The sequence below is a fragment of the Novosphingobium gossypii genome (genome assembly GCF_050433305.1).
Classification (GTDB): Bacteria; Pseudomonadota; Alphaproteobacteria; order Sphingomonadales; family Sphingomonadaceae; genus Novosphingobium; species Novosphingobium gossypii.
Genome location: NZ_JBNPXM010000006.1, coordinates 57444 through 171329, shown reverse-complemented (window position 1 = coordinate 171329; position 113886 = coordinate 57444). Strand labels below are relative to the sequence as shown.

The window sequence follows — 113886 nt, the reverse complement described above, 5'->3', positions numbered from 1 at the left end:
GTGGAGCGACATCACCATCACCGGCGACCGCATGGTTCTGCCCGGTTAAGATGAAACAAGCGGAGCGCACGATGAAGAGGGTATCGATCCACGCGGCCTGCCTGATCGCCTGCGCGATCTCCGGGCCGCTGGCAGCGCAGCAGATCGCCTGGCCCGGCACCCGGATCAGCCATCCCAAGCTGGATGTGATCGGCCCTTACGACGCCCGCTTCCTGCAAGGGTCGGATGGGCTGGAGCATCTGCCGCAGGGCTACACGCAGGGCGAGACGCTGCCCGCGATGGAGCGCTGGACGATGCGCGTCTGGATCAAGCCTTCGCACCTGCCGCGTGGGCGCGCCGTCGTAGCTGCCTTTGGCACGCCCGATGCGCCATCGGCCCGGCAGTTTGCGCTGCAGGATGGCCGCGTCACGTTCGCCACCGGCGGGGCCATGCTGCGTGCGCGCTCCACGCTGACGGCGGATCGCTGGCATCTGCTGGTCGCGACTGGAGAAGGTGCGGCGCTGAAGCTCTACGTCGATGGCAAGCTGGCCGCATCGGGCAAGGCCGCGCCTGCCGCCGCCCCTGCCGCCGCCCTCGTCGCGATGGGACCGCGCATCGCCGCCGAGCCGGGCTTTGCCGGCGATCTCTCCGGGCTGACGCTGGAGCCGCGCGTGACCGACGCTGTGCAGGCGAAGGCGCTGCTGGCATCCGTGCCGGACGAGGCCCTGACCCGGTTCGAGGATGCCAGCCCTTCGTGGCCGCTTCAGGTCAAGACCCAGTACGGCCTTGCCACCGCGCAGCCCACCTGGACCCTGCCGCGCAGCAAGGCCCCGCTGCCCGCCCCGCAGGCAAAGCCGGTGCCGCAGCTCCCCGCGCTTGAGGACAAGGGCGCGGGCCGGTTCGCCGTCAACGGATGGCGCCTGATCGCCGCACCCAGCGTAAAGCAGGACGGCGCGGCGATTTCGCGCCCCGGCTTCGATGCGGGCGCGTGGTATGCCGCCACCGTGCCGGGCACCGTGCTGACGACGCTGGTCGATCGGGGCGTCTATCCCGATCCGACGATCGGCCTCAACAACATGGCGATTCCGGAAAGCCTGTCGCGGCAGGACTACTGGTATCGCAGCGAATTCGACTTGCCGCAGGGCGACGCGGGCGTGCAGACCCTGACATTCGCAGGCGTCAACTACGCGGCGCAGGTGTGGGTGAACGGCACGGCGGTCGGCACCATGAAGGGCGCGTTCGTGCGCGGCCGCTTCGACGTTGGCAAATACCTGATCCCCGGTGCGCGCAACAGCATCGCGGTGCGGGTATCACCGCCGCCGCATCCCGGCATCGCCCACGAACAGTCGCTGACCGGCGGACGCGGCGACAACGGCGGCGCGCTGATGGTCGATGGGCCGACTTTCGGCGCCAGCGAGGGGTGGGACTGGATCCCCGGCGTGCGCGATCGCAATACCGGCCTGTGGCTGGGGGTGGAGCTGGCGCGAACCGGCATGGTCACCATCGGCGACCCGGCGGTCTCCACTGCGCTGCCGCGCCCCGACAATTCGCTGGCCGAAGTGTCGATCGACGTGCCGGTGACAAACCACGCCGATGCCTCCGTGACCACGCAGGTCCGCGCCGGGTTCGATGACGTCGCGGTGTCCCGCTCTGTGACGCTGGGCGCGGGAGAGAGCGCTACGGTGCGCTTCCGCCCCGCCGACTTCCCCCAGCTGCGCGTTGCCAACCCGAAGCTGTGGTGGCCCAACGGCTATGGCGATCCCGCGCTGCATACCCTAAAGCTGACCGCCGAGGCGGGCGGCAAGCCCTCCGACAGCCGTTCGCTGGACTTCGGAATGCGCACGGTTACGTATGAGCTGTCCTCGCTCGACGATGAAGGCGCTCTGCGCCGCATCCTCGTCGACAGCGCGAAGGCGCGCGACCTCGGCACTCCGGTCATCGACGAACGCCACGCGGCCCTGCGCAAGGTGCGCGGCGGATGGGCCAATTCGCTGATGCCGGGGGCTGAGCGCTCGCCTGCGGTCAAGACCCTGCCCGACGATCCGCTGGCGCCGCAGATGGTGCTGCGCGTCAACGGCGTGCGCATCGCCGCGCGGGGCGGTAACTGGGGCATGGACGACATGATGAAGCGGGTCGGACAGGACCGGCTCGCGCCCTACTTCCGCCTCCACCGCGAAGCAGGGATGAACATCATCCGTAACTGGATGGGGCAGAGCACCGAAGAGGCGTTCTACGCGCTTGCCGATCGCTACGGCATGATGGTGCTCAGCGACTTCTGGGAATCGACGCAGGGCAACGACGCGGAGGCCGAGGACGTGCCCCTGTTCGTGGCCAACGCCCGCGACGTGGTCCGGCGGTACCGCACGCATCCCTCCATCGTCCTGTGGTTCGGCAGGAACGAGGGCGTGCCCCAGCCGATCCTGCAGGAAGCGTTGCAGAACCTCGTCTGGGAAGAGGACGGGACGCGGCTCTACAAAGGCAATTCGCGCATCATCAACCTGGGCGGATCGGGCCCATACGAATGGCATCCGCCGCAGGACTACTTCACCAGTTATCCGCGCGGTTTTGCGGTGGAAGTGGGCACGTCCAGCTTCCCGACGCTGGAAGCGTGGAAGCGCACCGTGCCGGCAGAGGCCGACCGCTGGCCGATCAGCGATGCGTGGGTCTACCACGACTGGCATCAGGAACGCGGTGTGTCGATGGCCAGCTTCGTTGCCGCCATGGACACCAAGTTCGGCCCCGCGCGCGACCTTGCCGACTTTGAAAGCAAGGCGCAGATGCTGAACTACGAAAGCCATCGCGCGATCTTCGAAGGGTTCAACGCCGGGCTGTGGACCACCAACAGCGCGCGCATGCTGTGGATGTCGCACCCGGCGTGGCCTTCTGCCGACTTCCAGATGTATTCGTCCGACTACGACACCCACGCCGCGTTCTATGGCGCGAAGAAGGGGGCAGAGCCGGTGCATGTCCAGATGGACCAGCCCGACCGGCGCGTGTTCATGGTCAACACCACCCGCGCTGCGTTGCCCGGCGTGCGCGTGGTTGCGCGTGTCACCGATCTGGGCGGTCGGGCGTTGGTGACGAAGGAGGCGAGGCTGGATGTTGCGGCAGGCGCAAAGGCAGAAGCCTTCACGCTCGATCTGGACGAGAGCCTGGGCAAGGGACCGGTGCTGGTGCGCCTTGAGGCATTCGGCGCGGACGGCGCGCGGATTTCTGACAACTTCTACTGGCAGGCCGCGAAGCCGGCGGACCTCAGGGCGCTGACCACACTGCCGCAGCCGACCATTGCGGCGCGGCGCGTGGCGGACGGCGTGGAAGGCGAGGAGCGCGTGGTCGCCATCGACCTGCACAACAGCGGCACCGGTCCGGCGTTGCAGACCAAGCTGACGCTGTTCGACGAAAAGGGCGACCAGATCCTGCCCGCTTACTTCAGTGACAACTACGTATCGCTGCTGGGTGGAGAAACCCGGCGGGTGACGGTGCGCTACCCGGCTGCGCGTGGCGCGGCCAAGGTACGGATGCGGGGCTGGAACCTGCCCGAGAGCGCCATCGAATAAGCCCCCCCTGCCGTCCCTCGCGCGCCATCCTCCTCCAGGCGCGCGGGACGGCAGACGTCGTCGCAGCGGGCGGATCGTTTCCCGCCCGCTGCGACCTTTTTTACCAGCGGATTTCGACTTTTCGCGGTGTCTCGTCGGACAGGACGCGGATCTGCAGCACGCCGTCGTGGAACGTCGTCGCCGTGACCGGCGCGCCATCGCAGAGCACCTGCCGGGGCGCGGTCTTTGCGATGATGGAGATCAGCGCGGTGCCTTGCGGATCGTTGCCGCGCATACCGCTCTGGCGGAAGGTCAGGGTCTTGGCATCTGCCGCCACGTCGGTGATGCGCGCGCCTGCTGCCGCCACGGTGTGCGGCGCTACCCGGTCAAGATCGACCAGCAGTCGCCGCGATCCGCCCGTCAGCGGGACGTTGCGCACCACCGGCTGCCGGGCGTCGAACAGGTCGATGAAGCGGCCTTGAAGGGGCTTTGCGGTGGCTGCGGCGCCCTCCAGCCCCGCCGCTATGACCAGAGAGCCGCGCCGCAGCACCAGCGCCGGGCTTTCGCGCCAGCTGACCCCGACAGACTGCGCAGCCGTGCGGGCCAGCGCGCGCACCGCACTGCTGCCGTCGCGCACCTGCCCCAGCATCGAGGGGGACCGGGCAAGGAACTGCACCGATCCCTTGCCTACCCGTACCGGCGCGCTGGTCGTCTTGTCGGGCACGCCAAGTGCCTCGAAAAGATGCAGCCGCGCGGTGGCATAGTGGTTACCGCCAGTGTTCCACCAGTCTGTCGCGCGGTGGTAGGGGTCGGCGTCGTCATCCACCACCACCAGCGCGCCGCCGCGGCGTACCCAGTCGGCCAGCTGCGCATGGAACGCGGGCGAGGGTGGCTTCTGCCCCTCATACGTCAGAACCAGCACTTTGTAGGCGTCCAGCGGATCGGCGCCGTCCTTGACGCGGCTCGTCTCGATCTGGACCGGCTCCACCGGCACGCCGCGCGTCAGCAGCGGTAGGGCCAGACCGTAGAAGTTGCCAAGCGCAGCGTCTGACGGCTGGGGATCTGCGCGCTGGAACATGATGGTGTCGCTCACCAGCACGCCGATCCCGCGCGTGCCCGACGCCTGCCAGTGGGTGGGGGCGCCGGGAATTTCGCTGAGCGCATGGAACACCGTCTGCAGCTCGGCGAAGTAATCCGACGGGATCAGCGACTTTTCCGTCGATCCGCCGCCTTCGCTGACCGGATAGAGCGACTTGGCGCCGAAAATGCGGTCGGGCCAGGGCAGCACCTCGTAGCTGGAGACATCGGGCTGCATCAGCGAGGCGGTGAGGGTGGATTCCCAGTTGCGGCGGTAATCGGTCCAGGAATGGTCGGGATTGTCCTCGATCGGGTCGTTCAGATACCAGATGGTCTTGCCGGACGAGCGTGCGATGTTCTGCAGTGCGCCGTATTCGAGGAACGCGGACTCGAACGTGCGCTGGGCCTTGACGCCGTCGAGCACCGTGGGCGTGCGCGCGGTGCCGGTCCACACTTGCGCGATGTAACCATCGGCGCCCACGTCCAGCAGCGAGGATTCGGGCGAGACGATCTTCCACTGCGCATAGTTCAGCACCGAATGTGTGGCGACGTAGCACGGGATCGTGCGGCCATGCGCCTTGCCCCATTCGCGCACATACTCGAACACCTGCTCCAGCGCGCGGCGATAGAGCAGGTACTTCAGCCGCGATGCGCGGTATTGCGCGTCGGGCGAGGTATCGGGTGCTTCCCATGGGGTTCCGTAATGCGCCTGCCAGGCGGCCTTGAAGGCGCTGGACCAGCCCGCCTTGGCCCAGAATTCCGGCTCTTCCAGATAGATCGCCTCAGCGCCTGCCTCCAGCGCACGTTGCACGCCGCGGTTGAGGTAGCGGCCATAGGCTTCGGTCGGGACGATATAGGGGACTTCGCGGCCGGTATGAAGCAGCAGCTTGCCGCCCTTCGCCTCCTGCGTTTCGTCCCAATGCTCACGCCCGTCGAAATCGCCGCGCAGGTAATCGGCGTAGGTGCCCCAGGATACCCCGGTCATCACCGTCACGCGGTAGCCATGATCGCGCCAGCTGCGGATGCGCTCGGGCAGCGTCTCGTCGATGCCGTAGACCATCACCGTGCCGGCATCGACGTTGACGCGCGGCGACCACCAGCCGTCGGTCTGGAACGTCAGGTTCGCCGATGGCCGGGCGGGGGTTTCGGCGTAGGCGCGGGCGGGCAGGACACAGGCCGAACAGGTTAGCGCAAGCGGGGCCAGCGCAAGGCGGAACGAAGGTGGCATAGACATTCTTTCGCGATCAGAGGACGGCGGAAACGCCCAGCGTAAGGATCAGCGCGACGACCGAGATCAGCGTCTCGCACACGGTCCAGCTGCGCACGGTGTCGGCCATCGAAAGGCCGAAGTATTCCTTCACCAGCCAGAACCCGCCGTCGTTGACGTGGCTAAGCACGACCGATCCCGCGCCTGTGGCGATCACCAGCAGTTCCGGCCGCGTGCCCGACAGCGTCACCAGCGGCGCGACGATGCCCACCGTCGTCGCCATCGCTACGGTGGCGGAACCGGTAGCGATGCGCAGCAGGGCGGCGATCAGCCAGGCCAGCACGACCACCGGAAGATGTGCCTGTGCGGCGGCGGCGATGATCGCGTCGGACACGCCGCCTGCCGTCAGCACTTTGCCAAAGCCCGCGCCGACGCCGACCACCAGCGTGATCATCGCGGTGGGGGCAAGGCAGTCGTTCGTGTAGTCGCGGATGGTCTCAAGGCTGAGGCCGCGGGCCAGTCCCAGTGTCCAGTAACTGACCAGCACCGCCGCCAGCAGCGCCACCACCGGGCTGCCGACAAGGCGAAGGGCGCTTTCTGGCGGGGAACCGGTGGGCAGTACCAGACTGGCGAAACTGCCCGCCAGCATCAGAGCCACCGGCAGCAGCAGCGTGGCGACGGTCACGCCGAAACCGGGCAACTCGCGTGGTGCTTCCTGCGTGGGCGCGGTTGACGGACTGGTCGGCCCGGTCAGGCGCGGGACGATCCAGCGCGCATAGAGCGGCCCGGCGACCATCGCTGTGGGCACCCCGATCAGCAGTGCGAAGGCGATCGTCAGCCCCAGGTCGGCGCCATAGGACTGCGCTGCCAGCATCGCGGCGGGATGCGGCGGGACCATGGCATGGACCACCGACAGCCCCGCCGCCATTGGCAGGGCGATCCGCATCGGATGGGCGCCCACCTGCCGTGCCAGCGTGAAGACGATCGGCACCAGCAGGACGAAGCCGACTTCGAAGAATACCGGCAGGCCGACGACCAGCGCCACCGTCATCATCGCCCAGTCGGCGCGGGGGGCGCCGAACCATCCGACGATTGTCCCGGCGATCCGCTCCGCGCCGCCCGACTGCACCAGCATCCGGCCCAGGATCGTGCCCAGCCCGACCACCAGCGCGATATGGCCCAGCGCATTGCCAACACCGCCCTCGAACGTGCGGACGATCTCTGCAGGCGGGATCCCCACCACCCAGGCAAGGCCCAGGGAAACTAGGATCAGCGCAATGGCGGGGCTGAGCTGCACGCGCACGATCAGCATGATCAGGATGACGATCGCGGCCAGTGCCTCGACCAGCAGAACCGCCCCGCCGCTCATGTCAGGGGCGCTTCCAGGCGATGCAGTCGACTTCGACCTTGCAATCCACCACCATCGGCGACACCACGCAGGCGCGAGCCGGCGGGTGTGCGCCGAAGTATTCCTTGAACACGCGGTTGAACGATTGGAAATCGCGCGCATCGTCCAGCCACACGCCGCAGCGCACGACGTGTTCGGGGCCGTAGCCGGCCTCTTCCAGGATCGCCAAGACGTTGCGGATGGCCTGATGCGACTGGGCGACGATGCCGCCGTCGATCACTTCGCCATCCACCATCGCCACCTGGCCCGAAACGTAGAGCCAGCCATCGGCAGCCACTGCGCGCGCGAACGGCAGATGCTGTCCTCCGGTGCCCTTGCCGCCTTCAACGCCGAACCGTTCGATACCGTCAGTCACTTGCAATTTCCTTCTTTGGGATGGATGGGAAAGGGGCGCCGCAGCATCCTGCCGCCGCGCCTGCCGGTTGGACCATGTGCGTCCAGCGTCGCCACGCCGTTGACCCAGATGGCCACGATGCCCGCTGCCGGCTGACGCGGGTCGTCATAGGTCGCACGATCGGCAATGGTTTCGGCATCGAACAGCACCATGTCGGCAGCCATGCCGGGGCGCAGGTAGCCCCGATCTCGCAGGCCAAGGGTGTCGGCGGTGAGGCCGGTCATCTTGCGGACCGCCTGCGCCAGCGACAGCAGCTCGCGATCGCGCGCATAGTGGCTGAGCACGCGGGGAAAGCTGCCCCACAGGCGGGGATGAGGCTGGGGGTCGCAGGGCAGCCCGTCAGACCCGATCATCGTCAGCGGGTGCGAGAGGATGCGGTCGACGTCGGCCTCCGCCATGCAGTGATAGACCGCGCCTGCCGGCTGCAATCGGGCTGCCGCCGCCTTGATGTCAAGGTTCCAGTCGGCGGCGATCTCGGCCAGCATACGCCCGGCCTGCGCCGGTTCCGGGTTGGACCATGTAATGCGGATCGGCGTTTCGGGTACGACCTGCTTGAGGTCCAGCGTGGAAGAGCTGGCGGTGTAGGGGTAGCAGTCGCAGGCGACAGGCTGGCTCTGCGCCGCGGCCTCCATCTGCGCCAGGATCGCTGCGCTGCGCCCATACTGCGGCGCTCCCGCGCACTTGAGATGCGATACGACGACCGGGGCCGCGCCATGGCGGGCGATGGCAAACGCCTCGCCCAGTGCCACGTCGATGCCTTCGGCTTCGCTGCGCAGATGGGTGCAATAAAGCGCCCCGGTTTCGCGCAAGGCGTCGGCCAGCGCCATGACTTCCCCGGTAGAGGCGGCGTTTGCATTGGCGTAGGCAAGGCCGGTGGAAAGACCGAACGCGCCCGCTTGCAGCGCCGTTGCCAGCTCCTCGCGCATGGCGGCGCGCTCGTCTGCATCGGCGTCACGGTCCAGACGGGTCATGTGCCGTGCGCGCAAGGCAGTGTGGCCGACCAGTGCGATGACATTGGTCGCAGGCCCTGCCTGCTCCACGGCGGCCGCATAACTAGCGAAATCCGGGTAGCTGAACTGCTCTGCCGGGCCAAGCAGGACAAGCGGATCGGGCAGGGCGGCGTCGACGGGGAATGGCGTGGTCGCGCTGATCCCGCAGTTGCCGACGACGACGGTGGTAACACCCTGCGTGACCTTGGCCGTCATTTCCGGTGTCGCGATGACCGCAAGGTCGTCATGCGTATGCACGTCGATGAAGCCGGGCGCGAGGGTCAGGCCGGTGCCGTCGATGATGGCATCGCCGGGGGCGGCCACTATCGAGCCTACCGCCTCGATCATGCCGTCGGCAAAGGCGATGTCGGCAAGGATGGCAGGGCTGCCGCTGCCGTCCAGCATTTGCGCGCCTGCAATGATCGTGCGTGTCATCCCGCATCCGCCTCCCGTGATAAGGGGCGTTGTCACCTGACGGCCAGATAATGTAAACAAATTTCTTTATTTAATGGAGTGTATGCCTTGGACCTTGCTGCGCATGATTATCACAAGGGTGTCGGCCTTGGCGACTTTCGGGACTGGAACCTGCTGCGCGGGGATGTGCCGTTTCCGGCGGCCGTGCTGCGCGAATCGCGCATCCGGCACAATCTGGACTGGATGCGCGGCTTCATGGACGCTTACGGCATGGCGCTGGCTCCGCACGGCAAGACCACGATGGCCCCGGCGCTGTTCCGGCGGCAACTGGACGCAGGCGCATGGGGCATCACTGTGGCGACCAGCCAGCAGGCGAAGGTGGCAGCCGCCGCAGGGGCAGAGCGCATCCTGATCGCCAATCAGGTCGTCGGCACGGCCAATGTCGCCGCGCTGGCGGACCTGCTGGAACAGCATGGCCCGGCGCTGCGACTGCTGTGTCTGGTCGATTCCGCCGCAAGCGTGGCGCTGCTGGGCGAGACGTGCCGTGCGCGCGGGGTGGTGCTGGACGTACTGGTGGAACTGGCCCCCGCACCCGACCAGCCCGGACTTCGCGCCGGTGTGCGCGACGATGCAGGGCTGGAACGGGTACTGGCAGCGCTGGCGCAATGGCCGGACGCGCTGCGGCTGGCGGGGGTCGAGTTCTACGAAGGCGTGCTGCCGGACGAGGGCGAAATCCGCCGCTTCGTGCGCCGGGCGGTGGAGACGACGGAACGGCTGATCGGAACCGGGGCAATCGCAAGTGCGCCGGCAATCCTCTCGGGCGCGGGATCGGCCTGGTACGACATCGTCGCCGAGGAAACCGCCGAACTCGCCCGGAGCGGCGCGGCGGAGGTGGTGCTGCGGCCCGGCTGCTACATCAGTCACGATGACGGCATCTACCGCGAGGCGCAGGCCCGTATCCTGCAACGCAACCCGGTGGCGCCTACTATGGGCACGGCACTGAAGCCCGCGCTGCAGGTCTGGGCGGTGGTGCAGTCCATCCCGGACACAGGCCGTGCGCTGGTCGCCATGGGCAAGCGTGACGTCGCCTTCGACGCCGGGATGCCGCGCCCCGCCACGGTATTCCGTGCCGATAGGGACGCGGCCCCGCAGGAAGTCCCGCAGGGCTGGGAGGTCACGGGCATGATGGACCAGCACGCATACCTGACTTTCACGCCGGGCGACGACATTGCCGTGGGCGACGTGATCGCCTTCGAGATTTCCCACCCGTGCCTCACCTTCGACAAATGGCGCCGCATCCTTGTCGTCGACGATGCGCAGACATGCGTGGAAGTGGTGGAGACGTTCTTCTAGCCGGCAACGTTCAGGGCAGCGACCGGTAGAAGTCCAGCTTCATGTCTTCGGCCACGCAGGCCAGGATCGGCGGGACCAGCCGGTCGTGGAAGTCGATGTGCATGTGCTTTTCGTAGGCGGCCTCGTCGCGAAAGGTGGCGACGACCTGGAACAGGTCGGGGTCGTCTTCGGACTGGAAGAGTTCGTAGACGAGGGCGTCTGGCTCGTTCTCGAAGACAAGGCCCTTCAGTTCGGATTGCAGCGCGATCATGTCGGCGCGCTTTTCGGGGCGGGTGCGCAACCGGGCGATGAAGCTCTTGGCGGGCATCAGGCGTTGCCCGCCGGGGCTCGTGCGGTTTCGGGTTCGAGGTCGAACAGCAGTTCGCGTTCGTACGTGCCCTCCATGCAGCCCACGATCTGCTCGATCAAAGGTTTGTTGTGAGAGTAGTCCATGTGCGCCTGATCGGCGGCTTCGTCGACGAAGCTTTCGTGGACGGCGAACATTCCGGGTTCGGCCAGCCGGAAGAACTTGTACGCCAGCGTGCCGGGTTCGTGGCGCGACAATTCCTCCATCTGGCGGGCCAGGGTGATGAAATCGTCCTGCCGGTCCTCCCGGACGCGGAAACGGGACAGAAAGCTGAAGGCCATGTGCCGGTCTTTCCTTTCAGGGCGGGCGCGATTCGCTGTCCGCAGAGCCTCTTCCAAAAGCCGCGCCTGTTTCGGCGCGTGCCTGGAAGAGGATAAGGCAATACCGGATAAAAACAATCACGAATGCATGTAATGTCCGCGTTTCGGGCCGGTGGCGCGGTTTGGCAGGTAACCTTCGCATGGCCTGCAAACCGCCATCGCCGAGGCCGCCAAAAAAACATACATGAATGATTGCCAAACCGTGGCTTCGTGATAATCCTTGGTGCAACCCGCAGGCAAATGGCGGGGCACAAGGAGAGAGGCATGTTCACCAGGCAGCTTTACTGCTCGTCGTGCGCGTTCGCGCTCGTCACCGGACTCGCTGGCACCGCAGCCTTTGCGCAGGAGGCAAACCCGCCGGCCCCGCAATCGGGCACTCCGACCAGCGGCGGTCTGGCCGAAATCGTCGTCACCGCCACCCGCCGTGCCACCGACCTGCAATCGACCCCGGTTTCGGTTTCGGCGGTGGATAGCACGCTTATCGCGCAGGCGGCGCCCCGCGATCTGGGCGACATCGCCGCCTTCGTACCGAACTTCTCGGCCGCCACGATCGCCAACTTCAATGCGGCCAGCTTTGCGATGCGCGGTGTCGGGCAAACATCGATCATCGTCTACTTCGAGCCGCCTGTGGCCGTGCTGGTGGACGACTTCGTGGTGCCGTCGGTCCAGACGCAGTTGCTCGACACGTTCGACATCGCCCAAGTCGAAGTGCTGCGCGGGCCGCAGGGTACGCTGTTCGGCAAGAACACCACCGGGGGCGTCGTCACGGTGCGGACCAAGAGGCCGCAGCTGGAATATGTCGGCGTCGATGCGCGGGCGGAGTTCGGCGACTTCGGCCAGCGCAAGCTGCAGGCGGCGATGAACGTGCCGATTTCCGACTTTGCCGCATTCCGTCTTGTTGGCGGATACGAGAAGTCTGACGGTTTCTACAGGAACGGTGCCTGCTACGGCCCGGTCACCGGGTTCGTCGACAACAAGTTTCAGGGCCGCAGCGGCTGTCTTGGCGGGGAACGGCTGGGCGGCAAGGACGTGTGGCAGGCCCGCGCCAAGCTGCTGGTCGAGCCTTCGCCCAACTTCAGCGCGCTGTTCCAGTACGAATGGATCCGGGACCGTTCGGACTCGGTGCCTTCGGTGAACGAGAACTACCTCTATACCGGCACCAATCCCTTCGTCACCGATCTGGTGGGGCTGACCGATCCGAATGCGCAGTCGAAGGATCCGCTGGACCGCGCCGGTTATACCGGGCGGCACGACGGGCTGATGTTCATGGACAAGGGCCAGAGAATTTCTGTCGACGGGTTCTACGCCAACCTGGAATACGACACCGGCATCGGCACGGTGACGTCGGTATCGGGATACCGCAACCAGCGTTCGCGCATTCCCAACTCCTACGCTGGCGCGACGGCGGTGGCCGCGGACGGCCAGTACCTGTCGTTCTTCGATGCCACCCGTGACGACAACCGCAAGACGTGGCAGCAGGAATTGCGCTTCGCGTCCGACCTGCAGGGGCCGTTCAACTTCGTTGCAGGCGGGTTCTACCAGCGGGACAAGATCGACTTCTGCGTGTCGCAACTGCTTGGCTTCCTGGATCTGACGTCCGGCCCGCTGCCCTTCGGCAACTGGAACGATACGCCCTACATCCTGTGCAACGCCCAGCGGGCAAAGTCGCGCGCGGTGTTTCTGGAAGGTACGCTGAAGCTGGGCGAGAAGCTGACGATCGTGGCAGGCGGGCGCTACACCTGGGATGACAAGACTTGGCTGGGGCGCCAGCAAACCTTCATTCCCGCGCTGAACGGCGGGTTCGATCCCACGATTTCCATCGACAGCGCGCTGGATGCCAGCGTCTACAATTACCCCTTCGGCGTCGTCAGCGTGAAGGGCAAGTGGCGCGAGCCGACCTACCGGGCCAGCATCAGCTATCAGGCGACCGACGACCTGTTTGTCTTCGGCGGCTATTCGCGCGGCTACAAGGGCGGCGGTTTCAACGACCAGATCGGCGGGTTCGCGGCCTTCGGAGAGGATCTCGACGCGTTTCGCGCCGCGGCACGTCCGACCAATCCGGAAAAAGCGGACAGCTTCGAACTGGGCTTCAAGTCGCAATTCCTGGACAACCGGCTGCGCTTCAACCTGACCGGCTTCTACGTGAAGTACAAGGACCTGCAAAAACAGCTGAACGTGCCGATCGAGGTCAACGGCCAGCCCAATCAGGTGACGATCTTCGTCAATGCCGCGAATGCGGACGTGAAGGGCATCGAGGCGGAGCTTTCTGCCAGCCCGGTGGAAGGGCTGACCTTGCGCGGCGTGCTGGGTTATCAGGACGGCAAGTACAAGACCTACACCGCCGACAACGCAGGATACGACCTTGCCAGTGCGCCGTTGGACCGTGCGCCCAAGTGGCAGTGGACGCTCGACGGCGTCTATTCGCTGCCGCTGGGAAGCGATCACAAGCTGACCGTCAACGGCAATGTCGCCTATACCGGGCGCAATCTCAACACGCAGGCTATCGACGATCCGCTAGGCAACACGTTCCTCAATGCGCGCACGCTGGTGAACGGGTCTATCACGCTGGCCCAGGCGGACGACCGCTATTACGTGCGCGTGGTCGGCAAGAACCTGACCGACAAGCGCTATCGCATCGCCTCGCAGAATGTCGCGGGGCTGTGGCTCAATTCGCAATTCGGGCCGCCGCGCTACTTCGGCGTCGAAGTGGGCGTGTCGTTCGGCGACCATCTTTGAAAGGTGCCTGATGATTGAGGCAAAGGTGCTGCGTGGCGGGGTTACCCTTGCGCTTGTTTTGATGCTTGCAGCCTGCGGGTCGGCTGACCAGCAGGCGCTGGCAGGCAAGGAGACGGACAGGGGCGCTCCCGAAGGGTGGGAGCGCCAGTTGGACGATGGCAGCGACGGCGAGGACTGGCCCGCCTTCGGGCGCACCTATGGCGAGCAGCACTACAGCCCGCTGGAGCAGATCAATGCGGGCAATGTCGGCGATCTGGGGCTTGTCTGGGCGGTGGACCTGCCGCCCGGCAACCCCGCCACCGGGCCGATCGAGGTGGCGGGCACGGTCTACCTTGCCAGCGGCTATTCGGTGGTGCGCGCGATCGACGTCGCCACCGGCAAGATAAAGTGGGAACACGATCCCCACGCGCCCGAGGCGTCCGGCATCCGGCTGCGACAAGGCTGGGGCAGCCGCGGCATCGCCTACTGGAACCACAAGGTCATCACCGCGACGCAGGACGGCCGGCTGGTGGCGCTGGACGAGAAGACCGGCAAGCCGGTGTGGACCGTGCAGACGCTGGAAGAAGGCGCGCCGATGTTCATCTCCGGCCCGCCGCGGGTCTTCGATGGCAAGGTCATCATCGGCAATGCCGGGTCGGACGAAAGCGCCGTGCGCGGCTTCGTCACCGCGTTCGATGCGGACACCGGCAAACAGCTGTGGAAGTTCTACACCGTGCCCGGCGATCCGTCGAAAGGTTTCGAGGACGAAACCCAGCGCATGGCCGCCAGAACCTGGAGCGGGGACTGGTGGAAGTACGGCGGTGGCGGTTCGGTGTGGAACGCCATCACCTACGACAAGGCCAACGACCAGATCCTGCTGGGCACCGGCAACGGCGCGCCGTGGAACCACAAGATCCGGTCCATGGGCAAGGGCGACAACCTGTTCGTGTGCTCCATCGTCGCGCTGGATGCGAAGACGGGCAAGTACAAGTGGCATTACCAGATCAATCCCGGCGAAAGCTGGGACTTCAATGCCGCGATGGACATGGAACTGGCCGACCTGACCATCGACGGCAAGCCGCGGCAGGTGGTGATGACGGCGCCCAAGAACGGGTTCTACTACGTCATCGACCGCAAGAACGGAAAGCTGATCTCTGCCGAGCCGTTCGTGGAAGTGACCTGGGCCAAGAAGATCGACATTGCCTCCGGTCGCCCGGTGGAGAACCCCGGCGTGCGCTACGAAAGCGGCAAGACGACGTTCCGCCCGACGCCGCTCGGCGCGCACAGCTGGATGCCTATGGCCTACAGTCCGAAGACGAAGCTGACCTACATCCCCGCGATCGACCTACAGGCACATTTCGACGACACCGGCATCACGCGCGAAAACTTCAAGTTCGCAGAAGGCATGGCGCTGTCGCCGGGCGTGGGATACGCGATCGACGCAGGCGGCAAGGAGGTCACCGGATGGCTGATCGCCTGGGATCCGGTGGCGCAGAAGCCGCGCTGGAAGCTGCCGATGCCGACGCACGGCAACGGCGGCATCATGGCGACGGGCGGCAATCTGGTGTTTCAGGGCAGGCCGGACGGAGGCTTTTCAGCCTACGATGCGCAGAACGGCAAGCGGCTGTGGAACTTCGATGCGCGCGCTGGCGTGGTGGCCCCGCCGATCACCTATCGCGTGAACGGCAGGCAGTACGTCACCGTGATCGCCGGGATCGGCACCAGCGTGGGCCTGTTCGGGCCGATGTTTGCCAAGTACGGTATCGATTACCGCACGCAGGCGCGCCGGGTGCTGACGTTCGCGATAGGCGGCAAGGCCACTCTGCCGCCGCGCACGCCGTACAAGGCGGTGGCGTTCGATGACCCCGGCTTTGCGCCCGATGCCGCCAAGGCCGCGCGCGGGGAGGGGATATTCGGCGGACGTTGCGCCGTTTGTCACGGCACGTCGGTCATCGCCGGAGGTACTGCGCCTGACCTGCGCACGTCGCCAATCCCGGCCGATGCCAACGCCTTTGCCGAAGTGGTGAAGAACGGGGCGCTGGTGCCGGCGGGCATGCCGCAGTTCGGGGAGTTCTCCGCCGACCAGCTGGATGCCCTGCGCCACTATATCCGCACCCGCGCCGAAGTGCTGCGCAGTGGTCGCCGGGACAGTTCGGTGGGTTCGGCGCACAAGACAGGGGAGTAGGCGCGCAGTTTCGGGAAAGGCTCAGTCGGAGCGGTTCGGCCATAGCGTGGTCAGCCTGATCCGCGCGAACTTCCACGCGCCCTCCACGCGCACGTATTCATCGTCGTAGCGCCCGATCAGCAGCAGCGGGTTGGCATCCCCGCCAGGCGTCGCGATGGGCGATCCTGCGTGCTGGCGCGTGACCAGATCCAGCAGGATGCAGTGCCCGCGCGCAGTGTCGGGGCTGGTGATTTCTATCGAGTGGTTGGCGACATGGTGGAGCGTCTCGAGCGGCGCGCGCATGTGCTGCCAGTGTTGCCGGAACAGCGCCAGCACCGCCTCGACGCCCCGGTACGTACCGCCAAAGCCGGTGGGATAATCGCACACCACATCCTCGACGAAATTGCGCCTGACCGCCGCCTCGTCCATCGTATCGAACGCGGTGGCATAGTCCACGCGCAGCTGGCGGATCGCCTCGCGCGCAAGCAGGTCTTCCAGGGTCATCGGCTTCTCTCCCGTTATCATCGTTTGCCGGCAGCGCGCCGCAGCCGGGCGATCTTCTTCTGGATCGTCGCCAGCTTGCGCATGTAGGTCTCTCGCATGTCGCCGGTCAGCAGCAGCGCTGCGCTTTGCAGGAAACAGGCGTGCAGCTCTGCCCGGCAGACATCGCCCGCGCACTGCCCCAGTGACCAGCGGCGATAGACGATGAATTCGTGCATGACATGGCTGTCCACTAGGGTCGGCAGGTCAAGGTCTTCGCGCACATGGCCCTTCGCCTGTTGCAACGCCAGCCAGCCGGAAAAGCGCGCGTGCGCCACCGAAGTCAGTTCGCGCACTTCCAGCTCGCGCGGCTCCGGGGCAAAGACGAAATCGATCACTACGCGCGCATAAAGGCTGTCACGCTCCAGCTCGTTGACCATCCAGTCCAGTTCGCGGAACACCACGTCCAGGGAGTAGGTGGCGCCACGCCGGGCGATGTGTTCGCGCACTTCGACCATGCGATCGATGACGGTGGCGCTGATTACGCCGTCCTTGTCGCCGAACAGGCGGTAGAGCGTGCGTTGGGCGACACCTGCATCCTCCGACAGGCGGCGGATGGTCAGCGCCGCGACTCCGCCTTCGCCCAGGATGCGGTGCGCGGTGTCGACGATGCGGGCGCGCCGCTCCGTCATGGCCGGACTGGTGTAGCGGCGGCGAATCGCGGGCGTTTTTTCTGCCGTCACTTCTTGCATCGCAGCACGAAGCGCGGGCGCAGCGGTTCTCTTTCCATTACCGCGATAAACTAGGACCTGGCTGCTCTCCAAGGCAATCCCTCCAGTATGCTCGCCGCTGCGCTGCGGCAGAACAAATCATACATGAATGTTTTTTATGTCTTCACAAAAATGATCATGTGTACTCATTTATGCAGGTCGAGCGAAAACGCCGGCACGTGATTCGAACTGCCCATGACAACGAAGGCAGTCGGCTCGGAGGGGAAGAACATGATCGGTAAGGGACACCTGAACTGCGTCTTCGGTACACTCGCCACCGCACTTCTGGCAGGGGCCAGCACCACAGCCATGGCGCAGGGAGCGCCTGCTGCCGGCCCGCAGGCCGATCCTCCCCCGCCCCAGACGCGCAGCGGGCTTGAGGACATCGTCGTCACGGCGCGCCGCATCTCGGAATCGCTGCAGGATACCCCCGTCGCCGTTTCCGCCTTCACGGAAACCGCGATCCAGAACAAGTTCGCCACCGACATCCGCGCTTTGGCAGGAGACGTCCCCAACGTCGTCATCACCAACGTGCCGGGCTTCAACGCAGCCTCCATCGGCATCCGCGGCCAGTCGACCGGCGACATCATCCTCACCTTCGAACCGGCCGTGGGCGTGGTGGTGGACGATTTTGTGCTGGCGCATGTCCAGACGCAGTTGTTCGATCTTTTCGACGTGGAGCGGATCGAAGTGCTGCGTGGGCCGCAGGGCACCTTGTTCGGCAAAAACACGGTTGGCGGCGTCGTCAACGTCATCACCAAGAAGCCCGAGGCCGGGTTCAGCGGCGAAGTGCGGCTCGGTTATGCCAGCTTCAACACCAAGGACGTGAAGGCGGCGATCAATATCCCGCTTGCCGACAACCTCTATTTCCGGGCCGCCGGATCGTTCCAAGAAAGCGACGGGTACTACCGCCTGACCAAGAACAACGACGTGGATGGCTTTGAAGGGGTGCCGGGGCGCGGCCAGCGCTGGGGCGGGACGCGCTACTTCAGCGCACGCGCCAAGCTGTTGTGGGAGCCGACCGACGACACCAACATCCTGCTGACATACGAACTTCTGCGCGACCGGGGCGACAGCCCGCCGTCGGTCAACGAAACGCCCCCGGGATACCTGATCGACGTCGTCGGCTTCCCCGGCATCCAGACCACCGGCGGCAGTCCGTTCCGGACCGGCACCACGCTGTGCGAAGGGTCTGCCACCGCCCCCACTTGCGTCGGTACGCTCGACGGGCACCGCATCGATGTGGACGGCGTCTACCTGCGCGGCGAGCATTCGATGGACGATGTGGGCACGATCACCGTCGTCGGCGGATGGCGCCGGGTGCAGTCGAAGCTGCCCTCGGACTATACCGGAGAGAACGCCTACCTGTTCGTCTCGACCCGCGAGGACGTGCGCAAGCAGTACAGCCTTGAAGCACGGTTCAGTTCGGACTTCTCCGACGTGCTGAAGTTCACCGTGGGCGGCATGTACTGGGGCCAGAAGCTGGACGCCAATGCCACCAGCTTCCTGGGGTTCCTGCGCTTTCTTGGTGACCCCACCGCGCTGACCGACCCGAACCAGTCTACCGCCAACTACAAGGTGGATAGCTATGCGGTGTTCGGAGAAGCCGAATACAAGCTGGCCGATCCGCTCGCCGTGTTCGTGGGCGCGCGCTACACCAGGGAGACCAAGGACTTCGCGGTACAGCCCCAGGTCCGCCGCTCGCTGATCCAGACCGGCTTCTGGCCGCAGTACAGCGACCGTGCGAAGTTCTCCAAGCCGACCATGCGCGCCGGGTACCGCTGGGAAATCGCGCCCGGCATCAACAACTACTTCACGTACAGTCAGGGCTACAAGTCGGGCGGCTACAACGAACAGGCGATGTCCGCTACGTCGGCCCTGCCGTTCCGTGAGGAGACCGCCGACAGCTTCGAGCTGGGCTTCAAGACCGAAACCGCCGACCGCCGGCTGCGCGTCAACCTGGCGGCGTTCTATGTGAAATACAACGATCTGCAGCGCGATGCCGTGGTGCCCTTCGTGGACCCCATCACCGGCCTGCCCGGACAGGAAACGCGCACGACCAACGCGGGCAAGGCCCATGTGAAGGGCATCGAGCTGGAGATTTCCGCCGCCCCGGTCAACGGCCTGACGCTGGGCGCGTCGGTGGGCTGGCAGAAGGCGGAATACGATGAATTCAGCACTGACGTGAACGGCGACGGCATCAACGACGATGCATCCTACCTCAAGCTGCGCAACGCGCCCAGGTGGACCGCCAGCGGCAGCGCGCATTACGAATTCCCGCCGACCGACTGGGGCGTCGTCTCGCTCAATGCCGACATCAACTATCAGGCGCGTTACGAATCCACCACGCTCAACGCCGAATATACGCAAGGGCAGGCCCGCACGCTGGTGGGCGCGAGCATCGGCTGGACCGATCCGGGCGAGCGGTATCGCGTGGCGGTCTTCGGGCGCAACCTGCTGAACGAGGTCTACCGGGTGTCAGCGAATTCGGTTGCCGGGCTGTTCAACTTCACCAACTACGCCCCGCCGCGAAGCTTCGGCGTCGAAGGCTCGGTGAAGTTCTGACGATGGCGGCGGCGCGATCCTTGAAGGCGGATGCCGATTTGCGCCGCGCCGCGTCAGCGCAGCCGGTGCGCGCGTCCCACTCCTGCAGGAACGAGGTCGAAGGCGAAGCTGACCCGCTCCCGCTCGCCGCCGAACGGCAAGGTGGCGTGCCACAGATAGGACGGGAACAGGATCATCCGGCCTGCGCGCGGACGGTGGACGACAGCACTGCCGCCCGCGCCAAGCTCCTGCGGCAGGAGGCCGATGGCGAACGCACCTTCGTCGGTGTCCGGGCCGTCGAAGGCGGGATAATAGACGCCCGAAAGCCAGTTGGGCGCATGGATGTGCGCGCCCACTTTGCCGCCGGGGCGCAGGATGGTGCCCCACAAGGTGAGGCTCCAATCCTGTGGCATGGCGCGCAGGAAGGGGTGGTCAGCAGGCTCCCCGGCCAGTCGGGAACGGACTGCGCGAAGGTGGCTGCGGGCAAGGTCGCCCAGCGCCCGCAGCGCCGGGGTTACGGCCCCGGCAAGGTCGCCGCTCTGGCGGCCCTGCCGGGTGACCAGCCCCTCCGGCTCGAACGTCAGGGAGGGATGCGCGCGCAGTTCGCGGACCAGTTCAGTATCGAACGCATCGCGGGATGCGAAACCGGGAACGGCGTCAATGTCGTGCACGGTCACGAAACGGTCGAGGGACATCAGCCTGTCGCGTTCCTCCGTCCGGCCAAGCCGCTCCAGCGCGGCGAGCAGCAGCGCCAGCGGCGTGGTGACGCCGGGCTGCGTGTCGATCAGCGTCTGGCACACGGCCAACGCCTCTTCAGGCCGTCCGGCACGGATCAGGGTGCGTGCAAGATTGACGCCCAAGGCATGGTTGGGCGCAGCGCCATCGAATGCCGCCGCCAGCGCCGCCGCCGCGCCGTGATGATCGCCCGCCTGTTCGCGCAGCAGGCCGGTCTGGTTCGCCGCCCGCATGTTGCGCGGTTGTGCGCGCAGTATCTGCCCCGCGAGGTCCAGCGCCTCTGCCCGGTTGCCGGAAGCAGCCAGCGCATCGACAAGGTTGAGAGCCGTATCGAGGTGCCCCGGCCGCAGCGCGAGCGAACGGCGATATTGCGCCACCGCCTCTCCATGGCGGCCAAGCCGCGCCAGAGCGACGCCCATGTTGTTGAGCGCGTCTGCACTATCGCCCGCCCCTGCCAGCACTTCCAGCGCTTCTGCGGGCCGCTCCGCCGCGATCAGGCAGGAGCCGAGGTTGGCCAGCGTTCCGGCATGGCCGGGGCGCAGTTCCAGCGCGGTGTCGAAGGCTTTCAGGGCGTCCTCGTAAGCGCCTGCATTCTTGAGCGCGACGCCGAGGTTCTGCCGGCGTCCGGCATCCTGCGGGTCGGCGGCGCATGCCTGCCCGAAGGCGCGAACCGCTTCCTCCAGATTACCGGTCCGTTGGGCGACGATCCCGGAGAGGGTCAGCGCATCGGCGTCGCCCGGTCGGGTGGAGAGCAGCCGCGCCACCAGCGGTCGCGCTGCCGCCGGGTCCGGCCCCTGCGCCGCGCGCGCGGCCTCTGCCAGCATTTCTCCCCACATCGTGAAAGGTCCATTCGGTTATGATTGGTGTCATCATGCATGTCCGTACCAAGGCGGACAAGACGCAGCGCTTCATCGAACTGACCACGCAGCTCCAGAAGGACGTGCGCGCCAACGAGCCCGACACGCTGCTGTTCCAGGTAATGCAGTCGCGCGATGATCTCCAGGCCTTCGGTTTCACGGAGATCTTCACCAGCATGCAGGCGAAGGAGGATCACGCCAACCGCCCGTACCACGTCGCCATGTCCGCGGAAGGCTATGCCTGCCTCGACGGCGACCCCGATATCCGCGTCTTCGACCTTCTGGGTGAAGCCGCCAAGGCAGGAGTTGCAGCATGATCGGTTCGCTTGAAGGACGCATCGCCCTCGTCACCGGATGCACGGGCGGCATCGGCAGCGAGATTTCCCGCGCCCTTGCCGAAGCGGGGGCCACCGTGGTCGGCGCGGACCTGCCCGCCGATGCCGGGCGTTGGCAGGGCGACCATTACCTGACGCTGGATGTGACCGACGAGGCATCGTGGCAGTCCGCCGTTGCCGCCGTGGAACAGCGTTACGGCAAGCTCGACGTGCTGGTCCACGTCGCGGGCATCGTCGTGGTCGAGAAGATGGAGAACACCACGATCGAGCAATGGCGCAGGCAGATGGCGGTCAACGTCGATGGGCCGTTCCTGGGCACCAAGGTGGCGGCGCAACTGTTGAGGCGTTCGGGTGAGAGCCTGCCGCACGGCGCCTCGGTCATCGTCATTTCCTCGGTCGCGGGCAAGATCGGGTCGCCGCTGCACGTTGGCTACTGTACCTCCAAGGGTGCGGTGACGCTGTTCGTGAAGGCCTGCGCGATGGAGTTTTCCGCGCTCGGCTACAAGGTGCGCGTCAATTCGGTGCACCCCAGCGGCGTCAAGACCGGCATGGTCGACCACATCCTGCAGCGCATCGTCGATAACGGCTTTGCCAACAGCGTGGAGGAAGCCGCGGCGGGCCTTGCTCCGGCCCATCCCATCGGGCGCATGGCAGATCCCATCGACGTGGCGAAGACGGTGCGGTTCCTGGCTTCGGACGAGGCCGGGTACATGCACGGTTCGGAACTGCTGGTCGACGGCGGGTTCACTGCGCAATGAGCGGCATCGCGGACAAGGTCGCCATCGTTACCGGCGGCACCAGCGGGATCGGCGCAGCCGTGTCGCGCCTTCTGGTCGCCCAAGGTGCACGCGTCGCGGTGCTTTCCGAAGTGCCGCAGGCCGACCTCGACCGGGAAGTGGCGGATGGCAGGCTGGCCTTCGGCGCGCAGGTGGACATCGCCGATGCCGACGCCGTGGCCACAGCGGTGCGCGGGGTGGAGGCCGCGCTTGGCCCGGTGTCGCTGCTGGTCAACAATGCCGCGATCTGGGCACCCAACCCCGTGCCGCAAAGCCCGCTCGCACTGTTCGACCGGCACATCGACGTGAACCTGAAGGGCAGCTTCTATGTCACGCAGGCGGTGCTGCCGCGCATGATCGAGGCGGGCGGCGGGACCATTGTCTTCATCGGCTCGGTCAGCGGCACGGCGGGGCGCGCAGGCGACAGTGCCTACAGCGCGTCCAAGGCCGGGGTCGCGATGCTGGCGCGCACGCTGGCGGCGGAACTGGGACCAAAGGGCATCCGCATCAACTGCGTGTGCCCGGGCGCGGTGGCGACGCCGCTGACGGCAGACCTGCGCACACCCGAAGGCGAACAGGCCATTGCCGCGCTGATGGACGGCCATCCCAGCCCCCGCCGCAAGTTCTTCATGGAACCAGAGCAGATCGCGCAGCTGGTGTGCTTCCGGCTCGATGACCGGTCCAGTGCGGTGCACGGCGCGGTCATCCCCGCCGACGAAGGACTTACCGCCACGATGTGAACCGCTTTGATCTGATACGAGAGGAAAACACCCATGACCGCCCCGCACGATGCCGGAAAGACCGGCGACCTCATCGTCAACATCAACGACTGCCGCGAAGTGTCGCTGGGCACCGGCACCACCATCCGCCTGCTGCGCTACAGCGAGGAGACCGGCGATTGGGTGCTCTGGGTCCGCATGGAGCCGGGCGCAACTTTCGCGCCACACTGGCATCTGGGTCATGGCCAGTACTTCGTGACGAAAGGCGAACTGATCTACGATGTCGGCTCGGCCCCTGCCGGGACTTACGGCTACGAGCCGATCGGATCGCGCCATTCCGAAGCGCGCTGCGACGAAGTGACTGAATACCTCTTCATGGGGCACGGTGCCGTCGCCTTCACCGACGATGCGGGCGAAATCCGCTTCATCCTCAACCACGAGTTCCTGCGCGACGTGGCGCGTGGCGATGCCGTGTCCAACGTTGCCAACGAAGGGCTGGAGGAGGCGGCATGACCGCACCGTCGAACCCGCGTGCCGACCGGCTGCGGTCGATGATGGCGGCGGAGGGGCTGGAAGCCGTGGTCCTCAGCCATCCGCACGACGTGCGCTATGCCGTCGGCTATCACTCCATCCTCGAGCGCTGGCAGCAGATGGAGGCGATGGCCGCCGCCATCGTCTATGCCGATGCCGCAAGGCCGCTGACACTGGTGATCCCGGAGGCGAACCTGGGCCTTGTCGCGGTGCTGAACCGGGACGGCGATGCCTGCACCTTCGGCGAAGTGCGCACGTTCGACATGCTCAACTTCTGCGAAGTCAGCCGCTACATCGACCCCGACCGTAACGGTGGGCGGCTTGCCGAGGATGCAGCGGGCATGATGGGCGCCATTGCCGGCACTTGTCAGCCCGACATCGCCGCCGCCATCGCCTCTGCCCTGTCCGACCATGGCATGGCGGGCAAGTCCATCGGCTTCGATGAGCATCGCGTCTCCGCCCGCATCGCCGACCGCGTGCCGCACCGCTACTCGGACGTGCTGGACTTCATGATGCGCGTCCGGGTGGTCAAGACCGCCGGCGAGCTGGAGCGCTACCGGCAGGTCGGAAAGCTGGCGGACCGGATCATCGCCCACGCTGGATCGCTGCTTCACGAAGGCGCAGACTGGAACGACGTCCAGGCGCGCATCTGCGACTTCATGGTGCGCAACGAAGTCATCCCGGTGGACGAAGGCGCTATGCTGTTCGGCGGCGCCTACGAGGCCGACGAGTTCATCCCCGACCTGTTCCGCACCCGCGGCAACCGCGCCCTGCGCCATGGCGACATCGTCATCCTGGAAACGCAGGGCATCCACGACGGCTTCTGGGTCGATATTAACCGCACCGCCGTGGTCGGCCGGGCCAGCGCCGAATACCGCCACCAGCATGACGTGCTGCGCGACGCCTTCCTCAAGATGGTGGATCAGTTGCGGCCCGGCGTCTCGACGGCCAGCCTGCCCGCGATCGGCTACGAGCATCTGAAGGCCAACGGCATCGCCACCCCCGAAAAGCTGCTGGTGGTGGCGCACGGGATCGGCCTGATGCCGCTGGAGATTCCGCTGGCCTACCCGGCGGCGGGACTGGCGGGCGTCAAGGAAGGCTTTGTGCTGGAGGAGAACATGCTGATCTCCCTCGACAGCCTCTACTTCGGTGCGAAGCTGGGGCCGTGCCACATGGAGAACGTCTACGCGATCACCGCGGGCGCTCCCGAACCGATGTACGCCGCGCCGCTCGAACTGTTCGAGACAGTCGGCGCGGAACCTGCCCATACCTGAAGGAGAGAGCGATGACCGCCATCGGCGACAATGACCGCAGGCTGGAAAAGTACCGCCGCATGCAGCGCATCCGGCAGTTCGAGACGAAAGCGGAATCCATCCATGCTGCAGGCGAGATCCCCGGCGCGCTGCACACGTATGCCGGAATGGAGGCATCGGGCGTAGGCGCCTGCATGGCTTTGCGCGATGACGATTATATGGTTGGCACCCACCGCAGCCATGGCCATCCGATCGCCAAGGGATCGACGCTGCGCCCACTGATGGCCGAACTGCTCGGCAAGGTGACGGGCGTGTGCAAGGGCAAGGGCGGGTCGATGCACCTGTCCGATTTCTCGATGGGCAGCCTTGGCGAGACCAGCATCGTCGGCTCCGGCGGGCCGGTTGCTGCGGGTGCAGCATTGGGTGCGAAATTGCAGGGGCTGGACCGCGTGGCGCTGTGCTTCTTCGGTGACGGTGCGTCGAGCGAAGGGGCCATCCACGAAGGCATGAACCTGGCGGCTGTGTGGAAGCTGCCCGCGATCTTCGTGTGCGAGAACAACCGCTTCGGCATGTCCACGCCGACCTCCGCCGCCGTTGCGGGCGCGCATGTGGCGGACCGCGCCCACGGTTACGGCATCCCTGGCGTCATCGTGGACGGGCAGGACGTCGATGCCGTCGAGGAAGCCGTGCGCGAGGCGGTGGACCGGGCCCGCGCGGGCAAGGGGCCGACGCTGATAGAGACGAAGACCTATCGCTATTCCGATCACGCGGTGAACATGGGCCGGGATCTGACACCGCGCGGACCGGAGCATGACGAGTGGGTGGGCCGCGATCCCATCGCGCTCTATCGCGCGCGCCTGATCGCGGATGGCGTGGCGGAAGTGGAACTGACCGCCATCGAGACCGCCATCGCCGAGGAAGTCGCCGACGCGCTGAAGTATGCCCGCGAAAGCGCCTATCCCACGTTCGAGGAAGCGTTCGATCACGTCTTCGTCGATCGCGTGCCCATCCCCGCAGAAGTCGCGGTTCACGCCTGAACAGGAGAGAGCATATGGCAAGGATCACATTCCTGGAGGCGATCCAGCAGGCACAGGCGGAGGAACTGGAGCGCGACCCCGCCGTCTTCATGATGGGCGAGGACATCCGCTGCAACGTCTTCGGCACGACCACCGGCTTCGTCGAGCGCTTCGGCGAGGAGCGCATCCGCGACACGCCCATTTCCGAGAACGGCTTCATCGGTGCTGCGGGCGGGGCTGCAATGGTGGGCATGCGGCCTATCGTCGACGCCACGTTGTCGTCGTTTCTTTATCCGGCGATGGACCAGATCTTCTCGATCATCGCCAAGTCCCGCTACATCTACGGCGGGCAGGCGCGGCTCCCGCTCGTGCTGCGGTCCTGCATGTTCTACGGCAACTCCAATGCTGCGCAGCATTCGGACCGGCCCTATCCGATGTTCATGAACATGCCGGGTCTCAAGATCATCGCGCCGTCGGATGCCGCAGACATGAAGGGCCTTCTGAAATCCGCCATCCGCGATGACGACCCTGTGCTCAGCTTCGAGGACGGCACCTGCTGGATGAACAAGGCCGAAGTGCCGGACGACCCCGATTTCCTGATCCCTATCGGCAAGGGCGACATCAAGCGCGAGGGGACCGACATCACCGTGGTGGCCATCGCGGGCGGCGTCAATGTGGCTCTGAAGGCGGCGAAGCAGCTGCAGGGCGAGAGTATCTCGCTGGAAGTTATCGACCCGCGCACGCTGGTCCCGCTCGACCGTGATCTGATCCTGCGTTCGGTGCGCAAGACCGGCCGCGCGATCTGCGTCGACCCGGCGAACAGGACCTGCAGCGCCGCCAGCGAAATCGCCGCCACGATTGTCGAGGATGCGTTCGAGGCGCTGCGTGCGCCGGTGGTGCGGATCACCACGCCCGACACGCACCTCCCGTTCAGCCCGCACATCGAAAAGCCGCTCTATCCGTCCGTGGAGCGCATCGTTGCCGCCGCCCGCCGCCTCGTCGGCGTTCCGCAACCTGCCTGAGGAGACCAAGATGGCCGAATTTACGATGGTGCTGCCGCAATACGGCATGGGCATGCAGGACGGAGAAATCGTGCGCTGGCTGAAGGAGCCGGGCGACCGGGTGGAAGAGGGAGAGAACATCGTCGAGGTGGAAGCCGCCAAGACGACCGTCGAAGTCCCGGCGCCGGTGGCGGGTACGCTGCTGCGCATCGTTGCCGCAGCGGGCGAGACGGTGGACGTGCGCGAACCGCTGGCGGTGATCGAGACGGGCTGAACGCCCGCGCGCCTTAAACAAACCTAAAAACAGCCACCGCGCGACTGCGCGTGCGATGGCGCGCCTATCCGGGAGACGATCGCGTGCAGGACAATCGCAATGGGCATGGTGCCAGGGGCAGGCTGCATCGTTGGCCGCGCTGGGTGGCAGGCGTGCTGCTTGTGGTCATCGGCCTGGTACTGGTGGTTGGCGGGGTGTGGCTGCTGATGCTTGGCGGCTCGGCGTACTATCTGGCCACCGGGCTTGCCTGCGTGATGTCAGGCGTGCTGCTCTGGCGCGGGAACGCGCGCGGGCTGTGGCTCTATGCCGCCATGCTGCTGGCGACGCTGGGGTGGTCGTTCTGGGAAGTAGGCGTGCAATTCTGGCAGCTGCTGCCCCGCCTTGCCGGCCCGACGGCGATCGGCGCGCTGCTGGCGCTGCCCATCGTGCGACGGCGGCTGAGCGATGCAGCGGATACGGGGACGCGTTGGGGGCTGGGCGGCATCGTGATCGCCGCATGCGCGGCGCTGGTCGGCACGTTTCTGATCGTCCCCGTCTTCGAGGTATCGTCTACGCGGGGCGACACCGTGGCTTCCCTTGATCCGTCCGGCACGCAGTGGACTGACTATGGCGCCGATGTTTTCGGCACCCGCCATTCGGCCGCTGCCCGGATCACGCCGGCCAATGCCGCAAGGCTCGAACCGGCATGGACCTTCCGGACGGGCGACACCAAGGCGAACATGCCCGGGATCAAGTCCATATCCTTCATGGCGACGCCGCTGATGGTGGACGACAGGGTCGTGTTCTGCTCTCCCACCGGAAAGGTCTTTGCGCTTGATGCCGACAGCGGCCGGCAGGTCTGGCTGCGCGATCCGCATACCCGGATCGGCAATGCGCAGATGCTGAACTGTCGCGGTGTCTCCTACCATGCCGATCCTGCCGCGACGGGGATGTGTGCGCAACGCATCCTCTCCATGACGGTGGACGGCCGTTTTCTGGCCAGCGATCTTGCCACCGGCAGGCCGTGTCCGGATTTCGGCCGCGGCGGCACCGTCAACCTCGACGAAGGGCTGGGCGATGTGGACCCGTTCCGCTCCTACACCTCGTCCCCGCCGGTCATCGTCGGGAACACGGCGATCCTGGGCGCCTATGTGCGGGACAACTACACCAGGGACGATCCGTCCGGCGTGGTACGGGCGTTCGATGTAAAAAGCGGGCGGCTGCTCTGGGCTTGGGACAGCGGCCGTCCCGACGATGCCCCGCCGTTGAAGGCGGGAGAGCAGTGGACGCGCGGGTCGGTGAATGCCTGGACCGCGTTCAGTGCCGACCCGGCGCTGGGGCTGGTCTATGTACCCACCGGCAATGCCACGCCGGACCATGTCGGCACGCACCGGTCCGCCTTCCTGGAGCGTTATGCCAGCTCGATCGTGGCACTGGACGCTGCGACGGGCCGGGTGCGCTGGGCCTTCCAGACGGTCCACCACGACCTGTGGGACTACGACCTGCCCGCGCAGCCTGTCGTCGCCGACTTCACGCTGAAGGGCCGCAAGGTCGCTGCGCTGGTAGTGCCGACCAAGCGCGGCGAGATCTTCGTTCTCGACCGGGCGACCGGCAAGCCGCTGGTCCCGGCGGAGGAACGCCCGGTTCCGCGCGGCACGCTGCCCGGAGAACGCTATGCGCCGACGCAGCCCTATCCGGTTGGCTTCGCATCCTTCGCGCCCCCGCCGCTATCCGAGGCGGGGATGTGGGGCGTGACTCCGCTGGACCAGATGTGGTGCCGCATCCGGTTTCGCTCGCTCGACTACAAGGGCATGTTCACGCCGCCCTCGGAGCGGGGGATGCTGCAGTGGCCGGGCACGTTCGGCATTCTCAACTGGGGCAGCGTCAGCATCGATCCGGTGCGCAAGCTGATGATCGTAAACTCCGCCGCTATTCCGCAGGAGGTGCGGCTATTCCGCCATGGCAACGGTACCGACCGACCCGCGCTGGCGAAGGATTCCCATGCGCCGGGCTATCTTCCGCAATACGGCACGGATTACGGCGTCAGCCTGCTGCCGATGCTGTCACCGCTGGGCATCCCGTGCGAAGCCCCGCCATGGGGCAGGTTGGCGGCCGTGGATCTCACCACCGGTCGGATCGCGTGGAGCCGCACTTTCGGCACGTCGGCGGACACCGCCCCGCTCAGCATCCCGCTGCCGGGCGCGTTCAACCTTGGCGGCTCGGCCACCACGGCGGGCGGCGTGACCTTCATCGGCGCGGCAATGGACGATTACCTGCGCGCATTCGACACTGCGAGCGGCAGGGAGCTGTGGAAGGGCCGGCTTCCGGCGGGCGGGCAGGCGACGCCGATCACGTATGTGTCCCGCAGGACGGGACGCCAGTATGTGGTCATCGCCGCCGGGGGCCATGCCTACATGGGAACCACGCCGGGGGATTCGGTGGTCGCCTTCGCGCTTCCGACCAGGTGAGGACTTGCGCTGTCCGTGTCAGATCGCGCGGCGCGGGTCGGTGCCGTCCCAGTTCTCGGTCTCGGTGCGGATCGTCGCGAAGAGGTCGAGCATCGGCGGCAGCGGCGCGATCACTTCGATCAGCGGGCTGAGGCCATCGCGCGCGGTGTCGAGATAGGCGAACTGCGACAGCGGCAGGCGGCCTTCCAGCACGACGGAAATTTCGTGCGCGCGGGCCCGGTCCATGGTGGCGGCATAATCATCCACGAACGTGCCGTAGTGGTGGACGCCGCGCTGCCCGCTTTCCAGAAAATCGCGATAGGTCGATCCGGCGCTTCCGGGCTGAATCAGTTCGATCATGGTGTCACCGCTGTAGCTGATGGACACGCCGCCGAAGATCGGTTCGTCCACCGCCGCCGCGCGTTCCTCCACGAACAGTTCGTCGAAGGGAAGCGGCACGGGAAAGTCGTAAAACGGGCCGACGCCCATGTTGCGGGTCCAGTGCTCCACCGCCTCGTCAAGGTCGGGAACGACATAGGCTACCTGAAAAATCCTGCCATAGAAGCGGCTCATGGCCGTCATACTCCCGATACATCGCGTTTCTCTTGAAAAACATTCATGACTGTTTTCTAATGAATGTCCACCCTGCTTGAGTCGGGCCATAGAGAGCTTGCCGGGCGGGAGGATCCCAAAGGAGAGGGAGCCCCATGATGAAGCTCGATTTCGACGACTGGAACATCCACGTCGGCACCCCGCACCCCTTCAACGCCCGTGTGGCGCCGATCGACAACGGCACCGGCCGCCCCGACGCACGCCGCTATTTCGACCGCGATTTCATGCGCGAGGAATGGGACAGGGTATTCGCCAGAAGCTGGCTGCTGGCCGGCTGCGCATCGGACATCCCGGAGACGGGGGACTTCTTCACGTTCGCGATCGGGCCGGAGAACTTCATCGTCGTGCGCGGGGACGATGGCGCCGTCCACGCCCACTACAACGTGTGCCCGCATCGCGGCAGCCGTCTGGTGACCGCCGATTTCGGTTCGCTCGACCGCTTCACCTGCCCGTTCCACTCCTGGAAGTTCGACCTGGAAGGCCGCAACGTGGCGGTCACCGATCCTGAAACTTTCCGGCCCGAAGTCCTGTGCCATGACCGCAACCTTACGTCCGTGCGCTGCGAAGTGGCGGTGGGGCTGGTGTTCATCTGCATGGACCCCGACGTTGGGCCAGTCACCGACTGGCTGGCGCCGATCCTGCCGCATCTGGAACTCTACGAAATCGACCGGATGTACGTCGTCCAGCATCGCCGTTCCGACTGGGGCGCCAACTGGAAGGGCGGCGTCGATGCCTTTGCCGAGATATACCACCTCCACGCGGTCCATCCGCAAACGCAGTGCCTGATGGACGATCGCACCCAGATCGACTTGTGGCCGGGCGGTCTTTCGCGGCAGTTCGTGCCTTTCGCTCAGCCCGCGGCGCGTTACGCGGATCAGGAGACGGTCAATCCCGGCATTCAGCTGATGCTGCGCGATGCGGGCATAGACCCCGAGGTCTATCAGGGCACGGCGGCGGAAACGCGCCGGGCCGTGCAGCAGGCCAAGCGCCAGCGCTCGGAAGAACTGGGCCTTGGGTACGACAAGTTCAGCGACAGCCAGCTCAGCGATTCTGTGGTCTACTCGCTGTTCCCCAATGCGCAGATCGGCTGCCACCCCGAGGCGATCTTTCTCCACCGGTTCCTGCCGCACGCCAGCGATCCCAACCAGTTCACTTACGACACCTGCATCCTGTATCGCCACGTCGATGCGCCGGGATACTGCGCACCGGCATGGATGGGGCTGGGCGACGACGTGGACATGACGGGCGCAACGCGGCCTGAAATCGTCCATACCGGGCTGGGCGAACCGCCGGGTCTGGGCGAAGTGCTGGATCAGGACTCCGATCTGCTCCCCATCGTGCAGGCCGGCGCGCGCTCACGCGGGTTCCGGGGGCCGCTGTGGAGCGAGCAGGAGGGCCGCCTGCGGCACTTCCACGCCGAACTCGACCGGCGAATGGCGGTGGCGCCATGAACTACGATCCGCGCAGTTGGGCGGTCCACAAGGGTTCTGACCACCCCTTCGACCGCCCCGCACCCGCCATCGACAACGGCAGCGAACGGCCTGATCCCGCCCGCTACACATCGCCCGAAGTCTTCGCGCGCGAGTGGGAGCAGGTCTTCGCCCGAACCTGGCTGCTTGCCGCGCCATCGAGCGACGTCCCCGAGCCGGGCGACTGGGTGAAGTTCGATATCGGGCCAGAAAGCTTCATCGTCGTGCGGCAGGAAGACGGCTCCGTTGCGGCACACTACAACGTGTGCCCGCATCGCGGCAGCCGGCTTGTCACCACCGATATGGGCAGTCAGGACAGCTTCACCTGCCCGTTCCACTCATGGCGGTTCGGCCTTGACGGGCACAACCAGAAGGTCACCGACGCCGAAACCTTCCGGCCCGAAGTGCTGTGCCATGGAACGGACCTCACCTCCGTTCGTGCCGAGGAGGCGGTGGGGCTGATCTTTATCTGCATGGCGCAGGATGCCCCGCCGTTGACCGAGTATCTGGCCCCGGTCCTGCCCATGCTGGAAACCTACCGGATGGATCGGATGCACGTCGTGCAGCACCGCCGCTCCGACTGGGCGGCGAACTGGAAAGGCGGGATCGACGCTTTCTACGAAAGCTATCATCTGCATGCCATCCATCCCCAGACGATGGGCGTGATCGACGACCGGACGCATATCGACTTGTTCCCCGGCGGGCTCTCGCGACAGTTCGTGCCGATGGCGCAGCCCAATTCGCACTTTCCCGATCAGGATGCGATCAATCCCGGCATCGCGGCGCTGCTGGCCGATGCGGGGATCGACCCGAACGGGTTCACCGGCACTGCCATGGAAAGCCGCGCCGCGGTCGCCCATGCCAAGCGCGAACGGGCGGCGCGCATCGGACTGGACTATTCGCACTTTTCCGACGCGCAACTGACGGACAGCACGATCTTCGGCATCTTTCCCAACACGCAGATCGGCTGCCACCCCGAAGCGGTGTTCCTGCACCGCTTCAAGCCGCACGCCAGCGATCCGGAGCAGTTCACTTACGAGACGACTATCCTCTATCGCCATGTGGAGGCGCCGGGCTATGGCGCGCCGGGTTGGATGGGGCTGGGCGAAGATGTCGACGTCACCGGTGCCACGCGGCCCGAGGCCGTCCACACCGGGCTCGGGGAGCCGCCGGGAATGGGCGAAGTGCTCGACCAGGATTCGGACCTGCTGCCGATCGTTCAGGCAGGCGCACGCTCGCGCGGGTTCCGGGGGCCGCTATGGGGCGAACAGGAAGCCCGCCTGCGCCATTTCCATGTCGAACTGGATCGCTGGCTGGACGGCGGCAGCTGACAGTCAAGGGCGGGGGATGAACCGATCGTCCCCCGCCTGTCCGCCGGCGTCAGAAGGGGCGGATCGTCACACCGTTGTCGATCACCAGTTCGGCGCCGGTGATGAAGCGCGATTCGTTCGAGGCCAGGAACAGGACCAGCGCGGCCACATCCTTGGGGTGGCCGGGTGTGCCTGGCGGCAGCACGCCTTCGGGGATTTCACGCGGACGGTCCAAGCGGCCTTCCGCCGTCTGCACCATCGGTGTCTCGATCGCGCCGGGATGCACCGAGTTGCAGCGTATCCTGTAACCCTTTTCCTGGCACATCACCGCCACCGACTTGGTCATGGCGCGTACCGCGCCCTTGGCGGCGGAATAGGCGAAGAAGATCGGATAGCCCAAGAGCGCGCCAGTCGAACTCATGTTGATGATGGATCCGCCGTCGTGCTTGTTCATCAGCGGGATCGCATGCTTGCAGCCCAGGAACACGCCGTCGGTCATGATCGCGCTGACCCAGCGGAACTGCTCCAGCGTCGTGTCCTCTACATCGGCGCTCAGCACGACCCCGGCGTTGTTGACGAGGATGTCGAGCCTGCCGAAGCGCGCCTCGATCTCGTGCATCACGCCGATCCACTGCGCTTCGTCCGCCACGTCGAGCGCCAGCGCCAGTGCGCCATTGCCGATGCGCCCGGCTACGGCGGCGGCGGTTTCCTGTCTGACGTCGGTGACGACCACGATTGCGCCTTCGCGTGCCAGGGCCTCGCAGTCGGCAGCGCCCAGTCCAGAGCCGCCACCGGTTACCAGCGCGACTTTTCCTTCAACCCGGCCCATGCTTCTCTCCCGTATTTCGCTGCTGTTCGTCAGCGTCGCCTTAGCGGCACCTTAAGGTGGCCTTATCGTGGCCTTACCGCGCTCAGGCGGCGCCATCCTCGCTGAAGTATTCCGGCATGCCCGCCGGCCAGATGACGCCCCACTGCGCCTGCCCGCCGTCCAGGATCATCAGGTCGCCATTGATGAACCGGGCCGCCGGGGACGCCAGATAGGCGATAGCCTCGGCCACGTCCCAGGCGTTGCCGCGCTGCTTCATCGGGTTCGCCTTGTGGAAGCGGGCCAGTGCTTCTTCGGGGTACATGCGGAACCCCTCGGTCTCGATCACACCGGGCCCGATGCAGTTGACGCGGATGTTCCAGGGCGCCCATTCCGTCGCCAGCGTCTTCGACAGGTAGATCACGCCCGCCCGCGCCGCGCAGGTATGCGCCGCCTGAGGCATGCCGCGCTCCACGTTGGCGACGATGTTGACGATGTTGCCCGGCTTGCCATCGGCGCGCCAGCGCTTGGCCGCTTCCTGCATCATCCACCAGGTGCCGTTGAGGTTGGTGTCAATTACCGCCAGCCACCCCTTGCGGGTGAAGTCGATGGCGTCCTGCGGAAACTGGCCGCCGGCATTGTTGACCAGCGTATCGATGCCGCCGAAGTGATCGTGAACCCGCCCGATCAGCGCTTCCACCGCTTCGGGGTCGCGGATGTTGGTGGGAACGGCCAGCACCGTACTGCCGACGGCGTCGCGGATGAAGTCAACGGTGCCCTGAAGCTTGTCGGGATCGCGCCCGCAGATGGCGACCTGCGCGCCCAGCCTTGCTGCAAGATAGGCCGCAGCCTTGCCCATGCCGCTCCCAGCACCGGTGATCAGAACGGTCTGACCGGCCAGCAGGTCGTCACGATAGATGGTGGACTGTTCGCGCAGCAGGTTTTCATCCAGCCCCCGCGCCGGTCTGTCCGGCCCGTCGTCTTCAGGGCGAAACACCTTGGCGGTGAAGGTTCTGGGCGCGTCCAAATCTCTCTCCTTGCGAATCGGGGCAGGGGGCGCATCGACGCGGCTTTTCCCTCTGCCGACCACCACGGTAGCGCCGGCAGGACAAAAAGACAAACAAGATTGTTTTTAGACGGAGCCGGAGCCGCTCGTGTGCTGCATCAGCGCGCGAATCTGGTTTTCCAGATGAACCAGCATCATCGGCACTTTGGCCTTGTCCATGGCGCCGGTCTGGACGGCGATCGCCATGCCTTCCAGGATCGTTTGCGACAGGTTCATCGCCATGTCGAACTCGGCAGGAGCATCGCGCCATTCGGGGAAGAGCGCTTCTGCCTGCGCGTTGAAGCGTTCGCGGAACTCCTCCTGCAAGGGGAACAGGATTGCGCCCAGTTCGCGGTCGGTTCGGGCGGCGACAGCAAGCTCGTGAAAAGCGATGAACGCGGGCTTCTGCACTTGCGCCCAGTATGTTTCCACCAGCGTGTCGACGTCATGCTCTTCCGGCTTTTCGGCGGCGCGGCGGAAGGCGCGCAGACGCTTTTCGTGCAGTTCGATGATCGTCGCCTTGATCAGCGCGGCGCCGTTCTCGAAGTGGTGCATCATCGCCCCGCGCGACAAGCCGGCCTCCTCGGCCACGCGCGGCGTCGTCGTGTTGGCATAGCCGTGCTTGACGATGCAGCGCACCGTCGCATCGATCAGCCGCCCGCGCGTCTGTGCGGCCTTGGCGGCCTGCAGGGTGGTGCCGCCGGGGCGGGTGGCGGGCGTGGCCGCAGGCTTGGCAGTGCGGGTCGATCGGGTACGCGAAAGGGCCATGTGATTCGCCTGGGAAATAATGTCGCGAGTGTCCGCTATGCGTGCCCGCTTACGCCTGTGGCCACCTGATAGGCAAGTGCGCGCGCCCGCTGCACCGGCATTAAACAAAACAGACATGACTGATTGTAATTCTCGAACCGCTTGATAAGCTGCGCCACACACAGGTTCACAAGACCGGGTGCTATCCATGCCCGGCGTGATAGACTACAGGACATGGGAGAGCGGGCATGGGCGCAGAGCCGATCCTGACTATGGGCGAGATGATAAGGTCCTCCGCCGCAGCTTTCGCGCAGCGCGACGCGATTGTGCTGCCGGACCGGCGGCTGAGTTACGACCAGCTCAACCGCGCCGCGCGCGACTGGGCCAGGGCACTGGTGGCGATGGGGGTGGGGCCGGGCGACAACGTAGGCCTGCTGCTCCCCACGTGTGCAGATTTCATAACCGCGTTCTACGGCATCACCATGACCGGCGCGGTCGCGGTGCCCGTCAACGCCCGGTATCAGGCCAGCGAACTCGGCTTCGTGGCGGCGGACGCGGATCTGGTCGCTATCGTTACGATCGGCAAGGTGGCCGACGGGCTGGACTTCACCGCGCGGCTGGAAGCGGCACTGCCGTCGCTGTCGTCCGCGCAGGATCCGTGGGCGCTCGATCTGCCGGAATCGCCGCGCCTGCGCTCCATCGTATGCTTGGACGAGCGCTGCGCACCCTATCTGGTGCCCGCAAGTGCCGCATTGGCAGCCGGGAAAGCGACACCCGAGACGGAGATCGACGCGCGCATCGATGCGGTTGCCCCGCAGGATACCGCGATGATCCTCTATACCTCGGGCACCACCGCCAACCCCAAGGGGGCGATGATCAGCCACCGGGCGCAAGTGGCGAACAGCCGCAACCTTGGCATTCGCTACGAATGCACGCAGGCCGACAAGGTCTGGTCGCCGCTGCCGATCTTCCACATCGCCGGTATCCTGCCGATGACGATGATCCTGGACCTTGGCGGCGCATACATGACCATCCCGCGCTTCGATGCCGGGGTGGGGCTGGAGATGCTGGGCCGCGAAGGGGCGACGATCGCCTATCCCAGCTTCGTCACGATCATGCAGGATCTCATCACGCACCCGACCTTCAAGGACACCGACCTGTCGAAGCTGAGGGTGATGAACTCCAACTTCGCGGTGCAGCCCGAATGGATCAAGCTGGCGGTCGCCGAAGCGATGCCGCATACGATTCAGGTCGGCACGTTCGGCCTGACAGAAGCCGCTGGCACGGTGTCCACAAGCCGACTTTCGGACAATTACGAGGTACGCACGGGCCGCTGCGGTGTGCCGCTGGACGAGTGGAACGTGCGGATCGTCGATCCCGAAAGCGGGCTGGACTGCGGCCCCGGTGAGCGGGGTGAGATCGTGCTGGGCGGCCCCAACATCCTCAAGGGCTATTACAACGCGCCCGAGAAGACCGCGCAGGCCATCCGCGATGGCTGGTTCTATTCGGGCGACATCGGTTCCATCGACGCGGACGGGAACGTCATGTTCCATGGCCGGACCAAGGACATGCTCAAGGTCGGCGGCGAGAACGTGGCGGCGGCGGAGATCGAGGCCATGCTTCAGACTCATCCGGCGGTGAAGCTGGCGCAGGTGGTCGGCCTGCCGGACGATCGCTATGCCGAAGTCCCTGCCGCCTTCGTCGAACTGGCCGAGGGCGAGAGCGCAACCGAGGCGGAACTGATCGAGCATTGCCGCGGACGGATCGCCAGCTTCAAGATCCCGCGTCACGTCCGTTTCGTGGCGGACTGGCCCATGTCCACCTCCAAGATCCAGAAGTTTCGCCTGCGCGAACAGCTGATCGCAGAGCTGCAAACGGCGTAATAAAAAGCAGTCGTGCTTGTCTTTTTTGTTGCATCGCCATCGGGGATGACGCAGGATTGCAGCAAGACATTCAGCGCCGTCACCTGCGAAAACCGCCGACGGCGCCACAGGACAAGGGAAGAGGCGCTATGGATCTGGGACTGTCGGGCAAGAAGGCAATCCTCGTCGGCGCGGCGCGCGGCATCGGCTATTCGGTGGCCGAAGTGCTGGCGCGTGAAGGGTGCGACATCGCCCTGACCGCGCGCAGCGAAGACAGCGTGAAGGACGCTGTGGCCGAACTTTCGAAGTACGGTACCAAAGTCGTCGGCAAGCCGGTGAACGTGAAGCAGCCTGAAGAATACCGCGCCTGGCTCGACTGGGCGACGCAGGAACTGGACGGGGTCGATATCCTTATTCCGTTCCTGTCTGCGGGCGGCGGCATGGGCAGCGAGAAATACTGGTACAACGCCTTTGAGACCGACGTCATGGGCGTAGTCCGGGCCGTGGAAGGCGTGCTGGAGACGATGACCGAGCAGAAGCGCGGCTCCATCGTGCTGATCGGCACCACCTCCGTCGCCGAAGCGATGGGCGGTCCGCAGCCCTACAACGCGATGAAGGCCAGCCTCATCACCTGGGGCAAGCAGCTGGCCCTGTGGCACGGCAAGAACAACATCCGCGTGAATGTCGTCTCCCCCGGCCCGATCGAGTTCGAGGGCGGCAACTGGGACATGATCAAGGGCACGATGGAGAAGTTCTACAATTCGCAGCTTCGCCAGCAGCCGATGGGCCGCCTTGGCAGGCCGGAAGAAGTCGCCAAGGCCATCGCATTCCTCGCCAGCGATGCGGCAAGCTGGTGCAACGGTTCGCACCTCGTGGTCGACGGGGGCTTCACCAACAGGACGCAGTTCTGATGAAACCGCATGTGATGGGCTGGGACCGGGCGGCGATGGACGTCAGGCGCGTAGTCGACGTGTTCCGCGTCGATCCCGAGTCCACCGGCAACGGCACCCCGGTGGAGCGCGCGCCGGACCCGGAACTGGGTACCGCCATCATCCCCGCCGCGCGCTATTTCTCGCCCGATTTCATGAAGCTGGAATGGGAGCGCGTCTGGACAAAGGTTTGGCTGCTGGGTGGCCGGTCCGACGACCTCAAGGAGCCGGGCGATTACATCTGCACCGACATCGGCAAGGAATCGGTGCTGATCGTGCGCCAGGCGGACGGCTCCGTCCGCGCCTTTCCGAACGTGTGCCTCCATCGCGGCAACCGCCTGCGCCCCGAAGGGCGCGGCAATGCCGAGAAGTTCCAGTGCATGTACCACCACTGGACTTATGGCCTGGATGGCCAGCTCAACCACATCCCCGACCTTTGCACCTTCCATCAGGGCGGCCCGGAAGCGATGAAGCTGACGACGCTGCCGGTCGTGGAGTGGAACAGCTTCGTCTGGTTTTCGCTGAATTCGGACGTCGAACCGTTCGATGACTTCATCGACCCGCTCAAGCAGCATCTGGAGCCCTATCACCCCGAACGCATGGCGTGGAAGCGCGACATCACCGTGGAGTGGGACTGCAACTGGAAGACCTCTGTCGACGCCTTCAGCGAGACGTATCACGTTCAGGGCATCCACCCGCAGCTGAAATGGTATCTCGATGACGTCAACGTCCAGATCGACTGCTACGGCAAGCACAACCGTTACCTGATCCCGTTCGCGGCGATCTCTCCGCGCGTCGCCATGCCCAGCCAGATCCCGCCTGCGATCCACGAGATCATGGTGAAGGCAGGGATGGACCCCGCCGAGTACGAAGGCCGCGTCTCCGACATTCGCCGCGACGTGCAGCTGTTCAAGCGCGAACATGGCCCCTCGCAGGGCAAGGACTATTCCGAGCTGAATGACGAGCAGCTGACGGACGATTATCACTACACGATCTTCCCGAACGTATCGGTGAACGTCCATGCCGACGACGTCATGCTGTTCCGCCAGCGCCCCCACGCCACCGACCCGAACCGGATGTACTACGATATCTGGATGTTCGAGCTGGTGCCTGAGGGTGAGGAATGGCCCGAACGGGTGCGCCACCAGCGCTTCGCGCATGGCGACAAGACCATCGGACAGGTGCTCGATCAGGATGCCTTCAACCTGCCCACGGTGCAGACGGGCATGCAGTCAGACTTCTTTCCCGGCCTGTGGATCGGCGACCAGGAACTGCGCATCCGCCACTTCCACAAGGTGCTGGACGACTACATCTACCAGGACGGGAAGGGGCCGGATGACTTGTGACACGAACGTCATTTCTCGCCCGGACCGCAGACCGAGAGTCACCCGACCCTCGGCAGGGCGCGTCTAGCGACAGCCACCGGTCCCGGCTCAGGTCCGGGGCGCCGACAAAGACCAACACACGGGAGCAGCGGCCTTGCAACTGAACCGCGACGAACTGCTGGGTGCCTATCGCCGGATGAAGACCATCCGCGCGTTCGAGGAGCGCCTGCACGAAGAAATCAAGACCGGCGAGATCGGCGGCTTCACGCACCTCTATGCCGGGCAGGAAGCGGTTGCCGTGGGCATCTGCGACCAGCTGACCGCCGACGACAAGATCGTCTCCACCCATCGCGGCCATGGCCACTGCATTGCCAAGGGCTGCGACGTGAAAGGGATGATGAAGGAAATCTACGGCCGCGCGGGCGGGCTTTGCAAAGGCCGTGCGGGATCGATGCACATCGCCGACCTCGACGTCGGGATGCTGGGCGCCAACGGCATCGTCGGCGGCGGTGCGCCGCAGGCGGTGGGCGCCGCGATCGCTGCGCGTATCGACGGCAAGGGCCGCGTCGGCATCACGTTTTCCGGCGACGGCGCCTGCAATCAGGGCACGACCTTCGAAGCAATGAACCTTGCCGTCGTCACCAAGGTTCCGGCGATCTTCGTCTTCGAAAACAACCACTACTCCGAACACACCGGCGATGCCTATGCGGTCGGCACCAGCAACGACATCGCCAGCCGCGCCGAAGGTTTCGGGATGAAGGCATGGCGCGCCAACGGCTGCGACTTCTTTGATACCTATGCGGCGTTTTCCGAACTGCTCGAATATGTCCGCGCCGGCAACGGCCCGGCTGCGATCGAGCTGGATACAGAGCGCTACTACGGTCATTTCGAAGGCGATCCGCAGCGCTATCGCGGCAAGGGCGAACTCGACCGCATCCGCGCCGAGCGGGACTGCCTGAAGGCCTTCCGCGCTCGCGTGACCGGCGCCGCGCTGCTGACGGAGGCGGACCTCAATGCCGTCGATGCCGAAGTGCTTGCCCTGATCGAGGAAGCCGTGGCCGAAGCGCGCGCCGACGAGCAGCCCGATCCCGCCACCGTCGCCGATGACGTCTACGTCGAATATTACTGAGGAACCGCAGATGGCCATCATGAACATCCGCGAGGCGATCGTCTCGACGCTGCATGCGGAAATGGAACGCGATTCCGACATCATCCTGCTGGGCGAGGACGTGGTGGGCGGCAATGGCACGGCGGGCGGCCCCGAAGCGATCGGCGGCATCTGGGGCACCAGTCCGGGCCTGTGGAAGAAGTTCGGGCCCGAACGCGTGATCGACACGCCCATCAGCGAAAGCGCCATCATCGGCGCGGCCGCTGGCGCGGCGCTTTCAGGCAAGCGCCCGGTGGCCGAACTGATGTTCGCGGATTTCGTGGGTGTCAGCCTCGATCAGATCTGGAACCAGATGGCGAAATTCCGCTACATGTTCGGCGGCAAGACGAAGTGCCCCGCCGTGGTGCGGCTGGTCTATGGCGCTGGGATGCAGACGGCGGCGCAGCACAGCCAGTCGGTCTATGCCATGCTGACGGCGATGCCCGGCCTCAAGGTCGTGCTGCCGACGACCCCGGCGGACGCCAAGGGCCTTCTCACTGAAGCCTTGCGCGGCGACGATCCGGTGATGTTCTTCGAACACAAGACGCTTTACGGCGTGAAAGGCGAAGTGCCTGACGGCGACCATCGTCAGCGCTTCGGCGAGGCGCGGGTGGTGCGAGAGGGCGGCGACGTCACCGTGGTCGCCTGCGGGCGCATGGTCAGCTTTTCGGAGAAGGCGGCGGACAAGCTGGCGGCAGACGGCATCGGCATGGACCTGCTGGACCTGCGCACCACCAGCCCGCTGGACGAGGACGCGATCCTGGAATCGGTGGAGCAGACCGGGCGACTGGTCGTGGTGGACGAAAGCCCGCCGCGTTGCAGCCTGGCAGCGGACATCGCCGCGATGGTGACGGAGCGCGCCTTCACCAGCCTCAAAGCGCCGCCCGCGATGGTGACCGCGCCGCACAGCCCGATCCCCTTCGCCCGCAACCTGGAACGTGCGTGGGTGCCTTCACCCCAGAAGATCGAGGATGCGGTGCGCCGCGTCCTCGCCTTCCGCTGAGGGGAGGGGGCATGACCAAACTCACTCCCTTCACGATGCCCAAGTGGGGCATCGAGATGGCCGAAGGCACCATCGCCGACTGGATGGTGGCGGAAAACGCCCCGTTCGAGCGCGGCACCGTCCTGACGCTGGTGGAAACCGACAAGATCACCAATGAGATCGAGGCTGAAAAGGACGGGCGCTTCGTGCGCATCCTGGCCGAAGCAGGGCAGACCTACCCGGTCGGGGCGTTGCTGGCGGTGCTGAGCGACGGCGGTGAGGCCAGCGCGGCGGACATCGACGCGGTAATCGCGGCATTTCGGCCGTCCGAGAGCGGCTTCGGTCCCGAAGGTGAGGACGCGCCTCCGCATAAGCCTACGCCGGAGCCTGCTGCCGCCGCGGCAGTGTCCGCTCCGCCGGTGCCTGAAGGGCTTTCCATCAGCCCTGCCGCGCTTGCTGAGGCGCAGAGGCTGGGGGTCGATCTTGGCACCGTGTCCGGCTCGGGTCGGGGGGGGCGGATCTTCGCGCAGGACGTGCATCAGGCGGCCCGCCCCGCAGTCAACCCGCAACTCGTGGGCGTCTTCGCGGCCACGCCGGACAGCGCGGTGCTGTCCACCCCTGTCGCACGCCGCCTTGGCGCGCTGCACGGGCTGGACCTTGCCACCGTCAAGGGCACCGGCGCGAGGGGCAAGGTGCGCCGCGACGACGTCCTCGCCATCGTGCAGCAGAGCGCCCCTGTTGAGGTGCCTGCGCCCGCCGCAGCAGCCACCCCAGCGACCGCACCCGCATCCTCCCCGCGCCCGTCGGGGGATAACGTCGATGTCCTGCCCATGTCCTCCATGCGCCGCACCATCGCGCGGCGGCTGACTGAGGCGAAGCAGCAGATCCCGCACTTCTACGTGCGTCGCCGCGTTCGTGCGGACCGCCTGCTGGCCCTGCGTGCATCGCTTGGCCCAGACAGGCCCAGCGTCAACGACTTCATCGTCAGGGCCGCCGCTCTTGCGCTGATGGAAGTTCCGGCCGTCAACGTGCAGGTCCACGGGAACGAGATCCACCGCTTCGGCGCCGCCGACATCGCGGTGGCGGTGGCGACCGAGAAGGGCCTTGTCACCCCCATCGTCTTTGCCGCCGACGACATGACCGTGGCCGAGATCGGCGCGACCATGAAGAGCCTTGCCCAGCGCGCGCGCAGCGGCAAGCTGAAACCGGAGGAATTCACCGGCGGCAGCTTCTCGCTCTCGAACCTCGGCGGCTTCGGGGTTGAACAGTTCGACGCCATCATCAACCCGCCGCAGGGCGCGATCCTGGCCGTCGGCACCGCCCGTCCCGAACCCATCGACGACGACGGCGCGATCCGCATCGTGCCGGTCCTCCACCTTTCGCTATCGTGCGATCACCGCGCCATCGACGGGGCTGACGGCGGCCGCTTCATGGCCGCGCTCGCCAACCTCATCGAAAACCCGCACCTGCTCTGAAAGACCCAAAGCGATGAATTTCAAGCTGACCGAAGACCAGCGCCAGTTGCAGGAAGCCGCCCGTGAATTTGCGCGCGCCGAACTGCCCGCGATCGCCGCCGAACTGGAGCGCGACAACAAGCCGCCCAGCCGCGAACTGGTGAAGCGCTACGCTGAACTGGGCTTTCTGGGCATCAACGTGTCGAGCGACCTCGGCGGTCTTGGCCTTGGCAACATCGAGGCGCTGATTGTGCTGGAGGAGTTCGGCAAGATCTCCTCGGCAGTCGGGTTTCCGATCTTCGAAAGCTCTGTCGGCCCGGTCCGCGCGATCGAGCACTTCGCGTCCGACACGCTGAAGAAGCGCGTCGTGCCCGCCGTCTGCGCGGGGGACATGGTGGTTGCCGTCTCCATGTCCGAACCGGACGCGGGCAGCGCGCTGACCGATCTCAAGACCCGCGGCGTGGCGAAGGGCGACAAACTGATCATCAACGGCACCAAGCGCTGGTGCTCGGGTGGGGGGCATTCGGATGCCTATGTCGTCTACTGCCGCCTGTCTGACGAACCCGGTGCCAAGGGTATCGGCGCTGTGCTGGTGGAAAAGGATGCGCCGGGCATCTCGTTCGGGCCCAATGAGCAGCTGATGGGCTTTCGCGGCGTCCCCTCTTCGGACATCAACTTCGACGACTGCGAAGTGCCGCTGGACAACATCATCGTCCACGCGGGCGGCGGCTTCAAGAAGCTGATGGAGGCCTTCGACCTCGAACGCTGCGGCAATGCCACCATGTCACTGGCGCAGGCATCCGGCGCGCTGGAGGACGTCAGCGTCTATGTCCAGGAACGCAAACAGTTCGGCAAGCCCATCGTCGAGTTCCAGGCGGTGCAGATCAAGCTGGCCGAGATGCAGATGAAGATCGAAGCAGCCCGCCTGCTGATCTGGCGCGCGGCGTCTCTGGCCGAGGATGGCCTTCCGTCAGTGCTGCATAGCTCCACGGGCAAGTGCTTTGCCAACACCATCGCACGCGAAGTGACGGGCGATGCCATGCAGCTGATGGGCGCGTACGGCTATTCCAAGGAGTTTCCGATGGAGCGCCGCCTGCGTGACAGCTGGGGCTGGGGCATCGCCGGGGGTGCGATCGACATCCAGAAGGTGAACATCGCAGGCGCCATGCTGGGCCGCCGGTTCGACCAGCGGCGATAAGGTTCGAAGAGCCATGAGGGGGAGGCCCGGCCCGCGCGTTTTTCGACGTGCGGGCCGGGTCGTCGGCTTCTCAGGGCATGTAGAAGCCGCCGTTCACGTCCAGTACCGTGCCCGTCACGAACGAGGCGCGGTCGGATATGAGGTACTCCACGCCCGCCACGATATCATCGGTCTGGCCAAGGCGGCCTGCTGGAATGTCGTCCACGTAAGTCGACTTGTCGCCGAAGCTTTCGCTTTGCGGGGTGACGATGCGGCCCGGCGCGATGCAGTTGGCGGTAATGCCGTGCGCGCCCACCTGCCCCGCCAGCACGCGGGTAAAGCCAATGACGCCTGCCTTGGTCGCTCCGTAGTGCGCGCCTGAGAGGCGCGACCGTGTGCGACCGCCCTGCGAGGAGAAGTTGACGATACGCCCCCAGCTGCGCGGCTTCATGATCGGCAGCAGGCTGCGGCACATCAGGAAAGTGCCGGTCAGGTTGACCGCGATCACGCGATGCCATTCCTCGACCTCGGTTTCCTCCACCGGCAACGAACGGCCACCATGGCTGGGGCTTATGCCGGCATTGTTGATCAGGATATCGACGTGGCCCCACTCGTTCGCGATTCGGTCGGCACAGGATTCCACGCTGTCCCGGTCTGCCACGTCGCACCGGACGGCGATGCTGCCGGGCAGGTCGCGCGCAAGCTCCTCCACCGCTTCGGCGTTCACGTCCAGCAGCGCCACCCGGTAGCCGGTTTCGGCAAGACGCCGGGCAAGGGCAAGGCCGATCCCTTGCGCAGCGCCGGTCACAACGGCAACCTTGGCATCAGTCATAGTCGTTCTCCCTGGATTATGCGGTTAGCGTCGAAAGGATCGCCGGACAGGCGAACTTAACATCTTGCGTAAGGCGCGCGGGCGGAACAGGAAGGTCAATGCATGCACGACATCACATCCGAGACTGGCCCGGCGCGGGGCAAACGGCGGCACGTCACGTCGATCGCGACGCGCACGAAGATCATCGAGGCCGCCGAGAAGCTGTTTGCGGATCGTGGCATCGACGGTGTCGCCTTGCGCGAAATCGCGGTGGCGGCGGAACAGGGCAACAACACCGCCGTCCAGTACCACTTCGGCACCAAGGAAGCGCTGGTCTACGCGATCTTCGACTACCGCACGAACATGTTCGAGCCCCTGCGCAGCGCCATGCTGGACCGGGCCGAGGAAGCCGGACTGCTGGGCGATGCACGCACCCTGCTGGAAATCATGTGCCTGCCTCACCTGACGATCAGCGACGAGAACGGCCGCCATCCCTATTCCGCATTCCTGGCGCAGTACCTCACCCGGTCGCGGGCCGAGGGCATCCGGCACCCTTACGACGACCCGGAAGTGCCGGTGCCCGCCCTGCGCCGGGTGCGCCGCCTGATCGTCGAGCGGGTGAGCTATGTGCCGCCGGTCGAACTGCGGCTGCGCGTAGGGCTGTGCAAGCTGATGTTTCTCAACATGCTGATGCGACGGGATAGCGGGTTTCCCAACTTCGACCAGGGCATTGGACTTGATGCGCTGGTGGACGATACGCTGGTGCAGATGACCGTTGCGCTGACGGCGCCGTATAATCATCGCAGCGCGCCGCTGTTCAGCGACCTGATCGGGCCGGCGGCCTGATCACGTTTCCGCGTCCAGCATCCGCCGGTAGGCGGGCAGGGCGCGGAAGAGGAACACCGCACCTGCCGCTGCGGCCACGGCGCATGTGATCGCCAGCGAATCTCCCACCCGGCCTTCGTCATTGAAGACATGGTTCGTGATCAGCGCAACGGCAGTGGGTGCCAGCGCCAGCCCGGCGATGCTGACGACGAAGACGTAGATGGAGGACGCGATGCCCCGCATCCGGTTCGGCGTCACCAGTTGCAGCGCAGATGACGACAGTGCCTGCGGCAGGCTGTAGACGAGACTGGCGGCGGTGGCGATGACGAAGGCGCTGCGGTAGGTCGTGGCGGCCATCAGCGCCAGGCTCAGCGGCACCATCGCCGCACAGGCTATCAGCGGCACCAGCATCAGGCTGTCGCGCCGCCCTAAACGCTCGGCAAGGCGCGCCACCCAGGGGCTGACAAGCACACCCAGAGACCCGGTGACGAGCACTGCGATGCCATATTCCACGCCGACCTGGGCGGCGGGAACTCCGAACTTGCGGATCAGCACTGTCGGCATCCAGGCGGGAAAGGCATAGAGCGTCACGATGAACAGCGGCATCCCGGTGTAGAAGTTGCCGTAGAACCCGCGCCAGCGGCGGAAGGTGGCGCGGATTTCCTCGCCGGTCATCTTGGGCGCCTGCCCGGATGAGGCCCCGGCGGCGCTGCGGCGCACGGGCTCCTTGACGAACAGCATCATCACCGCGATGGCCAGCCCCGGCACGCCCGCCAGAAAGAACACAAGCTGCCACGGCTTCATTGCGCCAAGCAGCGGTATGGCGGACAAGTCCCAGCTTTCCGCCCCGCGCAGCAATAGACCCCCGAAGATCAGCGCCAAGCCGCCGCCCAGATACGGTCCCATCATGTAGACACTGAAGGCGCGCGGGATCATGCGCGGCGGGAAGGCGTCGGCGATGATGGACCAGGCCGCCGGGGTCAGGCAGGCCTCTGCCCCGCCGACGCCGAACCGGGCAAGGAAAAGCTGCCAGTAACTGCGCGCAAGGCCGCAGCAGCTGGTGCCGATGCTCCACAGCACGATCCCGAACATCAGCACGCCCTTGCGGCTGCCGACGTCGGCAATGCGGCCGAACAGCGGGCTCATGATCACATAGGCGGAGGTGAAGGCCACGCCCTGCAGCAGGCTTAGCTGGGTGTCATTCAGCCCGAACTCGGCCTTGATCGGTCCGACCAGCAGGTTCAGCACCTGCCGGTCGATGAAGCTGACGGTGTAGGCCAGGGTCAGGACAAGGATCAGGTACCATCCCGCCAGCGATCCGCCGCGCTCGGCAGCGTCGTCGGACGCTTCGGGTAGGGGGGTGTCATCCCGCTCCGCCGGGCCGACCGGGGCCATCGCCGTCATGTCCCCGCGCCGGTGACACGGGCAGGGTCTATCTTGCGGTCGGGCCTGAACCCGCGCAGCAGCTCGAACTTCTGGACTTTGGTGGCGCTCATCGGCCAGCTTTCCACGAAGCGCACATAGCGCGGTAACTTGTAGCTGGCGATACGCCCGGCGCAGTGGCGCGCCACGTCCTCCTCGCTCAGCGTCTCGCCGGGATTCAGTTCGATGAAGGCGGCGGCGACTTCCATCAGGCGATCATCCGGGACGCCGACGACCTGCGCCATGCGGATCGCGGGATGCGTGGCCAGAAAGCTCTCCAGTTCCACCGCCGCCACGTTCTCGCCCCCGATTTTGAGCATGTCCTTCAGCCGGCCTTCGTAGACCACGCGGCCCATTGCGCCGATCCGGCCCAGATCCCCGGTGTGCAGCCAGCCGTCCGCATCGACGGCGGCGGCGGTAGCCGCGTCATCGTCGAAGTAGCCCGCAAAGACGCCAAAGCCGCGCACCCGGATCTCTCCGGGCGTGCCGTCAGGCACCTTCGCGTCGTCTTCGGCGAAAATGCCTACTTCCATGCCTTCGCAGATCGGGCCGGACGTCTCGAACAGCACGTCGTCGGGATCGTCGATGTTGCTGTAGCACGGCACCCCCGTCGCTTCGGTCAGGCCATAGCTGTTGACGTACTTCGCGCCGGGAAACAGCGTGCCATAGCGGCGCATGAGATCCACCGGCCCGACGACGTGGTTGATACGCAGGTCGGACTGGTCGTACCTGTCGAACGCCGGATGCGTCACCAGCGCGGAGATGATCGTCGGGAACCCGGCGTAGTGTACCGTCGGGCGCCGCGCGATCAGCAGGTCCATCGCCGCGTCAGCGGAGAAATGCCCCATGCCGATGAAGCACGCGCCCGTTGCGCGGCAGCCTGCCATCGGCAGGATCGTCGACATATGGAACAGGGGCAGGGGGTCCCACACCCGGTCCTGCTCGGTCAGGCGGAAACTGCCAGCCATCGCCAGCCCCATCCGGCACAGCGAAACGTGCGTCAGCATGCAGGCCTTGGGCCGCGACGTGGTGCCCGAACTGAAGATGATGAGGCCGACGTCCTCCGGCTTCACCGCCGCGGCGCGGTCCATCACGGCATCCGCCGACACGCCCTGCGCTGCGCGCTCAAGCACCTCTACGCCGGGCCAGATCGCCGCGCGGTCGTCGCCCAGTTCCACGATCATGCGAAGGGCCGGCGCGGCGGCAAGCCGGAAGTCTCCGCCCGACCATGTCGCCAGTTCAGGAAACACTTCTGTCAGCATCGGCCGATAATCGCAGAATCGCCAGGCATGACCGCCCACGAAGAGGAAGCGGATCTGCGATTTCGGGATGACATAGGCAAGATCGTCAGGCCGATAGCGGGCGTTCAGCAGCACCGCGCAACCGCCCACCATCTCGATCGCGTGGTAGAGCACCACGTAATCCCAGCAGTTGGGCGCCAGGATGCCGACATGGTCGCCTGCCCGAACTCCCAGCCCGATCAGCCCGCGCGCGCGCTCGACCACTTGCGCCAGCAGTTCGCGCCAGGTTGCCTCCCGGCCATCGTAGACCAGAGCCGGTCGGTCGGGGAAGCGGACGGCGGCGTTCGCCAGCGTGCCGCCGACCGTCATGAGGTGGGGCAGCGTCACGCAGGGAAGATCGAGAGGAAGGGTATCGGGCAAGGGTCTCTCCAGATGGGGGCGCGTCAGGCGCGGATCACGGCATCTTCCAGGTCAGCTGGAGCGCAACCGTGCGCGGCATGGCTCCAAAGCCCGCCTGATCGGCGATGCGATTGACGTTGGTGCCGGTGCCGAGGCCGGACCCGGATGCGTCGGTCACCCCGGTGACCACGAAGCGGTTGGTCAGGTTCTTGCCAAGCAGCGCCAGTTCCCACCGCTCGTCCGCGGTGCGAATGTGGATCTGCGCGTCGAGGTTGATGTACGAACCCTGGCGCGACAGCGGCGAACCAAAAGCCGACGTCAGGTAGCTCGAGCTGTAGCGGCTATCGATGCCGAACCCGGCGGTCAGGCCGTCGGCCACGTCGGTGTCGTACTTCACGCCCAGCGTCGCGGTCCAGCGCGGGGCGGCGAAAGTAGGCGTACCGTCAAGGTTCTGGCCCGGAGTGCCTGCCCGCGCCGGCGTGGTCGGCGTGGCGGCAACCGGCGGCACCAGCAGGCCCGGAACGCAGCCGTTCGCCAGCGATTGGCCACCATAACACGGCGCAATGCCATTGCCGTAGTTCGCCTTGTTGTAATTGACCGACCCGTTGAGCGAGAAGCCGGTCAGCGCATGCGGCATGTATTCGAAGTCCAGTTCGACGCCGCGCGTCCGGGCCGAGCCGGCATTGACGGAATTGTAGCTTAGCGCCGCCGAGTCCAGGTACGTCACCTGAAGATCGGTGTACTTGTAGCTGTAGACGCTGAGGTTGAGCCGCAGCTGCCGGTTCATCAGCATCGTCTTCACACCGCCTTCGAATCCGCGGGCCTTTTCAGGATCGAACGTGAAGAAATCGGGTGCAGTCAGCGGCGTCAGGATGGAACTGTTGGAAAATCCGCCCGACTTGTAGGCCGTCTTGTATGCGCCATAGACGTTGATGTCGGGCGTTACCTTCCAGGCGATCGTCGCTTCCGGTGACCAGTTGGTGAAGGTCTGATCCGCCACGAGGCGCCGGGTGACGTCATAGTTGATGCCCGCAAAGCGCGGATTGGCATAAGGCTGGAAGAACGTGCTGTCCTTCGTCTCGTGGATGTAGCGAACGCCGCCGGTGACTTCGACGCTGGGCACGACCTTCCAGATCAGCTGTCCATAGGCGGACAGCGTCTCGCCATCGGTGGTGGAGTTCTTGGCGTACTGGACGTAACGGTAGCCTTCCGGTGCGGCGCTGTTCTCGGCATTGGCATTGATGACCACCTGATCGAACGTGCGCTTGGTGGTCTGGTAGTAACCGCCGACAAGGAAGTTGATCGGCCCGTCGAACTGCGACAGCACGCGCAGTTCTTCCGAAAATGCCTTCCACCGGCTGATTTCGCCGCCCCAGATGTTGACGGTGGGCGACGATTGATAATCGATGTCGGCCGTCCAGTGATTGCGATTGAAGTTGTAGTTGGTGACCGACGTGATCGCCAGGTCGCCCAGCTGGTATTCAAGATTCCCGGTTACGCCCCAGGAACGGTAGTCGTTGAAGTTGTGGTCCTTCACCAGTGCCGTCTGATCGGCGATATCCTTGGGAATGTCGTTCATGCGGTTGTAGAAACCGGGCGTGCAGGCGACGCCGGGCGTAGTCGTGCTGGTACCGCCGTCGCAGGCGAAGACGTTGTAGTTCCACGCGCCGCCATATGTCTTGTTCCAGCCGTAGTTGGCCTTGATCGTGGCGGTGAGGTCGTCCGTAGGCTCCCATCGCAGCGTGCCGCGCACCAGGATGTCGCGTTCGCGCGGGCCCGACTGGCTGGGCGGCGCGACGTGCGGCGTGTTGGGCGCGACAGTAGTGGCGGTCGGCGTGTCGCGGGTGTTGTAGGTTATGGGGCCGGCCCGGTTGACGAAAAGGGCGCCATAGTCCTTGGACCCCCGCACGGCCACGCGGAAACCCGCCGTGTCGCCGATCGGGCCGGAAATGAAACCTTCGCCGTAGATCTTCTTGGCGTTGAACTCGTACCCGGTGCGGACCTGTGCCGTCAGATGGTCGGTCGGGTTGGCGGTGGTGATCGAAATGACTCCGGCAGTGGCGTTCTTGCCGAAGAACAGCGACTGCGGCCCTTTCAGGATCTCCATCGAGGCGAGGTCGAAGAAGCCCTCGTTGATGGTTCGGCCCTGACCGTAGTAAACCCCGTCCACGATTACCGCGACGGACTGTTCCACGCCGATCGACAGCGAATTCGATCCGATGCCGCGCAAAGTAAGCTGTGCGCCTGAACCTGAAACATTGCGGCCTATGACCAGCTGCGGCGTCGCTGCGGCAATTCGCTCAAGGCTGGTGAGATCGCGACGGGCGATCTCCTGCCCCGATATGACTGTGACCGCGACCGGCACGTCCTGCGCTGATTCGGCGCGGCGACGCGCGGTGACGACGATGTCTCCGACAGTGGCGGGAGCTGCCTCTTCCTGGGGTTGCGGCGGCTCTGTTCCTTGCGCAAAAGCCGTCGCGCCGGGCGAAGCAAACGTAGCGAGGGCGCTTCCCGCAAGCAGCAGGACGCGCATGGAATTCGGATTCCGGGTATCGATCAGCATTCAGGTTCCCCTCGACCAGGCTTGTCGCCTTGCGCATTTTTGCGTGGTTCGAGCCGCTGCGTTTTTCACGCTTTATGTGGCGAGTCAGACCCTATCACTCGGCTAAATTAAGGCAACTGCCTTTTTAATAGATGGCGAAAATAGTCGAAGCGGGAGGAAGTGCGCCGCATTCAGCCGGCTCTTGTGGTGGTACGGACCCATGCGCCGGCCTCTGCGCTGGCTACCCACTGCACGGCGTTGCCGACCAGACGGCGATAATGCGGATTGCTGAAAGTCTCGGCGCTGTCGCCGGGCTGGATGTAAACGAGTGGGCTGTTGCCTGCGGGCTTCGCCCATGCCAGCAGCGGGTTGAACCGCGTCGGCGACCAAGGATCGCCCTCGCCATCGGCAAGACGGCGCACCGCCCGGCGAGCGGATTGGAACAGGTCGAGCGGCACGTCCTCTGCCACGCGCAGCAGGGGGGTAAAGGCTGGATCGTCGAACACCTGTTGCAGATACAGCTCGTCCACAAGGCCGAAATTCTCCGGAAGGCCTGCCGTTACCGGATGGTCTTCGTCGGCAACTTTCGCGGTATAGGCGAAGTCGCCCACGTATCCTGAGTCTGCACGCGCCTGCCCGTCGACAAGCGCATCGCGATAGAGGAATTGCCCGCCGATCGCCTCGGCATAAGGCGGCCACGCGGGCCAGCCAGCGATGGCATGGTGCAGCATGACCATGCCCTTGCCCTGCTTCATCAATGCCTCGAACCCTCGCGTGAAGTACGCCGGCGGCTCCATGAAGGCGGGGCGTTCGGCGATGGGTGCGCGGAAATCCAGTCCCGGCATGTCGTGGAACAGGATTGCGTCGTAGCGCGCCATCTGTTCGGGGTTCAGCAGCACGGCGGCGGCGGGCTGGTCCACCATCGTGGGTTCGCAGTCGACAGCGCGCAGCATCGCCTCCAGGGCATCGCGCGCAAAGGCGTGGCCTTTGACGACCACGAAAAGTTCGATGCGATCTTCCTTGCGGGTCATGCGGAGCGGCCCTCGATCAGCGTGCGCGGAAACGGATGGGCAGTTCGCGCAGCGGCAGCGTCAGGAAATTGGCACGATGGATCGGTTCTGTCAGCGGTCGGACCAGCTCGATATCCTCCAGCCGGTCGAGGATCGCGAGCACGCCGATGGCGATTTCCTGACGGGCCAGAACCGCCCCGACGCAGAAGTGGGCGCCCGCCCCGAAGGCAAGGTGCGTGCCTGCATTGCTGCGCGCCATGTCGAACATGTGCGGGCAGGCAAACTTCGCAGCATCGCGGTTGGCGGCGCCGTAGCGGACGATCACAACCGAGCCTTCCGGGATCAGCGTGCCGCTCAGTTCGACGTCGCGTGTGGCGCGGCGGCGCAGGCCCTGGGTGGGGCTTTCGTACCGGATCACTTCCTCGACGAAGTTCTTGATCCGGCTGCGGTCCGCGCGCAGCTGCGCCATCTGATCGGGGTGGTTCAGCAATTGCATCAGCGCATGGCCGATGGCCGTCATAGTCGATTCGAAACCGCCGCCGATGAGCTGGCTCATCACGCTTTGCAGTTCCGCCATCGACAGCGGCTCCTCGTTCTCGTTGTGCGCCGTCGCCAGCGCGGAAATCCAGTCGCCTGTGGGGTTTTCCCGCCGTTCCTCGAACAGACGTGCAAGATGATGCTGCGCTTCCAGTTCGATGTCCGCGTTGCGCAGCAACTGCTCCTCGTCCATCACGTAGGACGCCGGGGCGAGCATGGAGTCGGCCCATTTCTTGAACGTCGCCACCTGGTCCGACGGCAGACCCATTTCTTCCGCCAGTATCGTGCCGGGCAGCAGCATCGCGTACTCGCTGATAAAGTCGCACTCGCCGCGCGCGGCGAATCCATCGATCAGGCGATGTGCGGTTTCCTCGATGTGCGGCGTCATTTCGCGCACGCGCCCCACAGTGAACACGCGGTCCACCAGTTTGCGGTAGCGGCCATGATCGGGCGCATCGGTGCGTTGCAGGGTGGAGATATGCGGCCAACCGCGCTCCTCCATGTAGACGCGCAGCTTTTCCGCGTTTTCCGGTCCTTGCAGCGAGGCGCGATCGACCTTGTTGGAAAAGGTTTTCGCATCCATCAGCACCGCGCGAAGGTCGGCATAGCGGGAAACGATGTAGAAGCCGGTTTCGGGCATCCGGTAGATGCCGGGCGCCTCGTGCATGGCATCGTACATCGCGAAAGGGTCGCTCTGCGTCATGGGGTCGAGCAGGCTGAATTGCTGCAGACGATCTAGCGCGTCGAGATCGGTCATGTCCGTATCTTCTCCCATTTTTATGGCAGAAAGCTTAGTGCGTTTGACTTAAGATTAAAACCGGAATGTTGGCATATGGCGCGCTTGGCCAAAAGATGTTCAAATGCGGTCGTTACCATAGCCTCTGCGTTAAAGATGCGCCTACTGGCTTGGTCGGCGGTGTGAAAGAGTTCACCTGAGGTCCGCCATCAAAGATCGACAGTAAGTCGATTGCCTTATGCTCTTGCGCGCGATACGTGTCTGGCAAAAGGACTTTGATAAGGAGCCTGCCGTGGGAAGGCTGGAAGGTCGCGTCGCTGTCGTTACCGGCGGGGCGCAGGGAATCGGCAGCGCCTGCGTCGCGCGGCTGGCGGCTGAGGGCGCGCTGGTGGTGTCGACCGACATCGCCGCGCAGCCGGAAGGCGCGTATGGCGCGGCGCTGTGCATGATCCACGACGTGCGGGACGAAGCACAATGGATCGACGCCATGAGCGAAACCGTGGCCCGGTTCGGGAGGCTCGACATCCTGGTCAACAATGCCGGGATCACCGGCGCGCAGCCGATCGAGGAGGTTACGCTCGACCACTGGAATACGATGCTGGCGATCAACCTGACCGGCACGATGCTGGGCTGCAAGCATGGCGTCCTGGCGATGCGGGGTAATCCGGGCGGGCCATGCGGCTCGATCGTCAACATCTCCTCGATGGCGGGCTTCATCGGCATGGCGCAAACGCCCGCCTACAACGCCACCAAGGGCGGGATACGGCTGCTGACGAAGTCGGTCGCGGTGCGCTGTGCCGGCGAATATGGCGCGATACGCTGTAACTCCCTGCATCCGGGCGCCATCGACACGCCGATCCACGAACGGCGGCTGTCGTCCGCGCCGGATCGGCAGGCGGCGCGCGCGGCGATGGACGGGCTTCAGCCGCTGGGCCGCATGGGCACGGCGGATGAGATGGCGGCCTGCGTCGCGTTCCTCGCCAGCGACGATGCCAGCTTCGTCACCGGAACCGAACTGGTGGCGGACGGGGGATGGCTGGCCGACGGCGGCTCGACGCGCCTGCCGCCTACCGTGATGCGGCAGGAGGATGCAGGATGAGCGAGGTGGAGGCTCTGTTCAAGCCGCTGCGCATCGGCACTTTGGAGATACCCAACCGCATCGCCATGGCGCCGATGACGCGCGAATTCGCCCCCGGTGGCGTGCCAGGCGCGGACGTCGCCGCCTATTACCGCCGCCGGGCCGAGGGCGGGGCGGGACTGATCATCACCGAAGGTATGGCGGTCAACGCAGCCGGAGCGCATGACGGGCCGATACCGCTGTTCTATCAACCCGAAACGCTGGCTGCCTGCCGCGCCATCGTGGAGGCGGTACAGGGCGCGGGCGCGCGCATCATGCCGCAACTCTGGCATGTCGGCGTGCAGGACTCGCCGACCCAGGTCAATCCGCAGACGATCAAGCAACGTCCGGCGCGCGTCGGCCCGTCCGGGCTACTGGGCACCGGCGAGATCGGCGGCGAAACGCTCGACGAGAGCGGCATCGCCGATACCGTCGCCGACTTCGCGCGAGCCACGGCGGCGTCGCGGCAGGCAGGCTTCGACGGGGTCGAGATCCATGGCGCGCACGGCTATCTGCCAGACCAGTTCCTGTGGGACCGCACCAACCGCCGCTCCGACGGTTACGGCGGTGACGTGCGTGAAAGGACGCGCTTCGTCGCCGAACTTGTCCGCGCGTGCAAGATAGCAGGCGGGGGTGACTTTCCTCTCGTGCTGCGCATGTCGCAGTGGAAGAGCTTCGACTACGATGCTCGCCTGGCGCAGAGCCCGGCCGACCTGGAAGCTCTGCTGGTGCCTATCGCGGAGGCGGGGGTGGATGCGTTTCACTGTTCCACCAGGCGCTTCTGGGAGCCGGCCTTTGCAGGCGATCCGCTGACTTTGGCGGGCTGGTTCCGCAAGATTACGGGCAAGCCCACGATAGCGGTCGGCTCGGTAACACTGGAGCACGACTTCAAGGCCGGCAAGACAGAAGCGACCGGCGGTATCGCTGAAAGCGCAACGCGCAGCCGTGACGTCGAGACCGTCGCCCGGGCTATTGCACAGGGTGAGTTCGACATGATCGCGGTAGGGCGGGCGATGATTGCCAATCCGGACTGGGCTGCTCTCGTGCGCGCGGGTGAAGCGCACCGCCTGCGCCCCTTCGCTCGCGATATGCTGGCGGCGCTGGAGTAGTCAGCGGGCAGTAGCCACCATCCGGGCCCTGCCGTCGCGCGTATAAACGAGGTTGATGCTGGTGAACGTCACCGCCTCCGTCCCGTCGTCCAGCACCACGGCGTATCGCGTCATCGCGGTGCCGCGATCGGTCCGGGTTGTCGAGGGTTGAAGGCTGACGATCTCGCTGGTGACATGGATCGTATCCCCGGCACGGATGGCCCGCTTCAGGCGCAGTTCGTCCCAACCTACGCCGCAAACCCAGTCGATGTCCCAGTTGATCTCATGGTCCATCTGCCGCCACAGCGCGAGCACATGGATGCCGCTGGCGACGACTTCGCCGAAGACGGATTCCTGTGCGCTTTCGGGGTCGGTGTGGAACCACTGCGGATCGTACTTGCGCGCGAAATTCAGCATCTCCTCGCGTGTGACGGTGCGCGACGCCGACTTGCGGAACTCTCCGAGCTCAAGATCCTCGAACGTGCGAAAGGGTCTGGCGGGAACGAAAGGCTGCGTCACAGTTTTCCTTCGCGTTTCTCTTCCAGCATGCGGGCAAGCCCTTGCTGGCTGACGGTGGCGATAAGGGTGCCGTCGCGCCGGAAGATGTTGCCGCGCCCCAGCGCCATCGCGTCCGACGCGGCCGGGCTGTCGAGCGCGTAGAGCATCCATTCGTCCACGCGAAATTCGTCGTGGAACCAGATGGCGTGATCGAGGCTGCTGCTTTGCAGGAAGTCGTTTGCCCAGCCGATACCCAGTGGTCCCAGCGCCGTGTGGAAGATGTGCAGGTCGGACGCGTAGGCCAGCAGCCGCTGCTGTACGTGCAGCGGTCCGTCAATGGTGCCGTGAAAGCGAAACCAGAAGTTGCGGGTGGGGGGCCGCACCTCGCGCTCGTCGAAGGGAAACATGCCGATCGGGCGCCAGTCCACCTGCTGGCGGCGGCGCCAGAACGGGCGGTGCCTTGCAGGCATGCGATCGCCGTACCGCGCGACAAGCTCTGCCAGGCTGGTCAGACCTTCGGGCTCGGGCGCATCTGGCATGGTGAAGCCGTGCCGGGCAGCAGGTTCGGGCGCCTTGAACGATGCCATCATGTTGAGAATCGGCGCGCCGTCCTGCGTCATGCGGATGGTGCGGTTGGAAAAGCTGCGCCCGTCGCTTTCGCGCGTCACGGAAAACTCCAAGGGCCTGTCGATCAGGCCGGGCTGGAGGAAATAGGCGTGCAGGCTATGCGCGATCTTGTCTGGCGGCGCGGTCCGCTGCGCGGCGGCAAGGCTTTGCGACAGCGCCATGCCGCCGTAGAGGCGCAGCAGGCCGCTGGGAACCGGGGCAACGTGGAACTGGTCCGGGCCGATCTCCTCGAAGTCGTAGGCCAGCCGGCGTTCCTGTTCGGGGTCGTCGATGTAGGGATTGGTTTCGAGCAAGGTTTCATCCGTTTGCGTCATCGTGCGAGATGCCGTTCCACCATTCCTCTAAAGACCGGCAGCGGTGCCGGATCAAGTGCAGGGCGATGCTTTCATGCGCCCGGTCAGCCTGCGACGCGCAGTGTCTCGAAGCCGAAACCACAGTCGGGATCGACGATCTGGAGAAGTTCGACGACATTGCCGTCGCAGTCCCTGCCGTAGGTCGCCCGCGTCGCCGCTGAGCCGCCGGGCGGGCAGTTGAACGCCATGCCCAATGCCGACAGCCGTTCGTACTCGGCAACGACGTCGTCGCAATAGAGGCACAAGTGCGTGATGCCCCGGTCACACATGCGCGGGCGCACGTCCTGCGGGTCGTTGCTGGAATACTCGAACACCTCAATGTGCAGGTTGCCAAGGCGGATCATTTCATAGCGCGCACTGCTGTCCCTGAGTCCGACCATCATGTCGATGCGCTCGTTTCCGGGCTGCCAACCGCCTTCCTTGCCGGCACGCTCGAACCCGAACCAGCGCTGGTAGTGATCCACGAACCGATCGAGATCGGGCGTGGAGATGGCAAGATGGTGGACGCCGCGGATCACGCTGCAGCCCTTGCGGCCTTCACCGCTGTTACGATCTCGGCGTTGGTGGGGTTGCGGCGCAGGGTTAGACCGCCGTTCACTTGCAGCACCTGCCCGCTCATGAAGCAGGCGTCGCTGGCCAGCCATGCCACGGCCTCGGCGATATCCTCGCTGGTGCCGACGCGCCCCAGGGGGTATTCCTTGGCGAACGTATCGATGATGGCGGTGTTCCTGGCGGCCTTCTCGGTCATCGGCGTCGCGGTGAAACCGGGCGCGACGGAGTTGGCGCGGATGCCGCGGTGGCCGAATTCGTTGGCGACACAGCGGATCACATGGTCGGCGCCCGCCTTTGTGCCCATGTAGGCGGCGTGGTCCTCCAGCATGATCGAAGCCGTGGCGGACGAGATCTGGATCAGCGAACCGCGGTCGCGCATCACCCGCAGCATGGCCTGATAGAACAGGATCGCACCGGTGAATTGCAGCGCGGTCATCTGCTCTATCTCGGCCTTGGTGGTGTCCAGAAAGGGCTTCAGCAGCCCCCATCCCGTGGCGTTCACGGCGATATCGACGCCGCCGTAAGTGGCGCGGGCCGCATCGCCGAGCCGGGCCAGGGCCGCTTCGTCGGTAAGGTCGCACCCGGTCACGGCAAGCCCGCCGATCTCAATAGCAAGGCGTTCCAGTTCCTCAGACTTGCGGCCCGCGACGATCACTGTCGCACCGTCTGCGGCGAGACGGCGGGCGATCACCTGCGCCATGTTGTCCCGGTTCGCCGCGCCCGCGACGACAGCGACTTTCCCTGCCAGATCGGCCATGCATGTTCTCCCGTATGACGTATTGTCGGCTGCGCGGTCCTGCGCGCAGCTGCGCCTCAGTCCTTTTGCACCCAGTCGTCCAGCACCTGCTCCACACGGGCGTGTTCCGGCACCCGGTTCAGGCCGATGCGGCGGTCCAGCTCTTCATGCCAGTGATAGATGCGGCGCTCCTGGTAGTTGAGCGGCATGCCCTTGAACCCCGGGCTTTCCAGCGATTCCTGGATCTGGGGCGCATACTGAAGATCCTCGTAGAGAATGCGCTCCCAGTTGCTGAGGCGGGTGGGCCATAGGGGATGGGGATTGTCGGGGTCGTGATCGGGTGCAAGCCAGCTTGAGACAACGCGCGTGCGCTTGGTTCCGATCGGCCAGAATTGCAGGATCGGGATGCCGGTGGGCGCAGGCGGCATGATGAAGTTGGGATAGATCTGGTAGCTGACATTGTTGTTCGCCGGGAACTCCGTGATCGAGGCGATCGTCGGCATCCCCACGGTACCGGGATCGACCCAGTCAGGGCGGCGGTTCGGTGTCGCCATGCGGCTGTGGCCGCCGGGCCAGAGAGTGACGATCATGGCGCGGTGATCGAGGAAGCGGTCCACCGTGTTGATGTGGATGGACTTGAGGTGGTACACTTCGAGGAACGCGTCGAGCAGCACCTTGACGTTGCAGTCCACCTCGTAGCTGCGGCTGTCGACAAGGCGCAGCTTGTCCAGTTCGAACTGTTCAAGCTGCTCGGCCATCGGGCCGATGTGCTCGATCAGCGGCTGGGCGTCGGCATCGCGGTTGATGAAGATCAGCGATCCAAGCAGTTCGCAGCGCACCTGCACGAGCGAGCGGCACGACATGTCGAGATCGACGAAATCGCGCTTGTCGCGCACTGCCGTCAGCTTGCCGTCCAGCGTGTAGCTCCAGCCATGATAGCCGCACACGAAGCCGCGCCCTTCGCCCGCTTCTTCGGTGACGAGGGGGGCGCCGCGATGCTGGCAGGTGTTGTAGAAGGCCTTCACCTCGCCCTTCAGTGTGCGGGCCACGATAATCGGGACGCCTGAATTGCGCGTGAGGAACCACGAACCGGGATTGGGGATCTGATCGACATGGCCGGCATAGAGCCAGGCTTTGTCCCACATCATTTCCTTTTCCAGCCGGAGAAATTCGGGGTCAGTGTAGCGCGTGCCCGGAATGTCGGGCAGCTTGGGAAAGCCGTCGGGCGGCCCCTTGCGATCACGCTCATACTCCATGCGCGCGAAATCGTTCTCGGGCTTTTGATCTGCGACCAGATCGAGCATCGGCCTTCTCTCCCTTGCCTTACGCTCCGTCGTCGTGCGAAGCGGGCGGCGACATAATCAAAACATACATGAATGTTTGATTCTGCCGTTGCGATGCTTGCGATCCTACCGCTGGCGCGATAAAACAGTCAACAGTGATTGTAATATCGTCGCCTAGACAGTCGGGCGCCTCAGCCCTGGCCGAATTGCGCATCCCGCTTGGCGGTGTAGGCGGCGATTCCCTCGCGGCTGTCGGCGCTGGCAAGGGTGGCCTTGCCCCAGGCGTTGCCGACTGCCAGCGCCTGCCCCGTGTTCATTCCGGTGGAGAGTTCGTAAAGCTCGCGGCCGTTGTTGATGGCCTGCCAGCTGTTCACCAACATCGCCTGTGTCACCTCCAGCGCGCGGTTGAGCAGGGCGTCGCCCGGCACCACTTCGGTGACGACGCCAAGTTCGTAGAGGCGGCGCGCGGGCAGCAGTTCACCGGTCATGATCATGGCCAGCGCCGTGGCGCGCGGCACCTGCGTGGCCAGCCGCTGGATCCCTCCGGCAAAGGCGAAAAGGCCGCGCTTCACCTCGCTCAGCCCCATCAGAGCGTGTTCGGCGGCAAAAACCATGTCGCAGGCCATCATGATCTCGAAGCCGCCCGCGACGGCGGTGCCGTTGATCGCGGCAATGAGCGGCTTGGAGCGGCGGCGTTCGGTGATGCCGCCAAAGCCGCGCCCTGGTATCAGGCCATGGCCCGCACCGATCTGCTCGGCTTCCTTGAGGTCCATGCCGGAGCAGAAGGCGCGATTACCGGTGCCGGTCACGATCACGGCGCCGACCTTCGGATCGGCCTCTGCGTCAGAGATCGCCTGGTCCATCAAGCGCGAGGTGGCCGCGTCGAGCGCGTTGCGCGCATGGTCGCGGTCGATGGTGAGCAGGCATACGGCGCTGCGACGCTCCACGATAAGGCCGGCCATGACAGTCATCTCCCCAGATCACGCGGCGATGGCAGTTCCATGTGCATCATGCGATTCGCCGCAAGTTCATAAAAAGCGATAATACGGGAAGAGGGTCAATTGAAAGCTTTTGAAAAGCTGTATCACCACGGTATCATCGTCGACGATATAGATGCCGCGATGACGGATCTTGGAAAAGGACTTGGAGTCGATTGGGTGCCTGTCCGCCAGTTCGATCCAATACGCGTATGGTTACCCGAGGCGGGCTGGTCTGAAGCACATCTTGAGGTCACCTATTCGCGGCAGGGACCGATCCACGTCGAACTGATACAGGCACGGGCGGGCGGCGCTTATGATGCGCTGCGAGCGGTCTCTAAGGCACATGTCGGTGCGTGGAGCCACGATGTCGGAGCCGATGTGGAGGCGCTGCTGGCCGAAGGCTGGCGCCTCATCGCCGCCGGCGCTTCTCCCAAGCATCGTTACGGACAGATGGCCTATCTGGCGCGGGAAGGAAGGCCGGTTCTGGAGCTGGTGGGGGAACCGGTCCGCCCGATGATCGAAGCCTGGATCAACGCATGAGCGGCGCTGCGATCCCTCTCGCGGAGCAGCCCCAAGAGACATCCGCGCCGGTCATCGACCCCGAGCCTGCGCCCAGCGCGGCGGCATGGTACCTGATCTTCGTGCTGACGCTGGCCTATACTGCCAGCTTCGTGGACCGACAGGTGCTGAACCTGCTGGTGGCGCCGCTGAAAGCGGACTTCGGGCTTTCCGACACGCGCCTCAGCCTGTTGCAGGGGCTGGCGTTCACTGCCGCCTACATCCTGTTCAGCCCGCTGTTCGGGCGGCTGGCGGATACCGGCAGCCGCAAGCGCATCCTGATCGGCGGGGCAATGCTGTGGAGCCTTGGCACCAGCCTTTGCGGCCTTGCGCGCGGGTACTGGCAACTGTTCTTCGCCCGCGCGGCAGTTGGCGGCGCCGAGGCGAGCATCACCCCGGCGGCGTGGTCGATCATCGCCGACAGCTTCCCCACACGCATGATCCCGCGGGCCTTCAGCATCTTCCTGATGGGCCCTTACATCGGCGGCGGCATCGCCCTGATCTTCGGCGGGCTGCTGCTGGAAGCGGCGCAAGGCTGGGATCTGGCGGCGGTCCCCTATCTAGGCGCGCTGCGACCGTGGCAGGTGGTTTTCCTTGTCGCGGGACTGCCCGGCGTCCTTATCGCGTTGATGATGCTGCGGATCCGCGAACCCATCCGCAAGCTGGCTCCGCGCGATGGCGCGCAGATGCCCTTCGCCCAGGTCTGGCGCACATTTGCAGACAGGCGGGATTTCTACGGCAATTTCTACGCCGGGATGGCATCCTTGGTGATCGTCCTTTACGCTTTTCCCGCGTGGATGCCGGCGATGCTGATGCGCCGCTTCGGAGCCAGCGCTGCTACGGTGGGCGTGCAGTACGGGGTTGCGGTCCTCGTCACCGGCTCGATCGGGGTGCTGGCAGGGCCGGTCATCGCCGGCTGGATGCAGCGGCGCGGCTATATCGACGCCTTGATGCGGGTGCCGTTCTTTGCGGCGCTGGCGCTGATCCCGATCTCTTTCGCGCTCGCTTTAGTGCCTTCCTACGAAATGGCGATCGCGGTGGCCACGCTGGCGAGCTTCACCTATTCCCTGCCACAGGCACTGGCGTCGTCCGGCTTGCAGATGGTGACGCCCAACCGGATGCGCGGTATTTCGTCATCGGTCTACGTGTTCGTCGCCAGCGTGATGGGGCTGGGTGCGGCACCGACCCTCGTGGCGCTGCTGACTGACCACGTCTTCGCGGACGAGCGCAGCGTGGGGCTGTCGCTTTCCGTCACCTGCGCCATTGCCAGCGCGGCCTCGGCGTTCTTCGTCAGCCGGGCGCTGAAAGGATACCGGCGGGTGCTGGCGTTGCAGTGACGGGGACATTGGGTAGCGAGCAGAGCGGGGGCATCACACCGTCGCCATGCTGCCCAGAACCACCGTTGCCTGACTGGACAGGGTGCCGCCATTGCCATGCGCCAGCGCCACATCGACGCCGGGGATCTGGTTCGCCGCCTCGCCCCTGATCTGGCGGGCGGCTTCGATGATGGCGAACAGGCCGTACATGCCGGGATGGCAGCACGACAGGCCGCCTCCGTTAGTGTTTACAGGCAGGCTGCCGCCCGGCGCGATGGCGCCGCTGCTGACGAAGCGCCCGCCTTCGCCCTTGGGACAGAAGCCCAGGTCTTCGAGGAAAAGGATCGTGTTGATCGTGAACGCATCGTAGAGCTGTGCCGTGCGGACGTCCGATGGGATCACGCCTGCCATCGCCATTGCCCGAGCGCCCGATTCCCGGGCGGCGGTAACGGTGACGTCCTTTGCCTGCGCGATAGAATTCCACCACGTAGCTGCCGCCGCGCCCAGCACCGGCACAGGAGGTCGGGCCAGATCGCGCGCCCGGTCGGTACGGGTCATCACGATTGCCGCCGCGCCGTCGGTGACGAGGCAGCAGTCGCGCACGGAGATCGGAGTGCTGACCATGCGCGCGGCAAGGCAGTCCTCCAGCGTCAACGGTCCTTGGGCGAAGGCTTCCGGGTTGGTGTTCGCCCAGGCCCGCGCTGCCAGCGCCACGGCGGCAAGGTCTTCGCGGGTGGTGCCGTATTCGTGCATGTGCCGCGCGGCGGCCAGCGCATAGGAAGTAAGGGGGAACAGCGGCGCGTAAGGCGCATCCCAACCGTTGCTGGTGATCCGGGTGGCCAGCTTGCCGCCGATGCTGCGCTGGTTGGATCCGTAGGCGATCAGCGCGCAGTCGATGTAGCCCGCGTCCAGCATCATCGCCGCCACCGCCATGTGGCTCATGAAGGCGGAGCCGCCGGTTCGGTTATTGTCGGTATAGCGCGGCTGCAGGCCAAGGTATTCGGCGAAGGACAGGCCGGCGAAGAAGTCGTCGGGCTGGCAGATGAACAGCGCATCGACCTGAGACAACGTCAGCCCGGCATCGGCCACGGCCAGCAGCGCGGCCTGTGCGGTCAGTTCCATCGAACTGTAGCCCGGCATCTCGCCAAGGCCGAAGGTGGCAAGGCCGGCGATGGCCGTGCGGGCGCGGGGGAACGTGTCGGCCATGCTCAGTCCTCCACCGGTCGGAACAGCAGCAGCGGGGCATCGCCGCCGTGGTCGACGAAGGCCTGCACGCGCATCCCGATAGCGAGCGTCTCCGGGGTGACCCCTTCCACCCGGCTCATCAGGCGCGCGCCCTCGTCAAGGTCGATCAGTGCCACGTTATAGGGTTCGGCAGGCGGTTTGCGGTTGATCCAGGACAGCGTGTAGACGCGGCCAAGGCCAGATGCCTCTAACCATTCCAGCGGCTCCCCGCTTCCGGGCGCGGCGAGGCGGGGAGGGAACACCGCGCTGCCGTCCGGCGCGCGCTGGAGCAGGATGCGTCCCTCGGCCAGCGCCGTGCGCCAATGTATTTCGGGGCTCATCCCGCGACCTGTACCGCGCCGCGCGCCTGAAGGTCAGCGATTTCTTCGGAGGAGAAGCCGGCCTCTGCCAGCACGTCCAGGCTTTCCCCGCCCAGCGCAGGGCCGGGGTCGCCGATCGCGCCGGGCGTTTCGGAAAAGGCGGTCGGGATGCCGGGAAAACGCAGCGTGCCTTCGGGCGTTTCACGTTCATGCCAGAATCCGGTCTGTTCAAGGTGCGGATCGGCAAGCAGGTCGGACAGGCTCTTGATCGCGGTTGCGGGAATGTGACCCTGGCGGAACAGCTCCACCCATTCATCGGTGGAGCGGGTCTCGATCACCTCGGCCACCTTTGCCAGAACCGCGCCGATATTCTGCGTGCGCGACCGCATCGATGCGAACATCGGATCCTGTGACCATTCGGGATTGCCCAGGACATCGAAGAAGGCGCGCCAGTGCTTGTCGTTGTAGATCATCACGCCGATGTAGCCGTCCGCCGTGCGATAGGGCCGCCGCGCTTCGGACGTGGCGCGCGGGTATTCGGGCGGGCCTTCGGGCGGAACGAACAGCGACCCGCACAGATGCTCGACCATGGCGAAGGACACCAGCGTCTCGAACATCGGCACCTCGATCTCCTGACCCACGCCCAGCTTCTCGCGGGCATAGAGCGCGGCGATGACCGAGTAGGCGCCGGTGAGCCCGGCCACCTTGTCGGCTATGACGGTGGCGGCATACGTGGGCTGCCCGCCTGACAGGCGTGCCTGCAGGTCGACGATGCCCGATGCGGCCTGCACGATGTCGTCGTAGGCCGGATAGTCGCGATAAGGGCCGCTGCGCCCGAAGCCGTAGAGGTTGGCGTAGATGATCCTGGGATTGGCGGCCTTGAGCGCTGCATAATCCAGCCCCAGCCGCCCGATCGCGCTGGCTCGCATCGAATGGATGAACACGTCGGCAGTCTGCGCCATTTTCAGGAGCGCCGCGCGCGCTTCTGCCTGCTTTAGGTCCATCACGATGGAACGCTTGCCTCGATTGACGTTGAGGAACATCGCCCCGCGCGAGGCGTCGGGCCCCGGCGGGATGAAGCGCGTGGTGTCGCCCTGCGGGCTTTCCACCTTGATCACGTCCGCGCCAAGGTCCGCGAAGATCTGCGTCGCATAAGGCCCCATCAGCACGCTGGTAAGATCCAGCACCCTGACTCCCGCCAGAGGGCCTTTGCCTTTACCGCTCATCGAAGTTCTCCAGTGTGGGTGTTGCAGCGATTGCCAAGTCCGTTTCCGGACCTACCCTCGTGCGTGCACATGCATGCACACGTAAGGGGAGTTTGCGGGAGATGAAGGTTCACCTGATCGCGGCGGGCAAGTTCCACGACATCGACTATGCGCGTCTGGAACTGCTCAAGCTGCTGGCGGAAACCCCGCGCATCCGCACATCGGTGGCGGCGGACTATGCGGATCTGGCCAGCCTTGGGACTGCCGACCTGCTGATCACCTATACCTGCGACCTGATGCCGGCGCGCGCGGAGGAAGTCGCCGCGCTGGAGGCGTTCCTGGCGCGCGGCGGTCGGTGGCTGGCGCTGCACGGCACCAACGCGGTCCTGCGTTTCGGCGCCGACGGCGTGGTCGACACGCCGGACGAAGTGCCTGCCTTCACCGGCCTGCTCGGCACCCGGTTCGCCGGGCACCCCCCGATCGCGCCGTTCAAGGTCTTCGTTACGCGCGACGATCATGAAATGACGCAGGGGCTGCGCGATTTCCGGGTGGAGGACGAGCTGTACCTTACCCACCGCACCGCCGACATCGAGGTGCTGCTGCACACCAGCTTCACCGGCCGCTGCGACGAATTTCGCGATGCCGAGTGGGACGAGGCCGAAGTGCCCGTGCTCTACGAGCGCAAGGTGGGTGAGGGGGCCATCCTCTACCTGACGCTGGGGCACTGCCGGGGGCATTACGACCTTCTGCCGGTCAGCCCGTTCTGGCCCCATCCGCAGCGGTGCGCGTGGAATTATCCGGTGTTCCACGAACTGCTGCGCCGCGCGATCCGCTGGGGGCTTGCTCACGCCGCCTGATCCTCCTGCGCGGGCCGCAGGGCGTGGAGCTGGGCTTCGAGCGAACCGAGCACCGGCTCGACCAGATCGGCGTCCATGGCCCCGGTCAGCAGGTTGACCGCCATGCCTTCCATCGTCGCCTGAGAGATCGCCATGGCCAGCGCGAACCGTTCCGGGCTGGCCTGCCATTCCGGGTAGAGCTGGACGGCCAGCTGATTGAACCGGTCGCGAAATTCGACCTGCAGCGGCATCAACACGCTGGCCAGTTCGGCATTGGTGCGCGCCGCCACCGCCAGTTCGTGGAAGGCGATGAAGGCGGGTTTCTGGATCTGCTTCCAGTACGTGCGCACCATGGCACCGTGATCGAGCGCGCTGCGTTCCGCTGCACGGCGAAAGGCGCGCAGGCGGCGTTCGTGCAGGTGCATGATCGTCGCTTTGATGAGCGACACGCCATTGTCGAAATGGTGCAGCATCGCCCCACGCGACAGGCCAGCCTCTGTGGCGACCTGCGGCGTGGTCGTGCGCGAATAGCCGCTGCGCACCAGCACCCGGATCGTCGCATCGATCAGGCGCGCACGGGTCTGGGCGCTCTTCAGCGCCTGCATGGTGGGCTCGTCGAGGCTGGTGCGTTTCAACGGCTGCGCTCTCCCGGGCGAGTGCGGGCTGCCTCGTCCGGCGTCACCTCGCAAACGTCATCGGTAGCAAATAGCGCAGCAAATAAAAAGACATTCATGAATGCCTTTTATTCCGTCGTCGGTGCCCCTTCGCCAAGAGCCACTTCCAGGCGATCGACCAAGCTGGCCAGCCGATCCAGGTCTGTGCTGGTATCCGGTCGGTCCGGCTGCGACAGGACACCGCAAAGCAGCACCGTCACATAGCGTTCCGCCTCGGCATCTATGTCCAGGGGGCGGCCGATGAAGCTGGTCCGCATGGCGACATGCTCCAGCCCGCCGAACATCATGTCGCGGATCATCACAGGGTCCACGTCGGCACGCACTTCCCTTGCGTCCTTCGCCTTTTCCACGGCTTCGACCACGCTGTGCGCGAAGATGTGGTTCAGCTTGTGCAGTGCGCTCCCCCGGTAATCGGACCAGCGCAGTTCCTGATAGAAAACGCGGTGAAAACGCGGCGTTTCCTCTATCGAGCGCAGGAAACGTACCGCGATCAGCGTCAGCCGCGATCGCAGGTCGTGGATATGGCGCAGCTCGGCCGTCAGCCGCTCCACGAAGGGCGTGGCCCAATCTATCAGGACCTGGTTCACCAGTTCCTGCTTGCTGTCGTAATACTTGTAGACCGTCGCCTCGGATACGCCTGCCAGCCGGGCGATCCGGGCCATGGAGGTGGCGGTAGTGCCTTCCTCCTCGATCAGCTGGCGGGCGGCGGCAAGGATTTCCTGCGGGCGCTGATCCTTGCGCCGCCGCCAGGCCAGCGGCTCGGCTTCGGGGTTCTTCATTGAAGCCTTAACCGGGGCCCTGACCGGAACGGGCCCGGTGACAATCGAACAGCCCTCATTTGCGGCTCACTCCTGCAGCGCCTGTCGCAGCTTTACGGTCAAACGCAGCGCATGCAACAGGCTGAGGCCGACTTACCTAGCTCCTGCCGCGAGACTGTTCGTAGGCGATCCAGGTCGGCAGCCGTTCCGGGAAATCCGCAAGGCCGGGCTCCGCATAGGCGTGGTTGCGCAGGGGGGTGGACAGGATGTTGGGGTACTTGTCTATCGGTACGTAGTAAAGGAAGCCGATGGTCCGCTCGGCGAACTTCCAGCCCCTGTCGGTGTTGCGATATTTGTCGTCGTAGCGGATGGCGGTGACCATCATCTGGTTGTTGCGCCACAGTTCGGCATGGCCGATCACACGGCCGGTGGCTCCCTGCGATCCGTCGCCAACGAAGTCGATCTGCACGTCGTGCATGAAATGATGGCCCGGCCCAAGCACGTCGAAACGGCCATCGTACTGCGCCATGATCGCATCAACCCCGGTCGCGTTCATCACCCCGTCGGCGGACTTCAGCACCGCATCGGGTGCGAAGAGGGCGCGGATCGCGTCGATGTCGCGGTCATCGATGGTGAAGCAGTAGCGGGCGATCAGCTGGCGGATCTGCGATTCCGCTTCCAGCCGGGCGATACGGTCTTCCAGTGTCGACATGTCTCTTTTCCCTTTCAGCGTGCGTCTTCCAGGATCATGTCGGCGCATTTTTCGCCGATCATGATCGAGGGGGCGTTGGTATTGCCGGCGGGCAGGCTCGGCATGATGGAGGCATCGGCCACGCGCAGACCGGATATGCCGTGTACCCGCAGGCGCGGATCGACCACCGCATCGGCCCCGGTGCCCATGCGGCATGAACCTACCGGGTGCAGGTTGGCGATAGCGGTGGCGCGGATGTGGGCCTCGATCTCCGTATCGCTGCGCGCGTCTGCGCCGGGCGAGATTTCCCCGGCGTTGTAGGGCGCCAGCGCGGGCTGGGCGGCAATGCCGCGCACCAGCTTCACCGCCGAGATCATCGCCGCCACATCGACCGGATCGCTCAGGAAGTTCTGGCGGATGACCGGATCGGCCAGCGGATCAGTGCTGCGCAGGCGGACCGATCCGCTGGCACGCGGGTTGAGATGCACCGGGCTCATGGTGAAGCCGGGAAAAGGGTGGGCCTTCATGCCCGATGCCGTGCGGCTCTGGACCGTCCAGACGTTGGTGTTGACCTGGAGGTTGGGCCGGTCCTGGCGGTCGTCTGTGCGGGTGAAGATCCCCGCGAAGATGCCGTTGCTGGCCAGCGGTCCCTTGTTGAACAACACATAGTCGATGCCCGCCTTCAGCTTGCGCAGCGGGCTGTTCGCCAGTTCGTTGATCGTGATCGCCTTGGAACAGCGGAACATCAGCGACAGGTAGAAGTGGTCCATCAGGTTGGCGCCTACCGCAGGCAGGTCCAGCACCGGCATGATGCCGCGTTCACGAAGGAGCGCTGCCGGGCCGATCCCCGAAAGCTGGAGCAGTTGCGGCGATCCGAACGCGCCTCCGCAAATCACCACCTCGCGTCGCGCCTTCGCCGTCGCCAGACCCGCCCCGGTGCGGTATTCGATTCCGGTTGCGCGAGTACCCTCCAGCAGGATGCGGGTCGCGTGGGCACGCGTCTTTACCTTGAGGTTCGCCCGCCGGCGTGCCGGGGCAAGGTAGGCCTGCGAGGTGTTCCAGCGCCGGTTGTTGCGCGTCGTCGTCTGGAAGAAGCCGGCGCCTTCCTGCTCTGCCCCGTTGAAGTCGGGGTTATAGGCGATCCCCGCTTGCTGCGCGGCCTCAACGATGGCGACGGCGATCTCGGAGCGGTCGGGCTGGTCCGAGACGGTCATCGGCCCGCCGACGCCGTGCCATGCATCGGGGCCGCGCTGCTGGTCTTCGGCCTTGCGAAAGTAAGGCAAGACGTCGGCGTAGCTCCACCCGTGGCAGCCCAGCTGGCGCCAGTGATCGTAATCCTGGACGTGGCCGCGGATGTAGAGCATCCCGTTGATGGAACTCGTGCCGCCCAGCACCTTGCCGCGCGGCTGGTACATGCGCCTGCCGCCCAGTTCTGCTTCGGGCTCGCTCTCGAACATCCAGTTGACGCGGCGGTCGGCGAACAGCATCGGATAGCCCATCGGCGGCCTGATCCAGAACGCCTTGTCCTCCGGCCCCGCCTCCAGCAGGAGCACCGAATAGCGCCCGCTCTCGCTGAGCCGCGCAGCGACGACGCAACCCGCAGAGCCTGCTCCGCTGACGATGAAGTCGTACTCCGGCACGGCCTGCGTGGGCATCAGGCGGCCTGACCCGCAAGGTGCCTGCCCGCGATGTAGGCGAAGGTCATCGCCGGGCCAATGGTCGCGCCCGCGCCCGGATAAGCCCCGGCGAACACATTGGCCTGATCGTTGCCCACCGCGTAGAGTCCCTGCACCGGGGCTCCCTCCGCGTCGAGAACGCGGGCATGGCGGTCGGTTCTGAGCCCCGCGAACGTGCCGATGATCCCTGCCTCTATGCGCAGGGCGTAGAACGGCCCCCTGATCAACGGCCCAAGGCAGGTGTTGGGCCGGTGCTCCGGATCGCCCTGATAGACGTCGTAGACCCGCCCGCCGCGCCCGAAGTCCGGGTCCACGCCTGCCTCTGCATTGGCGTTGAAGATGGCGACCGTGGTTTCCAGCATGTCCGCGTCTATGCCGCAGACCTGCGCCAGCTCGCGCAACGTGGCGGCCCGCTTGACGTAACCGCTGCGCATGTGCCTGCCGTGGGGGATGGGGAAGGGGCGGACCATGCCTATGCCCCATTTCTTCACGGCGGCGGCATCGCCGATCAGCCACGCCCAGGCGCCGGTATCGCCCGCGCTGGCGCCGATCATCTGCGGGACCATGTCGTGGTACGCGCTTGATTCATCGCCAAAGCGGCGTCCATCGGGGCGTACCGCGATGAAGCCGGGCTTCTGCCGGTCGATCAGGTGCGGCCACACCCCGGTGAAGTCGCGGGCGCCGGGCAGGACAGAAACCGGCATCCACGCTGCCGGATGCGCGACGTTGCCGTTGAATGCACCACCCACGCTTTCGGCAAGGCGGATGCCGTCGCCGGTATTGCCGGGGTTCGTCGGATTTTGCTGCGCGCGATTGCGGGCAGGCGCCGGGAACGTTGCTGCCCGTCGCTCCGGATCGTTGGGGTAGCCACCGCAGGCTAGCACCACGCCGCGCCGTGCGGTGACCGTGATGCGGCCCTGCGGCGTGTCGATCTGTGCCCCCGTGACCCGTCCGTCCCTGCGCACCAGCGCAGCGACCGGTGATGACAGCAGTATCTCCACATCAAGGTCGAACAGCGTTCGCGCCAGCCGCGCGACCAGCGCGCGACCGCGCACAACCTGCTGCCCTTCGCCATAGCGCAGCACGTCGGCGAAGTGCCGGGCCAGCTTCCTGGCGACGAAGCCCAGCGCCTTCACCGAGCGGCCCGCCTTCATGAAGTGGATCATCTCCACGCCTGATCCGACCGCAAAACCCAGGAACAGCGTCTGCGGCAGCTGCTGTTTCAGGTTCTTGAGATGCGGTCCCAGCTGCTTGGCCTCGTAATCGACGGTGCCGATGGAGCGGACGATGGAACTGTTCGCGCTTTCGGAATGATAGTCGGGATAATCCATACCGTAGAAGCGCACATGGCTGTTCTCTTCCAGAAAGCGCACCATACGCGGCGCGATATCGAGATAGGCTTCCACACGGTCCGGCTCGATGTAGTTGCCGGTCTCCTCGATCACATAGGCGCGCGCACTTTCGATGTTATCGCTCTGGCCGGTGGTCCGCTGCATCGCGGGAGAGTGGTGGTTGCCCGGAACCCACAGCACGCCGCCCGAGGTGGCGGTAGTGCCGCCGAACACGGCCTCCTTCTCGACCACCAGCACCTCCAGCCCGGCGCGGCGGGCGGTGACGGCAGCGGTAAGTCCGGCAGCGCCGCTGCCCGCGATGAGAACGTCGACGGTGCGGTTGGTGGTGGTCATGCATCGGTCCTCTCATTGGCGGCATTGCGCCCGGCGATGCGCCCGAACACGACTGCGTTGCCGATCGAGGCACCCCCTGCGGCGTAGCATTGCCCGAACATGCCGCCGGTGGTCTCTCCTGCCGCATAGAGGCCGGGCACAGGGCGGTCGTCGGCGCCCAGGACGCGCGCTTCAGGGTCGATACGGATGCCGGTGCCGGTCCAGCAGATGATCGCCGGGCGAACGTGCGCCGCATAGAACGGCCCCTGCGCAACCGTGCGCAGCATCGCGGGCGGCTTGAAATAGTCGGCATCGCTGCCCGCCTGTGCCAGCGCGTTGTACCGCCGCGTCGTGGTGGTCAGCCGCGCGGCATCCACGCCCAGCCTGGCCGCCAGTTCGTCCAGCGTCGGCGCGCTGATGAGGGTTCCGGCGTCCACATGGTCCAGCAGGCGCTCGGCGGTCCAGTTAGGTGCGGGCCGGTACTGCGTCGTCTTCGAGTCCATGCGCGCAGCCTCGTCGAAGATCGCAAAGCAGTCCTGCCCGGGTTGCTCGTCCAGCACGGCGGCAAGCACCGAATACTCGATGGTCTCGTCCACGAAGCGGCGACCGTGGCGGTTCACCATCATCAGCCAGCCGGGGAGATAGCTCTCCAGATCCTTCGCGAAGCCGGGGGTCAGCAGCAGCAGCCCGCGATTGGCCTGGCTGAGTTGCCCGCCGACCTGTGCGGCAAGGCCAAGGCCGTCACCCCGGCAGGTCTCGGCGCCGATGTACCAGTGGAGTTCGCCGTGGCGCGCGGCATCGGGGTACAGTTCGGCCAGAAGCTGTGGGTTGGCGCCAAAGCCGCCGGTGGCGATCACCGTGGCGGCACTGCGGACGGGCTGACCGTCCACTACGATGCCATGGACGCGGCCCTGTTCGATCAGCAGGCTTTCCACCCGCGTTTCCAGTACTGTCTCGACGCTGCGGCCTGACAGGAAGCCCTCGATCCCTTGGACGATCCCGGCGCCGCCTTCTGTTGCGCGGTGCCCGCGCCGTACTTTGTCGACGCCCGATGCGTAGAGGTTGTCGACGGTGAAGTCGACACCGAGCCCGCGCAGCCATTCGAAGGCTGATGCCGACTGCCGGCACAGTGTCCGAACCAGCGACGGCTCGATCTTGTACTGGTTGAGCGTCATGTAATAGTGGGACATGGCTTCGGGATCGTCGTCGATCCCGGCTTCGCGCTGCAGGGACGTGCCAGCCGCGTAGAAGACGCCGCCCGAAAGTGCGCTGGAGCCGCCGGTGCGGTTCGCCGCTTCGACCATCAGGACGCTTGCGCCGTTGTCGGCGGCAGCCGCGGCTGCGCTAAGGCCCGCCGCCCCGGTGCCGATGACGATCACGTCGTAGTCTAGTGCCTCGCCGCTCATTGCCGAAGCCCGCTGCACGCAATGAAAGTCCTGTCAGCCAGATGCGGCATCAGGCGCCTCTCCATACAGTTGGTTGTCTTGGGCGATGGCACTTGCCGAGGCGGGATATGCCGTCTGCCGATGCCACGAAACATGGCAAGCGGAAAATAATAAGTCTAGCTCAATTGTGCTGAGCATTGCCCGTCGTTCCGCCGGCGGCGCACTCAAACCCGCAGAACAAGCCAAGTTTTGGCGCAACAGCCGCCATAAAAAAGCAATCATGCTCGACTTTTTTATTGTCAGGCTCGAGAGTGTGGGCATAAGGTGAAGCAGACGGAATCGACTGCTCACCGAATCAAATCAGGCAGCCGTGGGACAGAGATGAGGAACGGCTGGATTTTGCGCGCAGGCATGGCCTGACGCGGCAGTATCACTTTCGCCTAAAAAATAAGTCATCCTTCAGTGTAGGGGTAGACAGGGAGAAGAGCATGAAGGATCTGGCAAGAATCCATCGCGCCTGGACGCTCGCCACGCTTATGGCGTCTGCTTCCGCAATCGGCATGACCGCCCCCGCGCTGGCGCAAAGCGTGGCCCCCGCCGCAGCCCCGCAGGGCCCGACGGGTGGCCTCGAGGAAATCGTCGTAACGGCACGCAAGCGCACCGAGTCGCTTCAGGACATTCCCGTCGCGGTGACGGCCTACTCGCCTGCGCAGATCGCGCGGCAGGACATCTCCAACATCGAGCGCATCGCCGCCACCACGCCGAACCTGACCGTGGGCCGTGCCACGACCGGCTCCGGCGCGCAGATTTCCCTGCGCGGGATCGGTACGCCCGCCAGTGCGCTGGGCATCGAATCCTCCACCGCGATCATCGTCGATGGCATCTACTACGCCAGCGGACGCATCCTGAACGAAGGGTTCTTCGACCTTTCACGCATTGAAGTGCTGAAAGGCCCGCAGGCGCTGTTCTTCGGCAAGAACGCGACGGCAGGCGTCATTTCCATCACCACCGCCGACCCCGGCCCGACCTTCGAGGCTTCGACCCGGGTAGGCTACGAATTCCGCGCGAAGCGCCCGTACATCGAACAGGTCGTCTCCGCGCCGCTGACTGACACCCTGGGCGTCCGTGTAGCCTTGCGCGGATCGAAGATGTTCGGCGGCTACTCGCGCAACTATGCAACGGCGCAGCCTTTCACCGTGACCGACCAGGCGGGCGGCCCGGTGCAGAACCTGGTGGCGCTTCCGGGTGATCGCCGGGGGCCTAAGGAAAAGGAACTGACAGGCCGCCTGACGCTCAAATGGGAGCCGACGGACGCCATCACCAACACCCTCAAGGTGTCCGCGAACGAGACGACGACCAACGATGGCGCGTGGAACAACATCGTGTTCTCCTGCGCCACCGGGTTCAGCACGCTGCAACCCGGCGTGCCGTGCAAACGCGACTGGAAGTATTATCATAACCAGATGCCAACCGAGATTGCCGCAAACTTCCCGTTCGCACGCAAGGACGGGGAGCTTTACACGAAGTATCGCTCCTATCAGGTAACCAACAATCTGGAATGGAATCTTGGCGACATCACGCTGACCTCGGCGTCGAATTACCAGAACCAGAACAACCGCTGGCTGACCGACAGCGACTACCAGCAGCGTGCTGTGCAAATATACGTCGGATCGCGCGAGAAGTGGTGGGCATTTTCCGAAGAGCTGCGCGCTCAGACGAACTACGATGGCCCTCTCAACATGATGGTCGGCGTCCTCTACCAGAAGACGAAGCTGCAGTCCGACCAGCACGTCTATTCCGGCAACGTGCGCGTCAGCACGCAGCGACCGGAATGGGAATACGTCGCGTTCGGCAAGGATTCCTACACGAGGGGCGAAACGATTTCTCCCTTCGCGCAGGTGACCTGGAAGGTGGTGCCGCAGCTCGAACTGTCTTCGGGTATCCGCTATACGCATGAGACGAAGGACAGCTTCTTCGTTCATCCAGTCAATCGCCCTGGCCAGATCAATCGCCTGAATGACCCGATCTACAAGGACCAGACCTTTACCAACTGGAGCCCGGAAATAACCGCATCGTACAAGCCGGTTCCCAACGTCAACCTCTATGGCGGGTTCAAGACCGGATACAAATCCGGCGGTTTCTCAAACCAGAGTTCCTACACCAACGCCTCGATCCCTGCCGATCTCGATTTCGAGCCGGAGAAGGCGAAGGGCTTCGAAGGCGGTATCAAAACCACGCTGTTCAACAACCAGCTGCGCTTCGACGTGGCCCTCTACAGCTATGAGTATACCGACCTGCAAGTGGACTTCTTCGAAGCGCAGACCTTCCGGTATATCACCACCAATGCCGGCTCAGCGCGCACCAAGGGTGTGGAACTTTCGACCGAATGGGCCCCGATCTCCGTGCCGGGCCTGATCATGCGCGGGGCGCTGAACTACAACAAGGCGCGCTACGTGGATTTTATTGCGCCGTGCGTGACTGGCCAGACCCCGGCGCAGGGGTGCAATCCTACCACGGCCAGCCCCTACGGCGGTCTTTTCGTGCAGGATCTGAGCGGCAAGCCAACGGCCAACGCGCCGCGCTGGACGGCGGCACTAGGCGCCAGCTACGAGACGGACGTAAGCTCGGACCTGTCCGTCGCGCTGTCCGCCGATGCGCGTTATTCCAGCAGCTACAACGCTTCGCCGTTCTTCAACCCGATCGCGACGCAGCCCAAGTACGTCAATCTGGACGCATCGGTGACCCTGAGTTCGAAGGCGGGCTGGGATCTGGCCGTCATCGGCAAGAACCTGACCAACCAGTTCGTCATTTCAGGCGCGCTGGATTCGCCGGGCACCGGTTCCGGCACGGGTACTGCCGCGGGACGTCTGGGCGATCAGCGTGGCTATGCCAACCTGCCGCGCACGGTGCAGGTCCAGGTCACGTATCACTATTGATCGGGAGGGAGGTGTGACGGAGAAGGCGATGAAGCGGCTCGAAGGTAAAGTCACGGTGATCACCGGCGCGTCCAGCGGTCTAGGCGCGGCGACCGCTCGCCGGTTCGCCGCCGAAGGGGCGGTTCTGGTATTGGGCGACATTCGTGAGGACGCCGGAGCGGCGCTGGCAGAGGAGCTTGGAGGGTGCTTCCTGCCGTGCGACGTGACGCGGGAAGCCGACGTCGCGGCGCTCGTCGATGGTGCGATCAAGGATCATGGCCGGCTGGACTGCATGATCAACAACGCGGGGCAACTGGGCGCTCTGGGCCGGGTGGAGGACATCTCCGCAAAGGCTTGGCGCGATACCATGGCGATCCTGGTCGATAGCGTGTTCTATGGAATGAAGCACGCGGCCCGTGTGATGCGGCCGCAGGGCGAGGGGGTCATCCTGTCCACGTCGAGCGTGGCAGGGCTGGTGGCCCTTGGCCCTCATGCCTACACGGCGGCCAAACATGCGGTCATCGGCCTGACGCGCTCGGTCGCGGCGGAGCTGGCGGCGGACGGTATCCGCGTCAACGCGGTCGCGCCGGGCAGCGTGCCCAGCAATATGACCGACTTTGCCTATGGCGATGCGGCAGCGATGCGCAAGGTGGCCGAAGCGCGCAACCCGCTGCGCCGCATGATCGGGCCGGAAGAGATCGCCGGTGCCTTTGCCTATCTCGCCAGCGACGAAACCTTCAACCTGACCGGGCAGGTCATCGCGCTTGATGCGGGGCTGGTGGAATGCCGTCTTGATGCCAGCTACTATGCGCGCGAACCGTCTTATTTCGACGCTTACGGCAACCGCGGCTAGGCGGTGGGACGCAGCGCGCGGATGCGGTCTTCCAGCGTGCCAAGCAGGGCGGGGACCATCGTTTCATCCAGCGCGCCGGTCATCAGGCTCATCGCCATGCCTTCGATCAGCGTCTGCGACAGGGCGATGGCTTCGGCTAGATGCTGCGGTTCGGACTGCCATTCAGGAAAGAGAGCGAGCGCCTCCGCATTGAAGCGTTCACGATATTCGACCTGTAATGGGCGCATGATCAGCGCCAGTTCGGGGTCGGTTCGCGCCGCCAGCGCCAGTTCCTGAAACGCCACGAATGCCGGCTTCTGCACTTGTTTCCAATAAGCCCCGACCATGGTCGCGGGGTCATGTTCGGTGATCTCGGAAGATCGCCTGAAAGCGCGCAGGCGCCGTTCGTGCAGTTCGACGATCGTGGCCCGGATCAACGTCGCGCTGTTCTCGAAGTGGTGGAGCATCGCCCCGCGCGACAAGCCGGCCTCTGTCGCGACCAGAGGCGTGGTGGTCCCGGAATACCCCACCCGGACAAGGCACTGGATCGTTGCCTCTATCAGCCGGCCTCGCGTCTGCGCGCTCTTGATGGACTGCCGCGTGGGCACGGCGGCAGCAGCAGGCTTGCGGATCGACGTGCGCGGAGAAGACTGACTTACGGGCGTGGCGGCCAAAATAGGCTCCCGAATGAGGACAGGTGGTGTGAAACCTCCTCCTGCAACCAACAGCCTTGTTTGGGCAACCGAAAATGTGCTTTCTCGATGTTGGCACGAAGCCTATCCCAGCCGTGGTTCAAGCAGCCTTTATCTCATTTGCATCCTGAAAATTTGGAAGCGCGCAGGTCCGTTACCCTGTTTCTGTAGCGCGCGCGAGATCCAGACCCGCGTCCAAACCAGACTCGCTTTTGTCGCTATGCGACGGCTTTCCACTGCGCGCCCAGCTCCGGGTTATCGATCGCCGCTGCAAAAGCGCGATGACCTGACGCTTGGAGCAGCGCGGCGCTGGTTTGATAACAGGCAGCGGTCAGGTCAGCATCCGCAAAACGCGCGACAGCACCCAAGACGTCGGTAGCCGACGAGCCGAAAGCTGCCATCAATCCGGGCGGCACGCTCGCGCTGATCGCCAGACTGACGGTTACTGGAGGCGCAACGCAAACCCCAAAAGCCGGTGCCGACAAACGGCTTGGAAAAACTCGCGGGTGGTTGGGCTTCCTCGGCAGGTCGGCTCCGAAGCCCAACGCGGCGTGATCTATTTCCGCTTGGCGATGACACGCGGGTTTGCGGCGATCGGCCTTGACCGAATAGCCATGGGGGCGCGTGAAGGCTACTTCCATTCGCCGGAAGGCAAGGCGAGGTGGAGGTGTTTACGACATCCGCCGCCACGCCCTGCCGCTTCTGAGGTAAGGCAGGCGACAGCTTCTTGGACGCACAGGCCGTCATTACAGATCTTTAATGGCCCGTCTTCCTTAGTGGACCCGCATAGAACCCTGCGTTGCTCGGAAGTTCTATGCGGGTACCTACTACTGTCTTCTCGTTGACCGCCCTCGTGATAGCCAGCGCGCCGGCCTGCGCGGAGCAGGTTTCCGCCGCTGCTCTGAACTGTCACAGTGAGCCGACCGCGGCCGCGCCGGTCTTGGCTCGGCCCAAGCAGGGCCAGCACGTTGTTGTAAGCGAGGCTGGAGGCGGATGGTCTCACGCGGTGTTGCCCGGCTGCTGGGTAGTGACCCGGTACCTGGCTGCCGATCGGAGGGGAAAAGAGTCCAGCATCCTGACGGATGAGGGGCGCTCGGCCGACTGTCGTATGGATCGCCGAGCTATTTTTCCTCGGGCAAACGTTCGTCGCCCGGCGCAGATCCCCGTTGCTCGCGTCGTGGGCAAGAATGTCGTCACCATCACGTCGCAGCGGCGGGCGTTCTGGCGGGTACTACGGCGATAACTGTCCCTTCAGCGGAGGCAATGTGCGCATCGGCGCACGCTATTGTATCACGAGTGGCGGAAAAAAGCCCTATGGGGTCTAAGTAAATGCGGTCCCGAAGATTGTCTTCGCTCGACATCCTCGTGTTGATGATCCTGTTCTACCTCGTTGCCTTCCGTCTCTGGATATAGCAGACATCCTAAGATGTCAGCCTGGATCATGATTGCCGCTGCAGGCCTCTGTATCGCCAACGTCCATGATGGCGACACCCTGACCCTGTGTACCCGTGAGAAGGTTCGTGTAGCGAACATCGATGCGCCGGAGTTGCCGGATAGCCCGCGCTGCGCCCCGGTTCAACGGCAGCGCCTCGCCGGCTCGAAGAACCCGCCATGGTGTGACTACAAGGCAGGCGAACAGAGCAGGGACGCGCTGCGTGCCTTCCTCGGCTCGGGTTCGGTCAGCATCGAGCGACTTGGCCAGGATCGGTACGGACGCACGCTGGCGCGCATCTACGTCGGCGGCCGGGATGCGGGTGACTACCTCATCCGGCGGGGGTTGGCGCGTCCGTGGAGGTGAGGTAGCCTGGGGAAATGAGCAACGACAATCATCCGGGCGGGAGCAACGACAACCTCCGCGCGCTGACCGAGGACGATGCCGTCCACGCAGCGCAAGCCGCTGGCATCAGCCTGCCGATCACGGACTCGAGCGCGCTGATCAAAGCTGCGGCAGTGGTACTTGACCAGCCCATTTCGCCAGCGGAGATCGAGACGGCGTTGCGTACCGCGTACGTGACCCTGCCCCTGAACGCGCCTGCCGACTTGCTCTTGGCCTGCAACCGTATCCTGGACGTCAAGCTCGGCGCAGACGGCGGCAAGGACAATTGACCTGCTGGCGTGAGGGTAAAAAGCCGAGCGCGCGGCGTGGTCATGCCAGTGCGAACCGGAACTCTTCCAGCGCGAGATGGGCTTTTGGCCGCAGCACAACAACGATGTCATAGTCTTCGCCGATGAGCTGGCTGATCTGTCCGAGATTGGCGCTCGTCTTCTTTTCGACCTTGGACACGTTTGTCTGCGTGTAGGCTAGCCGCTTGGCGGCCTGATCCTGGGTTAGCCCAAGTCTTTCGCGAATAGCGCGAAACAGTGCGGCGTGGCTGATCTGCTCGACATCTGCGGCATCGCGCGTCTTTCTTGCTTTGGAGGAAGGTCGCGCCTTGCGGGCATGGGCGTCGTTGGACCTGGACACTCTTGTGACCCTGAACGAAAAGTGCAGTACAAGGACAGGCCGAACTCCTTTTGCAAGTCGAGCGGCTGCCGGCGGTCCGGTTTGCACCGTTACGGGCCTCGCGTCGATCCGGTCATGCGCCGCAAATCGCGAATGCCGCACGCTGCCGCGCTGCAATCGCGGTTGAACCAGCTGTGTCTGCGCGGATCCCCAGTACGTGGCGCCGGAACAGTCGCTCCTGCATATCCACAAGGACACGCTAGCGCATACGACTGGGCTACCGGATGGCCGATCGATGACACTTTGAACCGGCTGTGCAATCTGGACAATCTATGCGATCAGTGCAATAAGATTTCCGACCTGTTCAATGGAGTTGCCTTGTGTCGAGCCTAGCCGCTGATAGCCTTCCCATCCGGGGATTGAGTGCGGGCGACGTGCGCGCGGCGCTCAGGAGCACCAATCCCACGGCGCGGGCGAGCGATCTTAAAACGATGGCGGAGCTGATCTCCTTCGTTTCGGGCGTCATAGCGGAACTGCCCAAGGATGAGCAGAGCGAACTCGCGCGCGAGAAGGACGAGGTGCGGCGCATGCTGATCGAGGTCGTTCATGGCGATCGACCGCAAACGCGGGTTTCGGTTCGCTCGACGGGACGGATCGAGCGGTCGCGCGGCACGGGTTTGGGAGAAGTCATTTCGCTCGACGAGGGCAGGGCCCGACTGGATCGTTATGCGACGGCCAGGCCGCTCGAGAGCTGGGCGGGCCCGGTGGCGGGTGCCGGTGAAGTGGAGGACAACCTTGGTATTCCCCGTTCCACATTGAGCCATTGGCACAAGAAGGGCATGGTCGTCGGATTGCTGCGCGGTGCCCGGAAACTAGCCTACCCGCTGGAGCAGTTCGTGGATGCGCGGCCGCTCGAAGGCATCGCCGATGTTCTTCGTCTCGCCCCGGATGCCCGCTCGGCCTGGCTGTGGCTACGCCAACCGCATGGGGCGCTGGACGGACTTACGCCGCTGGATGCGTTGAAGGCCGGTGCTCGCCAGGAAGTGGTGAACGGTGCCGAGCGTGACTTTGCCTGACACATGGTCCTCGATGAGAAGACGCTTGCATCCCTGACCCGGCGCGCCGCGCCCAGTGCTTTCTTGCGCTGTACCCCCATTGCGTACCGGGCGACTCCACTTGGCATGGGATGCGGCAAAACCCGGTTTGCATGCCCGGCCGACGGGTTCAAACTGCTCTACATCGCACAGGATCTTCCGACCGCCATTGCCGATGCGATCGTGCGCGATCGCTTCGAGGGCGTGATGCCAAGAGAGATGCTGAGGTCCGACTTTGCCGGATGGGGCGTGTGCGAAGTCGACGCTGCGATGCCGCTCAGGGTGCTCGACTTGCGGCGCGATGGGTGCTTCAAACTTGGAGTATCGACCGACATCGTCGGGGCGAAAGCCCAACTGGCAGCCCGCAGGTTCAGCCAGACCGTGCATGAACACACCGATCTGGACGGCATCCTCTACTTTTCGCGCCTGCTTCGGCGCGAGTGCCTCGCCATTTATGAGCGCGCCGTGCCCAACCATCTGACGGCGTCAAACGTGGTCGAACTGGAAACTCTGGCCCGGTTGATCCCCGCGCTCCAGAAACTCAGGATCCGCCTGATCGCAGCCATGCCAAGGGCGTGAAGCGAGAGGGTGGGGGGCTTGTCGGTGCGCAAGCCGGGTAATCTGGCGCACTGAGGTGCAAGGCGGGCAATACACCAGCGCGCAGCACGCCGCCTTCATGTCACATTGAGCAGAGCTTCGTGTCTCCCGGCGCGGAAAAAACCAAGCTTGGACGGCATTGGCCATGCCAAGCTTGGCCTGTCCCGGGCCGTAGGAGCGGCCGGTGGGCCCGACCACTGGGTCAGAGGATGACCTATGGGCACTGAAGACACGGGCCAACCGCATTTCGACCACGAGCGTCAGCCCAGCGGCGCCGCACGAAATCGATCAACCTGATCCAGGTGGCGCGTGAACTCGGCGCTCATGCGGGCGGCGTGAGCGCGCACCAGGTTTGCGCCGATCGGCCCAAAGTCGCCCCCCCGTGCCGCCTCGTTCTGGCGAAACTGGAGGCCGATTTCGTGGCTGTAGGAAGCGGCCATCGCTGTGCTCTGATCGAAATAGGATTCCGCGTCCCCGTAGACGGTTGTCGCCATATGAAGCCTTATCGGATCGATCCCCAGATAAGCGTTGATCCGGTCGTACTCACCCTTGCTGATTGTCCCGGTGACGATGCGCTGTTCCAGCGTCTTGCGTCCGCGATCGCTGATGATGCCATCCCTTGTGAGCTGGCGTCGGGTAATGCCTGCAACTTTCATGATCCTCTGAAGGATAGTCAGATAGGCAAGGCCATCCGGGCAGCAGAGTGCTGCCTTGCTTGTTTCTGGACGTGTGTTCGCTGTAATATCCTGCATACATCACCCCAATGTTGCCGATGAAATTACTTGAAAAATTGTACGCATTTTCTGCTTCTGCGCGCAACGAGATATATTTTCCCGTGATTTTTGAATCAGCTCTGCTAGATGACTTCGCTCCCCGACATGGATAATCATGGTTCCTCTTTTGGCGGCTGCCACAAGCTATCCAGGACGAACTTCGGCATGTTCCTTTCACGCGGCGGACGCCGAAGTCGCTGTCGGTAGCATCGAAATAGACGCCCCGATCGGCGCCGTCCGAACGGACGCTAGTTGCAGCAGGGTACTCCGCCACAGGCCCAGGTCTTCGCATTCAGGCTGTCGAGGTCGCTTCAAGTCGCTACCGGTGTGACCATAAGGTAGGCAATGATCTGGATTGTCATTCCGCCTTTGCCTGACGGGTTGTGCGGCAAGCTGGCCTTGCGGAGCTGAGCGACAATCGAGATCGAGCGACTAGGGGTCGGGTCCAGCTCGTCCCCACTGTGGGGTCCTTTCGCACCGAATAAAGGGCTTATTCGTACCCACACCGGGTGTAATAAAGCCCCGTTCCGGGGCTAGAATGTCCCAATACCACGGCACATAACCAGTTTCTAGGAAATAAATTACAAATAATGTTGATATTCTCTCGAAGGGAATTTCCCATGAGTAGGCGCACATAGCGCAGTTCGTCATGAGAAAGGAAATCCCATGAAAGCTCTCAACTTGAAGGCAGGACATCATCGGCTCGGTGGTGATGTCGCGCTCGCCTGCGGTGCCGCAGCCGTCGCGAGCCTCCTCGGCATCGATGCCGCACTCGCCGGCACCGACACGACGTTCGATACCGCGCTAGGACAGTTCACCGGCTTCCTGGAAGGCTCGGGCGGCAAGATCATCACGGTACTCTCGCTGGCTGGCGGCATCGTTGGCCTCGCATCGGGCCGTTTCAGCCTGGGCCAGGTCGCGATCCCCGTTGGCGTTGGGGTCGGCGCCGGCACGGGCATTCCGATCGTCACCTCCACCATTACCGCAACGATCTGAGCCAGGGGACGCGCGCCATTGCGGGCGCGTCTCCCCTTACTTGAGGAGCGCTCCTTGTGGACCGATACGGCATACCAAAGCATCTGGATGATCCGGAACTGATCGGCTTTTGGACCCTCGACGAGTTTCTCGTCATGGTCATCCCCTTTGCCTGGGGCATTGTCGCACAGCACGTCGTCTTTGGCATACTTTCGAGTTCGGCAGCGTGGTTCGGGTATCGCAAACTCCGGGCCGGCCGTTCCCTGCATTGGGTATTGCACTTCGCCTACTGGCACCTGCCAGGCGGATTTTTTGGTCTCAAGGCCGCTCCTCCTTCTCACCTTCGGGTTCTGGCGGGCTGACATGGACATTTCCTTCGCACACGAGCAATCCCAGCGCGCGCTGAAGCAGCGCAACCTGCTGGCCATTACGTCGCTTGCCCTGGGCATCGCCTGCTTCGCGCTGGTGAGCATGGCGGCAACCCGGGACCGGGAGGTGATCCTGCAACCGGTCATCCCCACTGCGATGGCGGTATCGTCTTCAGGGGTTTCGAAGGACTACCTGGAAGCGGTCACTCGCGACATCGCGCAACTCGCACTCAATCGTTCGCCCGAGACGCTTCGCTACTGGATGGATTCGATCCTCGCGATCACGACGCCCCAGGCACGCGGCCCGCTCAAGTCCAAGCTCGTCGCCATCATGAAGGAGCAGCGGGGCTCGCAGGTCACGCAGTTCGTGACGATCGACTGGATCAAGGTCAATCCCGAAACCCTGACCAGCGAAGTCGGCGGTGTCCTTCATACCGTCGTCGCCTCGCGCGATGTGCGCCGCGAACACAAGGTCTTCAAGTTCGCCTGGAAATATGAGGGCCTCAGCCTCAAGCTGCGCGGCTTCGGTGTCGTCGTCGAGAAGGGTGCCGAACCTGCAAAGGATGCATCCGATGAGTGACAGTCCCGCCGTTTGCGGCAGTAACTGCCTCGTCTCGCCCGCCGCCGTGCTCGATGGCTTTGTCAAACGCTGCCTCGGCATGGTGCTGGTAGGGTCCGGAATACTCTTGGCCGCACCGGCGCTGGCCGATCAAACCGTGGTGGCCTCGGACAACGGCTCTGTCGAATGCGAGGCGTCCAGGCTCGATCTGACGCGCATTTCGCTCAAGGACGACCAGTTCGCCGCCGTCTCGAAGGTCACGAGCGGGATAGCCACGGAGGATTTCTCGGTGGTCCATGAGCCGACGCGCGGCGATATCTACATTTCGGTGCCCGAAGGCTACTCGCGGCAGACAATCTCGTTCTTCGGCACGACCCAGAAGGGCTTCGTCTACAAGTTCGTGTGCCGGATCAGTGGCAACGAGGCCAAGCAGGTCTTCCTCACCAATGCCGAACTGGCAAAACCTGCAAAGCCTGCAGCGCAGCCTGAAGCCGTCGCGATGCGCAGCAATCTTGCGCTCGACGAGCAAGCGGTCGCCCTCATCAAGGCAATGTTCGAGCAGCGGCCCCTCGATGGTTTCGACATTCGCGACGAGCCGCGCACGCCGGTCAACGTCGGCACGCTCAAGGTCCAGCTAGTAAGCGAATACAACGGCCTCACCATGGCTGGCCGCGTGCTGCGGATCGAGAACACCGGCAACGAGCCCGTGGTCGTCACCGAGGAGCTGATCGCCTCGCACGGTGCGATCGCCGTCAGCATTTCCAGCGCCTCATTGCAGCCGGGCCAGGCGACCGGCGCCTATGTGGTTGTTCCGGCGGGAGACCTGTGATGGATATCTTCAAGCGCAAGAGGAAGGACGTCGATGGCGATCAGGCCGAGGCTCACGACCAGCTCGATGACGGTCTCGACATTGCCGAGAACGCTGCAACGGCGCGCAAGCAGAAGCTGTGGCTTTATGGCGGCGGCGCGCTGATTGCCGCTGCCGCGATGGCCTACGTCCTCGACAGCGGATCGAAGGAGGAAATGCTTCTAGGCAAGAAGGATGACGACAGAACGCAAGTTTCCACTGACGCCATCATGAACCGGCAGATCGTCGATCAGGAATGGATGGCGATGTACGAGCGCCAGCAGCTCGATCAGGGCAACCAGCTGAAGGGCATGCAGGGCGCGGTTTCGAAGTTCGATCAGGTGCAGGGCGAACTGCAGACCCTGCGGCAGGAAAACGAGCAGATGAAGGCGGACGCCACGCGCGTCCTGGAAGCCTACGACCGCGAGAACCGGCAACTCAAGGAACAGGCTGGATCCCCGTCCAGGCAGGGAGGGCCGACGGCACCCGGTGCGATCAGTGCCGCAAGTGCGATGGGCCTGGCCGGCCCGATCGGCGCTCCGCGCTCGAACGAAGTGAAGCTGGTCTCCTTCAATGGCTCGACCACCCCTTCCGGCCCCGCCGCCCCTGCCGGGCCCGTCGGCGATGGCAGGCGCATCAGCGCCGACGGGAAGCAGGCAGCCACCTACACCGACAGCCCCAACTACCTGCCGCCCAACTCGATCGCGACAGCCAAGGTCGTGGTCGGCGTCGATGCCGCCACGAACGTCAAGAGCGCGAGCGACCCGCTGCCGGTGCTGCTGCGCGTCACTGGTCCGGCACGCTCGGTCTTCTCCGATGGCAAGTTGCTGCGCACCCGGGTCCAGGGGTGTATGGTCAATGGCGCAGCCTACGGCGATCTCTCTTCGGAGAAGGTCTACGTGAAACTGCAGCGCATGACCTGCCCGCAGCCGGGCGGACGCTATGCGGTCTCGGAGGTCAAAGGCTTCATCTCGTTCGGCGGCAAGGTCGGTCTTCGCGGCAGAGTGGTGAGCCGTGAAGGCGGACTTGTCACCCAGGCCTTCCTCGCCGGGCTTGCAGGGGGTTTCGGCCGCGGTTTCAGCGCCAATTCCAACGCATTGCTGCGCGGTACCAATGTCAGTGTGGATGGAAAGCGCGATCAGCTATCGGCAGCCGAGATTGCTCAGGGCGGCTTTGGTGAAGGCGTTTCGACCGCTGGCGACAAGCTCTCCGACTACATGATCGAGCGGGCGGAGCAATATCAGCCGGTCATCGAAATGCCCACGGGTGCCGATGTCGAAGTCGTCTTCCTCGATGGCACTTTCATCAGAAATTGAGGTGGTTCATGGTCAAGGCAATCATCCTATCCGTTGTCGGCGTGGCGGGTCTTGCGGGCGCGACCGGCCTTTATGCCGCCAGCGACAGCGATGCCGCTCTTGCCAAGGCACTGGCGACCCGGCTTCCCAAGACGGCGGTAACTTCGATCGACTGTGGCCGCATCGCGGCCCTGTGCGAAGTGCAGGCAGGCCAGAACCTGTTCTACACCGACAAGGGCGGCCGCTATCTCGTGATCGGCCGGGTCTACGATATGGAGACCCGTCAGGACCTGACGGCCGCGCGCCTCCTCGAGATCAGTCCGGAAACGCTGGTCGGGGGGGCCGCGAGGCCGACGGTCGCAGAGCCCGAGGATCAGCAGGCGGTCGCCTCCCCGGCGAACCCGGCGCCGGTCGCGGGCCGTACCCAGAAGGTCGCGCTCGACAAGCTCCCGGCATCGGGTGCCATCACATGGGGTGCGGGCCAGCAAACGGTCACGGTCTTTAGCGATTTGCGCTGCGGCTACTGCAACCAGCTGCACCGGACGCTGGCGGCCATGAACGTCAAGGTTGTCGAACGCCCGATCTCTGTGCTTGGAACCCGCTCGATCTCGGATGCCGTGATTTGCTCCTCGGATCGCAGCAAGGCGCTGACCAGGGCGTACAACCGCGAACCGCTCGATGGTGCGAAGAAATGCGACACCAGTGGCCTCGATGCGAACGAAGCCTTCGCGAGGCAGAACGGGTTCACCGGAACGCCGGTCATCGTTCGCAGCGATGGCGCCGTCGTTCACGGCTATCGCCCGCGTGAGTTCCTCGAATCCTGGCTGAAGGGAGCGAACTGATGAACAGCCTTGCTCGCATCACGGCCTCGATCGGTCTGCTCTGCGCTACCGCCGCGTGCACCACCTTCGGCACCAACGTCAGCGGCGCCTTTCGCTGCGATGGTCCGGAAGGGGTTTGCGCACCCTCGGTCGCAATCGACGATACCGCGCTCTCGCAGATCCAGAAGTCGGACAAAGATGAACTTCTGGCGCCCGCCGGTCCCTACCAGATCGACGATGGCGATCCGGCACGCTCGCGGATGGCAGCGCTCAACGCGACGTCCGCGCAGCCGAACCAGTCGTATCAGCTAAGCGTGGTCTTCCCCGCCTACACCGATTTTGCCGGTAATGTTCATGCCCGCAAGACGGTGGCGGCGGATGTGGGTCTGCCGGGCAGGACGGCGAACAGCGTGGAACTGGCAAGCCGCGCACGGGGGCAGGGGGGGGCGCGCGGTCTTCTCGCAGCCGCGCAAAGCGCGCCCGTCGCAGCTCTCGATGCATCGCCAATCCCCGCCGCCGCGCCTTCCGTTGCAGTGAAGCGGGCCGGCGCAAAACCAGCGGTAGAGGCAGCGCCCATCGATCGCATCAAGGCCGATGTCGAAGCCAGGCTCTCGCGCGCGAGGCGCACGCCGCAAGCGCGCCGTCAGGCCGCCTCGTTCCCCTCGCCGGAGTAAGCCAGTATGTCGGTCTTCGACAGTCTTCGCGAAATGATCCTGGGCGACGGCCGTAAACCGGAGACGACGGCTCGCCCCGCAGCGGTGCCGATGCTTTCGCACTTCCTTGGCTACCGCTCGTTCGATGAGGACAGGAAGATCTTCTACCAGGTTCGTTCCAAAGGCTTCATCCTGGAGCTGGCCCCGCTGATCGGTGGCGATGAACGCAGCGCGGATATCCTCGGCACGATCTTCGCCGATGTGCTGACGCCGGGATGCACGTTCAACATTCTGAATTACGCATCGCCGCGCATCGCGGAGAAACTGGGCGAGTGGGTGCTGCCCCGTGTCGAGGCGGGCGGCGTCTTTGCAACGCTGGCGCGCCACCGCGCCGACAAGCTGCGCGGCGGCGCCTGGCAGTCGCTGGCGAGCGATGGCCCGTTCCTGCTGCGCAACTTCAGGGTGCTGGTCTCGGTTGGCGCGCCGGATGGCTCGGGGATCAGGATCGAAGATCTGCTGCGCATCCGCGACGGCCTGATCTCGGCGCTCGATTCCATCAATGTGCCGGTGCGTGTGTTCGAGCCGGTGCAGCTGATCCGCTTCTTCGACGAAATCCTGTGCGCCTCGACTGGCGCCGGCGACGATGCGCCCGGCTACAATCGCTTCGATCCGATCAACGAGCAGTGCGTGCGCCGCGATCTGGTCACCCATGTCGAGAAGGATCGCCTGCTGCTGCACGCGCAGTCGCTGCGTCCCACGGGGCAGGTGGTCGATGGCGTGCCTGAATACGAGGACTACGTTCCCGAGCGTTTCGACGTTCGCACCATGTCGATCCGCAACTTTCCCGATCGCTGGGCGCCCTGGGACACGCAGAAGATCATCGGCGATGTCTTCAATCCGAAGCTGTGCCTGCCGTGCCCGACGTTGCAGTCAGTGAGCGGCATGATCCCGGGTCTGGAAGCCTCGGAATCGAAGGCCGGCTACAAGTTCGCGCGCACGCAGTCGCTGTCCGAAGGGCAGGGGGTCAAACTGGTCCCCAAGATCAAGGATCAGGCCGCCGAGTGGCGCAGCGTCCAGGAGCGGGTCAAGTCGGGCGAGAAGCTGATCCGCTGCTACTATGCAATCAGCATTATCGCGCCGCGCGGCACCGCCGAGACCGCCGAGCGCGCGATCAGGGGCATCTACAAGGCGGCCGGGTGGGATCTCATCGACGAGACCCATATCCAGCTGCCCGCTTTCATGTCGCACTTCCCGCTGCTGGTGGCGGACGGCCTGCAGTCGGACCTCGAGCGCATGAAGCGTTTTCGCACGATGCTGTCCTCGAACGTCGCGGCGATTGCGCCACTGCAGGGCGAGTTCGTCGGCGGTCACATACCCCATGTCCTGTTCGTCGGACGGCGCGGTCAGCCCCAGTTCTGGTCGCCTTTCCAGAACAAGGCGGGCAACCACAACGTCGCGATCGCCGGCAAGTCCGGTTCGGGCAAATCGGTGTTTCTGCAGGACCTCACCGCCAGCCTTGCCGGGGTGCGCGCCAAGACGATCGTGATCGACGATGGCCGCTCGTTCGAACACATGGCCAAAGCGCTTGGTGGCACCTTCACCGAGTTCAAGCTCTCGTCCGGGATCTCGATCAATCCGTTCCGCATGATCGATCTGGCTCTCGCGCAAGAGGACGAGGATTATCTCGTCGACTGTCTGGCGATGCTGAAAGCCATCATCTCGCAGATGGCGCGCTATGAGAACCGCCTGAACGATACCGAGCGCGGCCTCATCGACAAGGCGGTGAACGCAGTCTGGAACGCGCATCAGCGCGACGGCACCGTCGATATGGTGATCGCGGAGCTGCACAAGGAAACCCACGACGCAGCAATCGATCTTGCCATGTCACTGCTGCCCTTCTCCGCGCAGGGCACTTACGGCCGGTTCTTCCTTGGCGACAGCAATCTCGATCTCTCGGCCGACCTGACGGTCTTCGAGCTTTCGGACCTTTCATCGAGAGAGGAGCTGCGCAGCGTCGTGCTCACCTCGATCATGTTCGTCGCCTCGCAAACGATGCGGCGCATGAGCCGTTCGATCCCCAAGGCGCTGCTCATCGACGAGGCCTGGCAGATGCTGAAGGGCGGGGCGATGGCGGATTTCGTGGAGACCTACTCGCGCACCTGCCGCAAGTATGGCGCCTCGCTCATCACCGCCACGCAGTCCATCAACGACTACTACAAGTCCGACGGCAGCCGCGCAGCGCTGGAGAACTCCGACTGGTTCGTGATCCTTCAGCAGAAGCCCGAGACGATCGCGGACTTCAAGAAGTCCGACCGCTTCGAGATGACCAGCTACACCGAGGCGCTGATGCGTTCGCTGAAGCGCAACGGGATCGAGTATTCCGACGTTCTGATCCGCGGTCCGGAGACCGAGACGATCTGCCGTCTTGTCCTCGATGCCTACTCCGGCACGCTCTACTCCTCGAGCCCGGACGTGTTCGCGCGCATCGAGGCGGCGGTCCACCAAGGCTACTCCATGGCCGACGCGATCGAGCGCGTCGCGTTCCCGGATCGCATCCGCCCGGATGACATGATGCTGGAGGCAGCGGAATGACCGCGCTGCGCCTTCCATCCACCGATCGAGCCAAGGCAACTGGACAGGCAGCGCTTGCGACCGTTCTGCGCCTTCTTGGCTGGATCTCGATCAATGTCCTCGTCGCCTTTGGCGTGGTGCTGGTCGTGGCTTTCGAGCTCGGCAACTTCTCGATCATCGGGACGATGCACCACCTCGCAAACCTGTCGACCCGCTATGTCGAAGCCAGCGCTGCGCGCCAGCATCAGTTCGATGTGCTCCTCATGGCCAGCATGGCCGGCGCCTTCTGCCTCGCGGGCTACTTTCGCCGCGCCTCGCTGCGCCGGCTGCTTTCAAAGGGATTTGCCGATGCCTGACATCCTGAGCGGTGAACCGATGTTTCCTGGAATCGAGACCGCACCGGCAGCGGCTAAGGCAAAGCGTCCTGCTGCGCCTGTGAAGCGCGGCGTCTCGGTGAAGGAGGTTCTGACCGTGGCTGCGCTGGTTGGCGCGGCCTCCTGGGGCGCGTGGGTCACAAAGAGTATTGTCGATCCGGCGCGGGACGAGGGCAGGTTCGTAAAGCTGCAGTTGCAAGGTGTCATCACCGAGTACCTGCAGGCGCAGGCGCGCTCGGGCAGCGATGAGCGCAGCGCGGCGGCGGCGACGACGGCTTTCATGGGGGAGCTGGACAAGGCGGTGGCCAGCCTCGGCAAGTCGGGCAAGGTCGTGCTGGTCAACGAAGCGGTGATCGGCGGCGATTTGCCGGACGTCACCGAAGAGGTGAAGAAGGCGGTATACGCCAAGGTGCCGATGCCCAAGATGGCTGCAGCGCCCGTCCAGCAGGACATGCAGGCCTACCTCGCTGCAAACGGCTCGCCCGCCGGTCCGAACGCTGCACAGCCTGTAATCGGAGGGGCCGGTGGCGTCGCACAGTGAGGCCCTCGCGCAGACCCGCGCGGTCCCTCGCAGCCGCAGGTTTCGCAGGAAGATGATAGCGATCGGCGTGATCCTCGCAGGCGGCCTCGCCTTTCAGAACCTCTCGCGCTGGAGCGAGACCCACGCCTTCCTGATAAACCAGAGCGAGAGCCTGCCCAATTGGGCCTTCCTCGTGGAAGCCGGTCGCTTCCCCAAGCGCGGAGAATACGTGGTGTTCAACCCGGGCCGCGACCCGCTCGTGCTCAAGTATTTTGGCGAAAAGCCTTCAGCATTCGCCAAGGTCGCTTATGGCGTTCCAGGCGATGTCGTGAGCCGGTCCGGCGCCGATGTCCTGGTCAATGGCCATAAAATTGCCCGGTTGAAGCCGGTGACGCGAAAAGGCGACCCGCTTCCTCCAGGTCCACTCGGCAAGATCCCGCAAGGGTGCGTCTACGCCGGCAGCGACCACGAGGACGGGTTCGACAGCCGCTATGCGGCGATCGGCTTTGTCTGCCGTGACCGCCTCGCGGGCGTGGGGAGGCCGATCCTGTGAAGCGCCTCGCTTACGCCTGTGCCGCGATCGTTGGCGGCCTTGCCGGAACCTTCCTGCCTGGACAGCACCCTGCCGGCGCCGTCGACCATGGGCAGATGGGCGAAGCGTGGCCGATTGCCGAGCCAGACCTTCTCGAAGTGATTCGCGGCCGTCTCGAGACCGCCAGGGCGACTGGCAAGCTCGATGAACTCAATGCCCGCTTTGCCGAGCGCGTAAAGGCCAGGGTCCAGCGCCCGACGCCGGTTGCCGGCATCGCTTCGGCGATCGAGGACAAGAGCTGGGAATACGATCCCACGGTGGCGATCGAGAAGGATGTCCGCGACCACAAGGGCAACCTGATTGCGGCAGCCGGCCAGCGCATCAACCCGCTCGATACGATCGGCCTGAAGCAGAAGCTGGTCTTCATCAACGGCGACCGCCCCGAAGAGGTCTCCTGGGCGATGGCGCAGGGTGATGATCTCAAGGCCAAGGTCATCATCGTCAGGGGGTCGCCTTTCGATCTGATGAAGGCGAACCAGCGTCGCTTCTACTTCGATCAGGAGGGTTCGCTCACCGCCAAGTTCGGGATCGAACACACGCCAGCCTCTGTCGAGCAGGCCGGCCGTATCCTCATCGTTCGTGAAGTCGCGCTGAAGGAAGGGAAGGGCGCATGATCGAATGGCTCCGCAAGAAGCTGCCGGCACCGATGGCCGCCCCGGAAACGGCGGAACTGCGCGGCGCGCGTCGTCGCCTCATCGCCGGCGGCAGCATTCTCGCGGCGCTCACGCTGTTCTGGACACCGATCGCTCGCCTGATCGGCGCCGGGGCACCCGCGCTATTCCTGGGGCTTGTCGTCTTTCTCGCCATCCAGGGCGCGTTCTGGCTCAGCGCCAAGAATGCCGCCGACGATGCCTGGCTGCTTTACGGAGAATGGCGCGATGAATAAGTGGCTGCTCCAGATCCTGCTGGGCTTCTTCCTGTTCCTGCCGGGTTCGGCCAAGGCGCAGGTTCCGGCAGCAAGCTGCTCGGGCTCTTTCGTCAATCCGATCACCGATGTGTGCTGGGGCTGCATGTTCCCGCTCTCGGTCGGAGCCCTGAAGATCTGGCCGTCCTCTCGTGCGGACACCAACAACCCGAACTCCCCGATCTGCTTTTGCGGCTCCCCCATTCCGCGCGTGGGCGTTGCGATGGGGTTCTGGGAGCCGGCACGGCTCATAGACGTGACGACCAAGCCCTTTTGTTTCCCGAACTTGGGCGGCATCAAGCTCAACCCGGGGTTGTCGATGGGCGGGGGCTATGCGGCGAACACCGGCTCCAACGGCGGGACGGATACGGCCAAGTACCACGTTCATTATTACGTCTATCCATTGCTCTACTGGATGGAGATCCTGACCGATTTCCTGTGTTTCGAGCAGGCGAGCTTCGACATTGCCTACATGACCGAGATCGACCCGCTCTGGCAGGACGATGCGCTGACGACGCTCATCAACCCGGAAGCGCTGATCTTTGCCAATCCGCTGGCACAGGCAGCCTGCGCAGCTGACTGTGTGACGGCGACCGCAGCGCTGCCGCTCGACCAGCTGTTCTGGTGCTCGGGCTGCCAGGGGTCGATGTACCCGATGAACGGCAACGTCGGCGCCAGCGTCGGCATGACCCAGTCGGGCAGGCTCGCGGCCGAGCGCATGATCTACAAGATGCATCGGCAGGCGCTGGGCTGGGGGACGTCCGGCTCGAAGGGGCTTTGCGGCAAATACATCATGCCGATCCTGAAAAAGAGCCAGTACCGGCTGCAGCAGGTCAACCCGACGCCGATGGTCTCGGGACGTGAATCCTGCTCGCCCATCGGTGGTTCGGTTCTGCTTCCGCGTGCCGCCCGCACTTACCCGGTGAAGGGTGAGGACATGGGCTTCCTCCTCTGGAGGAAGCGCAATTGCTGCGTTTTGTGAGGTTGTACCCATGCGCAAATCTCTTTTCACTATCGGCGGTGTTCTGGCAGTGGGACTTGTCAGCGCAGCGCTCGCGCAGACGATCGAAGGCCTCGACCTTCAGAAGACGGAAGCTCGCGGCGAAGCCTCGCAGGACGATGCACAGTCGCTGTTCGATTTCGTTCGCGGGCAGGGTGAGCCTCAAGCCGCTGCCGCGCAAACCGTGGCGAACGAAGCCTATGATCGCATTGCCGATCTTGATGTGTCGGGCATCGCAGGGGGTGCCAAGGGCGGCCCCATCGATCTTGACGAGATGGTGGCCGGTGCCAAGAGCAGCGTCGCAGGGCCTAAGACCACTCCGCTGGTGATGGCGTTCGTCAGCCTCTCGATGCCTGAGCAGGCTTTGCGTCGCACGATTGCGGATACCACGCGCGCGGGCGGGATCGTCTTCATGCGCGGGTTCTCGAAGGAAGGCGCAAAGGCTTTCGTTGCGGGTCTCGCCAAGGTGGTTGACCAGAAGGACGCCGCGAACATCGCCATCGATCCCCGATTGTTCCGGACGTTCCATGTCGATCGCGTGCCCACGATCGTGTCGGCGGCCAGCATGTTCGAACCCTGCGACCAGCTCGACTGCGTGACGCCGCCTCCACCGCACGATCGGATATCCGGTAACGTCCCACTGTCCTATGCTCTCCAGACGTTCATGGATGGAAATGGCCCCGGCGCGCCCGCCGCGAAAGTGGCGCTCGCAAACCTGGCAGGTCGCCAGTGAAGCCGTGGCTCACCTTGATCTGCGCCGGGATCTGCGCCGGGATCTGCGCCGGCGCGTTGGTGGTTGGCCCGGCGCGCAGCTTTGCGCAATCTAAGGATGCGGAGGACTTTGCCAGGTCGATCCGTGATGGCTCGTCCGGTACGGTGCTGCAGAATGGCGCTCAGAATGACGTGCCGGGGTTCGGCGGGACAGATTTCGATGCGTCGAAATATCTCGATGACGAGGATGGCCTGACGGATGCTGGCATATCGCAGCGCCATTCCGATCCGAACTATGGCGTGGTGATAGATCCGAGCCGCGCTGAGTTCGATACCACGACGATCGACCTGTCTTCCGCGAAGCTGATCGAGGACAGCCCTGGGAGCTATCTGGGCACCGATGTCGCTGTGGGCGGATCGTCCGGGGCCTGCGAACCGTTGCCCAGAACCGGCACCAGCGGCTCAACCTATTATGAGACCTGCAATCAGGGCGATCAGGTTGTCACCACACCGCAAAGCTGCACTTCGGCGCTCAACGTCTCTGTCGAGCGCCGGACATTCTGGTATTATCATGCCGCTGCAGGCGGCCCCCTGGGTTGACCCAGCGAGCTTGTCTGACGAAATTGCGTCTGGAACGTGCCGTGCCGTGGGCAATGCGCCGTACTGCGACACCATCCGCGAGTACGGGTACACGCCGACCGGTGACTGCCAGCGACGATATGGCAGTACCCCTCTGCCGATCTATGAATGTTCCGCTGAAGCCAGCGTTCAGGGCAATCTCCTCCTCGGAAATAATCGCTACCCTGCAATCGCGATCGCGACGGGCCGGCACTGGTTCCGAAAAGACGATCAGGCGCCGATCGTCACCACAGCGCGCACCGATGGTTGTGCAAACCTTGCCAGCAGCGGCCAGTGTGCGCAGCAGGGCGAGGAAGTCTGCACCGATAGCGATCCGGCCACGCGCGACATCAACGGCGTTGCCGTCACGCAGCCGTGTTGGGCCTGGACGCGTACCTTCCAGTGCACCGAGCGGCGTGCGGCCAATGACTGCAGTGCGCTGGCCGCAAAGCCCGAGTGCAGCTTCAGCCATCAGGAATGCCTCAGCGAAAACGCCTACGGCTCCTGCAACGTCTTCGATATGGTCTATGCCTGCAAGACGCCCAACACAGGCGGCGCGACGCCGCCTGGCTCGATCTGCGCGCAGGATCTCTACTGCATCAACGGCGAATGCACCCAGGTCGAGCGCGAGGCGTCCACCGAGTTCAAGGATGCGATGGTCGCGGTTCAGACGATGGGCAACGTCAAGGGCGAGTTCGATCCGGATACGCTGACCCTTTTCAACGCCGAGAAGGCGGGCTGCCACAAGCCGGTCTTCGGTCTCGTCAACTGCTGCGCGGGCAAGACCTCGGGCTTGTTGACGACGGCGGCCGGCGCTGCCGCGATTGCCAGCGGTCCGGCTGCTGTCGCCGCTCTCGCGACCCCGTTCCTGACGATGTTCCTGTGCTCAAGCGAGGAAATGATGCTCGACGTCAAGGATCGCATGGGCCTGTGCCACTATGTCGGCACCTATTGCTCGGACAAGGTGCTCGGGGTGTGCACCTCGAAACGCAAGACCTACTGCTGTTTCGAGAGCAAGCTGAGCCGCGTGCTGCAGGAGCAGGGCCGCGAACAGATCGGCAAGAGCTGGGGCAAGGCCAGGGAGCCGGACTGCAAGGGCTTCAGCATCGAAGAGTTTCAGCGGCTCGATCTGTCGAAGATGGATTTTGCCGAGGTCTACGACGAGTTCATCGACGCGGCCAAGGTGCCCGATGAAATCCAGACCTCGATCGAGATCCAGGAGAAGATCGCACAGTATTATCAGGTTCATCAGGGGAAATGAGGGGCGCTGTGACAGCTGTTACGCGCATCCCTGCAACGCGCAGTGTCCCTGAGCTTTCGGTTTTCGAACTGGGCGTCGCCCGCGCCCGGAGCTGCCCGGCGGTCAGCGACTGCGAACAGTTCCATGCATGTCCGTCGGGCTGGTTTCTCCAGGACGTCCGCATCGGGGATGTCGAGGACGCCATGCTCAACATGACCATGCGTGCGTTTCTGGTATCCGGACAGGGAGTATCGCACCCCTGCCGCCTTACAGATGAGGGCAGCGCGGCAGTCACAACGCTCTACGGCGGCTGCATTCGCATGATTGACCGTATCCCCGCCATCTACGGCTTGCTCCCGACCACAGGAGACACTGGCAATGCGTAAGTTCGGATATCTCATTCCTGCCATTCTGGCGCTCGGCTTCCAGACTGCTGCTTCGATGGCGGTTGCAGCGCAGGATGCGTCGGGCATTCTGCCGAGCGGCTCCACCGTTCGCAGCGCGCGCGATGCCTTCTATTGCGGCGAGCGTCGGCTGGGCAGCTGGTTCTACTGCGACCCGGAGAAGGCGCGGGACGCCGAGAAAGCCAAACTGCTCCCGCCCGGCATGCCGGCAACCAAACAGCTTGCGGCGATATCGGAGCAGCTGGACGAGCTGAAGGCCAAGGCGATCCTCGATCCGACGACAGAAAACCTGATAGCCTACATGCACTATCAGCGTGAGCAGCTGGACCGGGCCTCGACCTTCGCGGATGTGTGGGGCAGGGCGGTCTGGCAGAACCCGGACCTCGACTACACGCTCGAGCGGCCGATAAACTCGCTGGGCAAGCAGACCTGGATGGCGGATCGCAAGGCGCAGAAGGCTTCGACCATGAAGTCGCTTTCGCAGCGCTACGGGGTCTTCTACTTCTATTCCTCGGCGTGTTCGGCTTGCCGGGTCTTCAGCCCGATCATCCGCTCGATCTCCGATCGGTATGGGCTTGAGGTCCTGGCCGTCTCGATGGACGGCGGCCCCAACGAAACGTTCCCGCGCTATGCGGTTAATACCGGGCAGTACGAGCGAATGGGGCTGACTGGCAACCAGGTGCCCGCGCTGGTCCTCTTCGACACCCAGACCAAACAGCCGATCCCGATCGGCTACGGCCTGATGGCGGCCGACGATGTGATGGATCGCATCTTCACGCTGACGCGCACCGAACCCGGAAAGGACTACTGATGGCACGTCAGAAGAAGAAGCCGGGCTGGGTGCTCGGCATGATGATGAGCGTTCTTGCGATCTCGCAGCTTGCTGTCGTCCAGGCCGAGGCCAGCGTCGGGAGCGAACTGAACGATTTCTTCAACGATGTCGGCGGGGCCGCAAACGCGACCGGCCCCACGGCCTACCAGGGCCAGTCGGCAGGCTACTACACCGGTGGCGGCGTCTGGACGCGGTTCCCCAACAAGCAGGTCAATCCGGTCAACATCCAGCTCCCCAGCGTGAAGGCCGGGTGCGGCGGCATCGACATGTTCGGCGGCTCTTTCTCGTTCATCAACACCGACCAGATTGTCGCGATGCTGAAAGGGGTGGCCAGCAATGCTTTGGGCTTCGCCTTCCAGCTCGCAATTAAGTCGATCAGCCCGCAGATCTCCCAGACGATCGAGGAGATGGCGCAGAAGGTCGAGAAGCTGAACCAGATGAACATTTCCTCCTGCGAAGCCGCTCAAGGGTTGGTCGCAGGGCTGTGGGGCGAAAGCCAGGGCCGCGATTCCGAGGTTTGCAAGGCCATCGCAAACAGCCAGGGCTTTGCGACCGACTGGGCGAAGGCGCGCCAGGATTGCAATGCCGGTGGCGATCGCAGCGAGATCATGGGCAAGAACGGGGACGAGACCATCCCGTCGAAGTCCTACAATTACACCTGGCACATGCTGAACAAGAGCTATCCTTCGTTCGACAGGGAGTTCAAGGAGTACCTGATGACGCTGGTGGGCACGATCGTCTACCAGCGCGCTGAGAACGACGAGGCCAACGGCACCGTCAAATACTTCGGCCACGGCAACCGCGATCTCATCATGGCGCTCCTCGATGGCTCCTCGGGCACGCGCGTCCTACGCTGCGACGAAACCGAGAACTGCCTCAACCCGTCAGATTCCAGCGGCGTGACGATCTCTGCCGCACAGGCCCTGAAGCCGCGCGTGCAGGCGCTGATCGGCTCGATGGCGGTGAAGGTCAAATCCAACGAGCCGCTGACCACCGAGGAAATCGGCATCCTGGGGGCGACCAGCATCCCTCTCTACAAGATCATCACCGTCAATGCCGCCGCGCAGTACGGCGGCATGAACTCGGCTGAAATCGAGGGGCTGGCCGAGGTCGTGGCGATGGACATGCTCGAGACGATCGTGGGTGAGTTCTACAACTACGTCCAGCGCGCGCAGGGCACGTTCAACGAAGCGGACGAGACGACACTGACGCAGTGGCGCGACCAGTTGACCAACGTGCGCAAGGTCATAGATGGCTACAGCTATGCGATGAACGAGCGTCTGCAGCGCACGCAGACTTACATCGACCGCTCCATCTATCTCGAGCGCACGCTGCGCAACGCGATCTCTCCGCAGATGTCTGCAGCGCTGTCATTCCGCTCCGGCGCCACCGCGCACGGTCTCAACTGAGGGGGACAGTCATGCTCGAGGTCTTCACCATTGGCGGCGGCGAATACATCGTCAACGTCCTCAATGCCGTCGCTGCCTGGACCGGGGGCGGGGGCTGGCGCTCGATGATCCGCGTCGTGATGGTGATCGGCTTTGCGTACTCGCTTCTGGTGGTGGCCTTCAGCCTGAACTGGCGTGCGTGGTTCAACTGGTTCCTCGCCTCGACGCTCATGTACGGCATCCTCATCGTGCCGACTACCAGCGTGAAGGTGACGGACGGGATCAATCCGGGGCTGGCGCCCGCTGTCGTGTCGAACGTGCCGATCGGTCTCGCCGCGATTGCCTCGTTCAGCAGTCAGGTTGGGGACTGGCTGACCGAACAGGCCGAGATGGTCTTCGTGATGCCCGATACGCTGCAATATCGCACTAACGGGATCATCTATGGCGCGCGCCTCTACGACAAGACGCGCGAGTTCAAGTTCCGCGATCCGCGCATCCGGGCGAACCTGACGGAATATTTCAAGCAGTGCCTGTTCTATGATTTTCTGTTGAGGCAGCGCGACCCCGCCACCGTGATGAACGCGACCAACGTGTTATCGGCAATGGGTCCGGGCTCGCCGGCGCGGGCTATGAATTACTGGAATGCCGATGGCAGCTCCAACATCGTCACTTGCGCCGTCGCCTACTCGACCCTGGCCGGCGCGACTGGCGTTCCGGCCGCGACCGAAGCCGAGTTGACGCGGAGCGCGCCCAGCTTCTTCCCGGACATGACCGCTGCAGCCGCCAAGGCGAAGCTGGATGCGGATCTTCCCGCCGTGGCTGCGCAGTTCCACGGCAGCACGCAAAGCGCGGCCGAGATATTCCAGCAACGGGCGTTGACGGACGCCTTCCTCGAGGCGCGGGCCAATCTGTCAGGCGCGGATGGCGATACCTTCGCGATGATGCGCGCTGAGACGCAGGCGAAGAATACCTATACCTCGATCGCGCAGCAGGCGATGGCCTGGGTGCCGCTGCTCAACATCGTCCTGGTCGTGGTTTTCTACGCGATGTTCCCGGTCATCTTCCCCATGTTCCTTCTGCCGCAGACCGGCGTGCCGGCGGCGAAGGGGTATCTTACGGGATTCTTCTACCTTGCTGCCTGGGGGCCGCTTTATGCGGTCCTGCATATGTTCGTGATGGGCCGGGAGGAGTCCGCCATGGCCGCGACGGCGCCGGGCGGTATCACCATGGCCTCGCTCGAAGGCATCGATGCGGTCAACGCCGATACCGCGACGATCGCCGGGTTCCTGATGATGTCGATCCCATTTCTGGCAGGTGGCCTTGCCAGGGGCGCCATGACGATCTCGAGCCAGGCAACCTCGATGCTAGCTCCGGCGCAATCTGCTGCGGAGGCCGCGGCGATCGAGCGCACCACGGGCAACTACTCTTACGGGAACACCAGCTACCAGAATCTTACGGGCAATGTCGTCCAGCGCGATCAATGGAATACGGCGCCCTCGTTCACCGGCGGGGCAGGGCGGTCCTCGTTCGTCAACGACAACGGCACGCAATATGGCATCACGGCCGACGGTACGACGGTCTACGACAACCGCGCTGGCATCAGCAGCTTCGGCTTCACGCCCACGATGTCGCGATCGACGTCGGGCGAGATCAGCACGGCGGCGGCTGAGCTTGAGACACGCCGCACGCAGCTGACCAACTCACGGTCGGAGAGAGTCTCGGCGCTGGAACGGGCTGGCTTTAGCGAAGCGAACGGCTTCCGATCGTCGAGCGGGTCTGAGGCGTCTAATGGGCACGGGAACACCGCGAGTCGGGGTGAGAGCTTTAGCAAGACGCAGGGGGCGACGGATCAAACTGGAGCAAATAGAGATATTGCTCAGGGTATCGATCTTTCCCGCTCCTCTCAGGAACTCTATCGGTCTGGAACACAATCCACATGGGGCGCCCAAGCCGGTATCTCCGGAGGAAGCTCCATTGGAAAAGGTGCTGGAGGCAAGAAGGGTGGAAACGGTGGCATCAACGCTAACATCTCAGGGAGCTTGAGTAAGGAAGCCTATGATGGCATTGTTTTCAACGACACCTCAAACCAAACAAGAAGCGACCGTTCAACAATTAGCTTGAGCTCAAACAATCGCAGCAGTGATGATCATTCCCTTGACCAGCGCCTTAACGAGGAAGTTTACTCTCGCAGCGGCAACTTTTCCCGAAGGGAAGGCTATTCAGAAAATCGGTCTTTCCTCGATAAGACCGTTGAGGAAATCAGATCGATTGACCGGCAGATCGCTGAGATCGATGAAGCCTCTCGTTCGCTTGGAACGACATGGACGGTGCGCGAGGGTGGCGGAATGCAGGTCAGTCAGGATCTCTCGCAAATTATCGCAAGCCGCTATGATGAATATGCCACTAGCGTAGACCTCCGGGCATTAGGCGCTCCGTCATTGCAGGCTGTAGATCTCAGCTTCACGCAAATGCGCGCACGGGATATTATTATCGAGCGGATTTCCAAAGATTACGTCGATGACATCATGGAGCCGGTTCGCGATGAACTGGTACCGCCTTCCGAAATCCGCGGGCCTGTTGCAGGGCTAGGGAACTTCATGGAAGCGGATCTTCGGGGCAAGCTTGGCCATCATGGCGGTTCGCGTAGAAGTGGAGGCGATAGCGGCTTTAGCGTGTTTCAAGGTGAAATCGCTGGTGCTATTCAAGAGGGCCGAAACTCGATTGAAGGGCGGCGTGCAATTGCGGATTCGAACAGAGTTGAAGCGGTGAAAGGCGCAAGGGATCTTGGAGAACAAGCCGGTGAACGCACCGATCGTAATTGGTTCGCAGATAAGGACCGTAGGCGTTAACCTACGGTGCCATAAAGAATTACAAGCAGAATAATCAGTCCGGCTGTGAAGTAAGCACAAACTTGAAGAGCTGAAGATTTTTCGGACGCTTCCTCGAAATCAGGCGTTTCGAACAAATTACGATTGTTTCGACGCATATCGTCGTCGAACATCATGCCTAGAGCGTCACCTTCAGGCGTACCGTCATATGGCAGCATGGCTGAACTCCTTTCGTCTAAAATAGCACGACTTCCGCCTTAAATCTACAATACCCGTAAAACGCGGGCGAAGGCTGCGGCGCCATGCGCGCGGCCATTATGGCTAGAAGAACGGTAGAATAAACCGGCTTTCGAACCAAGATGCCGAGGTCTAGTTTGCGCCGACAAAGAATCGTTCAACCCACATCGCTTGGCCAACATCATTCACGCCTAGCATCAACGCGGAACCCCATGAATCTAATGGTTACCCCGCTAAAGACTTAGAAATGTTGGTGCCCCGAGCCTTGCGCCGAGATGCCTCTTTGTTCTATATTTGTCCGCCGCCTGCGGCATGAGTGGGGCGCTTAACAAAGGGCTTGCAAGATGCGCGTTGCTTTTCACGTGTTCGACGCGCTAGGCTCATACTGAGCCATGCGTACGGACATTGATCACCTCCCCTCTCACAAACAGCGTGAGCTCGATCTTATCGTCGAGATGCTGTTTCAAGGCCTGCGTGAAGCAACAGGCAGCGCTACGGGTCGGCGCAGGTCAGGCCGTATTCTGAAGATTATCCTCTTCGGGTCTTATGCGCGCGGCGACTGGGTCGATGCACCGATGGATGCCAATCAATATAAGTCCGATTATGACCTCCTAGTCATCGTTAATCAAAAAGAATTGGCCGACAGGGCTGCTTACTGGGACGGCACAGAGCAGAGGATCGTGACGGCCTATAATTTCGAGAAGACGTTGCGCACGCCGGCAAACTTCATTGTGCACTCGCTTCAGGAGGTAAACGACGCTCTGGCTCATGGTCGTCTATTCTTCATGAACATCCTAACGGATGGCGTCGTGCTTTACGAGTCCGATGATAGGCCGCTCAAGACACCTGTCCCCAAAACGCCCCAAAGCGCATTAGCGGCGGCCGAGGAGTACTTCACGAAATACATAGGCGATGCCACACGCCTGCTTGATCTCGCGAAAATTGCTACTAGCAAGGATTATTGGAATGAGGCGGCATTTCTACTACACCAAACAGTAGAAAACCTATATCAAGGACTTCTGCTGACCTTTACGTTCTACACGCCATACGATCATAATATCCTGTTTCTGCGCGATCTGGCCGAGAACATCGACCGCAGCCTGTTCGAAGTCTGGCCGCGTGGCGCGCGCCGCGAGCGAGCCCTCTACCAGAAGCTGAAGGATGCCTATCGCAAGGCCCGCTACTCACGCCACTACAAGATCGAGCGGGAGGACCTTGCCTGGCTGGCCCAGCGCGCTGAGATTCTCGGACAGCGCGTCTACGCGACCTGTCAGGCCAGGATCGAGGAATTGCGCAAGGCAGCCGAAGGCTAGAATGCTCTTTACTGTCTTGCGCGCGGCTTGAGTTGCAGTATCATGGCAACCGGAGGCGTCGACCGCCGGCAAGCGCCTTCCTCCTGTTCTGCCAGGCATCACCACGCCCGCACCGCTGGTCGGGTGGCTGGGATTTTGGATCCCGAGCGTCGCTAGTCCTCGTCAACCTCGGATGTTCCCGGGGCGCGATGCTTGTCGGCCGTCGAGGCCTGTGTTCCCATGCCCACGCGATCTGCCAGGGCGCTCGCCCGCGAGCGCGGCATCGCCGTAACCGCGAAAGACAGGGGCCGTGGCCCGGGAGCCACGCTCGAGCGCCTGTATCGCGATGAGGCGCCCGGTCTTTCGCGTTTTTTCCGCCGCCGATTGCGTGAAGGAGACGATGCCCCTGACATGGTGCAGGAGGCCTTCCTTCGGCTGGCAGCCTTCATGGCGCGGGAGAGCGTCTCCAATCCCGGCCCGTATCTTCAGCGAATTGCGCGCAACCTTCTGTTCGAGCGTAGCCGACGCCGCAGTCGGCACCAGGCAGCGTTCCATGTGCCGCTGGAGGAGAGTTCCGCCCCTGGCCTTTCCCCTGAACAGGGCCTCCAGATCGAAGAGCGGGACGTTCTGCGGATCTACCAGCTTGCACTCGCCGAGCTTCCTGAGAAAACGCGCAGCGTTTTCCTGTTGCACCGTGTGGAGGAACTCACCTACCGCGAAATCGGCGAACGGCTTGGCATATCGGTTCCCACTGTTCAGTATCACCTGGCGCGCAGCCTTGCGCACATCGATGCGGCTCTCCAAGTCGAATGACGATTGATATGAAACCTGGCGAAGCGCGCTTGCGTGAGGAAGCTGCAGAATGGTTCGCGTGCATGCGTGGACCCGAAGCGGACGCGCGCCGCGCAGAGTTTGAAGCATGGCTGGCTCGCGACCCGCGTCACCGCAACGCCTATAACAGCATCGGTGAAACCTTCAGCCTCGGCAAGGCCCTTAAATGGCTGCCCGAAGGAGCGGTGCCCGCCAGCCGGCAACAATCTCGATCGAGATGGAATGCACCGTTCAAGGTCGGGGGCACTGTGATCCTCGCAGCGATCATGGCCTTTGCCATCCTGATCACGACAACCATGGTTCTTCGCGCTGTCGGGCATGGAAGGCTCGTCCCGCCGGCAGCGCAGAGCGCCCAGCGCCAGATGCTCGCGACAGCGCGGGGCGAAATTCGGGAATTCACCCTGGCTGACGGCTCGCGCCTGACCCTTGATACCGACAGCAGCGTCGTGATCTCGCTGTCTGCGGGGCGGCGCGATTTCGCACTGACGCGGGGGAGGGTCCGCTTCGCTGTCGCTCACGAGCCGCGCCCCTTCGTCGTTGCCGCGGCCGGAGGGACAGTGGTTGCGCGCGGAACGGTATTCGACATCAGGCTGGTCGGCGATAAGCGCGCGGTGATCGACCTGATTGAAGGCAAGGTCGATGTCCGGCAGAACCAGTCTGCCGCCAAAGGGTCCGCCCAGGAAGCCGCAAGGGAAGGGCGCCTGCCCGTCACCCGGCTTGTCGCGGGTCATTCCCTCGCATTTGGAGCCGTGCTGGCGCGACAACCCGCGGTTCCGGTCGTCGTAGCTGACTGGCCCGCCGGGCTTCGCGATTTCCGGGCGGTTCGTCTTGGCGACCTGATCCTTGATGCCAATCGTTATGCGCGCGAACCGCTGGTGCTGGGCTCGCGCGACCTTGCCAAGCTTCAGGTCTCAGGGACTTTCAGCATCCGCGAGACCCGCCAGCTGGCGCACAACCTTGCCGATCTGCTCGGCCTCGCTGCACGTGAGGAAGGCGGGAGGATCGTGCTCGACCGGCCGCGGTAATTCCCGATCTGCAAAAAATTTCGCGCGGTCCTCATAAAATCGTCCCGTGCGGCATGGAGGCCCCTGAACAGCCCGTAACGAGGCGATGGGGGAACCATGAAGCAGACCACTGTAAGCATTCTTGTTCTGGCCGCGAGCCTGTCCGTCATGGCCGTTCCGGCCCAGGCTGACGAAGTCCGGCGCCAGGTTCATATCGAGGCCGGGCCGCTTGGCGATGCCCTGCGTGCCCTGGCGGAAGCGAGCGGGCGGGAAATCCTCTTCACGCCGCAGTCGGTCCAGGGCAAGGCTGCGCCTCCAGTCGATGGCCTCTACACCATCGACGAGGCACTCGCCGCCCTCCTGGATGGCAGTGGACTGGTCGCGATCATGCGCAACAAGAGCATCATCGTTGTGGCGCGGACAGATACGGCTGACGCCGGGCAGGAGGCGCCTGACGAGGCCATCCTGGTGACCGGGTCCCGCATCAAGGGTGCGCCCATCGCCTCCCAGGTTCTGCAGATCGGGCGCGACGACATTATCGAGGGCGGCTTTGCGGATCTAGGCGGCGCCATGCGCGCCCTCCCGCAGAATTTCGGCGGTGGTCAGAACCCGGGCGTAGGGGCGGGCGCCAGCGCAGGCGGACAAGCGAACCAGAACATCACAGGCGGCTCGGCTGTCAACCTGCGTGGGCTGGGCGGCGATGCCACGCTGACCCTGCTCAATGGCAACCGCATGTCTTACGGCGGCTTCTCGCAAGGCGTCGATATTTCCGCGATCCCACTCGACGCGATCGAGCGTATTGATGTTGTCGCAGATGGCGCATCGGCAATTTATGGCTCGGACGCTGTGGCCGGGGTGGTCAACGTTGTGCTGCGCGCGCCCTTCGATGGTCTGACAGCGCGGGCGCGTTTCGGCCAGGCGACGGACAGCGGGGACTTTTCGCAGGCCTATTCGCTGACCGGCGGCAAGACGTGGGCCGGCGGCTCGCTCGTGGGGGCTTATGGCTTTCGCCACAACACCGACATCCAGGCTCGCCAGCGCGACTTCGCCCGTAACCTGGGCGATGCCCCGTACATGCTCTTCCCGCGTCAGGGCACGCATTCGGCACTGGTGCGGCTGACCCAGGAGCTGGGCGGAGCGGTACGGCTCGGGATCGATGGCCTCTACAACGACAGGGAGATTACCCGCGCCACCACCAGCTACGGCCGGCTGGGCACCAATCACGTCAGGGATAGGATGGTATCGCTGGCGCCGGGGCTCGATGTGAACCTGGGTAGCGGCTGGACGGCATCGATCCGCGGAGTCTATTCGCGCGACCGGGCGATCTTTAACAACGAACAGAGCGTCGCTGGCGTGACGACGTACCAGGCGACAGTGTGCTATTGCAACGCGCTCTACAGCGGCGAGGCGTACGTCGCCGGCCCGCTTTTCGAGCTACCCGGCGGGGAGGTCAAGCTCGTGGCCGGTGGTGGCCATCGGGCCAACCGCTTCAGGAACACCAATGTCGTGACGGGTACCGGCTTCGGGGGTACGCAGCATGATACCTACGGATACGCAGAACTCTTCGTACCCCTCGTCTCGGGTGCGAACGGCCGGTCGCTGCTGCAGGGGTTGTCCCTGTCGCTTGCGGGCCGTTACGACCGATACAACGCTTTTGGCGGGATCTGGAACCCGAAGGTGGGTATCATATACAGCCCCTTCGACGCGCTGGACCTCAAGTTCTCGTGGGGCCGCTCCTTCAAGGCGCCGACACTTCTCCAGCAGCTGCAGTCCCGGTCGGCCACGCTGATAGAAGCTGCCAGCCTGATCGGTTCGAATGCTGCGCCGGGAGTGAGCGCCCTTTACACCGGCGGCGGCGCACCGGGTCTCGGAGCCGAGCGTGCCACGAGCCTCAGCTGGACGGCCTCCGTACGGCCGCCGCAGAACCCCGGCCTGGCGATCGACCTTACGTACTTTCGTGTGCGCTACAATCAGCGCGTCCTCCAGCCAATCGGCAACTACCTCGACGCGCTCAATCCGGCATATGCCGATTTCGTAGTGAGAAACCCGACGCTGCAACAGGTCCAGGACGCTGTCGCCTCATCCGACACCGGAGTAGATCTCTATGGCAACGTGACGTACGACCTCAGCCGCGTCGGCTATATCATCGACAACCATTACACGAATGTCGCCGGGCAGCAGATCCAGGGCGTAGATGCAAGCGTGGCTTATCGCACCACGCTCGGTTCGGGTACGGCCTCGACGTCGCTCAATGCCAGCTGGCTGGATTCGCGCCAGCGGAACAATGCGGCCTCGCCGTATTTCGACCTTGCGGGAACGATCTGGAATCCGGCCCGCTATCGCGTCCGTGCGAGCTTGGGGTGGGAGGGCACCACCCTCAAGATCTTCGGCTTTCTCAACTACACGGGAAAGCTCGTGGATCGCCGCACCGCGCCCACGGCCATTGTGCCCTCGACCGTCACGGCCGACCTGTTCGTCGGCCTTAGCTCAGGGCAGGCGCGAGGATTGCTCAGCCAGGTCGAAGTCAGTCTTTCGATCGAGAACCTGTTCAACACCAAACCGCCGTACTTGCGGGCAGCGCCTTTCGTGGAAGCCTACGACTCCACGAACTACTCCCCCGTCGGGCGCTTCATCGCGCTGTCTGTTTCAAAGTCGCTGTAAGCGGGAGCGCGTTCGACGCCATGCCCATCGGCCGTTCGCTTGCCCATTTGTCGGCACTGGCTGCCACCCTTTGGGTCGCGTTGGCAACGGCCGGTTGCACCCGCGAGGCTGTAACCGCACAGGAAGGCGCCGCAACGGTGCCTTTAGGTCGAAGCGCGGCCCCCGGGACGGAAAAATCCGACCGGTGCGCTATGCTTGCCCTGTCTGTGAGACGGGACACCCGTCAGCATCCGGCTACCGTCGACGACCTGCTGCATCTGCGTGATTTTGGGGCTGGCGGTCTGGACATGGCAGCACCACCGGGTTTTGCCGTCTCGCCCGATGGCACACGACTGGCCGTGCAGATCCGCCAGGCCGAACCGGACACGAACACATTCTGCCAGGCAATCTTCGTCTTCGATCTTGAGGGTGCTTTCAAAACGCGAGGCACAGCCGAACTCGAGACGACCATCATGCTGGGCGCGGAGTTCGCGAGGAACACGATGACCATGTACGGTCTGGCAGGGTTCCCGACCGGCACTGCGCGGCCCCTGACTCCGCAATGGTCGCCTGATGGCCGCTGGCTGGCCTTCGTGCAGAGAGAGGAAGGCCGCGATGGCCTGTTCGTGGTCGAAGCAGCGGGTGGGGTGCCGATACCGGTTGCACCCTCTGCGGGAGATGTCGGGACGTTCGCGTGGTCGACGGACGGCACAACTCTGGAATTCGACACCAATTCCGAACTGCGTGCCGCAGAAACGCGTCTCGCCGAGGAAGGCCGCGAAGGCCACCGCTACGACGACCGGTTCTGGATGCTCGCCGAAACCCGTCCTTATGCCCGCGGCGATTTCATTGCTGCCCGCTTCCGGATGCCGATCGGCGTGCGTGGCCCGGAGGGCAGGGTTGATCGTCTGCGCACGCCTGTAACGCAACAGGCGCGCGATCGGGCGTGGGTGGAACTTGACGAGCAACCTGCCTATGCGTTCCGGTCACGTGTCCATGCCGTCGTGAAAGGCGCGTCGGTCCCTTGCGATTTCGCAGAATGCGAGGATGCTGGTGCAGCGTGGTGGTCCAGCGTATCGCATTCCGTTCTGTTTGTGCGGCGGGAAGGCTTTGCCGGGTCGCTTACCGGCGTCTACCGCTGGCGACCGGGCGAAGGCCGACCCCGTCGCCTGGCGGTGACGGCTGACGCGATAACGGGCTGTACCCTTGCGGCCGAAAGCCTGTTCTGCGGACGAGAACGCTCCGCGTCGCCCCGCGACATCGTTGCGATCAACGGCTCGACCGGTCGGATCCGACGCATTGTCGATCTCAACCCGCAGTGGCATACGGTAGTTCCCCTGCGGATAACACGCCTGCAATGGACGAACCGCTTCGGAATCCCCGCCGTCGGGGATCTCGTGCTTCCCGAGCATGTGGACCCGGGAAAGCCGCTGCCGCTGGTGATCGTGCAATACTCCACGCGAGGCTTCCTGCGTGGCGGGACCGGGGACGAGTACCCGATACGGGTCATTGCCGCTGCCGGTTTCGCCGTGCTCAGCATCTCTCGTCCGCTCGACTACAACACCTGGCTCGCACGCAACGGCGAGGTCATCGACCAGAAGGACCTGATGGAAAACTGGACGGATCGGGCCAGCGCGCATGACTCCATATTGCAAGGCATCGAGAGGGTAGCCGGGCAGGTGCTGCTCGATCGCGAACACCTGGCGATCACCGGTCTTAGTGACGGGGCATCGAGCGCGACCTATGCGCTGATCCACTCGCGTCTGTTCAGCCTCGCGCTCCTCAGCACCTGTTGCGAAGACCCGGGCTTCACCACGACCGGTATCGGGCCGGCCTATGAGGAAATGCTTCGGACCTACGAATATCCGGTACCCTGGCAGGACCATCTCGAAAGCTGGCAACGCATGAGCCCGGCCCTAAATGCGGGCCGGATTTGCGCGCAGATCCAGGTTCAGGCTGCGGACCGCGAGGCGCGCATGGCGCTCACCTCGTTGGTTGCCTGGCGGCAGGCCGGCATTCCGGCCGAGATGTACACGTTCCCGGACGAGTATCATGTAAAATGGCAGCCGGCACATCGGGCGGCAGTGTATCGGCGGAACATCGAGGCCTTAAGGCGATGGCGGTCGGGTCCGCGCCTGTCCTGCCGCGCCCCCTGAGCAGCCGGCGACCTCATGTCCAGTGACGTGCCCAGGCTTCGAAGTCGCAAAGGCGCAGCAGGCGGGGAAACTGATCGGACGTCAATTCGCTTGCGGGGGCGAACTGCGCCTCGATCGCACGCCGGTCTAGCAGACCCTGCTTTTGCAGCACGCCCTCGAGCAGCATCTCGGATATCGCGCCCCTATGGAGCCGATAGATGTCGCGCTGCAGTTGGCCAAGACCACCTTTGGAACGGCGCCAGGCGACCTGAGGAGGAAGCCAGTTTGCAGCCACCGCGCGCGCCAGTATACGATCGTGCGCTTGTCCAAGCCACATCCAGGTGGGGATTTGCAAGCAGGTTTCGACGAGCGGCCGCGACAGCATCGGGAACACCGGCTTCATGCTGCTAGACCGGGCAAAACCCTGCATGTTGAAGCAACTGGAGTAGATTGCGCGAACGTGCTGGAGCTTCCCGGGAAGAATGTGCCGGGGTGGGGGCGGCCACGGCAAATCGGCAGGCAGGGGGCGAACGATCGCCTCTTTCGCCAGGAAGTTAGTGGACTCGACGAGCTTGACGGTGTGACCGGGCCGGGCCGCTTTTGCCAGGGCAAGGCGCAAGGCCACCCAGAAGCTCACCTGCGCCGCGGTGGCGATCGCGTGGACGGTTCGCAGGAAGGCGACCGGCGAGCCTTGCGCTCGCAGTACATCGGCGGCGGGGCCGGAACTCTGGAGGTGGCAGAAAACGGCATCGCCCCCCCCGCCGTTGATGAAGGCATCGGCTTGGGGAGCCGCGATCTGCGTCTGGCGATCGATTTCTTGGACGAACGATCGGGCGTAAGGACGCGGTAACTGCGGCGAAGCGCAATGGCGCACATCGATTTTGTCCGCCTCGGGGGCAGTTTCTGCAAGCGCGATGCCGAGGTGTTGTGCAACCGACCGCGCAAAGCCGCGCTCATCGCCCTCGGTCGCAGGGCTGAACATGTTGACTGCGCGTACATCGACGCCGTTTGTCGATGTCAGTACCGCCAGGAGCGAGGAATCGAGGCCTCCTGAGAGATCCAGCAGTGGCCTCGACAGCCCGCGTACGCGCGAGGAGATGCATCTGAGCAGCTCGCGTTCGAGCCGTGCGAGGGCTTCCTCCCGGTCGTCGAGCAAATTATCTGGCACCGCGTGTCGCCAGGGATCCCAGGTTCGGCGGACCTCAGGCTGATGGTCGCGCTGGAGTTGCAGTACTTCGCCGCACCGCAGCTCGCCGATACCCAGGACACCTGTTCGCCGAAAGGCGATGTCGTCGCTGCCCAGTTGCATGGCGATGCCGAGCCAGTCGATTTCGGGCGGCTCATCTACGAGGGTTCGCAGCAGATCGGCGTCCGAAGCTATCAGAACGGCGCCTTGCGCCTCTGCATGATAGACCGGCAGCGAGGAAAGCGCCGAATGGTAGGCCTCAAGAACAGCGCCAGCGTTGCCCTGCCGCAGCATGAGGAACGAGCCCCAGCATTCGTCGTCCAGCCTGCCCCCGTGGCAGATACGCGACAGCCTCTCTACCTCTAGCGGTGAGCCGTCGAAGGCGTCGGACCGTCCGTGGCGGTAATAGATGTCGCCCAGTACGACGCCAGAGCTGTCACCCGTAGAGTGCAGGGTGGTCACGTCAATGTCCTGCACCAGAACCAGCATGCCGGCGGTGCGCAGCACGGTTGTCATGCCGATGGCACATGCCAGATGCAACGCTGCCGGGACCACGCCGGGCTCGGGTTCGTCCGTGACGCCGGCTGCATACCCCCGATACCTGGTCCTCTTCCCCGGCGCGAAACGCATCGATGTATCGGAAGAGTGCCAGAGTATGGCGAGGAACCGGCGCGTCACTGAACGACCCTGATCGGGACGAAGAGACCTGTCCGTTCAACGGTATCGTTGAGGAGCGTGCGACCATGCTGTACCCAGCAATGAGCTTCGAACGGCTGGAGCTTGACCCCGAAGATCAGGCTGGCGGCTACCCCCCGCCGTGCCAGCGCTTCGTGCAGAGCGAGCGAGCGCAACAAGCAGGTATTCCTGGCCAGTACATAGCGCTCGGCACTGCGAAAGGCGGCGAGTGTCGGCGCGATGGTTGACCAGCAAGGCAGCGTTGCGCTGCCGACTTTGCGGTTTGCGGCGCTGGCTGTCGTGAGGATCCGCTCAAGCGGCTGCGTGGCCAGGCGAAAGCGGATGGCGCCCAGGAGCCACCATGCCCCTGCCACCCCCAGTCCCGACGACCGGCATGCGACAATAGCAGGATCGATTTCTTCGGCCGGGCCAAGATCCGGCGGCTGCCGGGCCCCACCGGAGCTTCCCTCGACAATCCAACCGAGATCTCGCGCCCGATCGGCGATACGTGGCGGTATCGGGGTGTTTGCAGCGCAGACCAGGGGCCGCGCACATTCCCACGACATGGCCCGGTAGCGATCCTGCCTGACATCGAGGAATATGGCCATGTCGCCGATCCGGCAATATGATACCCAGGGGGCTAGCATGCGAGGGACCCTTCACTTCGATGATAGGCCGGACGGTATGGCCGCCCGGCCTATCTGAGGTCAGTCGGCCAGGATGCCGGTCTGCAGACGCGGCTGCGGTGCATCGGGCACTATGCTGCCGCCGTCGCCCTGGGTTTCGACAGTAGCCGCGCCGAGATCAATGAATTCGGCGTCGATTTCGCGTTCTTCAGTCATGATGTGCCTCCTTCGGCTTGTCGCACGATTGCGACAGCACTATTGTTGGATACAGCTGCAGGTATATCCAAGTATATTTGTCAGTGTATTTACCGATGAGCGGCGTATATCGCAGGCCGATGAACTGCTATCCACCTAATCCCAGGATCTTACCTATGCTTCTCTGCCGCCTGCGGTGATAGGATCTCAGCGTCGATCGGATCCTTTTGAGGTTGTATTGTTCAACCCCTTCGATGACGTTTTCGATTTCCGGTGCAAGACCTTTCAGCCGGCGCTCTTCCATACGGCGGAGTCGATGCATCCTGTCATTTAGAGATACGACAGACTGCACAAGAGCCACGTTGCCGACGAACACGGCCAATGACGTCAGCACGGCGTCAATCGGGTAGGCGAGGGCGCTAGGCCCGATCATGATACCCCTGCTCCCCGGATGGGCCGGCAGATGCTGCAGGACCAGTTGCCCCAGCGCAAGGCTGAACGCATAGTGGTCGGCAGCCTGAACAGGATCCATTCGAGGCATGGCGAAACCGCCGGAGACAGGCATTTCAACGAGGCCTTCGCCAACAAGGCGCAACAGCGCCTCACGAACCGGGGTGGCGCTCGCATAGTACGCGTCAGCCAGGGTATTGATGTTGAGGCGGCTGTTGTCCC

106 protein-coding genes and 1 pseudogene (2 of these 107 running past the window's edge) are annotated in these 113886 nt (G+C 64.4%); 64 read left to right on the top strand and 43 right to left on the bottom strand.

Going from position 1 to position 113886, the window contains the following annotated elements; all coding sequences use genetic code 11:
* On the top strand, positions 1-49 hold the final stretch of the coding sequence (locus GGR40_RS13175) for a glycoside hydrolase family 3 protein (protein ID WP_429276698.1). The gene continues 2537 nt to the left of window position 1, outside the view; 49 of the gene's 2586 nt are visible here — the last part of the coding sequence; its start codon lies off the left edge, out of view; its stop codon occupies positions 47-49.
* Between the two features lie 22 nt (positions 50-71).
* Positions 72-3536 (top strand): glycosyl hydrolase 2 galactose-binding domain-containing protein, encoded by a 3465-nt coding sequence (locus GGR40_RS13170; RefSeq protein ID WP_429276697.1) that lies wholly within the window; start codon positions 72-74, stop codon positions 3534-3536.
* A gap of 100 nt (positions 3537-3636) precedes the next feature.
* Here the strand turns inward: GGR40_RS13170 and GGR40_RS13165 are convergent, their stop codons facing one another.
* From GGR40_RS13165 to GGR40_RS13150, 4 genes are read right to left on the bottom strand one after another with little or no spacing between them, the layout of a single operon-like run.
* Positions 3637-5826: a hypothetical protein gene (locus tag GGR40_RS13165; protein ID WP_429276696.1), complete on the bottom strand. Its 2190-nt coding sequence runs from the start codon at positions 5824-5826 to the stop codon at positions 3637-3639.
* A 10-nt stretch (positions 5827-5836) separates the two neighbouring features.
* Complete coding sequence (locus GGR40_RS13160; RefSeq protein WP_429276695.1) at positions 5837-7168, bottom strand: GntT/GntP/DsdX family permease; 1332 nt, start codon at positions 7166-7168, stop codon at positions 5837-5839.
* Position 7169: 1 nt separating this feature from the next.
* Positions 7170-7562 (bottom strand): RidA family protein, encoded by a 393-nt coding sequence (locus GGR40_RS13155; RefSeq protein ID WP_429276694.1) that lies wholly within the window; start codon positions 7560-7562, stop codon positions 7170-7172.
* Positions 7559-9025, bottom strand: a complete 1467-nt coding sequence (locus tag GGR40_RS13150; RefSeq protein ID WP_429276693.1) for an N-acyl-D-amino-acid deacylase family protein — start codon at positions 9023-9025, stop codon at positions 7559-7561. The genes GGR40_RS13155 and GGR40_RS13150 overlap by 4 nt, the downstream gene beginning before the upstream one ends.
* Before the next feature lie 87 nt (positions 9026-9112).
* On the opposite strand from GGR40_RS13150, the gene GGR40_RS13145 reads away from it, so the two are divergent.
* A complete protein-coding gene (locus GGR40_RS13145; protein WP_429276692.1) occupies positions 9113-10357 on the top strand; it encodes an amino acid deaminase in 1245 nt (414 codons plus the stop codon).
* A gap of 10 nt (positions 10358-10367) precedes the next feature.
* Here GGR40_RS13145 and GGR40_RS13140 read toward each other — a convergent pair whose 3' ends face one another.
* Together GGR40_RS13140 and GGR40_RS13135 are read right to left on the bottom strand one after the other, a co-directional pair.
* Positions 10368-10664, bottom strand: coding sequence for a putative quinol monooxygenase (locus GGR40_RS13140; protein WP_429276691.1), 297 nt, complete (start codon positions 10662-10664; stop codon positions 10368-10370).
* Positions 10664-10984, bottom strand: a complete 321-nt coding sequence (locus GGR40_RS13135) for a putative quinol monooxygenase (protein ID WP_429276690.1) — start codon at positions 10982-10984, stop codon at positions 10664-10666. Before GGR40_RS13135 ends, GGR40_RS13140 begins: the two co-directional genes overlap by 1 nt.
* 303 nt (positions 10985-11287) lie before the next feature.
* Between GGR40_RS13135 and GGR40_RS13130 the strand changes: the two genes are divergently transcribed.
* A complete protein-coding gene (locus GGR40_RS13130; protein WP_429276689.1) occupies positions 11288-13759 on the top strand; it encodes a TonB-dependent receptor in 2472 nt (823 codons plus the stop codon).
* Between the two features lie 10 nt (positions 13760-13769).
* On the top strand, positions 13770-15923 hold the full coding sequence (locus GGR40_RS13125; RefSeq protein WP_429276688.1) for a PQQ-dependent dehydrogenase, methanol/ethanol family: 2154 nt from the start codon (positions 13770-13772) through the stop codon (positions 15921-15923).
* A gap of 21 nt (positions 15924-15944) precedes the next feature.
* Here GGR40_RS13125 and GGR40_RS13120 read toward each other — a convergent pair whose 3' ends face one another.
* Both GGR40_RS13120 and GGR40_RS13115 read right to left on the bottom strand, forming a co-directional pair.
* Positions 15945-16406, bottom strand: a complete 462-nt coding sequence (locus GGR40_RS13120; RefSeq protein ID WP_429276687.1) for a nuclear transport factor 2 family protein — start codon at positions 16404-16406, stop codon at positions 15945-15947.
* A 17-nt stretch (positions 16407-16423) separates the two neighbouring features.
* Entirely contained in the window at positions 16424-17125 is a 702-nt protein-coding gene (locus tag GGR40_RS13115; RefSeq protein WP_429276686.1) for a TetR/AcrR family transcriptional regulator, read from the bottom strand.
* A 258-nt stretch (positions 17126-17383) separates the two neighbouring features.
* Between GGR40_RS13115 and GGR40_RS13110 the strand changes: the two genes are divergently transcribed.
* Positions 17384-19717 (top strand): TonB-dependent receptor, encoded by a 2334-nt coding sequence (locus GGR40_RS13110; protein ID WP_429276685.1) that lies wholly within the window; start codon positions 17384-17386, stop codon positions 19715-19717.
* A 53-nt stretch (positions 19718-19770) separates the two neighbouring features.
* Here the strand turns inward: GGR40_RS13110 and GGR40_RS13105 are convergent, their stop codons facing one another.
* Positions 19771-21267, bottom strand: coding sequence for a tetratricopeptide repeat protein (locus GGR40_RS13105; protein ID WP_429276684.1), 1497 nt, complete (start codon positions 21265-21267; stop codon positions 19771-19773).
* Between the two features lie 20 nt (positions 21268-21287).
* Here GGR40_RS13105 and GGR40_RS13100 point away from each other — a divergent pair, with 20 nt between their 5' ends.
* From GGR40_RS13100 to GGR40_RS13060, 9 genes are all read left to right on the top strand, one after another.
* Complete coding sequence (locus GGR40_RS13100; protein ID WP_429276683.1) at positions 21288-21605, top strand: putative quinol monooxygenase; 318 nt, start codon at positions 21288-21290, stop codon at positions 21603-21605.
* Positions 21602-22381, top strand: coding sequence for an SDR family NAD(P)-dependent oxidoreductase (locus GGR40_RS13095; RefSeq protein ID WP_429276682.1), 780 nt, complete (start codon positions 21602-21604; stop codon positions 22379-22381). Before GGR40_RS13100 ends, GGR40_RS13095 begins: the two co-directional genes overlap by 4 nt.
* Entirely contained in the window at positions 22378-23139 is a 762-nt protein-coding gene (locus tag GGR40_RS13090; protein ID WP_429276681.1) for an SDR family NAD(P)-dependent oxidoreductase, read from the top strand. The genes GGR40_RS13095 and GGR40_RS13090 overlap by 4 nt, the downstream gene beginning before the upstream one ends.
* 33 nt (positions 23140-23172) lie before the next feature.
* The gene (locus GGR40_RS13085; protein ID WP_429276680.1) at positions 23173-23631 is read left to right on the top strand and encodes a cupin domain-containing protein; all 459 of its coding nucleotides are present in this window, start codon (positions 23173-23175) and stop codon (positions 23629-23631) included.
* Entirely contained in the window at positions 23628-24923 is a 1296-nt protein-coding gene (locus tag GGR40_RS13080) for a M24 family metallopeptidase (RefSeq protein ID WP_429276679.1), read from the top strand. The genes GGR40_RS13085 and GGR40_RS13080 overlap by 4 nt, the downstream gene beginning before the upstream one ends.
* An 11-nt stretch (positions 24924-24934) precedes the next feature.
* A complete protein-coding gene (locus GGR40_RS13075; protein ID WP_429276678.1) occupies positions 24935-25939 on the top strand; it encodes a thiamine pyrophosphate-dependent dehydrogenase E1 component subunit alpha in 1005 nt (334 codons plus the stop codon).
* Positions 25940-25953: 14 nt separating this feature from the next.
* Positions 25954-26940 (top strand): alpha-ketoacid dehydrogenase subunit beta, encoded by a 987-nt coding sequence (locus GGR40_RS13070; protein WP_429276677.1) that lies wholly within the window; start codon positions 25954-25956, stop codon positions 26938-26940.
* A 10-nt stretch (positions 26941-26950) separates the two neighbouring features.
* The gene (locus GGR40_RS13065) at positions 26951-27193 is read left to right on the top strand and encodes a biotin/lipoyl-containing protein (RefSeq protein WP_429276676.1); all 243 of its coding nucleotides are present in this window, start codon (positions 26951-26953) and stop codon (positions 27191-27193) included.
* Between the two features lie 83 nt (positions 27194-27276).
* Positions 27277-29640: a membrane-bound PQQ-dependent dehydrogenase, glucose/quinate/shikimate family gene (locus GGR40_RS13060; protein ID WP_429276675.1), complete on the top strand. Its 2364-nt coding sequence runs from the start codon at positions 27277-27279 to the stop codon at positions 29638-29640.
* Between the two features lie 18 nt (positions 29641-29658).
* Here GGR40_RS13060 and GGR40_RS13055 read toward each other — a convergent pair whose 3' ends face one another.
* Complete coding sequence (locus tag GGR40_RS13055; RefSeq protein ID WP_429276674.1) at positions 29659-30192, bottom strand: VOC family protein; 534 nt, start codon at positions 30190-30192, stop codon at positions 29659-29661.
* A 137-nt stretch (positions 30193-30329) separates the two neighbouring features.
* On the opposite strand from GGR40_RS13055, the gene GGR40_RS13050 reads away from it, so the two are divergent.
* Both GGR40_RS13050 and GGR40_RS13045 read left to right on the top strand, forming a co-directional pair.
* The gene (locus tag GGR40_RS13050; RefSeq protein WP_429276809.1) at positions 30330-31682 is read left to right on the top strand and encodes an aromatic ring-hydroxylating oxygenase subunit alpha; all 1353 of its coding nucleotides are present in this window, start codon (positions 30330-30332) and stop codon (positions 31680-31682) included.
* On the top strand, positions 31679-33031 hold the full coding sequence (locus tag GGR40_RS13045) for an aromatic ring-hydroxylating oxygenase subunit alpha (RefSeq protein ID WP_429276673.1): 1353 nt from the start codon (positions 31679-31681) through the stop codon (positions 33029-33031). The genes GGR40_RS13050 and GGR40_RS13045 overlap by 4 nt, the downstream gene beginning before the upstream one ends.
* A gap of 49 nt (positions 33032-33080) precedes the next feature.
* Here GGR40_RS13045 and GGR40_RS13040 read toward each other — a convergent pair whose 3' ends face one another.
* The 3 genes from GGR40_RS13040 to GGR40_RS13030 form a co-directional block, all read right to left on the bottom strand.
* Positions 33081-33839 (bottom strand): SDR family oxidoreductase, encoded by a 759-nt coding sequence (locus GGR40_RS13040; RefSeq protein WP_429276672.1) that lies wholly within the window; start codon positions 33837-33839, stop codon positions 33081-33083.
* An 82-nt stretch (positions 33840-33921) separates the two neighbouring features.
* Positions 33922-34842, bottom strand: coding sequence for an SDR family oxidoreductase (locus GGR40_RS13035; protein WP_429276671.1), 921 nt, complete (start codon positions 34840-34842; stop codon positions 33922-33924).
* A 105-nt stretch (positions 34843-34947) separates the two neighbouring features.
* Positions 34948-35628 (bottom strand): TetR/AcrR family transcriptional regulator, encoded by a 681-nt coding sequence (locus tag GGR40_RS13030; RefSeq protein ID WP_429276670.1) that lies wholly within the window; start codon positions 35626-35628, stop codon positions 34948-34950.
* A 227-nt stretch (positions 35629-35855) separates the two neighbouring features.
* Between GGR40_RS13030 and GGR40_RS13025 the strand changes: the two genes are divergently transcribed.
* From GGR40_RS13025 to GGR40_RS12995, 7 genes are all read left to right on the top strand, one after another.
* Positions 35856-37490, top strand: a complete 1635-nt coding sequence (locus GGR40_RS13025; protein WP_429276669.1) for a class I adenylate-forming enzyme family protein — start codon at positions 35856-35858, stop codon at positions 37488-37490.
* A 128-nt stretch (positions 37491-37618) separates the two neighbouring features.
* The gene (locus GGR40_RS13020; protein WP_429276668.1) at positions 37619-38380 is read left to right on the top strand and encodes an SDR family NAD(P)-dependent oxidoreductase; all 762 of its coding nucleotides are present in this window, start codon (positions 37619-37621) and stop codon (positions 38378-38380) included.
* The gene (locus tag GGR40_RS13015; RefSeq protein ID WP_429276667.1) at positions 38380-39744 is read left to right on the top strand and encodes an aromatic ring-hydroxylating oxygenase subunit alpha; all 1365 of its coding nucleotides are present in this window, start codon (positions 38380-38382) and stop codon (positions 39742-39744) included. Before GGR40_RS13020 ends, GGR40_RS13015 begins: the two co-directional genes overlap by 1 nt.
* Positions 39745-39877: 133 nt before the next feature.
* The gene (locus tag GGR40_RS13010; RefSeq protein WP_429276666.1) at positions 39878-40852 is read left to right on the top strand and encodes a thiamine pyrophosphate-dependent dehydrogenase E1 component subunit alpha; all 975 of its coding nucleotides are present in this window, start codon (positions 39878-39880) and stop codon (positions 40850-40852) included.
* A gap of 10 nt (positions 40853-40862) precedes the next feature.
* Positions 40863-41873, top strand: a complete 1011-nt coding sequence (locus tag GGR40_RS13005) for an alpha-ketoacid dehydrogenase subunit beta (RefSeq protein WP_056768917.1) — start codon at positions 40863-40865, stop codon at positions 41871-41873.
* A gap of 11 nt (positions 41874-41884) precedes the next feature.
* Complete coding sequence (locus tag GGR40_RS13000; RefSeq protein ID WP_429276665.1) at positions 41885-43327, top strand: dihydrolipoamide acetyltransferase family protein; 1443 nt, start codon at positions 41885-41887, stop codon at positions 43325-43327.
* A 13-nt stretch (positions 43328-43340) separates the two neighbouring features.
* Positions 43341-44504, top strand: a complete 1164-nt coding sequence (locus tag GGR40_RS12995; RefSeq protein WP_429276664.1) for an acyl-CoA dehydrogenase family protein — start codon at positions 43341-43343, stop codon at positions 44502-44504.
* 70 nt (positions 44505-44574) lie between these two features.
* On the opposite strand, the gene GGR40_RS12990 is transcribed toward GGR40_RS12995, so the two are convergent.
* Entirely contained in the window at positions 44575-45315 is a 741-nt protein-coding gene (locus GGR40_RS12990; protein ID WP_429276663.1) for an SDR family NAD(P)-dependent oxidoreductase, read from the bottom strand.
* Positions 45316-45417: 102 nt separating this feature from the next.
* Here GGR40_RS12990 and GGR40_RS12985 point away from each other — a divergent pair, with 102 nt between their 5' ends.
* On the top strand, positions 45418-46140 hold the full coding sequence (locus tag GGR40_RS12985; RefSeq protein ID WP_429276662.1) for a TetR/AcrR family transcriptional regulator: 723 nt from the start codon (positions 45418-45420) through the stop codon (positions 46138-46140).
* Here GGR40_RS12985 and GGR40_RS12980 read toward each other — a convergent pair whose 3' ends face one another.
* From GGR40_RS12980 to GGR40_RS12960, 5 genes are all read right to left on the bottom strand, one after another.
* Positions 46141-47523, bottom strand: coding sequence for an MFS transporter (locus GGR40_RS12980; RefSeq protein WP_429276661.1), 1383 nt, complete (start codon positions 47521-47523; stop codon positions 46141-46143). It lies immediately after the preceding gene.
* Positions 47520-49202 (bottom strand): AMP-binding protein, encoded by a 1683-nt coding sequence (locus tag GGR40_RS12975; RefSeq protein ID WP_429276660.1) that lies wholly within the window; start codon positions 49200-49202, stop codon positions 47520-47522. Before GGR40_RS12975 ends, GGR40_RS12980 begins: the two co-directional genes overlap by 4 nt.
* A 34-nt stretch (positions 49203-49236) precedes the next feature.
* A complete protein-coding gene (locus GGR40_RS12970; protein ID WP_429276659.1) occupies positions 49237-51744 on the bottom strand; it encodes a TonB-dependent receptor in 2508 nt (835 codons plus the stop codon).
* Positions 51745-51914: 170 nt separating this feature from the next.
* On the bottom strand, positions 51915-52754 hold the full coding sequence (locus GGR40_RS12965; protein WP_429276658.1) for a ThuA domain-containing protein: 840 nt from the start codon (positions 52752-52754) through the stop codon (positions 51915-51917).
* Positions 52755-52770: 16 nt separating this feature from the next.
* On the bottom strand, positions 52771-54027 hold the full coding sequence (locus GGR40_RS12960; protein WP_429276657.1) for a cytochrome P450: 1257 nt from the start codon (positions 54025-54027) through the stop codon (positions 52771-52773).
* Between the two features lie 271 nt (positions 54028-54298).
* On the opposite strand from GGR40_RS12960, the gene GGR40_RS12955 reads away from it, so the two are divergent.
* Both GGR40_RS12955 and GGR40_RS12950 read left to right on the top strand, forming a co-directional pair.
* On the top strand, positions 54299-55105 hold the full coding sequence (locus GGR40_RS12955; RefSeq protein WP_429276656.1) for an SDR family NAD(P)-dependent oxidoreductase: 807 nt from the start codon (positions 54299-54301) through the stop codon (positions 55103-55105).
* Positions 55102-56232 (top strand): oxidoreductase, encoded by a 1131-nt coding sequence (locus tag GGR40_RS12950; protein WP_429276655.1) that lies wholly within the window; start codon positions 55102-55104, stop codon positions 56230-56232. Before GGR40_RS12955 ends, GGR40_RS12950 begins: the two co-directional genes overlap by 4 nt.
* On the opposite strand, the gene GGR40_RS12945 is transcribed toward GGR40_RS12950, so the two are convergent.
* The 6 genes from GGR40_RS12945 to GGR40_RS12920 all read right to left on the bottom strand — a co-directional run bounded on the left by GGR40_RS12945 (position 56233) and on the right by GGR40_RS12920 (position 61222).
* A complete protein-coding gene (locus GGR40_RS12945) occupies positions 56233-56730 on the bottom strand; it encodes a MaoC/PaaZ C-terminal domain-containing protein (protein WP_429276654.1) in 498 nt (165 codons plus the stop codon).
* Positions 56727-57629 carry an acyl-CoA thioesterase gene (locus tag GGR40_RS12940; protein WP_429276653.1) on the bottom strand — a complete coding sequence of 301 codons (903 nt, stop codon included), beginning with the start codon at positions 57627-57629 and terminating at the stop codon, positions 56727-56729. Before GGR40_RS12940 ends, GGR40_RS12945 begins: the two co-directional genes overlap by 4 nt.
* A 104-nt stretch (positions 57630-57733) precedes the next feature.
* Positions 57734-58207: a VOC family protein gene (locus tag GGR40_RS12935; RefSeq protein ID WP_429276652.1), complete on the bottom strand. Its 474-nt coding sequence runs from the start codon at positions 58205-58207 to the stop codon at positions 57734-57736.
* Entirely contained in the window at positions 58204-58998 is a 795-nt protein-coding gene (locus tag GGR40_RS12930) for an SDR family oxidoreductase (RefSeq protein ID WP_429276651.1), read from the bottom strand. The genes GGR40_RS12935 and GGR40_RS12930 overlap by 4 nt, the downstream gene beginning before the upstream one ends.
* Positions 58999-59054: 56 nt before the next feature.
* Positions 59055-60281, bottom strand: a complete 1227-nt coding sequence (locus GGR40_RS12925) for an aromatic ring-hydroxylating oxygenase subunit alpha (RefSeq protein ID WP_429276650.1) — start codon at positions 60279-60281, stop codon at positions 59055-59057.
* Positions 60282-60451: 170 nt separating this feature from the next.
* The gene (locus GGR40_RS12920) at positions 60452-61222 is read right to left on the bottom strand and encodes an enoyl-CoA hydratase/isomerase family protein (protein ID WP_429276649.1); all 771 of its coding nucleotides are present in this window, start codon (positions 61220-61222) and stop codon (positions 60452-60454) included.
* A gap of 99 nt (positions 61223-61321) precedes the next feature.
* On the opposite strand from GGR40_RS12920, the gene GGR40_RS12915 reads away from it, so the two are divergent.
* The gene (locus GGR40_RS12915) at positions 61322-61780 is read left to right on the top strand and encodes a VOC family protein (RefSeq protein WP_429276648.1); all 459 of its coding nucleotides are present in this window, start codon (positions 61322-61324) and stop codon (positions 61778-61780) included.
* Entirely contained in the window at positions 61777-63135 is a 1359-nt protein-coding gene (locus GGR40_RS12910; RefSeq protein ID WP_429276647.1) for a spinster family MFS transporter, read from the top strand. Before GGR40_RS12915 ends, GGR40_RS12910 begins: the two co-directional genes overlap by 4 nt.
* A gap of 33 nt (positions 63136-63168) precedes the next feature.
* Here GGR40_RS12910 and GGR40_RS12905 read toward each other — a convergent pair whose 3' ends face one another.
* Genes GGR40_RS12905 through GGR40_RS12895 form a run of 3 tightly spaced genes read right to left on the bottom strand, consistent with a single transcriptional unit; the run spans position 63169 to position 65884 of the window.
* On the bottom strand, positions 63169-64320 hold the full coding sequence (locus tag GGR40_RS12905) for an acetyl-CoA acetyltransferase (protein WP_429276646.1): 1152 nt from the start codon (positions 64318-64320) through the stop codon (positions 63169-63171).
* Positions 64321-64322: 2 nt separating this feature from the next.
* A complete protein-coding gene (locus GGR40_RS12900; protein ID WP_429276645.1) occupies positions 64323-64679 on the bottom strand; it encodes a Zn-ribbon domain-containing OB-fold protein in 357 nt (118 codons plus the stop codon).
* Positions 64676-65884 (bottom strand): CaiB/BaiF CoA transferase family protein, encoded by a 1209-nt coding sequence (locus tag GGR40_RS12895; protein ID WP_429276644.1) that lies wholly within the window; start codon positions 65882-65884, stop codon positions 64676-64678. The genes GGR40_RS12900 and GGR40_RS12895 overlap by 4 nt, the downstream gene beginning before the upstream one ends.
* A gap of 101 nt (positions 65885-65985) precedes the next feature.
* Between GGR40_RS12895 and GGR40_RS12890 the strand changes: the two genes are divergently transcribed.
* Positions 65986-66720: a ThuA domain-containing protein gene (locus GGR40_RS12890; protein ID WP_429276643.1), complete on the top strand. Its 735-nt coding sequence runs from the start codon at positions 65986-65988 to the stop codon at positions 66718-66720.
* On the opposite strand, the gene GGR40_RS12885 is transcribed toward GGR40_RS12890, so the two are convergent.
* The 6 genes from GGR40_RS12885 to GGR40_RS12860 all read right to left on the bottom strand — a co-directional run bounded on the left by GGR40_RS12885 (position 66708) and on the right by GGR40_RS12860 (position 73568).
* Entirely contained in the window at positions 66708-67334 is a 627-nt protein-coding gene (locus tag GGR40_RS12885; protein ID WP_429276642.1) for a TetR/AcrR family transcriptional regulator, read from the bottom strand. The two genes, GGR40_RS12890 and GGR40_RS12885, sit on opposite strands and share 13 nt — an antisense overlap.
* A gap of 107 nt (positions 67335-67441) precedes the next feature.
* Positions 67442-68152 (bottom strand): TetR/AcrR family transcriptional regulator, encoded by a 711-nt coding sequence (locus GGR40_RS12880; RefSeq protein WP_429276641.1) that lies wholly within the window; start codon positions 68150-68152, stop codon positions 67442-67444.
* A gap of 136 nt (positions 68153-68288) precedes the next feature.
* Positions 68289-68843 carry a nuclear transport factor 2 family protein gene (locus GGR40_RS12875; protein ID WP_429276640.1) on the bottom strand — a complete coding sequence of 185 codons (555 nt, stop codon included), beginning with the start codon at positions 68841-68843 and terminating at the stop codon, positions 68289-68291.
* Positions 68844-68857: 14 nt separating this feature from the next.
* A complete protein-coding gene (locus GGR40_RS12870; RefSeq protein WP_429276639.1) occupies positions 68858-70477 on the bottom strand; it encodes a GMC family oxidoreductase in 1620 nt (539 codons plus the stop codon).
* On the bottom strand, positions 70477-72183 hold the full coding sequence (locus tag GGR40_RS12865; RefSeq protein ID WP_429276638.1) for an FAD-dependent oxidoreductase: 1707 nt from the start codon (positions 72181-72183) through the stop codon (positions 70477-70479). The genes GGR40_RS12870 and GGR40_RS12865 overlap by 1 nt, the downstream gene beginning before the upstream one ends.
* On the bottom strand, positions 72180-73568 hold the full coding sequence (locus GGR40_RS12860; RefSeq protein WP_429276637.1) for an FAD-dependent oxidoreductase: 1389 nt from the start codon (positions 73566-73568) through the stop codon (positions 72180-72182). The genes GGR40_RS12865 and GGR40_RS12860 overlap by 4 nt, the downstream gene beginning before the upstream one ends.
* A gap of 85 nt (positions 73569-73653) precedes the next feature.
* Between GGR40_RS12860 and GGR40_RS12855 the strand changes: the two genes are divergently transcribed.
* From GGR40_RS12855 to GGR40_RS12845, 3 genes are all read left to right on the top strand, one after another.
* Positions 73654-73875 (top strand): hypothetical protein, encoded by a 222-nt coding sequence (locus tag GGR40_RS12855; RefSeq protein WP_429276636.1) that lies wholly within the window; start codon positions 73654-73656, stop codon positions 73873-73875.
* A 160-nt stretch (positions 73876-74035) separates the two neighbouring features.
* Complete coding sequence (locus GGR40_RS12850) at positions 74036-76483, top strand: TonB-dependent receptor (RefSeq protein ID WP_429276635.1); 2448 nt, start codon at positions 74036-74038, stop codon at positions 76481-76483.
* Positions 76484-76511: 28 nt separating this feature from the next.
* Positions 76512-77315 (top strand): SDR family oxidoreductase, encoded by an 804-nt coding sequence (locus GGR40_RS12845; RefSeq protein WP_429276634.1) that lies wholly within the window; start codon positions 76512-76514, stop codon positions 77313-77315.
* Here the strand turns inward: GGR40_RS12845 and GGR40_RS12840 are convergent.
* On the bottom strand, positions 77312-77968 hold the full coding sequence (locus tag GGR40_RS12840; protein WP_429276633.1) for a TetR/AcrR family transcriptional regulator: 657 nt from the start codon (positions 77966-77968) through the stop codon (positions 77312-77314). The two genes, GGR40_RS12845 and GGR40_RS12840, sit on opposite strands and share 4 nt — an antisense overlap.
* Positions 77969-78204: 236 nt before the next feature.
* Positions 78205-78627: a hypothetical protein gene (locus tag GGR40_RS12835; RefSeq protein WP_429276632.1), complete on the bottom strand. Its 423-nt coding sequence runs from the start codon at positions 78625-78627 to the stop codon at positions 78205-78207.
* 785 nt (positions 78628-79412) lie between these two features.
* Here GGR40_RS12835 and GGR40_RS12830 point away from each other — a divergent pair.
* A complete protein-coding gene (locus tag GGR40_RS12830) occupies positions 79413-79784 on the top strand; it encodes a thermonuclease family protein (RefSeq protein WP_429276631.1) in 372 nt (123 codons plus the stop codon).
* A gap of 14 nt (positions 79785-79798) precedes the next feature.
* Positions 79799-80092: a hypothetical protein gene (locus tag GGR40_RS12825; RefSeq protein ID WP_429276630.1), complete on the top strand. Its 294-nt coding sequence runs from the start codon at positions 79799-79801 to the stop codon at positions 80090-80092.
* A gap of 40 nt (positions 80093-80132) precedes the next feature.
* Here the strand turns inward: GGR40_RS12825 and GGR40_RS12820 are convergent, their stop codons facing one another.
* Positions 80133-80450 carry a helix-turn-helix domain-containing protein gene (locus GGR40_RS12820; RefSeq protein ID WP_429276629.1) on the bottom strand — a complete coding sequence of 106 codons (318 nt, stop codon included), beginning with the start codon at positions 80448-80450 and terminating at the stop codon, positions 80133-80135.
* Between the two features lie 470 nt (positions 80451-80920).
* Between GGR40_RS12820 and GGR40_RS12815 the strand changes: the two genes are divergently transcribed.
* Together GGR40_RS12815 and GGR40_RS12810 are read left to right on the top strand one after the other, a co-directional pair.
* Positions 80921-81505, top strand: a complete 585-nt coding sequence (locus GGR40_RS12815; RefSeq protein WP_429276628.1) for an antitoxin Xre/MbcA/ParS-like domain-containing protein — start codon at positions 80921-80923, stop codon at positions 81503-81505.
* A 3-nt stretch (positions 81506-81508) separates the two neighbouring features.
* Entirely contained in the window at positions 81509-82102 is a 594-nt protein-coding gene (locus GGR40_RS12810; protein WP_429276627.1) for an RES family NAD+ phosphorylase, read from the top strand.
* A gap of 278 nt (positions 82103-82380) precedes the next feature.
* Here the strand turns inward: GGR40_RS12810 and GGR40_RS12805 are convergent, their stop codons facing one another.
* Entirely contained in the window at positions 82381-82872 is a 492-nt protein-coding gene (locus GGR40_RS12805; protein WP_429276626.1) for a hypothetical protein, read from the bottom strand.
* Positions 82873-83559: 687 nt separating this feature from the next.
* On the opposite strand from GGR40_RS12805, the gene GGR40_RS12800 reads away from it, so the two are divergent.
* From GGR40_RS12800 to GGR40_RS12700, 21 genes are read left to right on the top strand one after another with little or no spacing between them, the layout of a single operon-like run.
* Positions 83560-83889 carry a hypothetical protein gene (locus GGR40_RS12800; protein ID WP_429276625.1) on the top strand — a complete coding sequence of 110 codons (330 nt, stop codon included), beginning with the start codon at positions 83560-83562 and terminating at the stop codon, positions 83887-83889.
* A 56-nt stretch (positions 83890-83945) separates the two neighbouring features.
* Positions 83946-84230 (top strand): type IV conjugative transfer system protein TraL, encoded by a 285-nt coding sequence (gene traL / locus GGR40_RS12795; RefSeq protein ID WP_429276624.1) that lies wholly within the window; start codon positions 83946-83948, stop codon positions 84228-84230.
* 1 nt (position 84231) lies between these two features.
* Complete coding sequence (locus tag GGR40_RS12790) at positions 84232-84816, top strand: type IV conjugative transfer system protein TraE (RefSeq protein WP_429276623.1); 585 nt, start codon at positions 84232-84234, stop codon at positions 84814-84816.
* The gene (locus GGR40_RS12785; protein WP_429276622.1) at positions 84782-85624 is read left to right on the top strand and encodes a type-F conjugative transfer system secretin TraK; all 843 of its coding nucleotides are present in this window, start codon (positions 84782-84784) and stop codon (positions 85622-85624) included. The genes GGR40_RS12790 and GGR40_RS12785 overlap by 35 nt, the downstream gene beginning before the upstream one ends.
* A complete protein-coding gene (locus tag GGR40_RS12780) occupies positions 85624-86958 on the top strand; it encodes a TraB/VirB10 family protein (RefSeq protein WP_429276621.1) in 1335 nt (444 codons plus the stop codon). Before GGR40_RS12785 ends, GGR40_RS12780 begins: the two co-directional genes overlap by 1 nt.
* A gap of 8 nt (positions 86959-86966) precedes the next feature.
* Positions 86967-87779 carry a DsbC family protein gene (locus GGR40_RS12775; protein ID WP_429276620.1) on the top strand — a complete coding sequence of 271 codons (813 nt, stop codon included), beginning with the start codon at positions 86967-86969 and terminating at the stop codon, positions 87777-87779.
* On the top strand, positions 87779-88432 hold the full coding sequence (locus GGR40_RS12770) for a hypothetical protein (RefSeq protein WP_429276619.1): 654 nt from the start codon (positions 87779-87781) through the stop codon (positions 88430-88432). The genes GGR40_RS12775 and GGR40_RS12770 overlap by 1 nt, the downstream gene beginning before the upstream one ends.
* A gap of 6 nt (positions 88433-88438) precedes the next feature.
* Positions 88439-91003, top strand: a complete 2565-nt coding sequence (gene traC / locus GGR40_RS12765; protein ID WP_429276618.1) for a type IV secretion system protein TraC — start codon at positions 88439-88441, stop codon at positions 91001-91003.
* Positions 91000-91338, top strand: a complete 339-nt coding sequence (locus GGR40_RS12760; RefSeq protein WP_429276617.1) for a hypothetical protein — start codon at positions 91000-91002, stop codon at positions 91336-91338. The genes traC and GGR40_RS12760 overlap by 4 nt, the downstream gene beginning before the upstream one ends.
* Positions 91331-91897, top strand: coding sequence for a TrbI F-type domain-containing protein (locus GGR40_RS12755; RefSeq protein WP_429276616.1), 567 nt, complete (start codon positions 91331-91333; stop codon positions 91895-91897). Before GGR40_RS12760 ends, GGR40_RS12755 begins: the two co-directional genes overlap by 8 nt.
* A 52-nt stretch (positions 91898-91949) precedes the next feature.
* Positions 91950-92429, top strand: a complete 480-nt coding sequence (locus tag GGR40_RS12750; protein WP_429276615.1) for a S26 family signal peptidase — start codon at positions 91950-91952, stop codon at positions 92427-92429.
* The gene (gene traW / locus GGR40_RS12745; protein WP_429276614.1) at positions 92426-93082 is read left to right on the top strand and encodes a type-F conjugative transfer system protein TraW; all 657 of its coding nucleotides are present in this window, start codon (positions 92426-92428) and stop codon (positions 93080-93082) included. Before GGR40_RS12750 ends, traW begins: the two co-directional genes overlap by 4 nt.
* On the top strand, positions 93079-93354 hold the full coding sequence (locus GGR40_RS12740; protein ID WP_429276613.1) for a hypothetical protein: 276 nt from the start codon (positions 93079-93081) through the stop codon (positions 93352-93354). Before traW ends, GGR40_RS12740 begins: the two co-directional genes overlap by 4 nt.
* On the top strand, positions 93347-94354 hold the full coding sequence (gene traU, locus GGR40_RS12735) for a conjugal transfer pilus assembly protein TraU (protein ID WP_429276808.1): 1008 nt from the start codon (positions 93347-93349) through the stop codon (positions 94352-94354). The genes GGR40_RS12740 and traU overlap by 8 nt, the downstream gene beginning before the upstream one ends.
* A gap of 10 nt (positions 94355-94364) precedes the next feature.
* Positions 94365-95105, top strand: coding sequence for a type-F conjugative transfer system pilin assembly protein TrbC (trbC, locus tag GGR40_RS12730; protein ID WP_429276612.1), 741 nt, complete (start codon positions 94365-94367; stop codon positions 95103-95105).
* A complete protein-coding gene (locus GGR40_RS12725; protein WP_429276611.1) occupies positions 95102-95683 on the top strand; it encodes a hypothetical protein in 582 nt (193 codons plus the stop codon). Before trbC ends, GGR40_RS12725 begins: the two co-directional genes overlap by 4 nt.
* Positions 95655-96962 (top strand): conjugal transfer protein TraN, encoded by a 1308-nt coding sequence (locus tag GGR40_RS12720; RefSeq protein WP_429276610.1) that lies wholly within the window; start codon positions 95655-95657, stop codon positions 96960-96962. The genes GGR40_RS12725 and GGR40_RS12720 overlap by 29 nt, the downstream gene beginning before the upstream one ends.
* Before the next feature lie 8 nt (positions 96963-96970).
* Positions 96971-97327: a hypothetical protein gene (locus GGR40_RS12715; RefSeq protein ID WP_429276609.1), complete on the top strand. Its 357-nt coding sequence runs from the start codon at positions 96971-96973 to the stop codon at positions 97325-97327.
* Positions 97320-98156: a conjugal transfer protein TraF gene (locus GGR40_RS12710; RefSeq protein ID WP_429276608.1), complete on the top strand. Its 837-nt coding sequence runs from the start codon at positions 97320-97322 to the stop codon at positions 98154-98156. Before GGR40_RS12715 ends, GGR40_RS12710 begins: the two co-directional genes overlap by 8 nt.
* Positions 98156-99586: a conjugal transfer protein TraH gene (locus GGR40_RS12705; protein WP_429276607.1), complete on the top strand. Its 1431-nt coding sequence runs from the start codon at positions 98156-98158 to the stop codon at positions 99584-99586. The genes GGR40_RS12710 and GGR40_RS12705 overlap by 1 nt, the downstream gene beginning before the upstream one ends.
* 11 nt (positions 99587-99597) lie before the next feature.
* Positions 99598-102414, top strand: a complete 2817-nt coding sequence (locus GGR40_RS12700) for a conjugal transfer protein TraG N-terminal domain-containing protein (RefSeq protein WP_429276606.1) — start codon at positions 99598-99600, stop codon at positions 102412-102414.
* Here the strand turns inward: GGR40_RS12700 and GGR40_RS12695 are convergent.
* Positions 102411-102611, bottom strand: coding sequence for a hypothetical protein (locus GGR40_RS12695; RefSeq protein ID WP_429276605.1), 201 nt, complete (start codon positions 102609-102611; stop codon positions 102411-102413). The two genes, GGR40_RS12700 and GGR40_RS12695, sit on opposite strands and share 4 nt — an antisense overlap.
* A 411-nt stretch (positions 102612-103022) precedes the next feature.
* Here GGR40_RS12695 and GGR40_RS12690 point away from each other — a divergent pair, with 411 nt between their 5' ends.
* From GGR40_RS12690 to GGR40_RS12665, 6 genes and pseudogenes are all read left to right on the top strand, one after another.
* Entirely contained in the window at positions 103023-103943 is a 921-nt protein-coding gene (locus GGR40_RS12690; protein WP_429276604.1) for a nucleotidyltransferase and HEPN domain-containing protein, read from the top strand.
* Positions 103944-104135: 192 nt separating this feature from the next.
* Complete coding sequence (locus GGR40_RS12685; protein WP_429276603.1) at positions 104136-104735, top strand: RNA polymerase sigma factor; 600 nt, start codon at positions 104136-104138, stop codon at positions 104733-104735.
* Positions 104732-104869 (top strand): annotated as a pseudogene (locus tag GGR40_RS12680) (FecR/PupR family sigma factor regulator); the annotation flags it as partial. The gene GGR40_RS12685 and the pseudogene GGR40_RS12680, both read left to right, overlap by 4 nt.
* A gap of 150 nt (positions 104870-105019) precedes the next feature.
* A complete protein-coding gene (locus tag GGR40_RS12675; RefSeq protein ID WP_429276807.1) occupies positions 105020-105778 on the top strand; it encodes a FecR family protein in 759 nt (252 codons plus the stop codon).
* Between the two features lie 96 nt (positions 105779-105874).
* Entirely contained in the window at positions 105875-108418 is a 2544-nt protein-coding gene (locus tag GGR40_RS12670; protein WP_429276602.1) for a TonB-dependent receptor domain-containing protein, read from the top strand.
* A gap of 20 nt (positions 108419-108438) precedes the next feature.
* Positions 108439-110553, top strand: coding sequence for an Atxe2 family lasso peptide isopeptidase (locus GGR40_RS12665; RefSeq protein ID WP_429276601.1), 2115 nt, complete (start codon positions 108439-108441; stop codon positions 110551-110553).
* A 13-nt stretch (positions 110554-110566) separates the two neighbouring features.
* On the opposite strand, the gene GGR40_RS12660 is transcribed toward GGR40_RS12665, so the two are convergent.
* The 4 genes from GGR40_RS12660 to GGR40_RS12645 all read right to left on the bottom strand — a co-directional run.
* Positions 110567-112234 carry an asparagine synthase-related protein gene (locus tag GGR40_RS12660; RefSeq protein WP_429276600.1) on the bottom strand — a complete coding sequence of 556 codons (1668 nt, stop codon included), beginning with the start codon at positions 112232-112234 and terminating at the stop codon, positions 110567-110569.
* Positions 112235-112392: 158 nt separating this feature from the next.
* A complete protein-coding gene (locus GGR40_RS12655) occupies positions 112393-113001 on the bottom strand; it encodes a lasso peptide biosynthesis B2 protein (RefSeq protein WP_429276599.1) in 609 nt (202 codons plus the stop codon).
* A 99-nt stretch (positions 113002-113100) separates the two neighbouring features.
* Entirely contained in the window at positions 113101-113235 is a 135-nt protein-coding gene (locus GGR40_RS12650) for a hypothetical protein (protein ID WP_429276598.1), read from the bottom strand.
* Positions 113236-113362: 127 nt separating this feature from the next.
* Positions 113363-113886: the 3' portion of a GntR family transcriptional regulator gene (locus GGR40_RS12645; protein WP_429276597.1), read on the bottom strand. It continues 70 nt past the right edge of the window; only the last 524 of its 594 coding nucleotides appear in the window; the start codon falls outside the window, past its right edge; the stop codon is at positions 113363-113365.

Excerpts from the sequence above, each read along its gene's own strand:
- GGR40_RS13170 (WP_429276697.1), top strand. The coding sequence starts at position 72 with ATGAAGAGGGTATCGATCCACGCGGCCTGCCTGATCGCCTGCGCGATC.
- GGR40_RS13165 (WP_429276696.1), bottom strand. The coding sequence starts at position 5,826 with ATGTCTATGCCACCTTCGTTCCGCCTTGCGCTGGCCCCGCTTGCGCTA.
- GGR40_RS13160 (WP_429276695.1), bottom strand. The coding sequence starts at position 7,168 with ATGAGCGGCGGGGCGGTTCTGCTGGTCGAGGCACTGGCCGCGATCGTC.
- GGR40_RS13150 (WP_429276693.1), bottom strand. The coding sequence starts at position 9,025 with ATGACACGCACGATCATTGCAGGCGCGCAAATGCTGGACGGCAGCGGC.
- GGR40_RS13140 (WP_429276691.1), bottom strand. The coding sequence starts at position 10,664 with ATGCCCGCCAAGAGCTTCATCGCCCGGTTGCGCACCCGCCCCGAAAAG.
- GGR40_RS13135 (WP_429276690.1), bottom strand. The coding sequence starts at position 10,984 with ATGGCCTTCAGCTTTCTGTCCCGTTTCCGCGTCCGGGAGGACCGGCAG.
- GGR40_RS13130 (WP_429276689.1), top strand. The coding sequence starts at position 11,288 with ATGTTCACCAGGCAGCTTTACTGCTCGTCGTGCGCGTTCGCGCTCGTC.
- GGR40_RS13125 (WP_429276688.1), top strand. The coding sequence starts at position 13,770 with ATGATTGAGGCAAAGGTGCTGCGTGGCGGGGTTACCCTTGCGCTTGTT.
- GGR40_RS13120 (WP_429276687.1), bottom strand. The coding sequence starts at position 16,406 with ATGACCCTGGAAGACCTGCTTGCGCGCGAGGCGATCCGCCAGCTGCGC.
- GGR40_RS13110 (WP_429276685.1), top strand. The coding sequence starts at position 17,384 with ATGATCGGTAAGGGACACCTGAACTGCGTCTTCGGTACACTCGCCACC.
- GGR40_RS13105 (WP_429276684.1), bottom strand. The coding sequence starts at position 21,267 with ATGTGGGGAGAAATGCTGGCAGAGGCCGCGCGCGCGGCGCAGGGGCCG.
- GGR40_RS13100 (WP_429276683.1), top strand. The coding sequence starts at position 21,288 with ATGATTGGTGTCATCATGCATGTCCGTACCAAGGCGGACAAGACGCAG.
- GGR40_RS13095 (WP_429276682.1), top strand. The coding sequence starts at position 21,602 with ATGATCGGTTCGCTTGAAGGACGCATCGCCCTCGTCACCGGATGCACG.
- GGR40_RS13090 (WP_429276681.1), top strand. The coding sequence starts at position 22,378 with ATGAGCGGCATCGCGGACAAGGTCGCCATCGTTACCGGCGGCACCAGC.
- GGR40_RS13085 (WP_429276680.1), top strand. The coding sequence starts at position 23,173 with ATGACCGCCCCGCACGATGCCGGAAAGACCGGCGACCTCATCGTCAAC.
- GGR40_RS13080 (WP_429276679.1), top strand. The coding sequence starts at position 23,628 with ATGACCGCACCGTCGAACCCGCGTGCCGACCGGCTGCGGTCGATGATG.
- GGR40_RS13075 (WP_429276678.1), top strand. The coding sequence starts at position 24,935 with ATGACCGCCATCGGCGACAATGACCGCAGGCTGGAAAAGTACCGCCGC.
- GGR40_RS13070 (WP_429276677.1), top strand. The coding sequence starts at position 25,954 with ATGGCAAGGATCACATTCCTGGAGGCGATCCAGCAGGCACAGGCGGAG.
- GGR40_RS13065 (WP_429276676.1), top strand. The coding sequence starts at position 26,951 with ATGGCCGAATTTACGATGGTGCTGCCGCAATACGGCATGGGCATGCAG.
- GGR40_RS13055 (WP_429276674.1), bottom strand. The coding sequence starts at position 30,192 with ATGAGCCGCTTCTATGGCAGGATTTTTCAGGTAGCCTATGTCGTTCCC.
- GGR40_RS13050 (WP_429276809.1), top strand. The coding sequence starts at position 30,330 with ATGAAGCTCGATTTCGACGACTGGAACATCCACGTCGGCACCCCGCAC.
- GGR40_RS13045 (WP_429276673.1), top strand. The coding sequence starts at position 31,679 with ATGAACTACGATCCGCGCAGTTGGGCGGTCCACAAGGGTTCTGACCAC.
- GGR40_RS13040 (WP_429276672.1), bottom strand. The coding sequence starts at position 33,839 with ATGGGCCGGGTTGAAGGAAAAGTCGCGCTGGTAACCGGTGGCGGCTCT.
- GGR40_RS13030 (WP_429276670.1), bottom strand. The coding sequence starts at position 35,628 with ATGGCCCTTTCGCGTACCCGATCGACCCGCACTGCCAAGCCTGCGGCC.
- GGR40_RS13025 (WP_429276669.1), top strand. The coding sequence starts at position 35,856 with ATGGGCGCAGAGCCGATCCTGACTATGGGCGAGATGATAAGGTCCTCC.
- GGR40_RS13020 (WP_429276668.1), top strand. The coding sequence starts at position 37,619 with ATGGATCTGGGACTGTCGGGCAAGAAGGCAATCCTCGTCGGCGCGGCG.
- GGR40_RS13015 (WP_429276667.1), top strand. The coding sequence starts at position 38,380 with ATGAAACCGCATGTGATGGGCTGGGACCGGGCGGCGATGGACGTCAGG.
- GGR40_RS13005 (WP_056768917.1), top strand. The coding sequence starts at position 40,863 with ATGGCCATCATGAACATCCGCGAGGCGATCGTCTCGACGCTGCATGCG.
- GGR40_RS13000 (WP_429276665.1), top strand. The coding sequence starts at position 41,885 with ATGACCAAACTCACTCCCTTCACGATGCCCAAGTGGGGCATCGAGATG.
- GGR40_RS12995 (WP_429276664.1), top strand. The coding sequence starts at position 43,341 with ATGAATTTCAAGCTGACCGAAGACCAGCGCCAGTTGCAGGAAGCCGCC.
- GGR40_RS12990 (WP_429276663.1), bottom strand. The coding sequence starts at position 45,315 with ATGACTGATGCCAAGGTTGCCGTTGTGACCGGCGCTGCGCAAGGGATC.
- GGR40_RS12985 (WP_429276662.1), top strand. The coding sequence starts at position 45,418 with ATGCACGACATCACATCCGAGACTGGCCCGGCGCGGGGCAAACGGCGG.
- GGR40_RS12980 (WP_429276661.1), bottom strand. The coding sequence starts at position 47,523 with ATGACGGCGATGGCCCCGGTCGGCCCGGCGGAGCGGGATGACACCCCC.
- GGR40_RS12970 (WP_429276659.1), bottom strand. The coding sequence starts at position 51,744 with ATGCTGATCGATACCCGGAATCCGAATTCCATGCGCGTCCTGCTGCTT.
- GGR40_RS12965 (WP_429276658.1), bottom strand. The coding sequence starts at position 52,754 with ATGACCCGCAAGGAAGATCGCATCGAACTTTTCGTGGTCGTCAAAGGC.
- GGR40_RS12960 (WP_429276657.1), bottom strand. The coding sequence starts at position 54,027 with ATGACCGATCTCGACGCGCTAGATCGTCTGCAGCAATTCAGCCTGCTC.
- GGR40_RS12950 (WP_429276655.1), top strand. The coding sequence starts at position 55,102 with ATGAGCGAGGTGGAGGCTCTGTTCAAGCCGCTGCGCATCGGCACTTTG.
- GGR40_RS12930 (WP_429276651.1), bottom strand. The coding sequence starts at position 58,998 with ATGGCCGATCTGGCAGGGAAAGTCGCTGTCGTCGCGGGCGCGGCGAAC.
- GGR40_RS12925 (WP_429276650.1), bottom strand. The coding sequence starts at position 60,281 with ATGCTCGATCTGGTCGCAGATCAAAAGCCCGAGAACGATTTCGCGCGC.
- GGR40_RS12920 (WP_429276649.1), bottom strand. The coding sequence starts at position 61,222 with ATGGCCGGCCTTATCGTGGAGCGTCGCAGCGCCGTATGCCTGCTCACC.
- GGR40_RS12910 (WP_429276647.1), top strand. The coding sequence starts at position 61,777 with ATGAGCGGCGCTGCGATCCCTCTCGCGGAGCAGCCCCAAGAGACATCC.
- GGR40_RS12905 (WP_429276646.1), bottom strand. The coding sequence starts at position 64,320 with ATGGCCGACACGTTCCCCCGCGCCCGCACGGCCATCGCCGGCCTTGCC.
- GGR40_RS12900 (WP_429276645.1), bottom strand. The coding sequence starts at position 64,679 with ATGAGCCCCGAAATACATTGGCGCACGGCGCTGGCCGAGGGACGCATC.
- GGR40_RS12895 (WP_429276644.1), bottom strand. The coding sequence starts at position 65,884 with ATGAGCGGTAAAGGCAAAGGCCCTCTGGCGGGAGTCAGGGTGCTGGAT.
- GGR40_RS12890 (WP_429276643.1), top strand. The coding sequence starts at position 65,986 with ATGAAGGTTCACCTGATCGCGGCGGGCAAGTTCCACGACATCGACTAT.
- GGR40_RS12880 (WP_429276641.1), bottom strand. The coding sequence starts at position 68,152 with ATGAAGAACCCCGAAGCCGAGCCGCTGGCCTGGCGGCGGCGCAAGGAT.
- GGR40_RS12875 (WP_429276640.1), bottom strand. The coding sequence starts at position 68,843 with ATGTCGACACTGGAAGACCGTATCGCCCGGCTGGAAGCGGAATCGCAG.
- GGR40_RS12870 (WP_429276639.1), bottom strand. The coding sequence starts at position 70,477 with ATGCCCACGCAGGCCGTGCCGGAGTACGACTTCATCGTCAGCGGAGCA.
- GGR40_RS12865 (WP_429276638.1), bottom strand. The coding sequence starts at position 72,183 with ATGACCACCACCAACCGCACCGTCGACGTTCTCATCGCGGGCAGCGGC.
- GGR40_RS12860 (WP_429276637.1), bottom strand. The coding sequence starts at position 73,568 with ATGAGCGGCGAGGCACTAGACTACGACGTGATCGTCATCGGCACCGGG.
- GGR40_RS12855 (WP_429276636.1), top strand. The coding sequence starts at position 73,654 with ATGGCACTTGCCGAGGCGGGATATGCCGTCTGCCGATGCCACGAAACA.
- GGR40_RS12850 (WP_429276635.1), top strand. The coding sequence starts at position 74,036 with ATGAAGGATCTGGCAAGAATCCATCGCGCCTGGACGCTCGCCACGCTT.
- GGR40_RS12845 (WP_429276634.1), top strand. The coding sequence starts at position 76,512 with ATGAAGCGGCTCGAAGGTAAAGTCACGGTGATCACCGGCGCGTCCAGC.
- GGR40_RS12835 (WP_429276632.1), bottom strand. The coding sequence starts at position 78,627 with ATGGAAGTAGCCTTCACGCGCCCCCATGGCTATTCGGTCAAGGCCGAT.
- GGR40_RS12830 (WP_429276631.1), top strand. The coding sequence starts at position 79,413 with ATGTCAGCCTGGATCATGATTGCCGCTGCAGGCCTCTGTATCGCCAAC.
- GGR40_RS12825 (WP_429276630.1), top strand. The coding sequence starts at position 79,799 with ATGAGCAACGACAATCATCCGGGCGGGAGCAACGACAACCTCCGCGCG.
- GGR40_RS12815 (WP_429276628.1), top strand. The coding sequence starts at position 80,921 with ATGGCGGAGCTGATCTCCTTCGTTTCGGGCGTCATAGCGGAACTGCCC.
- GGR40_RS12810 (WP_429276627.1), top strand. The coding sequence starts at position 81,509 with ATGGTCCTCGATGAGAAGACGCTTGCATCCCTGACCCGGCGCGCCGCG.
- GGR40_RS12805 (WP_429276626.1), bottom strand. The coding sequence starts at position 82,872 with ATGCAGGATATTACAGCGAACACACGTCCAGAAACAAGCAAGGCAGCA.
- GGR40_RS12800 (WP_429276625.1), top strand. The coding sequence starts at position 83,560 with ATGAAAGCTCTCAACTTGAAGGCAGGACATCATCGGCTCGGTGGTGAT.
- GGR40_RS12790 (WP_429276623.1), top strand. The coding sequence starts at position 84,232 with ATGGACATTTCCTTCGCACACGAGCAATCCCAGCGCGCGCTGAAGCAG.
- GGR40_RS12780 (WP_429276621.1), top strand. The coding sequence starts at position 85,624 with ATGGATATCTTCAAGCGCAAGAGGAAGGACGTCGATGGCGATCAGGCC.
- GGR40_RS12775 (WP_429276620.1), top strand. The coding sequence starts at position 86,967 with ATGGTCAAGGCAATCATCCTATCCGTTGTCGGCGTGGCGGGTCTTGCG.
- GGR40_RS12770 (WP_429276619.1), top strand. The coding sequence starts at position 87,779 with ATGAACAGCCTTGCTCGCATCACGGCCTCGATCGGTCTGCTCTGCGCT.
- traC (WP_429276618.1), top strand. The coding sequence starts at position 88,439 with ATGTCGGTCTTCGACAGTCTTCGCGAAATGATCCTGGGCGACGGCCGT.
- GGR40_RS12760 (WP_429276617.1), top strand. The coding sequence starts at position 91,000 with ATGACCGCGCTGCGCCTTCCATCCACCGATCGAGCCAAGGCAACTGGA.
- GGR40_RS12755 (WP_429276616.1), top strand. The coding sequence starts at position 91,331 with ATGCCTGACATCCTGAGCGGTGAACCGATGTTTCCTGGAATCGAGACC.
- GGR40_RS12750 (WP_429276615.1), top strand. The coding sequence starts at position 91,950 with ATGATAGCGATCGGCGTGATCCTCGCAGGCGGCCTCGCCTTTCAGAAC.
- GGR40_RS12740 (WP_429276613.1), top strand. The coding sequence starts at position 93,079 with ATGATCGAATGGCTCCGCAAGAAGCTGCCGGCACCGATGGCCGCCCCG.
- traU (WP_429276808.1), top strand. The coding sequence starts at position 93,347 with ATGAATAAGTGGCTGCTCCAGATCCTGCTGGGCTTCTTCCTGTTCCTG.
- trbC (WP_429276612.1), top strand. The coding sequence starts at position 94,365 with ATGCGCAAATCTCTTTTCACTATCGGCGGTGTTCTGGCAGTGGGACTT.
- GGR40_RS12720 (WP_429276610.1), top strand. The coding sequence starts at position 95,655 with ATGCCGCTGCAGGCGGCCCCCTGGGTTGACCCAGCGAGCTTGTCTGAC.
- GGR40_RS12710 (WP_429276608.1), top strand. The coding sequence starts at position 97,320 with ATGCGTAAGTTCGGATATCTCATTCCTGCCATTCTGGCGCTCGGCTTC.
- GGR40_RS12705 (WP_429276607.1), top strand. The coding sequence starts at position 98,156 with ATGGCACGTCAGAAGAAGAAGCCGGGCTGGGTGCTCGGCATGATGATG.
- GGR40_RS12700 (WP_429276606.1), top strand. The coding sequence starts at position 99,598 with ATGCTCGAGGTCTTCACCATTGGCGGCGGCGAATACATCGTCAACGTC.
- GGR40_RS12695 (WP_429276605.1), bottom strand. The coding sequence starts at position 102,611 with ATGCTGCCATATGACGGTACGCCTGAAGGTGACGCTCTAGGCATGATG.
- GGR40_RS12690 (WP_429276604.1), top strand. The coding sequence starts at position 103,023 with ATGCGTACGGACATTGATCACCTCCCCTCTCACAAACAGCGTGAGCTC.
- GGR40_RS12675 (WP_429276807.1), top strand. The coding sequence starts at position 105,020 with ATGGCCTTTGCCATCCTGATCACGACAACCATGGTTCTTCGCGCTGTC.
- GGR40_RS12670 (WP_429276602.1), top strand. The coding sequence starts at position 105,875 with ATGAAGCAGACCACTGTAAGCATTCTTGTTCTGGCCGCGAGCCTGTCC.
- GGR40_RS12665 (WP_429276601.1), top strand. The coding sequence starts at position 108,439 with ATGCCCATCGGCCGTTCGCTTGCCCATTTGTCGGCACTGGCTGCCACC.
- GGR40_RS12660 (WP_429276600.1), bottom strand. The coding sequence starts at position 112,234 with ATGACAACCGTGCTGCGCACCGCCGGCATGCTGGTTCTGGTGCAGGAC.
- GGR40_RS12655 (WP_429276599.1), bottom strand. The coding sequence starts at position 113,001 with ATGGCCATATTCCTCGATGTCAGGCAGGATCGCTACCGGGCCATGTCG.
- GGR40_RS12650 (WP_429276598.1), bottom strand. The coding sequence starts at position 113,235 with ATGACTGAAGAACGCGAAATCGACGCCGAATTCATTGATCTCGGCGCG.